Below are 112,749 nucleotides of genomic sequence, written 5' to 3'. Positions count from 1 at the left end.
ACGTCCTGGTGTTCGCCCACCACCCGGTGGACGACCCCGCCGAGACGAAGTCCAGCCAGCTCGGCGACCGCGACGAGGTCGCGCTCATCGAGGACATGCTCACGGACTTCCGTGACTCCACGGGCAAGGGCGCCGCGATGGTCGGATCCCACGCACAGATCGCCGACGTCCACCGCGTCGAGGGCGTGCCGTACATGGTGCTGCCGTCGTCGGGCAAGGACCCGTACGGCACGCCGGACCGCGGCGGTTTCACCGGGTGGGTCGACTGGTCCGTCGACTCGCGGCAGAACGCGGACCAGCAGTGGATCGAGGCCGACGTGCGCGCCTTCGCGCAGTCCATCACGCTCGACACCCCGGCCTCGATCGAGGTGGGCAAGGCGGCGCAGCTTTCGGGCAGCATCGTGCAGCCCCAGGGCGTGTCCACGGGCACGCGTGTCGTGCCGCTGCGCTACCCGATGTCGGTCGACTGGAGCGGCTCGTCCAACCTGGCGATCGGCAGCGGGAAGGACGCCATCGACAAGGCCCGCAAGTCACACAAGATCGTCGCGATCCTCGACCCGCAGACCCGGACGCTCACCGCGCTGCGTGCGGGCTCGGTCACGGTGTCGGTCACCAACGACTCGATGCGCGCCTACACCGACGACAGCTCGCTCGCACCGATCACGACCTCGAAGACCATCCAGGTCGTGCAGGGCGGAAAGTGACCGTCACCATCACCACCGGCATGCAGTCGCTGCGGATCGGCTCCTCGGCGGTCTGACGCTCGAGGCGGCCCGGCTGGGGGCGAGCACGTAAGTGCCCGCCCCCAGCGCTCGTGGAGGAGTGAGCGGTCCATCGTGGATGACGACAGGCCCTTCGCCGGTTCGGCGTCAGCCGCGAACTCCGGCGACGCGGTCCGTCGGCGGGCCGGCCGACTCGTCGTCCCGCTGATGATCGGTGAGATCGCGCAGGTGCCGGACCGGTGAGGCCAGCAGGACCAACGGCATGCAGGCGGCCGCGACGGCAAAGATCATCAGGGTGACTCGGCCGCTGAGGGCGCCGGCGATGACTCCGGCGATCAACCCGCCGATCGGGATCGCGCCCCAGGAGACGAAGCGGACCGTCGCCATCACCCGGGGCAGCAGTTCGGGCGGACTGACGATCTGCCGGTAGGTGCGGGTCACCACGCTGATCACCACCACGCCGGCGGAGAAGACCGCGTTGCCGACGGCGAAGGCGACGAAGGCCTGCCAGCCGGTGCCCAGGGGGATGACGAGCGCCCCGGCGACCGAGACGAATCCGGCGACGATCAGGGCGCGCGCGGTCCCGAGCCTGGCCGTGACCCGGTTCGTCGAAGCCGCGCCGATCAGTGTGCCGACCCCGTCCGCCGCCAACAGCAGGCCGACGAGGCCGGGCTCGGCGTGCAACTCGCGCACGAGGTACAGGGCGTAGAGCGCCTGCTGCGCCCCGCAGACCGTGTTCGCCGCGGTGGCGGCCCACATGCAGGGACCCATCACCGGGTGGTGCACGACGAAGCGCCAGCCTTCGCGGATCATCGCGCGCATAGGTGGCCAGCGGTCGGGGGCCTCGGTGCGGCGTTCGGGCAGGGTTCGCAGCAGCAGGGCTGAGACGACATAGCTGGCCGCGTCGACGAGGAGGGTGGGCACCGCGCCGAGCGCCTGGACGATGAGACCGCCGACGGATGGTCCGCCGAGCTGAGTGGTGGCCTGGGTGCCGGAGGTCAGGCTGTTGCGGGACTGCAACTGCTCCTTGCTCACGATCGACGGCAGGAAGGTCGAGTTGGCGACGTCGAAGATGACGTTCGCGAAGCCGATCACGAGCGCCACGATCACCAACTGGGCGACCGTCAGACGGTCCAGCCACCAGGTCAGCGGGATCGAGATGACCGCCGCCGCGCGGGCCAGGTCGGCACCGATCTGAACCCTGCGCATGGGTAGTCGCTGCACGATCACCCCGGCGGGTAGGCCGATCACGATCCAGGCGGCGTAACCGGCGGCGGCGATCATGCCCATTTCGAACGCGGAGGCGTCGAGCACCGTCAACGCCGTCAGCGGCAGCGCAACCGCGCCCACCGCCGAACCGACCGCGCTGGTCGTGCCGGCCGTCCACCACCGCCAGAAGACGCTCGCGCCACGCGCACTGCCGACTGCCATCGCGGCACCCTCCCGAGTGAGTTCCAGAATGGAACGCACTATAGTCGAGTACGTGAAGCGCACTGATCTCTCCGACGCCGACTGCGGCATCGCGCAAGCGCTCGGAGTGATCGGCGACTGGTGGACGTTCCTGGTGGTGCGCGACATCGCCGGTGGCGTCACCCGCTTCGACGGCCTTCAGCGTGAGCTCGGCGTCAGCCGCCGCGCTCTGGCCGAGCGACTGACCAGCCTCGTCGCACACGGGGTTCTGGAGAAGCGGCCCTACTCCGATCACCCGCCGCGCTACGACTACCTGCTGACGGCGAAGGGCGAGGGCCTGCTGCCGGCGCTCATCGCACTGCAGGATTGGGGCACCAGGCATGTGATGGGAGACGGGGCACTGACCGCGACCAGCGAGGACGGGTCGGCTGAGACCCGTCGGGTGCATGAGCTGGTCAATCGGAAAATGCCGGATGTCGTGCTGGAACGACACGACGGCGAGCGGGTCGCGCCCAACGCACCGGGCGGCTGGACCGTGCTCTACTTCTTCCCCGGCGCCTTCGCTCCCGGCGCCCAGGGCTACCCGCCCGGTTGGGCCGACATCCCGGGTGCGCCGGGATGCACGTTGGAGTCCCTCACCTACGCGTCACGGCATGCCGACTTCGAGGCGTCCGGTGCCACGATCCGCGGCGTCAGCACCCAACGACCCGACCAACTGGCCGCCTTCGTCACGCACGCGAGGCTGCCCTACCCCCTTGTCTCCGACCAGGACAGCAAGCTCGCGGCCGGGCTGCTGCTGCCGACCTTCCGTGCGGCCGGCGTCGACCGCTTCAAGCGCCTCACCCTGCTGGTCGGCCCCGACGCGATCATCCGCGCGGTGCAGTTCCCGATCCGCGATCCGGCCGGCTCCGTGGAAGAGATGCTCACCCTCGTCCGCGGTCAATGACAAAGACACGGATCGCTCATGTCGCGAGTCGAAGGAACGCCCCTCCAGGTGGCGCGCTGACCGGGCGCGGTCGTCGGGGGAGCGGTCGAGGTATGTCGATCATGGAGCCCGAGTTCCTCGGTGATCAGTCCACGTGCTGCGGCGCGTACCGGGCGACCACCGGACGCTCCAGTGCGGCGACGAGGGCGTACAGACCCACAGAGACCAGAACGATGATCACGGAGCCCGACCAGAGCGCCGCGAAACGGGAGGCGGTGTAGTCCGCGACGAGGAGGTTGCCCAGCCCGGTGCCGCTGGCGAGCCACTCCGCGAGGGTGGCGCCCGCGATCGCGCTTCAACTGGAGATCCCCACGCCGGTCACCTGCCACGCGGCGAAGGCAGGGGCGGCCGCAGGACTGACGGTGGTGCTCGACCCGGCTCCCGCGCAGACGCTGCCTGAGGACGTGTGGCAGCACGTCGACGTCGTGACGCCGAACGAGAGCGAGGCGGGCGCGTTGACCGGGGTGGCGGTCACCGACCTGGAGTCCGCCGCGCGAGCCGCATCCTGGTTTCTCGATCGGGGCGTCGCACACGCCCTGATCACCCTCGGTTCGGGCGGCGCCCTGTCGGTCACCGCCGAACGTACTCGCCATTACCCCGCCTATCCGGTGACGCCCGTCGACATCACGGCGGCGGGCGATGCCTTCACCGGCTTCTTCGGCGCCGCCCTCGCCGCGGGGCTGGACGACGGCACCGCGATCCAGCACGGCATGGCAGCGGGCGCGCTCGCCACCACCGTTGCCGGGGCCAGCCCATCGCTCCCCGATCGAGCCGCCGTCGAGACGCTGATCAGCGCGGACCCCATCGTGCTCAACGCTCGTCCCAGAGGGGGCAGTTCAGACGGCTCTTAGGTGCGGCGATGGATTGTGCCGCCCGGCGCGTACCAACCCGCCTTCTTGCGTACGGCGGGAGACGGATCGGCCTGGCGGGCCTGGATGAGAGCGGCCTCGGCCTCCACGCTTGTGTGCACGAAGCGCCCGACCAATTCCACCGCCATTGCCCGCACGTGTGGATCAGGGTCGTGACGCAGCAGGCGCATGCCCGGCGCCAGCACCAAGGCCTCATCGGGCCGGCACGCATCGGTTTTGCAGCGGTCACAGGACAGTGCGTGCACCGCGGCCACTCGGACCGACGGGACCGGGTCCTCCAATATGGCGATCATTTCCTCGATCGCGTCCTCCACCAGGAGGTGGTCGAGCAGCTTGCAGCACTGCTCCCGGACCACCGGGTCAGGGTGGCGCAGACCCGTCCGGATCGCCGGCACGGCCGCGCGACCGCGGTTGAGCAGATGGCGGTAGGCCGAACTGGTCCGAGGCGCGCTACCAAGGGCTTCCACCACGCGTTCGTCACTGAGATCCGCCAAACCCAGCATGGGCACCATACGATCATCACCACCCGCGCCCGGCAAGCGAAATAGACACCGCTCACGGGACCAGGAGATCCCGCCCCCAGCCTCTCCGCCGGCGCCTCACCGAAGGCGCGGTTGAGAGCGGTCGAGGACGTGTGCTCTTGTGCGCTAAGGTCCGCCCCATGAGCGGAGCCGACGATCTTCTCCACCGGATTGAGACAACTCCAGAGTTGGCCGATCTACTGATGTGGCCGGGTGACTTCGACATCGCGCGGCGTGACCCTGTCGAGCAGTTGAGGCTGCCATCCGGACTGTCGCTGACGCCGATAGCCGGAGACGGCAGTGGCGGAACCTATTTCCTGTGCGGAACGCCCGGCACCACGCGCCCAGTTCTGTACGCCGATTCCGAGGGTCACGCCACCTTGATGGCCGCCGACCTGGTGGAGGCGCTCGCTCTGATTGCGGCGTTCCCCTACTGGCAGGACCTGTTGCACGGACATTCGGCCGAGGAGTTGGAGGAGGAGATCCGAAACGACGACCCTGACTACGCAGCCGCCCACGCCGCGCTCATCAGCCTTCTCGGTGTCACTCCACCCACGGAGGAGGAAGCGGTCACACGGCTACGTGCCTCGGCGTCCCGCACCGTTCCCAACTTCCTGCCCATCGGCCTCCTCGATGAGGGCGAAAGCATTTACGAACTGCTGTGATCTCCTAGTCGTCGGCTCGTCTGAGGGGCCGGGACCACGGCGGAGCGGCGGGCCGGGAATCGATATGCGGTCGCCGCCGTTGTCGCGGATACGGGGCCCGCATCGGGAACCGTCCGGACGAGACGCGCCGTACCCGGCCTGCAAAGACGACGCTCCCCTAGGAAAGGGAGCTGTCATGGCCTGGCTCATGGTTGTCGCCGCTGGTCTGTTCGAGGTCGCGATGGCCTACATGCTCAAGCTGAGCGACGGGTTCTCCGTACCGCCGGCGAGCGTGGGGTTCATCGTGTTCGCCCTGCTCAGCTTCGGTCTCCTCACCCTCGCGCTGAAGAGCCTCGACGTCGGTACGGCTTATGCCGTCTGGACAGGCATCGGTGCCGTCGGCACCGCGACCCTCGGCATGATCTTCTTGGGAGAGGACACATCCCTCCTCAAGATCGCCTCGATCCTTCTCATCCTCGCCGGCGTCGTCGGTCTCAACCTGGCGGGCGCCCACTAGTTCAGCGGGGCGGCAGAAATTCCATCAGGTAACGACCACCCCCGGGGGAACTCGCGGCGACCGGAGGTGACCACGGCGTCGCCTTCCTTCGTTGCAGCGATGGCCACCGCCCCTTGGTTCGCAAGAAGCAGCGGATCGGCCCCGACATCCGGCTGATGGTGCCCAAGACCGCGGGCGGCAAGCGGATGCGGGACGCGTTGGTCCGGCTGCCGCTGATGCGGGGAGTCGGGGCAGTGGAGCGTCTCACGCCCGCCACGCGCGTTCGCGCGCTACCGGAATGCTCCCGGTAGTCGGAATTCAATGGGCTCGCCCATTCGGTGAATCGCGAACTTACCGTGAAGGCATGTGGAAGGCCATCAAGATATTCGGCTTCATCGTGGGCGCATACGCCGTCGCCCGCGCACTCGTCGAGCCGTTCGTCATCGACATGTCCGATCCGGCGACGTACCAGGGCGACTGGGGCGGTCCCAGCCTCGGAGGCGTCCTTCTCGCCCACTGTGGGCCCGGGGTCGTGGCGGCCGTGGTGATGATCTGGGCGCTCCTTCGCCGCCGGTCTCGATTCCGCGGCCAGAACTGATGAGGCCGGAGAGGACGGTCTTCAACCGCGGGTACCGGCGTGCGGCGCGTCATCGCTGCTCACCTGCCTCGTGATGGTCGCTCCCGGCCGGTTCGTCTCCGAAAAGTGGTACATCCGATGAGCCGAGAAGTGGACTAGTTCACTGGTCCGCTTCCCGGCTAGCGTCGAAGACATGGACATAGACACTAAAGGCAACAGCGTCCTGAGCCTGCTTTTCCACGGGACGCCGTCCAAGCTTCCCGACCCCGCCGATGTGATGACCGCGCTCATCGAACTGCCGCCCGGCGACCCCGGCTCTCCGCCGCACCGGCACTCGGGCCCGGTCTACGGCTACATGGTCGAAGGGGAGATGATCTTCGAGTTGGAGGGCGAGCCGGAGCGGGTGATCCGCGCGGGTGAGGCGTTCTGGGAGCCCGGCGGCGATGTCATCCACTACCAGGCGGCCAACAACCTGTCCGACTCGTGGAGCCGGTTCGTCGTGGTCATGTTCTGTGTGCCCGATGTGCCGATGCTCACCTACGTCGACGACGCAGAGCTCGCGGCCCGCCGTGACCGCCGTGCTCCCCGGCCGAACTGATCGGCGGCAGGCATGCGGATCTTTCTTGCGGGAGCGACTGGGGTCATCGGCCGGCGGGTGGTGCCGCTGCTGGTCGCCGAGGGACACCAGGTCACGGCCCTCACCCGGAAGCCCGACCGGGCCGCCGCGCTGCGCGCGTCGGGCGCGGAGCCTGTGGTGGCCGACGCCCTCGACGGCGCGGGCCTCGCCGCCGCGGTCATAGAGGCAGCGCCCGACATCGTGATGCACCAGCTCACCGACCTGGCCGCAGGCGACTTCGCGGCGAACGCGGCGCTGCGCAGGCAGGGCACCCGCAACCTGGTCGACGCGGCACTGGCCGCAGGCGTACGCCGGATGGTGGCACAGAGCATCGCCTGGATCTACGAGGCGGGAGACGAGCCGGCCGACGAGACGACGCCGCTCGATCTCGCCGCACCGGGGGAGCGGGGAACGAGAGTAGGGGCCGCGGCGGCGCTGGAGGCGGCCGTCCACGAGATGCCCGAGTGGGTTGTGCTGCGCTACGGAGAGTTCTACGGCCCCGGAACCTGGTACGCGCCCGACGGCCTCGCCGCGGACATGGCACGGGCGGGCGGACTGGCCGCCGGCGGCGACGTGGTCTCCTTCGTGCACGCCGACGACGCCGCCACTGCGGCGGTGCAGGCACTCGACTGGCCCGCCAATCATGCGGTCAACGTCTGCGACGACGAGCCGGCGCCGGGCGGGGAATGGGTGTCCGCCTTCTGCGCGGCCGTGGGCGCCACACCTCCGACTTCGGCGGACACCGGCCGGCAGGGGTGGGCGCGCGGCGCGGACAACCACTACGCCCGCAAGCACCTCGGCTGGGTGCCGAGGTATCCGTCGTGGCGGGACGGCTTCGCGGCGTTCGCCGGCGGCACCGCTACCTGATGGCGCCGGGCGGCCTGCCGACCAGCGAGACCAGCATGTCGAGCGCCCGGCGCCAGGCGTGCTGCGGCGGCGATGCGTAGCCGATGATGAGGGCGGCGGGACGCTCCTCGCCCGTCGGGTGCCAGTAGCCCGCGGTGTGCAGGCCGTGCAGGAGCAGTCCCGCCCGCTCCGCCGTGGCGACCAGTTCGCGTTCGGCGGTCGCCGAGGCGACCGGCAGCAGCGCGTGCAACCCTGCGGCGACGCCCGTGAGCAGCGTGTCGGTGACCGTGGCCAGCCGGTCGGCCAGCTCGTGGCGGCGCCGCCGGTAACCCAGCCGGGCCCGCCGGACGTGTCGGTCGTAGCCGCCGTGGGAGAGCAGGTCGGCGAGCACGAGTTGGTCGATCACGGGGAGCGCCGAGCCGGTCTCCCGCACGGTCTGCAGCAGCGGACCGCGCAGCGGGGCGGGCACCACCAGCCAGCCGAGCCGCGCTCCCGGCGCGAGGGTCTTGCTGGTGCTGCCCGCGTAGATCACCCGATCGGGCGCCAGCGCCTGCATCGCGCCGACCGGCTGCTGGTCGTAGCGGAACTCGCCGTCGTAGTCGTCCTCGATCACGTAGGCGTCGTTCCGCCGGGCCCAGTCGATGAACGCCGAGCGTCTTCCCGGCGCCAGCACGACGCCCCACGGGTGCTGGTGGGCCGGAGTGAGCAGCGCGAACCCCGTGCCGTCCGGGAGGCCCGACGGATCGGCGCCGTCCGCGTCCACCGCCAGCGGCACAGGGGCGATCCCCGCCGCGGCCAGCAGTTCACGGTGCAGCACGAACCCCGGGTTCTCGGTCGCCGCGCGCTGGGCGCCGAGACGGCGGAAGGTGCGCGCGAGCAGCGCGAGCGCCTGGGTGAACCCCGCAGTGATCACTGTCGATTCGGCGCTCGCCCACACTCCGCGGGTCCGCGAGACGTAGTCGGCGACCGCCCAGCGCAGCGCGGGCATGCCCGCCGGGTCGGGGTAGCCCATCTGCTCGGACTCCATCGCCGACATCACCCGGCGGACACTCGAAACCCAGTCTGCGCGCGGAAAGGTGCTGACGTCGGGCCGGCCGGGACGCAGGTCGCCCAGGGACGCGGCGCGAGGCTCCAGACGACCGTGGCCGACAGTCTCGCCGGTGTCGGACTCCGGCAGCACGTCGGCCACCCGGGTGCCGGATCCACGCGCGCCCGTCAGCCACCCCTCGGCGATCAACTGCGTGTAGGCATGGACGACCGTGCCCCTGGACAGGCCGAGGTCGGCGGCGAGACTACGGGTGCCCGGGAGTCGGGTGCCCGCGGTCAGCCGCCCCGACCGCACCGCGTCGCGGAGGGCGGCCTCCAGCGACCGCCCCACCCCGCCGATGCCGGGCAGATCGAGATGCAGGTCGAGCCCCGACCCGAAGCCGGCCCGGCCATCGCCCGGCGAGCCCTGCATCGACCGACCCCCCTGTAACGTTCGCCCTCGTCCCGCACCTCATGTCATATCAGGCCCCGACGGCGCGATCGGCGATCGGGATGGATCCGAGGATCCGATGGCAGTGACGCGAATCACCGTCACCGACGCCTCATCGGCGTCACATATCCCGGGCCGATCCCGTCATGTGAGTGAGGCAAGGTTAGGGGGCCCCACATGCGTCCGTCGTCGGCCGAGCGCCGCTCGTTTCAGTTCTCCCACTGGTCGTTCATGTTCGCGGAGATCGCCGTCTGGTCGCTCGTCGTCCTGTTGGTGACCGGGGCGGCGCTGATGGTGTTCTACGACCCCGGCATGTCCCGAGTGACCTATGACGGTTCGTACGGCCTGCTGCGCGGACTCCTGGTCAGCAAGGCCTTCGACTCGACCATGCATCTGAGCCTGGAGGTGCGCGGCGGCCTGCTCATCCGCCAGGTCCACCACTGGGCGGCGCTCGTCTTCGTGGCGGCCGTCGTGTTGCAGTTGCTGCGCGTGTTCCTCACCGGCGCGTTCCGCCGCCCGCGGACCGGGCAGTGGCTGATCTGGGTGACGCTACTGGCGCTGGGCATGGCCGCGGGGGAGACCGGCAACGCCCTGCCTGACCACTTGCTGTCGGGTGGGGGCCTGTGGCTGATCGTGTCGGTGGTGCAGTCCATCCCGGTGGTGGGGACCTGGGCGCTGTCGCTGCTGTTCGGCCCGGGCTTCCCCGGGGACAGGGTCATTCCGGTCATGTACGGGGGGCACCTGCTGATCGCGGTCGTCGTGGCCGTGCTGCTGGTGGCCCGTGAACTGCTGGTGCGGCGGCACGGCCATTCCCGGTTCGTCGCCTCGCTGCCGGCGCGGCGGAGCGCGCGCCCGATGATGGCGCTCGCGACGATCGGCATGCTGATCATCCTCGGGTTCGGGTTCCAGATCGCCCCCATATGGCTGTACGGCCCCGCCACGCCGACACAGATCTCGGCGGGCTCGGTTCCCGACTGGTACATGGGGTTCCTCGACGGCGCCCTCCGGATCATGCCCGGGTGGGAACTCACCATCGGGGACCACACGCTCAGCCTCGCGGTCCTCGTCCCCACACTGGTGGTGCCCGGGGTCTTCTTCACCGCCCTGGCCGCCTACCCGGCAGCCGAGCGCTTCCTCGTCTCGCGCCGCGGCCGCCGCGACGCGCTGGGCCGGCCCAAGACCACGAGCCGCATGGCCCGCGAGACGCTCGCACATGACCTGCTCGATCGGCCACGTGAGACGCCGGTGAAGACGGGCATCGCGGTCGCGGGCGTCACGTTCTACGGCCTGCTGTGGGCGGCCGCGGCCAACGACCAGATCGCCGTGCAGTTCCAGCTCGCGGTCGAGGCTGTGACGATCTTCTTCAGGTTCGCCGTGCTCATCGGCCCCGTCATCGCCTTCGTCGTCACCCGGTGGGTCTGCCTCGCACTTCAGCAGACGGATCACGAGGTGGCCGAGCACGGAGTGGAGACCGGGATCATCACGCGCTCCCCGGACGGCGGATTCCACGAACGGCCGGCGCAGCAGGAGCGCCGGGACCCGGCGATCACCTCAGGCAGATGATCGTGACATCGAACAGGCCACAGGTTGTGATCGTCGGAGCCGGGGTCGCCGGATACCAGGCGGCCCGTGCCCTGTCGCGCAGGGTGGGAGACGGCGCGGAGATCATGCTGGTCAACCCGACCGGCGTCGCGCTCCATCCGGAGCTGCTCCCGCAGGTGATGACGGGCGTGCTCAACCCGGATCGGGTGAGCGTGCCGCTGGCCGAGACGCTGCCGGGTGTGCGGGTGGTGCTCGGCACGGTCACCCACATCGACGCCCGCGCCCGGCGCGTGCTCTACGACGGCGGCGTGCTGGACTACGACCGGCTGATCGTCGCGGCGGGAGGCGTGAGCGAAGTCGCCCAGGTCTCCGCGGTCTCGGCGCACAGCGTCGGCTTCCACGACGTCGGCCAGGCCCTCCATCTGCGCGATCACATCCACCGGCGGCTTTCCCTGGCCGCCGCGAGCACCGATCCCTTCGAACGCGCGGCGCACTGCACGTTCGTCGTGCTCGGCGCGGGATACGCGGGTACGGCGGCGGCCTCGGCCGGGCAGTGGCTGTCCCAGTCGATCGCCTGCCGCGACCCGCGGTTGCGCGGGCAGCCGATCCGCTGGATCCTGGCCGATCCCGCCGAGTGGCTGCTGCCTGACATGCGGCACCGCCTGTCCAGGACCACGGCGCGGATGTTGCGGTCGCAGGGCGTGGAGGTCCGGACGCAGACCTCGCTGGGCCAGGTCACCTCCCGGGGGCTGCGGCTCACCGACGGCGAGTTCATCCCCACGCGCACGATCGTGTGGAGCTTCGGGGTCCGTCCCGATCCGCTCGTGACCAACCTCGGACTGGCGGCCGAGCAGGGCAGGATCAGGGTGGACGAGCACCTGGCCGTGCCCGGCCGTCCCGAGATCTACGCCTGCGGCGACGTGGCCGCCGTCCCCGACCTCACCAGGCCCGGCAAGATCACCCCGATGAGCGGGCAGCATGCCCTGCACCAAGGCAGGCTGGCGGGCGGCAACGTCGCGGCCTCCATCGGGTACGGCTCGCGCCGGCCGTACCGGCACAGGATCCACGACTCCATCGTGGACCTGGTCCGGACGTCGGAGCCGCTGCACGTGGCATGAGTCGTCCGCCCCTACAGCGGTCCAGCCGTAAGGCTCGGCGACGGGTTCGCCTCGTCGTCTACTGGAGCCCGGCGCGGACGGACGTGATGCGCTGGGTGTTGAAGCCGAGCCAGTGCATCCGGCCCACGTAGCGCGCGTGCTCGATCTTCAGGCAGCGGTCCATGATCACCGTAGCGCCGCCGTCCTCCGCGATCCGCGCGCCCTCCTCGTTGATCACGCCGAACTGGCACCAGAGGGTGCCGGCGTTGATCGCGACGGCGTCTCGCGCGATCTGCGGCAGTGCGTCCGGCGCGCGGAAGACGTCCACGATGTCCACCGGCACGGGCACGTCCAGCAGGCTCGGGTAGCACGTCTCCCCGAGGATCTGCGTCTCGCGGGGATTCACGGGGATCACGCGGTAGCCGTGCCGCTTGAGGTAGTAGCCGACGAAGTAACTGGCTCGCAACTCGTTGTTCGACAGGCCCACGATCGCGATGGTCCCCGCGCTGTGGAGCACGCGTTGAATCGTCAACGGGTCCTGGTAGTGCCCGAGATCGGTCATGCCCTCGCTACCTCTTTCCCGCTGTCGCGGCGACGTGCGCGAAACTCTGCTCCAGGTCCCAGATCAGATCCCCGACGGACTCGGTGCCGACCGACAGCCGCACCGTCCCCGGTCCGATCCCGGCGGCCCGGAGTTCGTCGTCGCCCAACTGGCGGTGCGTCGTGCTGGCCGGGTGGATGATCAGGCTCTTCGCGTCGCCGACGTTCGCCAGATGGGACCAGAGTGACACACCGCGGATGAGGTCCTGCCCACCGGCTCGGCCACCGGCGCAGTCGAACGAGAACACCGCGCCGGCACCACGCGGCAGGTACTTGTCCACGAGCGGCCGGTACCTGCTCGACGGCAGGCCGGGGTAGGTGACGTTCTCCGCCAACTCGTGCGACTCGAGGAACGCCGCGACCGCCCGCGCGTTCTCCACGTGGCGTTCCATTCGCAGCGACAGCGTCTCGAGCCCTTGCAGGAACAAGAACGCGTTGAGCGGCGCGAGCGCGGCGCCGAGATCGCGCAGGGTCTCGGCGCGCAGCTTCATCAGGTAGCCGTACGCCCCGAACGTCTCGTGGAACTGGAGGCCGTGGTAGGCGGGCGACGGATCCGCGATCACCGGGAACCGTCCGTTGGACCAGTTGAACGTGCCCGCCTCGACGACGACGCCGCCGATGCTCGTGCCGTGACCGCCGATGAACTTGGTCGCCGAATGGATCACGATGTCGGCGCCCCATTCGATCGGGCGGCACAGGTACGGCGTCGCGAACGTGTTGTCCACGATCAGTGGCAGCTCGTGCTCGTGCGCGATGGATGCCACGGTCTCGATGTCCAGCACGTTTCCGGCCGGGTTGCCGATCGTCTCGCCGAAGAAGGCCTTCGTGTTCGGGCGGACCGCCTGCCGCCACGCGTCCGGGTCATCGGGGTCGACCCACGTCACCTCGACGCTCATCTTGCGCAGCAGGTGCTTGAACTGGTTCACCGTCCCGCCGTAGAGCGCCGAGGACGAGACGACGTGGTCGCCGGGCTCCAGCAGCGTGAAGAGCGCGGCCGCCTGCGCGGCGATCCCGCTGGCGAACGCCACCGCGCCGGAGCCGCCCTCCAGGTTCGCCACTCGCTCCTCGAACACCGCGACGGTCGGGTTCATGATCCGCGAGTACGTGTTCCCGTACTCCTGGAGGTTGAAGTACGCCGCCGCCGACTCCGGATCCTCGAACACGTAGCTGGTCGTCTGGAAGATCGGCACCGCACGTGCGCCCGTGTTCGGGTCGGGCCGTTGTCCGGCGTGCAACTGTCGTGTCTCGAATCCGAACGCGCGAGCTTCCTCGGCGCGGGGGAACTTGTCGGTCACCAAATCCTCTTCCTCGGCGTCACCCGCGGCCCTGACCTTCGGCCAGGAAGCGGCGGATGATCGGAGTCTGACGCGCTTCCTCAAGCAGGAAGCAGTCATGGCCGTACGGCGCATCGATCACCTGGAACTCGACAGGCTTGCCGAGCACGCGCAGCGCGTCTTCAATCTCCTCAGACGCGGACGGGGGGTACAGCCAGTCGGAGCTGAACGCGATCAGCAGCGTCCGGGCCGAGACGTCTTCGAGTGCCCGCGCGAGAGATCCGCCGCCGTGCTGCCGCGCGAGATCGAAATAGGTCAGCGCCCGTGACGTGAAGAGATAGGTGTTGGCGTCGAAGCGCTTGACGAACGAGTCGGCCTGATGGCGGAGGTAGCTTTCGACCTCGAACTCCGGTTCGGCGAGCGTGTAGCGGACGTCGTCGGCGAACTGCAGTCGCCGGCCGAACTTGTCGCTCAGCGCCGGAGCGGACAGGTACGTGACGTGGCCGACCATCCGCGCCACGCCCATCCCGGCGTCGGGTGCGCGGCCGGTGCCGTAGTACTGGCCGCCCTGCCAGGCGGGGTCGCCCATGATGGCGTTACGCGCGATCGCGTTCCAGGCGACCCCCTGCGGGTGCAGGGCGTGCGTACTGGCGATCGCCACGACGGCATCGACCTGATCAGGGAACAGGATCGCCCACTGCAACGCCTGCATCCCGCCGAGCGAGCCGCCGGCCACCGCCGCGAGTCGCTCGATACCGAGGACGTCCAGGAACGCCCGCTCGGTGCGCACCATGTCCGCGACCGTGATGACGGGGAAGTCGGATCCGTAGGGCTTGCCCGTCGCGGGGTTGATCGACGACGGCCCCGTCGTCCCGCGACAGCCGCCGAGCAGGTTCGTGGAGACGACGAAGTAGCGGTCGGTGTCGAACGCCTTGCCGGGACCGATCATCCCGTCCCACCAGCCGAGTCCCTTGCTGGCCGAGCCGTCGCGATCCTCGGCTCCGAACCCGTCGCGTGTGCTCTCCTCGGGGGAGGCCTTCGCCGAGCCCGCCGCGTGGGCGTCGCCGCTGAGCGCATGGCACACCAGGATGACGTTGTCCCGCTCGGGGGAGAGGGTGCCGTAGGTCTCGTACGCCACCCGGATCGGGTAAAGCGCCTGCCCGCAGTCCAGCAGCACCGGTTCCGGCAGGTCGAGGTACTGCGTTTCAACAGTGCCGACCGAACCGGCTGGGAGCGTCGAGGGCGGCATCATGGGCGAGAGCATACCTAGTCATACAGGTCCCGGCCAAAGTATTGTCGAGCGTCCCGGCAGGAAATGCAGGGATCATCGAAAGGGGCGTCACCGGACATGACGACGATCGACAACGGAGTCAACGTTCAGGCACTGCTCGACGCACGCGAGGTGCTGAAGGGCGCGCCCGAGGCGGCTCAGTTCACCTGGCGGGCGTCCTCCAGGTGGCAGAACGGCGTCCACAGCACGACGACGATCCAGAACTTCTTCGGCCTCGGGCAGGAGCAGAGTCACAAGAGCGAAACGGTGTTCACCGCCGACCACCCCGAGGTCTTCGCGGCGGAGGACAACGGCATCACGCCGATCGAGTACCTCCTCGTCGGCCTGGCGAGCTGCCTTACGGCAGGCGTGGCTTCCGTGGCGCAAAATCGCGGCATCCAACTGCGCTCGGTCGAGTCGACGGTCGAAGGCAACCACGACATTCGCGGGATCCTCGGTGCCGACAGCGACGTGCGCAACGGCTTCAACGACATCAAGGTGACGTTCACGATCGACGCGGACGCTTCGCAGCAGGACATCGAAGCTCTTGTGGCCCAGTCCCAGAAGCGCTCCGCCGTGTTCGACGCCCTCACGAACCCTACGAACGTCACCGTCGAAGTCGCCTGAGGGAGGCCGGGCCATCGAACGCACCACCACGGTCGTGATCGGTGCGGGGCACGCGGGCCTCGCCGCGAGTCACTTCCTCCGCGACCGGTCGGTCGACCACGTCGTCCTCGAGCGTGGCGAGGTGGCGAACTCCTGGCGACACGAACGCTGGGACTCCCTGCGGCTGCTCACGCCCAATTGGCAGAGCCGCCTGCCAGGGCATCGCTATGAGGGCCCGGATCCCGACGGCTACATGACGATGGGCGAAGTGATCGAGTTCATCGAGCGCTTCGCCACCGTCTCGCGTGCTCCCGTCCGGACCGGCACGAACGTCACATCGGTGCGACGCACCGACGACGGTTACCACGTGACGACGAGCCACGGCGAAATCCGCTGCCGGGCAGTGGTCATCGCGAGCGGCGCCTGCAACCGGCCGACGGTGCCGCAGTTCGCCGACGCGGTGCCGGCGTCCGTCGTGCAACTGACGCCGTTCGACTACGCCGGCCCCACCCACCTCCCCGACGGGGGCGTGCTCGTCGTGGGGGCGTCGGCGACCGGCGTGCAACTGGCGGCGGAGCTGAAGCGGTCGGGGCGGCCGGTGATCCTGTCAGTGGGGGAGCACGTGCGGTTGCCGCGCCTGTACCGCGGACGCGATGTGCTGTGGTGGATGGACGCGTCGGGCGTGTGGGACCAGCGCCACGACGAGGTCGATGATCTGGCGCGGGCCCGGCGGCTGCCCTCGCCGCAGCTGGTCGGGACCCCCGAGCGCAGAACGCTCGATCTCAACACGCTCGCCGCGATGGGTGTCGAGTTGGTGGGCCGCTGGGCGGCTGTGCGTGACGGCCGTGCGCTGTTCTCCGGTGGCCTGCGTAACGTGTTCTCGCTGGCGGACCTCAAGATGCGGCGCCTGCTGGACACGTTCGACGAGTGGGCCCGGGCTCACGGGTGCGACGCCGAAGTCGATCCTCCCGAGCGCTTCGCGCCGACACACGTGCCCGAGTCGGCACGATGGCAGATCGATCTGCGAAGCGGCGAGATCCGCACGATCGTGTGGGCGACGGGATTTCGGCCCGACTTCAGGTGGCTCGACATGCCCGTGGTCGACGAGAAGGGCCGGCTGCTCCACGAGGGCGGTGTGGTCGGCAGCCCGGGACTGTACGCGCTGGGGCTGCCCGTGCTGCGGCGGCGCAAGTCCACGTTCATCCACGGCATCGAGGACGACGCGCGTGAGGTGATCGATCACCTCACGCGGCACCTGGCCGTACGCCGTTGATCCTGGCACGACAGGCGAGGCGGTGAACCGCCTGACGACTCCTGGCCGCATGATCGGCGGGTGAGGCGCCGCCAGATCCTCAACCCGCCGGTCGGGACCGGGGCCTCCACGGGACGGTCATTCCGGCCGGCAGTCGGGGGGCGCGAGGCCGACGAGCTTGGTCAGGAAACGATCGACCTGTTCCTCCAGCGGTGGCCATGGCAGGTCGGGCTGATTGACCCGCATCGACACGGCACCGTGCACCGCCGCCCTCAGATCCAGGGAGACCACTGCGGCGTCGTCTGCCGGGGCGAGCCCGGCGTCGATGCACCGCTGCACCGCTGCGGTGGTGCGCTCGGCCAACTCCTGCTTGAATGACATGGCCATCCGCTGGTTGAGCGTGCTCTCGTGCAGCACCTTGTACAGGCCGGGGTGTCGCTGGACCCTCCTGCCCAGCAGCAGGACGCGGGCACGCAGCTTCCCCGCCGGATCGGCGGCACCGGTCTCGGCCTGATCGACGGCCTCCACGAGTTCGCGATGGAACCTCTCCAGGGCGGCCAGCACGAGCGCGTCCCGGTCGGCGAAGTGAATGTACACAGAGGTCGCCGCGACGCCGACCTCCCGGGCCACCGCGCGCATGGACAGGGCCTGGTCGTCGCCGTGTTCGTCCAGCAGTCGCAGGGCGGCGCCCACGATGTCCTCGCGCAGCCGCTCGCCGTGACCGCGCGGGTTGCGGCCTCGCTTGACTTCGGGAGGGTCGGCCGGGGCGGAGGAGGTCTTGTCCATGGTGGCCCAATTGTAGGCGGACGATCGTTGCACTACAGTTGTAGCGCTACAACCGTTTACATACGGAGGAGTTCCCATGGAAAACCAGGTGAAGGCACTGGACCCGGTGTTCGCCGAGATGAGCGCCGCCACCGACCGCCTGCTCTGGGACGAGATCCCGGAGCTGACCATGCGCGAGAAGGTCCTGCTGTGCCTCACCGCCGACGTCTGCCAGCAGACCCTCGGCCTGCCCTTCCGGCAGCACGTGACGATGGCGGCGGACTGCGGCTTGTCCGCCGACGACCTACGCGAGGCGCTCCGCTTCGTCGCCTACGACAGCGGCTACCCCGCCGCCCTGGCGGCGCTCGCCCGCCTGACCGACCTGGAACGGGAGCACGCCCTGCCTGCCCCCACCGGCCAGGGCCACGAGGTGAACGCCGGCGGAACGGGCAGCCCCATGCCTGACCTGATGCGGCAGGCCGTCGCCGCGCTCGACGCACCGTTCGGCATCTACATGGACCTGCAGTCGCGGATGCGCGCCGACATGCGCCTGCTGTCGGTCCGTGAGCGCGCGTTCATCACGATGACCGTCGACGTGCTCTTCCAGACGCTGCAGGAGAGCTTCCGCGCCCACGTGACGCGCGCCCTTGGCGCCGGCGCCACACCGGAGGAGGCCCGCGCCGTCGTACGGTTCTCCGCACAGTTCGGCATGACCAAGGCATGGCGCGCCATGCACGTGCTCGACGCCCTGCTCACCGAACTCGGCGCCGCCGGGATCTGACAGGAAGGGGAGGCGCTTTCGGGCCTGACCCGGAGAGACGATGCGCGACCGGCGGCGGAGTAAGCAGTTTCGCCGCCCGGCCGCGGACCACGCCGTTCATGATGACGCCCAAGTGCTCCGCAGCCTCGCCTGAGCTCAGAACAGACCGTTGGCGGGGGGCTCGGTCCCGTTGAGCCGGAAGGCGCCGACGACAGCGGCCTTCCAGTAGCGGGGGTTGTGATTGGCGACGGTGCGGGCGTTACGCCAATGCCTGTCCAGATTGTGGGTCCGCCCGGTGGCCGAGCCACCACCGACGTCGAACAGCAACTCGGCCGACTTGAGGGCCCCTTCGATGGCGAAGACCTGCGCCTGAGCGACTTCGACGGATGCGAGGGTGAGCAGATCGGGACGTAACTCGGCGTGCCAGGCCCGATCGATCGACGCGGCGGCGTGCAGGACGGCGGCCTCGGCGGCGTAGGCCCTTGCGGCGATCTCGCCCACAGCGTGCTGCACGTAGGGGTCGTCCACCGACCGACGCGCGGTGCTGTGCGCGATGGGGCGGGCCCGCTCGCGCGCGAAGTCCACCGCGTCGGTGAGCGCGTTCCGTGCGATGCCGGCCTCGACCGCGGCGAGGTAGAGCTGCAGGAAGGGGGTGACGGGCGAGCGCCGCTCGCCGCTGTCGCGGATGCTGATCTCGTCGGGGTGGACGGTGACGTCGTCGAGCCTGGTGGTCCCGCTGGCGGTGAGTCGCTGGCCGACGCCGTCGAAGTCGTCGATGAGGTGCAGCCCCTCCCGGTCGCGAGGCAGGGTGAAGAACACCTTCTCTCCGTCGTCGTCCAGAGCCGCCGCGCCGATCCAGTCGGCGTACAGCGCGCCCGTGCTGTAGAACTTGGTGCCGTTGACCTTGAAATGATCACCGTGCCGGGTGATCCGGGATCGGATCTCCCCGTTGGAGCCGCCGATCTCCCAGCCCGCGTTGCCGAAGACGTCGCCCGCGAGGAACCGGGGGAACCACTTGCGGCGTTCGGCCTCCGGACCGGCCAGCAGTGCTTCGACGCGTCCGAAGTCCGGGCGTACGGCCTGGGCGATGTTCGAGTCCGCCGCGGCGAGATCGATCACGAAGCGGAACACGTCCTGGACCGAGGATCCCGCGCCGCCGTACTCGGCGGGGATCCGGAAGGTGAACAGTCGTGCCTGGGCGATCCGGCGGATCTGGGCGTGCGGCAACTCTCGCTCGCGCTCCCGCTCGGCGGCACCCTCGGCCAGCTCCGGGAGGATCCGCGCCGCACGCTCGTACAGCTCCGCCAGGCCGGCCGAGGACGGGTTCTGGGTACTCATGATCATCCCGGCGCGTCAGCGGGAGGACGCCGAGGCGAAGGGGATGGTGGCCGGTCGATCCGCGTCCTGCTGGGCCTGCGGGTGCTCCCAGAGCCCGCGGCTGCGCAGGATGGGCAGCACACCCTCGCCGAACCAGTAGGCCTCCTCGATGTGGGGATGGCCCGAGAGGACGAACTCGGTGATGCCGAGGCGGTGGTACTCCTCGATCCGGTCGGCGACCTCGGTGTGGCTGCCCACCAGTGCGGTGCCGGCTCCGCCGCGGACCAGGCCCACCCCCGCCCACAGGTTCGGATAGATCTCCAATCCGTCGCGACTGCCGCCGTGCAGGTTGAGCATCCGCTTCTGCCCTTCGGACTCGCTGCGGGCGAGGCCTGCCTGGACCTTGTCGACGGTGGCCGGGTCGATGCCGTCGAGCAGCCGCTGAGCCTGCGCCCACGCCTGCTCGCTGGTGTCCCGGCTGATGACATGCAGCCGGATGCCCTGGCGGAGGCTGCGGCCCTCCGCCGCCGCGAGTCCGGACACCCAGGCGATCTTCTCGGCCACGGCGGCGGGGGGCTCCCCCCATGTGAGGTACGCGTCGACGTGGCGGGCCGCCACCCGGCCCGCGGCGGCGGACGAGCCGCCGAAGTAGATGTCCGGCACCGGGTCGGGTACCCGGTTGAGCTGCGCGCCCTCGACTCTCAGATGCTCGCCGGCGAAGTCGACGACCTCTCCCCTCCACAGCCCCCGCACGATGTGCAGGAACTCGTCCGCACGCGCGTACCGGGCGTCCTTGTCGAGGAAGTCGCCGTACGCGCGCTGCTCGTGGCTCTCCCCACCGGTGACCACATTGAGCAGCAGCCGGCCGCCCGAGTGGCGCTGGAAGGTGGCGGCCATCTGCGCGGCCAGGGTCGGGGTGACGAAGCCCGGCCGGAAGGCGACCAGGAACTTGAGCCGCTCGGTCGTCTCGACGAGCATGGCCGTGGTCAGCCAGGCGTCCTCGCACCAGGCGCCGGTGGGCGTCAGGGCGCCGACGAAGCCGAGTTGCTCGGCCGCGTGCACGATCTGGCGCAGGTAGGCCAGGGTGGCGGGCCGGGCGCCGCCGGCCGACCCCGCGGGCAGTCCGTGGCCGCCGCCGACGATGTCGCGGCTGTCGCCGTAGGTGGGCAGGAACCAGTGAAAGGTCAAAGTCATGGCTATTCCTAGAGCAGGCCGTGTCGGGGTGGAAGCTGTCCGTTGAGTACGTACCGACCGATGTGCTGGACCTTCCAGCGCGCGGGGTCGTGCAAGGTGTGGGTGCGGGCGTTGCGCCAGTGCCGGTTCAGGTTGAGCCCTTCCAGGCTGGACCGGGCGCCGCCCAATTCGAAGACGGCGCTGCCGAGCTCGACCGCGACCGGGTCCGCGTAGGCCTTCGCGGTGGCCACGGCGATCGAGGCCGCGCCGGCCGACTGCGCGGTCAGGTCGGCTCGCGCCGCGTCGACCGCGTCCCCGGCCGCGACCAGCAGCGCCTCGGCCGCGCGGACCTTGATGGAGAGCTCGCCGACTCGCTGGATGATCAGCGGGTCCTCCGCGGCGCTCTCCTGGCCGCTCTCGAACCAGGGGCGGGCCTTGGTCCGCACGAACTCGACCGCCTCGGTCAACGCGCCCCCCGCGATTCCGACGTCGATCGCCGTGTGCAGCAGTTGCGCCAGTGCGCCGTGCAACTGCGGCCCGGTGAACGTCAGGTGGTGGGGCACCACGTGCGCGGCCGGCACGGGAACGTCCTCGAGCCGCACCGTGCCGCTGGCCGTGGTCCGCTGTCCCATTCCGGCCCAGTCGTCTACCACGGTCAGCCCGGGGGCGTCGCGGGGCACGTACGCGACATGCAGCGTCTCGTCCTCGTCACGGGCCAGGACCGGGATCCAGTCGGCGAACAGCGCGCCCGTGCTGTAGTGCTTGACGCCACGCAGCACGAAGTGGTCACCCGCGCGAATCAGCCGTGTCCGGTAGTCCTGCACGTGCTTCGTCCCCGCCTCGGACTGGGCGTTGCCGAAGCGCCTGCCCGCCAGCACCTCGCCGAAGAAGAACTCCCGCTGCGCGGGGCTGCCCTGCCGGCGCAGCACGTTCACGTAGACGACATGGCTCTGCGGGATCTGGGCGATGTTCGGGTCGGCGGCGGCCAGCAGCCGGAACACCTCGGCGACGGTCCGCGCGCTCACATCCGCGCCGCCGTGTTCACGCGGAACGGTGACCCCCAGCAATCCGCTGGCCGACAACCGGTCCAGCTCCTGCCGGGGCAGTCGCCGCTGGGCGTCGCGCCCGGCCGCTCCGGCGGCGAACTCGACGGCGAGCGCCTGCGCCACGGCCAGCGTCTCCGCGTCGTCTGCGATCACATGCGCGGCCGGTCGGTCAGGGGCTCGCGATGGTGGGCTGTCAATGCTCATGGTGCCGTCCGTCGGTGTGTGATGGCGTCGAGCCTAATTCATGTATAACCGGTAGGCAAAGTTGCATTTTCTCCGGAGGTCCGTATGGTGTGGGGAAACGGCCCCGAAGCACGCGTCTGGTAGGACGGCGATTTCGTCGGACTGCTCCGGATGCGCGGCAGCGGCCGTCGAACGGGCCCCGCCCCCTCTTCCGATCCCGAGCAGACGAGCTCGGCCGGCCTGGCCAGTCGCCCGGCCCGGCCGGCGGCATCGCCCGGACCGAACCGAACCCGCAGTGAGTGAACGTGACTGACATCGAACGCCGGATCATCCACTTCAACCTCTTCGAGATGAACTGCGTCGGCCACATCCAGCACGGCCTGTGGACGCACCCCGACAACAACCGGCACCGTTATACCGACATCGACTACTGGACCGGGCTCGCCACACTGCTGGAACGCGGCCTTTTCGACGCGGTCTTCCTCGCCGACGTGGTCGGGTTGTACGACCGGTATCAAGGGGGACCCGGGACCGCGATCCGCGAAGCGGTGCAGGTGCCGGCCAACGACCCGCTGCTCGTCGTGCCCGCGATGGCGGCGGTCACCCGGCATCTCGGCTTCGCCGTGACCTTCTCCACCACCTACGAACCTCCGTTCGCGCACGCGCGTCGCATGTCCACCCTCGACCACCTCACCAAGGGCCGGGTGGCCTGGAACGTCGTCACCTCCTACCTGCGCGGCGCCGCCAGGAACTTCGGGCTCGACGACGAGATCGAGCACGACCTGCGCTACGAGATCGCCGAGGAGTACCTCGAAGTCCTCTACAAGTTGTGGGAGGGCAGTTGGGAGGACGACGCGGTCGTCCGCGACCGGGAACGGAGGATCTACACCGACCCGGAGAAGGTCCACCCCATCGACCATCACGGAAAACACTTCCGCGTCGCCGGACCCCACCTGTCCGAACCCTCCCCGCAACGCACCCCGGTGATCTACCAGGCCGGCAACTCGGACCGGGGCAAGGACTTCGCGGCCAGGCATGCGGAGGCGATCTTCGCCGGGGCTCCGTCGATCGAGGCGCTGCGTGAGGAGATCGCCGACATCAAGCGGCGCGCCGCGGCCTTCGGCCGCGACCCCGACCACGTCAAGGTGTTCCCCGGCGCGTCGGTGATCGTCGCCAGGACCCAGGAGGAGGCCGACGCCAAGGTCGCCGACCTGCAGCGTCACATCAGCCCGCAGGGGTTCCTGGCCCAGCGCGGCAGCGGGATCGACCTGGCCGCCTACGACCCCGACGACACGATCGACGACATCGTCGCCCGGGGCGGCGACTTCACCGAGCGCGCGATACGCCCCCTGGTGGGCAGGGGCCTGCGGGTCAGGGACGTGCTCGATTCCGTCGGCCGCATCGGACAGGGAGGGCCGTTCTTCGTGGCCGGCACGCCGGAACGAGTGGCCGACGAGATCGAGCGCTGGGCGGACGAGACGGGCGCGGCCGGCTTCAACCTCATGCAGTACCTCTCGCCGGGCACGGCCGAGGACTTCATCGAACTCGTCGTTCCGGAACTCCAGCGGCGAGGGCGCTATCGCACGTCCTACGACGACAGCACGTTGCGCGAGCGCCTCCTCGGCCCCGGCATCCACCGGCTGCCGGACAACCATCCGGGCGCGGCGTTCCGCATCGCGGACCGAGGCCCCGGGGGTGCGGCCGAACCTGGGACGGCGCAGGCGGAATCATGAGATTTCATGTAAAACATGTAGGAAATGTTGACTTCTATGTCTTCGGCTCATAAATTGGACTTCATGAGCCAGGACGTCCCCCTGACCCGGCGCCACCACGTCGACTTCGGCCACGTCGCAAGCGCGCAGTGTTGCTGATCGCGGGCTTGTGACCCCTCCGATCCGGCGAGATCGCCGCCGGATCTCCGAGCCCCACCGCCTCCCACGGGGAGGAGTTCGCCTTGTGAACACCCATGTGCCGCCGACGGCTCGGCTCCCGCGGAACGCGAGAAGCGGCGTACGCGGCATGGCCGCGAGAGGGAAGACCCGATGAGCACCGTGACAGCGGCCCTCCTGCGGCCGGAGATTCCGGCCGGCCAGGTCGCCCCGCGGGTGACGCCGCCACTCAGGGAAGGAGCTGGAAGGTGACCGAGACCCTACCTGGGCGGGCCGTGGACGGGGAGCGGTTCCGGACGGCGCTCGCGGGGCACGCGGCGGGAGTCGTCGTGATCACCGCTCAGGACGAGGGGATCCCCGTGGGCCTGACCGCGACGTCGTTCTCCTCGGTCAGCCTGAAGCCGCCGCTGGTCTCCTTCTATGTGGACCAGGCCTCGACCACCTGGCCCCGGCTGCGCTCGGCCGACCACTTCGCCGTCAACGTGCTCACCAGCGACCAGGGTGAGCTCGCGGCCAGGTTCGCCAGGAAGGGCGTCGACCGGTTCGCCGAGCCGACTCGCTGGCGTCCCGGTCTGTACGGCGCGCCGCTGCTGAGCGACGCGTCGGCGCACCTGATCTGCCTGCCGCACACGACGGTCGAGGTGGGCGACCACGTGCTTGTCGTCGGCCTGGTCTCCGAAGCGACGGTGCACGGTACCGGTCGGCCGCTGTTGTACCACCAGGGCCGTTTCGGCCGATTCATCCCCCATCCCTGATCCTCTTTCACCTTCCGCCCGGCCGCTGCCACGGCAGCACGGTCGGCGACTTCCGCGTACCCGCACCCCTCACGAGGAGCGTTCGTTGTCCCCCTCAAGAACCATCCGGAGTCTCGTCGCCACGCTGGCCGGCCTGTCGCTGCTGACCGCGTGTGGCGGTGCCGGCACGAGCACCGTCGACAGCGGCTCCACCCAACCCGTGCGCGGCGGCACCTTGAACCTGTCGATGTCGCTCGACCCGTTGTGCCTGGACCCGCACGCGATCTCCTCCGACGTCGAGCAGATCTTCGGGCACATCCTGACCGACAACCTGGTCTACCTGGACGAGAAGGGCGACCCGTCGCCGTGGCTGGCCACCTCGTGGGAGATCTCGCCCGACGCCAAGACCTACACCTTCCATCTGCGTAAGGGTGTGACCTTCAGCGACGGGGCCGTGTTCGACGCTCAGGCGGTCGTCACCAACTTCGAGCACATGCTCGACCCGGCGACCCGCTCTCCGCTGGCCGGCCCGTACATCGCGCCGTACAAGGACAGCAAGATCATCGATGCCTCCACGCTCGAGGTGCACCTGTCCCGGCCGTACGTCCCGTTCCTGACTGTGCTGGCCCAGGGCTGGCTCGGGATGGAGTCGCCCAAGGCGATCAAGGAGAACACCCCGGCGCAGTTGTGCGAGCACCCGGTCGGCTCCGGCCCGTTCGTGCTGACCGGCTACACCAAGAACCAGAGCGTCACGTTCGCCCGCCGGGCCGACTACAACTGGCCGCCCGACCTGTTCAAGCACAGCGGTCCCGCTTACCTCGACGGCATCAAGGTCGACTGGGTGGGCCAGGACGCGGTGCGCTTCAACTCGCTGGTCAGCGGCCAATACCAGGCCACCGGCTACCTGCCGGCGCAGAACGCGCAGGCCGTGAAGTCCAACCCCAACCTCGAGTACCACAACAACAACCGGATCGGCTGGCCGTTCACCCTCGACTTCAACGTCTCCCGGGCGCCGTTCGACGACCTCGACGTGCGCCGGGCCTTCGCCGCGGCCGTCAACACGCCGGCGATCATCCAGACGATCGGGTTCGGGCAGCGGCAACCGGCGACCGGCTTCCTCGACCGGGTCACCCAGTTCTACGATCCGAACGCGAAGTTCCCGGGGTTCGACCCCGCGAAGGCCAACCAGCTCCTCGACCAGGCCGGCTGGACCGGGCGCGACGCCGACGGCTACCGCACCAAGGACGGCAAGGTCCTGGAGGCGCAATTGCCGGTGACCCAGACGGCCACGGTCAGCCCGGTCTACAACCTGATCCAGGCACAGGCCAAGGCGGTCGGCTTCAAGGTGAACGTGAACCTTCTGCCGCTCACGCAGATCACCACGCTGCGGTACGCCGGCGACTACGACCTCCTCTCCGGGGTCTGGCACACCAACACGCCGGACGTGCTCTACATCAAGTACGCGTCGGAGAGCATCCCCAACAACAAACGCCTCGGGCAGAACCTGTCCCACCTCTCCGACCCCCAGATCGACGGATGGCTGGAACAGGCACGTCAGACCACCGACAGCGCGAAACTCCAGGACCTCTACGGCAAGGTCCAGCAGCGGCTGGTCGACCTGGTGCCCGGTGTTCCGATCTATGACAACTCGGTGTTGTGGGCCACGAGCAAGAAGCTGCAGGGCGTCATCACCGACACGTCGCACGCCACGCCCGTGTTCACCTACGCGTGGCTCACGCGATGACGGCCCGCGGTGCGATGGCGGCCCGGCTCGCCGGGCACCCGACCGCGGTCGCCGTCGCCAAACGGATCGGGGTACGGCTGATCGCCGGAGTGGGGGTCCTGTGGGGGGCGGCCACGCTCAGCTTCATCGCGCTGCACGTCACCGCGGGCGACGCCGCCCTGTCCACCGTGGCCGGCCAGGGGGCGAACCCGACCAAGGAGCTGTTGGACCAGGTCCGGCGTGATTTCGGCCTAGACCAGCCCCTCTACCGCCAGTACCTCGACTACCTCGGTCGCCTGCTCCACGGCGACCTGGGCCAGTCCTACCAGCAGCGGATCGCGGTGAGCCGGGCGATCACCGAGCAGCTCGGCCAGACCGTCCAGCTCGCGGTGTCGGCGGCCGCCGTGGCCGTCCTGCTGGCGATCGGGGCCGCGGTGCTGACCGCGCGGAGGCGACCGTGGCGTTCGATCGCCTCCGGAGTGGAGCTGACGCTGTCCGCGACACCGACATTCGTGATCGGCATCGTGCTGCTCATCGTCTTCTCCTTCACTCTCAAGGTGTTGCCGGTCTCCGGCAACGACGGACCGCGCGCGCTGATTCTGCCGATGCTCACCCTGGCGTTGCCGATCGGCGCGGTGCTCGCCCAGGTGCTGCGCAGTGAGCTGGAGGAGGTGCTGGAGCAGCCGTTCATCCTCACCGCCCGCAGCCGTGGCATGCGGGACACCGTGGTGCGGGTGCGGCACGCCCTGCGTCATGCGCTGGTGCAGATCGTCACGATGTCCGGTTTCGTGGTCGGCGGCCTGCTGGGCGGCGCGGTCATCACCGAGACGCTGTTCGTCCGGCAGGGTGTGGGGCAGCTGATGCTCTCCGCGGTGACCACCAAGGACATCCCGATGGTATTGGGACTGGTGGTCTTCGCCGCATTCGTGTACGTCGTGGTGAACCTGCTGGTGGACATCACGTACACGCTCATCGACCCGAGGCTGGTGACCCGGTGAGCGCGTTCACCGCCACCGCAGCGGTGCTGCCGCGGACGAGCCGCATCCGGCTGCGCCCCGGGCTGATCCTGGCGGGGCTGTTCGTGGCGGTCGTCGTGGCCGCCGCCCTCGTGCCGCAGTTGCTGGCGCCGCACGACCCCTTGGCGATCGGTGCCGAGGGGGCCTTCCTGCCGTCCGGTGGCGGCCACCTGCTCGGAACCGACGAGTCAGGCCGTGACGTGCTCAGCCGTATGGTCTACGGGGCCCGACCCTCGCTGGTGATGGGGCTGGGGGCGACGGCGATCGCGGTCACCGGCGGCACCCTGCTGGGTCTGGCCGCCGGGCTGGGCAGCCGGTTGACCGAGAGCCTCATCATGCGGCTGATCGACGTGGTGCTCTCCGTACCGGAACTGCTGCTGGCGCTGGTGGTCATCACGCTGGCCGGTGCCGGCAGCACCAACGCGATGTTCGCCGTCGCGTTCGCGAGCATCCCGTCCTACGCGAGGATCGTGCGGGCACAGACGCACATCGTGCGCCGATCCACCTTCGTCGAGGCGGCGACGGGGCTGGGCATCCGGCGCTCCACGGTGATCTGGCGGCATGTCCTGCCCAACGCGATCCGGCCGGTGCTGGTGCTGTCCACCATCGGGGTCGGCACCGCGATCAGCGCCGGCGCCGCGCTGAGCTTCCTGGGGCTGGGCGCCGAGCCGCCTGCCGCCGAGTGGGGCGACATGCTCTCCAACGGCCTGCAGTACATCTCCAACGACTGGTTCCTGGTGGCCGTCCCGAGCGTGGCGATCACGCTGACCGTGCTGTCCATCACCGTGCTCGGCCGCGAACTGCGCCGCCGCTCCGAAGGGAGATCCACATGAGCAGCCTGCTCGAGGTCGCCGGGCTGACCGTCGCGTTCGAGGGCACCAGGGTCGTCGACGGAGTCTCCTTCACCCTGCAGCGCGGCGAGTGCCTCGCACTGGTGGGGGAGTCGGGCTCCGGCAAGAGCGTGACGACCCGTACCCTGGTCGGCCTCGCCGGGTACGGCGCACACGTGCACGCCGACCGGCTGCGCTTCGACGGCACCGACGTCACCGGCTTCACCGACCGCACCTGGCGGCGGGTGCGCGGGGCGCGGATCGGCTTCGTGCTGCAGGACGCGCTGGCCTCGCTCGACCCGCTGCGCCCGGTGGGCCGGGAGATCGCCGAGCCGCTGGCGCTGCACACCACGCTGAGTCGTGCCGAGCGTGCCGCGCGGGTACGCGAATTGCTGGAATCGGTCGGAGTGCCGGAGCCCGAGGTGCGGGCCGCCCAGTACCCGCACCAGCTGTCCGGCGGGCTGCGCCAGCGGGCGCTGATCGCCTCGGCGATCGCGTGCGACCCGGACCTGCTGCTGGCGGACGAGCCGACCACCGCGCTGGACGCGACCGTGGCCGTGCAGGTGCTGGATCTGCTCGGCTCGCTCAAGGACAACCGCAGCGGTCTGCTGATCGTCAGCCACGACCTGGCGGTGGTCGCCCGGCTGGCCGACCGGGTCGCGGTCATGAAGGACGGGCGGATCGTCGAGGCCGGCACCACCGATGCGGTGCTGCAGGATCCGCAACACCCGTACACCAGGGCGCTGCTGGCGGCGGTGCCGTCGGCGCACGCCAAGGGCACTCGGCTGTCCACGGTGGAGCGCCCTACGGTCCCGGCGCCCGCGCCGGTCCTCGATCCGGCGCCGGGTGGGGCGCCCGTCCTGGCGGCCGTCGGGCTGCGCAAGTCGTTCCCCGGACCTGACGGCGTCGCGCGGGTCGCGGTCGAGGACGTCTCGCTGACGCTGCGGGCCGGCGAGACGCTGGGCATCGTGGGGGAGTCCGGTTCCGGCAAGAGCACCACCGCCCGGCTGCTGCTCGGCCTGGAGACGCCGGACGCCGGCGAGGTGCTCGTCGACGGCACCGACTGGAGTGCGCTGACCCCCGAAGAGCGGCGGACCCACCGGCGCCGGCTGCAGATCGTGTACCAGGATCCGCTGAGCTCGTTCGACCCGCGGTACACAGTGGACCGGGTCATCGGCGAGGCGCTCGGCGTCGCCGGGTACCCGCGCGGCATCCGCCGCCGGGACCGTACCGTCGAACTGCTCGAGTTGGTCGCGCTCGACGCCGGGTACCTGGGGCGACGGCCGCTGGAGCTGTCCGGCGGGCAGCGGCAGCGGGTGGCCGTCGCCCGGGCGCTTGCCGCCGAGCCGGAGGTCATCGTCTGCGACGAGCCGGTGTCCGCGCTGGACGTCTCGGTGCAGGCGCAGATCCTCGACCTGCTCGCCGACCTGCAGGCCCGGCTGCGCGTGGCATATCTGTTCATCTCCCACGACCTCGGCGTCGTCTACCACGCGAGCGACCGGGTGCTGGTGATGCGCGACGGGCGGGTGCTGGAGTCCGGCGACGTTCGCACCGTGTTCGCCGATCCCCAGCACGACTACACCCGCGAACTGCTCGCCGCGATCCCGCGTCTGGCCACCCACGCGACGCCGCCGCCCACCCCCATGGGAGTGAGCTGACGGCCTATGAGCGAGTCGCCTCGTAGCCGGGCAGCAGGGCCGGGGTGGTCCGGGTCGCCGGGCGCATGATCAGGATCAGTACGGCCGTCCCGGCGAAGATGACCGCGGCGACGACGCCGACGACGTGCAGGCCGGCGGTGAACGCCTCCCGCGCGGTGTGCAGCAGTTCCGCGCCCTGGCCGGCGGGAAGGCGCCGGCTGGCGGCGACCGCGCCGGCCAGCGAGTCGGACGTGCCGTCCATCCTGCTGCGGTAGACCACCGCGGCCACCACGCCGAGCAGCGCGAAGCCGAGCGAACCGCCGAAGTAGTTGCCGGTCTCCGACATCGACGCCGCCGAGCCGGCGCGCTCCGGCGGTACGGACCCGACGACCAGCCCTGTGCCCAGCGCGAACAGGGGGCCGGTGCCCAGCGCCAGTACGGCGATGCCGATCATCACCAGCGGCAGGGCGCTCGCACCGCCGACGCCGACCAGTAGCAGGCTGCCCAGCGCCGACCCCACCAGCCCGCCGGCGATCGCGGTCGTCTGCTTCATCCGCCGGGCCAGCGCCGGCGCGGCCATGGTGCCGACCGCCACGCCGAGGCCCATCGGTGCGAACAGCACCGCCGACGCGATCGGCGACAAGCCCAGCACGCTCTGCAGATACTGGGTCACCAGCAGGCCCGTGCCGGCCATCGCGATGCCGGCGAAGGCCAGCGCGACGAGTACCGCCGTGAACGGGCGGTTGCGCAGCAGTCGCAGGTCCAGCAGCGGCGTCTCCAGCCGCAGTTGCCGGCGTACGAACAGGAATCCGATGGCCGCGCCGACGACGAGAGCCGCCGCCGGCACGACCGACACGCCCTCGACGATCAGCTGCTTGATGCCGTAGAGCATCAGCAGCGCCGCCGCGAGCGACAGCCCGGCGCTGGCCAGGTCCAGCCGGCCGGCCTGGTCGCTGCGGAACTCCGGCAGCAGGAACGGCCCGGCGAGCAGCAGCAACGCCATCGCCGGCACGGCGACCAGGAACACCGATCCCCACCAGAAGTGCTGGAGCATGAATCCGGCGAGTACGGGTCCGAGCGCGCCGCCGGTGAACTGGCAGGTCGCCCAGATCGCGATGGCCTGCCCGCGCTGTCGTTCGTCGCGGAACATGTTGGTGATCAGGGCGAGTGTGGACGGCGCCAGGGTCGCGCCGGCGACGCCCAGCAGCGCACGCGCGACGATCAGCATCAGCGGGCTCACCGCGAGGGCGGCCACGACCGACAGGACGGCGAACGCCGCCCCGCCGATCATCAGCAGCCGTCGGCGGCCGATCCGGTCGCCGAGCGTGCCCATGGTGATGACCATGCCGCCCACCATGAGTCCGTAGCCGTCGCTGATCCACAACTGCTGGACGTTGGTGGCTCCCAGGTCGGCGCTCAGCTGTGGGAGCGCGAGGAGCAACGCCGTCGCGTCCATCGCGACGAGCAATGTCGGCAGCATGAGGACGACCAGTCCCAGCCATGCCCGGTTGAACCGCATATCCGCAACTCCCTGTTCTCTCGACGTTTCGCCGGTGGTCGGAGCGGCCGGGAGCTTCTTGACATCGGCAGGGGGGAATCTCTCGCGTCTGCCATGGTGGGATGTCACCAGAGAGGACGACTTCGCGGTCCGGGCGATGAGACGGCGAAGAACTCATGCGATTTTCCGGCGGGGGATGTCAAGACGGCGGCGGCGGCTCCGACCAACTGGTCGAAGGGCCCGCCCGGGGCTCGCGAACCACGAGGAGTACGAGATGAAGTTCCTGATCAGCATGCACATCAACCCGGCCGTGCTGGACGCGCTGACCGACGAGGAGAGGGCGGCGATCGGCGACGGCCACGGCGCGTTCATCGAGGCGCTGAAGAAGTCGGGCGAGCTGATCAGCACGCAGGCGCTGGCCGACCCGTCACAGGCCGCCGTGGTGTCCGTACGCAACGGCCAGCCGGTGGTGACCGACGGGCCTTTCCTGGAGTTCAAGGAGTATCTGGGCGGCTTCTACCTGATCGACTGCGAGAACAAGGAGCGGGCGATCGAGCTGGCGGCGCAGATCCCGGACACCGCGATCGAGGGCCTGGGGGTCGAGGTGCGGCAGGTGATGTTCGCTGATGGACAATTGGAGGCATGACGGCATCAGCCATCGAGGACCTGCTGCGTGAGCTCACGCCGCAGGTCCTCGGCGCGTTGGTGCGCCGGCACGGCCAGTTCGAAGGGTGTGAGGACGCCGTGCAGGAGGCTGTCCTCGCCGCGGCCGTTCAGTGGCCGGCCGAGGGAGTGCCGAGCAACCCGCGTGGCTGGCTGGTGACTGTCGCGTCCCGGCGGCTCATCGACCAGATGCGCAGTGACCACGCGCGCCGGGAGCGGGAGTCGGCGACGGCCACCGAGGTGGTCCCCGAGGACGTGCCGGACACCGACGACACGCTCGTCCTGCTGTTCCTGTGCTGCCATCCGACGCTGACCGCGGCCTCCCAGACCGCCCTGACGTTGCGGGCGGTCGGCGGCCTGAACACCGCCGAGATCGCCCGCGCGTTCCTGGTGCCCGAGGCCACGATGGCGGCCAGGATCAGCCGGGCCAAGCAGCGGATCAAGGCCGCCGGCAGCTCGTTCAGCCTGCCGGACGGCCCGGACCGCGAGGAGCGGCTCCAGGTCGTCCTGCACGTGCTCTACCTGATCTTCAACGAGGGCTACACCGCCTCCTCGGGCAGTGAGTTGCACCGCGTCGACCTCGCGCACGAGGCGATCCGGCTGGTCAGGATGGTGCACGCGCAGCTGCCCGAGGACGGCGAGGTGACCGGGCTGCTCGCGCTGATGCTGCTGACCGACGCCCGCCGGGAGGCTCGTACGACGGCCGCCGGCGATCTGGTGCCGTTGGACGAGCAGGACCGTGCGAAGTGGGACCGCGGGCTGATCGACGAGGGCATCGAGCTGGTCAAGACGTCACTGGCCGGCCCGGCGCTGGGGCCCTACCAACTGCAGGCCGCCATCGCCGCCACGCACGCCGACGCGGGCACGGCCGAGGCGACCGACTGGCCGCAGGTGCACGCCCTCTACCTGATCCTGGAACGGATCGCACCCAACCCGATGGTCACCCTCAACCGGGCGATCGCGCTCGCCGAGATTGAGGGCCCGCCGGCCGGGCTGGCCCTGCTGTCCACATTGGACGGTGACGAGCGGATGGCCGGGCATCACCGGTTGTTGTCCGTACGGGCGCATCTGCTGGAGAAGACCGGCGACACGGCCGGAGCGTACGAGCACTACCGGCGCGCCGCGAAGTCCACCGCCAGCATCGCCGAGCAACGCTACCTGGAGTCCCGGGCCAGTCGGGTGAGACCATCAAGCGCCTGAAGCGCCACCGGACGGTGGCCACGAGGTACTACGAGCTCGCTGTTCGCCACGAGGCGACCCCTCACCATCGATGAGTGGCTTTGACCAGCACTCCAGGCCCTCGGCCACATGGGACCATGGGGACGTCGTGTCAGGTGATCTCGATGACGACCTTGCCGGAGGTGCCGCCGGCGGCCAGTGCGCGCTGGGCGTCGGCCGCGCGTTCCAGGGGGTAGATGGCGCCGACCCTCACCGTGAGCTTCCCGGACGCGGTCGGCGGTCCCTTCGCCGTAGGTGACCGGTTCGGCGCCGAGCGTGTGTACGTAACCGTGGTCGCGTGCGGAGGCGGTGCCGATGACGCGGGCTCCGCGAGATCCTGCGATCTGGACGGCGAGGGAACCCACCCCGCCGGCCGCTCCGTGCACGAGCAGGATCTCGCCGGGCTGGACGTCCAAGGCGTGGACGACGGCCTGGTAGGCGGTCAATCCTGCCAGTGGGAGGCCGGCCGCATCTGCCCACGACGACGCCGGCCCTCGGCTGGCTCCCGCAGACCTCACGGCCTGAGATCGTCTCCTTCGCCCGCACCGTACAGCGCATCGCCGCCGATCACGGGGGCGCTCAACTGCTCAGCGAGTCGGCCCCGTAAGCATCGGCGGTTGGGGTGCCCCGGGCGAGGCTGATAATTTCCCGCCATGGACGCGATCATCCGGCACGGACGGGTTGAGGATGTCGAGGCGCTGCTCGCCTTCTGGCGCATCGCCGCCGAAGGGACCGACCGCCATGACGATTCCGCCAAGGTGGGTGCGCTCCTCGAGCATGATCCCGAGGCCGTCCTCATCGCCGAGGTCGACGGGGAGATGGCCGGCACGCTGATCGCCGGCTGGGACGGTTGGCGGGCCCACCTCTACCGGCTGGCCGTGGACCCCGCCCGCCGCAGGCAGGGGATCGGAACCGCACTGCTCCGGGCAGCCGAGGAGCGCTTCGCAGCCTTCGGCGCGTTCCGGGCCGACGCGATGGTGCTGCTGGACAACGAACTGGCCCATCATGTCTGGGGCGCCGCGGGCTACGTGTCGCAGCCTCAGTGGTCCCGTTGGGTCAAGCCTCTGATGTGAGATCCAAACAAGACTCACGTCCATGACGGCGGTCGAGAGCCAGTGCTGCGACTGCCGGCTACACGAGGCTCTCATCGGCTAGGGCCGTGACCGGAAACGATCACCGGGTTGGGCGGTCATGAGCAGCGGGGATCGCGATGCCGCGCCACCGTGCGCTACTCTCGTGCGCCTGATCAACTCTGGTGAGGACCGGTTAATGCTGCGACGAATTGGCCCCGCCGCCATCGGTATCGCACTGCTCCTCGCGGGATGCGGCAACATGGACGCGCCGACGCCCGGCGCCTCCTTATCGTCGGCGGCTCCTGTGCTGCAGGCCGCCGCCGCGGACACGATCCCGGACCACTATGACCCGGCGCGGGATCCGGCCGTGGACCTGAGCAAGGCACTCACGCGGGCCGAGTCCGACGGCAAAGAGGTCCTGATCGATTTCGGCGCCGACTGGTGCCCCGACTGCAAGGTGCTCGACAAGCTGTTCCAGTCGGAAGAAACGAAGCCGCTGCTTCAGCGCGACTACCACGTGGTGGCAGTGGACGTCGGCGAGTTCGACCACAACCTCGACTTCGCCGCGAAGTACGTCAAGTTGGAAACGAGTGGCATCCCGGCGCTGGTGGTGCTGGCACCCGACGGCAGCGTCCTCGGGGACACGAACGACGGCTCGTTCGCCAACGCACGCACCATGAACAGCGACCAGGTCAACGCGTTCCTGACCCACTGGGCCCCCGAGAGCTGACGGTGCACCGCGCTCTGCTGGCCGTGGTGGCCGCCGCGTCGCTTGCCCAAGGATGCGCCGCGGCCGGCGCGAGCAGCCCGTCCGCCGAACTGTCGGGCCGCCTGGATGACAGCGGGGTCACCGTCGTGGCGGCGCTGACCACCGGACCGGATGGAACCCGTCAGGTGCGAGCGGTCTTCAGCCCGCAGAAGCTCGGCTTCCACCTTTACAGCATGGATCTTCCGCCGGGAGGCGTGAGCGGCCTCGGTGTGCCCACGACGGTGACAGTGGGCGGAAGCCTGCGCGCGGCCGGTAGCCCGACCGCGGACTCGCCCGTGAGGAACCTGCGGATCGAGGAGCTGGACGTGGACCTGCCTGTCTACCCGGACGGCCCGGTAACCATCGCGGTGCCTGTGCGCCGAACCGGGAATGGGCGTGCTGAGGTGGTCGTCACCTACGGGGCATGCAGCCCATCCAGCTGCCTGGCTCCCGTACGCGACCGCGTCATCGCCCTCGTCCCGGTCGGGACCTGATCAACTCCGAGAACATCCGCTCGTCGCGCCGTGTCTCCGGCCGTCGGCATGACGGCCGGAGACACGGCGATGACCGGTAGAGCCGGGGTCACACCGTCGTCCGGCAGCGGTTATGGGCGGCCCACTGGCGCCTTGGTGTAGTCGCATACGCCACCAGGGAAGATCTGCTTCAGCGTGGCCCTCTGCGCCGAGCTGGGTCGCCACGAACCGTAGTCGCCCCTGGCCACCGCCTTGTCGACCGGCTGGAGCCGGCACTTGTACATGTCCTCGTCGAACGGCCCGCCGGCGACGATGCGCGACGTGGAGTGGATGGGGAACAGCTCGGTGCAGGCCCCGTCCGCCCTGTGGTCGAGGACGCCGTCCCAGACGTGCGAGCCGGAGGCGATGAGCCGCCCGTCGGTGGCGAAGCACCGGTCGGTGGCCTCCGAGGGCTTGTTCTGGCCCACGGTGCGCTCCGGGTGCTTCCGGATGTTCGCCATCCACGTGTCGATGGCCTTGAACGCCTCGGGGAGCTGGGTCGACTGGGCGCCGCCCGGCCGCGCGTCCGTGAACCAGATGGCCTGGTTGTCCGCGTTCCCCTGCGCCTCGATGATGCGTTCCCTGCTGGCGAACGACTGACGGCTGTTGTGCATGTTCAGCTCGTCCTCGAGGTAGTGCCGCCAGTCGATGATCGGGATGTCGATCCTGCCGCGGAACACCATGCCGGACCGGTAGGCCGCCTCGATCGCGCCGACGTCGCCCTCGGTGCGCGGCGCCGGAGTCGCGCCGCCGTCCGGGCTCAGGGTCATGTTGCGCGAGCTCCACGGGTCGAACGTGCCGCCGGGCACGAACGGCGCGCCCTCCTGCACCATGTCCTCCGGGTCCTTCCACCCGCCGACGGTGGCGTTGAGGTGCAGGAACTCCTCGGGGGTGAGCGTCCCGTCGGTGAGCGCCCGGAGGCCGTACTGGACGCCGACGTTGTCGAAGGTCCTGCGCGCGAAGCCGTCCGGCTTCACCCCGTAGATGTTGCGCAGATCATCGAAATGAGTCCATTTCACCGTGTCCATGACGCCCTTCGGCTCCATCAGACCCTGGTTGGAGCCGGCCGACCCGTAGTGCGGGTTGAGCGTCAGGGGACTGAGCCCGCGCCAGCCGTTGACGCACTCGCTGGAGCCGGGCTTGCCCGTGTACGGGTTGCGGACCGTGCTGCTCGAGTTCATCCCTTCGAGCAGCTTGCGGTTGTCCCAGTTCTGCCACTTGGGATTGCCCGCGTCGGTGACGTCCATGAAGTACTCGAGCAGTTCGCAGTCGCCGACGTGGATGCCCTGCGTGACCATGTCCGGATAGGCGTACACGGGGATGGCCGCGTCGATGAGGCCGGGATGGTTCTGCCCGTACACGTACTGCTGAAGGCCGCCGCCGGAGGCGCCGACGCCGACGGTGTAGAGCGGCTCGCCGTGCTCCTCGATGAACCGTTCCTTCACCATGAGGGCGGTCTCGCCGCCGACCTGGAGGTTGTAGTGGTTCCCGGTGTCGTTGCCGGTGGAGTAGGCGACCGCGTAGCCGGCGGCCAGCCCCTCTTCGGCCTCGAACATGTCGTCGATCGTGGTGCCGAGCTCGCCCTGGTTGTGCCCGATCCCGACGCCGCCCGAGCTGAAGCTGTAGATCAGGCGCCTGTTCCAGGCCGAGTCGGCTGCGTGGTCCGCATCCACCTTCAGGGGGCTCAGCATCGCGATGCTGTAGATGAACCTGTCGATCGTGCCGCGCTCCCAGCGGACGACGAAGTCGACGACGCGACCGTCCGACGTCGTGGTGGTGGCGAGGTCGGCGGGCCGGCTGCCGTCGGCCGGCAGCGGCTTCCACCCACCGCTCGTGGTCCGGTAGACGAAGTCGACGCGCGGTTTGACGCTGCAGTCGCGGCTCCACCCGACGATCTGATCGGTCTTCTGGCCGTTCGCGTCGAGCGCGAAGACCGGCAGGCCCACGTGATCGTGGTTGTCGACCAACGGCTGCCCGAGGCCTGACTGCTCGGTCTTGCAGACGAACGGCTCCTGCTGGGGACCGGAGAAGATCGGCCCGGTGATGCTGTGATTCGTCAGCGTGAGCCGCGCGTCACGGTGACGGTCACCGGACGCCTCCGCCGTGAGGACGTTGACGCCGGTCCGCATCCCGTCGACGAGACCGACGAGCGTCCGCCGCTGATCACCCGCGGAGAAGTCACGCGTGACCTCCGCGCCGTTCAGACGGATCTTGACGCGCTGGGGGGAGACGTCGTCCGGGACCTGCACCTGCACCCTGGCGTCCCCGCCCGACACCTGGTCGGGGCGGCTGGACAGAACCGTGATCTGCAGGTCGTGCTTTCCGCCCTTCTCCTTGTCGTGCGAAGGGTCGTGCGACGGGCCGTGGGACGGACTGCCGGTCGCGGACGCGACCGCGGGGCCGGCCGCGGTGAAGAGGGTGGCCATGGACATTGACGCGATGGAAAGTGACGCGATGACGGCGAGGCGCATGCGCCGCCCGCCGGATGGGGACCGCATGGTGCACTCCTAGGGGGTCGCGGGGCTTGCGGACGGGAGGCGGATCACGGCCCGGTCCAGCGGTCGAGGTAGCAGGGGTGGTCGCCGCAGGTGTCGACGACCACGCCGTCGAGGAGGAAGGTCGCCAGTTGCTCCTGGCCGGCGGCGGTCTCCGTGGCGTCCGGCCCGTGCGGGTCCACGCCCTCGCTGTTGGGCACGTTCGCGATGGGCGGCGGGGGCGTCCCCTCGACCTCGCCGTCGACGGTGCGCAGTGGTCCGATGTCCCAGAGCGTGATGGTCGCCGCCCCGTGGTACGGCGAGTGCTCCATCCGGGGAACCCCCCAGAACGGCGTCTTCTCCTGCGCCCGGCCGGGGTCGAGGATGGGCGTGCGGATGCGGGCGCCGATGGTGCGTGCCTCGACCGCCGCGGACCAGGTGGAAACCTGGTGATCGCCGTAGGACGCGAGCAGGAGCACCTGGTGGGCGGGCGTGTTCGGGTAGGTGTCGGTCGTCATGTGGTGCGCGTAGCCGCCGGCCTCCGACCGGTCCCACAACATCTGCAGCAGCCCGAAGATGATCTGCTGGTCGAGCTTGTCGGGATAGTTCTGGTCGAAGATCGCCTGGAATGGCGCGAAGTCGACGCTGCGGTTGAGCAGCAAGCTGTAATTCATGCCGGGAACGCCGAGCACGCCGCGGGTGAAGTCGGGGGCCACCGCGGTGAGGGCGCCGCCCATGATGCCGCCCTGACTCCCACCCAGGTAGAGCAGTTCGCGGGTGTCGATGACCGATTCGGTCCGGCCGTTCTTGTCGAACTGGAAGGCCGGGTTCGCCGCGAAGCCGTCCGGATGAATCATCGCCCGGCCCAGATAGAGGAAGTCGAGCATTCCCTGCTGCCCGCGGTCGGCGACCGTCGGGAACTTCGAGAAGTCGCTGTAGGCCTCGGCGGCGGTCGCACGGTCGTCTCGCGCGAGGCCGATCCAGTCTGACGCGCAGAACATGATGTCGTGGTCGTCGCCGACCGTGTACAGCTTGCCGGAATCGACCTCGTCGGCGCTGCCGAGCAGGCCGTGGCCGTACAGCGACGGGTGCACCTTGTGGATCCGCCCGCCTGAGACGGCTGAGCGGGGAATGTTGCAGATGAAGTTCGCGGCCCGCTCGTTGCCGGGGATCTGGCTCGGCAATGAGGAGCCGTTCGAGTAGTGGAATGTCGCCCCGGTCGGGCAACCGCTCTCATCGAGGTAGCACGGCACGAAGACGCGTCCCGCGACGCGGCGTGCGATCTGGTCGTTCTCGCCCGTCTGGCAACCGTCGGCGCCGCACTCGCTGAAGTTCTGCACCGAGTCGACGGCGAACCGCGGAGAGCGCCCTTGGACGCGCTTGTCGTCCAGGTCTTTGTCGCCGAGTTGCCGGAAGGCGTCATCGCGGATGTGCAGCATCCGCTCGGAGAGGCCGCGCTCGCTGGCGACCGTGAAATCCCAGGCGAGGTAGAGGCTGTGCGTTCCCACCCCGGCCTTCTCGAGCGTCGCGAAGATCTTCTTCATCTGCGCCAGACGCCGCGAGTCGACCTTCCCGGTGCCGTGCTTCCCGCCGCCGTTCTGAGAGTCGGCGTACGCCGCGAAGGCGGGGCCGGGCGGGATGAGATGACCTGTACGGTCGCGCATCGAGCGGAGCGCGACGATATAGCGTGTTCCCTCCGCGAGGTTCGCGGCCGGGTGGATGATCAGAGCCTGGCGGGCGGGATCGGTCGCGTTGGCGTCGAGTTCCGCCCAGTACGCCGTGCGCTTGCCGGTGCGGGTGTCGAGCAGCACGATCGGCGCGTCATGGTCGAGTGAGGCGCCGATATCGGTGATCGGCGCTGCCTTGGTCTTCGTCAAATCGACCCCGGGCACCCTGGTGAGGATCGGCGTGCCGGGGCTGAACCCGTCGTTTCGGTTCCATTCGGCCGGGTCGATCGGCGTGCCGGCGATGTTCTGCGGCATCATCCCCGGTGAAAAGGCGATCCGTCGGCCGGTTTCCGTGGACGTGTCGGGAACGGTGAAATAGTCGTTGGGAAACGGCAGCAGACAGGCGGACGGGTCGATCGGGTCGCAACCGGATTGCGGGCTGCCGTGGTCGGGACCGTGTCCGGCACTGGGGGGCGGGGTCGGTGCTCCTGCGGCCGCGGCGACAGGAGTGCTCACCATCAGGGCGGCCGTGACGGCCAGCGCGCTGAACAAAGCGAACGAGCGATTCATGCAATTTCCTCGGCTAAAGCCAGAATCGGCATCGTGGGATGCTAACTCGATCACACGTCCGACAACTATCGGCGTTCACCCGAGAGTTCAGGACCGTTCGTTGTGATTTCTCCCAAGCGCCTGCAAGGTCAACGCCGTACCCAGCACGAGGACGCCCCGCCCCGACCCCACGGAGTAGCCCGTGAGTTCGTGTATCCGGGCCAGCCGGTAGTCGAGGGTGTTGGGATGAATGTGCAGCGCAGCCGCCGTACGCATCCGGTGGAAATCGTTGGCGAACCACGCGGCGAGGGTTTGCACGAGTTCGGGCCCGGATTCCAGCGGGTGGAGGACGTCGGCCAGACGCCGGCCCACCTCCCCGGCGCTCGTCAGCACGTACTCCAAAAGGACGTCGTCGAGTGTGTAGGTTCCCGGCGCGGCGTTCAGCCGGACGGCGAGCCGAAGCACATGGTCGGCCTCCGCCGCCGCCGGCGGTACGCCGTCCAGATCCGCTCCTGTGGCGATCGCCGCGAGCACCGGCGCGTCGGCGGCCTTCGCCATGCGCGCCACCACGTCCGCGGCCCGGGCGTCACGGTCGTCCGGGTCTGTGCGCGGGAGGAGGACCACACCGCCGCCGGGTGACAGGACGCTGAGCGACTGCGACTCGTGCCCGGAGTCGTCGGACAGGCCCTGCTCCATCCGCCGCAACTTGCGGCGGGCCGCCACGGCGCTTTCGACCTCCTCGTCGCGCTCGTCGACTGAGGACTCGACCCGAACCGCCAGCACGTGATACCCGGCGGCCAGTCGATGGCCGGCGCGCTCGGCCAGTTGGCGCGCGGGCATTCCCGCGAGGAGCGCCTCCGCCAGCCGGCGACGCGCCTCCCGATCCTCGTCGTGGATCGCCTGCCGCTCCTCGAGGTAAGCGGCCGCGACCGCGCCGGTGACGAGATTGTTGAATGTGATCACCAGGTGTGCGGCCTCGAACAGGTCCGCACGCTCGTCGGGATGCGCGTCGTCGCAGAGTTCCTGCCACCCGATCCTCGATCCGACGCGGTAGGCCGTGAGCACCGTCTCCAGCGGAACCCGTTCCTCCGCCCGCCGTGCGGCGCTGCGGCGGACGGTCAGAAGCTCTCGCTCATCCGGCAGTTCGTCATGGCTGAGGACCCGGAAGAACAGCCGCAGGTTGTGCCGGCAGATCTGGAGGAGCTCACCCTCCAACTGCTCTCGGGGCAGGTGGGCGTAGAGGGGGATCTCCGCGACGAAGGCGTCGACCATCCGATCGGCGAGCAGGTCGAGGCGCGTCGCGACACGCTCGGCGAGAGCGTTCAGTCGACGCATGTCGGTCCGGCCGCCATTCTCACAGGCCCTTCGATGATCAGGTGAGGTCATCGTATTCCCGGCCGGGTCGGCGTGACGATCGTGCCCTTGCCCTCCTCTCGTAGGTACGGTCGCGGCAGAGAGGGGTGCTGGGGTCGAGTGTCGGCTCGGCCCCAGCACCGATCTGGAGCGGTCTTGTCACATCACAGCGTGGCGCACTGACCTTGCTTAGGGCCGGTGACGGTGTTGGGGTTTCCGTTGTCGATCGGGGCCGGTCGATTGCCCGAGCAGTTCAACGGCCCGGTGATCTTGTTGCCGGAGATCACGGTGGTTCCCCCCGTGTTGGTGACCGACACCGGGCCGGTCACCGTGTTGACGGCGCATCGCCGGGCCGGGTCTCCGATGGTGACCGATGTGGCGCCGTCGACGTTCACCGAGCCGGTCACCGTCGTGTCGCAGAGGGCCACCACACTCGCGCCCGAGGCGTCCACCGGTCCGCTGACCTTCGCACCTGCGGTGGTCAGCAGGCCTGCGCCCGCTCGGACGACCACTGGCCCGGTCTGAGTGGCACCGTCGAGGCACAGCACGCCCGAGGAGACGACCAGTGGCCCGGTGTGGTTCGTGGTCTGGATGCTCGTGCACCCCGGCTCGGTGGTCGAGAAGTAGTACGTGTTCCCCGCCTTCGTGTCGAACTCGAGGAAGCCGTCGTGGACGGTCACCGCGGTGAAGTGGCCCTTGTCGTCGGTCACTGTGACGGCTGATGTCGGCCACGGGTTCTTCAACCTCAGGTTGCCGCCGGCCTTGCTCGTGATCTCCAGCGAGTGCACCACACCCCCGGTTCGCGCGGCGGACACCTCGAACGCGCCCTTCGCCAGGAGGCGGTGGAAGCTCGCGTCGCGGTTCGCCGGCCAGTCGGGGAAGACCGCCAGTTTCTCGCCGTCGCCGTACAGGAGCATGCTGTTGAGCCCCTCGGTGGCCGCCGCCTTCTCGATGCCGTGGAAGCCGTCGGCGACGGCGAGGTTGGGGGCGAGGCCGATGGTGCCGTTCAGCTGCGTCTTGAGCCGGTTGATGAGGGTCTCCGGGTCGTAGCCGACGCGGGCGGCCTGGGCGAACACCTTGGCGAAGGCGTTGAGCTGGCCCCAGGAGTTCATCTGCTGCACGGACGCCTGGCCCCGTGCGAGGTCCGCAGGTGACGAGAAGATGTCGACCTCGTCGCCGGGCTGGATGACCTCCAGGTTCACGGTGTTGTCGCCGGAGCGGAAGTTCGGGCCGGGCTGCCCGTTCTCCCCGATCATCGTGCCGTCGTCGGCGAGCGTGTAGACCGAGGCGCCGTTGCGAGTCGTGGTCGGCGTGGGTGCGAGCCGGTTGAGCATGTCCTCCCAGACCGCCCGCTGGTCCGGGTCGTCGTTGAGGAGCTTGCTTGCTTCGATGAGGGTTTTGAGCGTGGTGCGCAGGAACGGGACGTCTGGGCTGGAGTTGCGGCCCCAGGTGTTCTCGTGTGGTCCGGCCCAGAGGTTGAGCCGCCCACCGGGAGTGCCGCCGTCGTCGAGCCAGTCTTCGAAGAAGGCGGCGACCTCCTTGAGGTACGGGTAGGCCTCGTTCTGCAGGAATGCCTTGTCCTGGGTGTACTTCCAGTAGTCGACGTAGAGCATGGCGTTGAACAACCCGTTGCTCGTCTGCTGCAGGTACGAGCCGGGGAACTGGCCGCTTCCCTGCCCGCCGCTCGTGCTGCCCCATGGCCCGATGCCGACGGGGAACAGGACGCCGTCCGCGCCGCCCGCGAGGTCGGGCCGGGACGCGACGTAGTCGGGCTTGATCCGGGACACGTCGCTCTTGGCGCGGGCCTTCGCTGCCGGGACGTAGTCCTTGACCACCTGGTAGTACGGCAGGGACAGTTCCGGCCGGTTGCTGGAGTACACGCCGTAGAAGGGCGCCTGCGCGTTGTAGTTGAGGTGGTAGTCGCCGGAGAACATCGGCTGGTCGGTGGTGAACCAGATCCCGTACAACGCCGGTGCGAGCTTCCCTGGACGCGAGGCGGACCCGATCTCGTACTGCGCCCCGTAGTAGTAGCGATCGAGGACCGGGTCACCGAGGTCGACCCACGACTGCAGCCAGTACGCCTTCCACCAGTCCGCCTTGCGTTGCGCGAGCTCTGTGAGGGATGTCGTGGTCTGGCCGGTGATGAGATCCTGAGCGGTCGCGAGCGTGTCGGCGGGATTCCGGCCGCCGCCGCCCACACCCGTGACGATCTGCACGGTGGTGCCGGGCTCAAGCTTGAACGTCGCCTTCGCCGTCGCCGAGGTCGAGGTGTTCGTCGCGACCGGGTGCTGCAGTTCGGCGCCGATCACCCGCGTCGCGAGCGTCGCCCGGGACACCCATTTGGCCGTCGGGATGTTCTGGGTCTCCCTGGTCGCCCATAGCGTCGCACCGTCGACCCCGGAGGTCTCGGTGTAGCCGCCGTTCGCGCTGCCGGCACCCGACCAGGTCGAAAGCTGCAGGTCCACCGGGTCGGTCGCGTGCGAGGTCAGCTCCGTCACGACGACGTTGTCGTCGCTGCCCTGCCACGTGTGCATGGTCAGGTGGGCGTCGTCCATGAACATGTCGGTGTCGATCGACGGGTCAAGGATGTTCTGCCGCTCGTGGAAGGGCGGCGCGGGAGGAGGACTGGTCGCGTTGGGGTCGGCGTACACCTCGATCTGGCCGAGGCGCGCCCGCGGGTTCTGGGTCGAGTCGGACGTCGACTCCTGTGTCGGCTGCACGTAGTAAACGCGCACCCAACGCGCTGAAACCGGGGTGAAGCTGATGTCCGTGGTGTTCGCCGTGTTGTCCGTGGATGACATCAGCGTCGTCCAGCCCGGAGCGTTCGGATCTGTGCCAGGGGCGGTCGTGTCGTCGCTGTATTGAATCGAGAACACCTTGGGGGTGTTGGCGTCCTGACCCGGACGGGCGGCGGCGTCGTGCCGCAGCACGATGCGACCGACCGTCGTCGACGCCCCGAGGTCGAGGCGGAACCACTGCGGCTTGCCGACGTCGGAGAACCAGCCCTCGAATCCCGAGTTGGGGGTCCACTGGCCGTTCACCGAGCGGCTCGCGTTACTGGAGTTGGTGGATACGGCCACCGGCTTGTTCAGCGCCAGATTGAGCGACGTCTCTACCGGAGCCACCGCCTGCAGCGTGACACCGCCGAGTCCGGCCGTCTGGATCGAGGAGCCGCCGTTCCAGAAGTCGCCTTTGGAGATGATGAAGGTCTTGACCCCGCGGGAGCCGGCGGAGCTCACCCCGACGTCACCGTTACCCAGGTAGGCCGTGTTCGGCATGGTCTGGCTGATCGCACCGGGATAGTTCTCGTTGTCCCAGTCGCCGGTGATTCCGGCGAGTTTCTGCGACAGCGTGGCCCACTCACTCGTCGGTGTCTCGGCCGATGCCGGGGCAGCGGGTGTAGCGATGACGCCGCTCGCAATTGCCAGCGTCATGGCGACGGATAACGTTATCTTTCGGGGCATGAATGCCCGGACCAGGGCATGTGACGACCTCATGGGCTTCTTTCTTTGCGGAGAGGGGCTGCTTCGGAACAGATGTCTGGCTGGTCCGCACTGATCGTGTGCACTGATCGACGCCGCCGCGGCGGGGACGCTCCAGTCGAGGGATCACTCAGGCGCTCCTCATCCGAGGGGGAGGGACGGAGGTCATGGCGTCAGCAAGCGAGACCGCCATTTACGCGGCGAAACATCCGAGCTATCGGCCCGGTTTTTGGGAAGTTAGCCCGTTGTTACCAGATCGTCAAGGGTCAATGGCGGCGATACACCCGATGTCTGCTGGGGCTTTATCCCACTTAGCGCCATTCGTCCTAGTGCGTCCGCATAGCGCGCGCATCCGCGCCACCGGGGGTCGCAGCGATCGATCGCCGGCGCCGGCTGACCTGGGGTCTATGGTCGCGAACCCTGGCAAAGCTACGCCGGTTGGATCATCGCTCCCAGGGGGCGGTGTCCCCGAACTTGGCGTAGTACTTCGCCAGATGCGCCTTCACCCGGGGCATCTCCTGCTTGGGGATGTCGACTCCTCCGCGGGCGCCTTCGACTATCCCGCCGGCCGACATCACCGCTCTGGGCACGACCTTGAGATCGCCGCCGACGACGTCGGCGATCAGGAACTTGTAGGCGGTGAAGTTGCCCGCGGCGTCCCCGTCGTACCAGACGTGGGCGTCCCGGTAGGCCGCGTTGGGGGCGGAGGTGCTCCAGGACTACCTGATGGTCTCGCGCGCGGTGAGCGCCCCGAGGCCACGGATGAACAGCTCCAGATGACGGCGCGCGAGGTCGTGCTTCGCCTCCGCGGACAGCGGGCCGGGGAGGGGGCGGGCGATTCGCACGAGCATCATCCCGACGTCCTCGAAGGTGACGTCGGGAGGCAGCACGCCGGCCGTCCGCGCCGTGGAGAGGATCCGCCGCACGGAACGGGCGGACAGATCGCGCATGGGGCCCAGTTCAGGGTCGTTTTCGAGGTCGAGCACGTCCATCAAGGCCGGCAACACCGCGGATACCCGCAGTTCGAGCGCCTCGCGAAGATAGCGCGCGAGCGCACTGAACGGATCGGTCTCCTGCTCGGCGGCTGCGCGTGCCGCGGCCGCCGTCCTGGTCAACGCGTCCAGAGCGAGCGCGTGCAGCAGGGTTTCCCGGTCGGGGAACCGGCGATACAACGTGCCGATGCCGACTCCCGCGCGGCGGGCGATCTCGTCGAGTGGCACGTCGTGCCCCGACTCGGCCACCAGGTCTCGCGCGGCGAGCAGGATCTGCTCTTGATTGCGTCGAGCGTCGGCCCTCAGCGGCCTGGCCATCGTCTCGCCCTCTCCAGCCTCATGCCGACAGCTTAGCCAGTAAGTGGAGGGAAATTCTCCACTTGGTCTTGTCGGAGTTCCCTTGCCATGCAACAGTTAATCGGAGGGTTTACCTCCGTTTAAAGATGGACCCGAAGGAGAAGAGGAGAGATCACCATGAGCCGGCAACAGATACTCGATCTCGTCAACCGCTGGGCCCAGGCCGAGATGGACGGCGACGTCGACGCCTACGACGATCTCCTCGCCGCGGACTTCGCCGGCATCGGACCTGTCGGGTTCACCCTCGGGAAGCAGCAGTGGGCGGCTCGCCACCGGGGAGCCCTGAAGAATCACCATTTCGAGATCCTCGAGCCGCAAGTACGGTTCTACGGCGACACCGCGATCGTGGCAGGAGTCCAGGATCAGCGCACCACCGCCATGGGAAGTGACGTCAGCGGGTCATTCAGGCTCACCCTCGTGGCCGTGCGGCGGGACGAGCGCTGGCTGATCGTCAACATCCAGCTCAGCGGTCCGCTCCAGTCCCCGGCGGACCCGCCGCCCTTCACCCGCGACGGCCACGCTGCCGAGCAGGGCGCGCCGGCAGGTGTGACGATCTCCCGGGCCGAGCTCCGATCCGCGATGGACGCCGGTACGGTCACCGTCGTGGACGGGCTGCCCGAACCGGCCTATCGGCGCAGGCACCTGCCCGGCGCCCTGAACCTGACCGCCGAGGATGCCGCGAAGTCGGCGGACGATCTGCTGCCGGATCGATCCGTGGCGATTGTCGCTTATTCGACGGACTCCGCCTGCACCCGAGGCCCCGACCTCGTCGCCGAGCTGAAGCGGCTCGGATACCGCGACGTACGCCTGTACGCCGAGGGGATCGAGGGCTGGACCCGGTCGGGTCTCCCCGTGGAGGACGATCAAACCTGAGCATCCTCCGCCACCCATCCCGAATGCCTCCTGCGCAGGCGGCCTTCGGGCTCGTACAGCGAGCGCGGTAGGCGAGGACCATTCCCAGGGCGGACGCCCAGGCATGTGACATCGGTGAGTCTTGAGGCATGAACGACACGGTGCTCGCCTTGGCCCTGTGCGTGGCATCGTCGGTGTGTTACGCCCTAGGGGCGATCGCGCAGCGGCGCATCGCCCTCACCCCCACGATGGACGCGTTCCGATGGTTGTGGGCCCTGGGGCTCAACCTCGCCGGAGGCGCGCTGCACGTCGCCGCCTTGCGGTTCGGTCCGGTGACGATCGTCCAGCCGTTGGGCGCGCTGACTTTGGTCTTCGCGCTGCCGATGCGGCGAGAGGCGTACGCGACATCCCGCTCCGAGTGGGCGGGGGCGGCTCTCATCGTGGTCGCGCTGGCGGGACTGGTGTCGCTGATGCTCCCCGCAGGTCCCCCCGCCCTCAGCGCGTACCAGGTGCTCGTGGTCGGCGGTGCGAGCGCGGGCGTGACCGCCGCGCTCGTGGCCGTCTCTGCGGCGCCTTCCCCTATGATCCGTGCGCTGTCGTTGGCCGCTGGAGCCGGGATCGCCTTCGGCACCGCGTCCGCACTGGTTCCCGTGGTGCTCGCGGTGACTGGCTGGACGGTTCTCATGGTGGGTGGACTGGTCGGCTGCTTCGCGCTGGCAGGGGTGGCGCTGTCGCAATCCTCCTATCGTGACTTCGGCCTGGGCCTGCCCCTGGCGGCCCAGACCATCGCCAATCCCGTGGCCGCGATCGTGATCGGTCTCACCGTCCTGGGCGAGGGGGTCCGGTTCGGGGGACTCGCCCTCACTCTGGTCGCCGCCGCGGTGATGGCCTGCGGCGTTGTGATGCTCGCCCGCGGCGAGGAGGCTCGGCGAGCCGTATCCGCGCATGTCCCAGGCTCGCGCATCGAAGGGTATGAGGCTCAGCCCGCGTCTTCGCCAGGACGATGACGAGTCGATCCTCCGTACGCGAGAGCCGAGCACGGCCTCAGTGGAGGAGCGCGTCGATGTCGAGACGGTAGAGCGCGCTGAAGAGCGGCCAGGTCAGAGCGGCCATCTCAGCAGGAGGCAGTGGGCAGCCGCGCTGGAGCCAGTCGGCGGCCACGCCGATGAGCGCCCCGGCGGTGAACACGGCGGGAACGTCGTGCGGGATGTCCACCGGAGAGCCGTCACGCACCGGGAGATCGTCACCGGCGGCGGCCTGGCGTACGAGGTCGTAGACGGCCGCGGCGATGCGCCGGCGGATGTGGTCGACGAGGCGCGCGCTGCCCTGCGGCCCCAGGAGGGCGCGGTAGAGGCCGGCGTGCTCGGCGAGGCTTGCGAAGAACGCCTCCAGCGACTGCGTCGCGTCCCGCACCGGGTCCGCCGAGTCGGGCCCCGGGGCAGGCAGAGAGCCGATCAAGTCGTCGATCATCGCGGTGCAGGCGGCCTCGGCCAGCTCGTGGACGTCGCGGTAGTGGTCGTAGAAGGTCGAACGGCTCACGCCGGCGTGTTCGGCCACGTCGGCGACGCTGATCCGGGACAGGTCCTGCTCCTCGACGAGCTGGATCAGCGCGCTCGCTAAGGCCGCGTGGGTGCGGCGCACACGCCGGTCACCCGATGAGGTGCTGCTCTCCCTGGTCGTGACCACGCCACCAGCTTACCTTCTGACTACACATGTACGTTTTCCTACACATGTAGGGTAATCTTCTCGACGACGGGACGCCTCACGCCCGCGTGGCGGCGGGGGAGGAGCAGGCACGCGACAGGAGCGCCATCAGCCGCCTGTTCACAGGCGGCCGACCATCCACGCAGAGGAGATGCCCGATGAGCCTCGACGAGCAGGTCCTGAGCTACCCGATTCCCAGTGACGCCGCACTGGAGCCGCCCGCGGAGTGGGCGGAGTTGCGCAGCAAGTGCCCGGTGGCCCACGTGAAACTTCCCAGCGGTGACCAGGCGACGCTGTTGACGCGCTATGAGGACGTCAAGCGGGTGCTCGCCGACCCGCGCTTCACCCGCCAGCTCAACGCCCCCGACGCCGCCCGGCTGTCGGCGGAGGGGAATGGGGTGTTCAACAGCGAGATGGCGCAGATCATCCCTGACGGAGGCGATGAGCACCAGCATTGGCGGCGCCTGGTCGGCAAGTGGTTCACCGCCAAGCGCATGGCGGCGCTGCGGCCGTCGATGGAGGAGATCGCCGAGCAGCTCATCGACGACATGGTCAAGTGCGGCGCGCCCGGCGACCTCAAGGCCGGCCTGGGCTTCCCGCTGCCTGTGTACGTCATCTGCGACATGCTCGGCGTCCCGGCCGCCGACCGGGAACGGTTCTCCTACTGGTCCGACGCCCTGCTCAACCTCACCCGCTACAGCCGGGCCGAGATGGAGGCCGCCCAGGGCGAGTTCTTCCAGTACATGGCCGACCACGTCGCGGCCAGGCGCGCCGAGGCGGGGGACGACGTCCTCAGTGAGCTGATCGCGGCCGGCGGCCCCGAGGAAGGCGGGCTGACCGACATCCAGATCCTGGTCACCGGCATGGCGCTGTTGGTCGCCGGGCACGAGACCACCGCCAACATGATCGGCAAGATGGTCTCCATGCTGCTCGCGGACCGTAGCCGGTGGGAGCGGCTGCTGGCCGACCCGTCGCTGATCCGCACCGCGGTGGAGGAGACGCTGCGGCTCGACGCCAACTCCGGCTTCGGCCTGCCGCGCTACCTGCGCGACGAGATCGAGGTCGGCGGCACGGTCCTGCCCCGCGGCACCACCGTGGTGTGCAGCATGGCCGCCGCGAACCGTGACGAGAGCGTCTTCGAGGGCGCCGAGGAGATGGATCTGCGCCGCAGCCCGAACGCGCACCTGGCTTTCGGCGTCGGCGCCCACTCCTGCCTCGGACAGGCGCTGGCCCGCACCGAACTGCAGGTCGTGCTCGAGGTGCTGCTGCGCAAGCTTCCCTCCCTGGAGCTGGCCGTTCCCGCGGAGGAGCTGGAACGCGTGGAAGGGCTGGCCGTCGGCGGCCTGCGTACGGTCCCGGTCCGCTGGTGACGTGACACCGCCGCAGGGGCGGCTTGCCCGCTACGGCCCGCAGAGAGGAACCCGACATGAGAGTCACCGTGGACGAAGACAAATGCTGTGGCGCCGGCCAATGTGTACTGATCGCGCCGGAGGTGTTCGACCAGCGCGAGGACGACGGCATCGTCATGCTGCTCGAACACGAGCCCGGTGAGGACCGGCACGTCGCGGTCCGCGAGGCCGCCGCCGTCTGCCCCGGCGCCGCAATCGAGGTGAGCGACAAGGCGTGAGCATGACAGGACCTTCCTCCCACCGGGTGTGCGGCCGAACGGTGACACCGTCCGGGGTTCCGGAAGTGACGGCGGACGGTGTCACCGGAGTGATTCACCAAGTTATTCCTTGACACGAATATTCTTTATCGCGAATACTCGTCCTCGTGGACGCACTCCTCATCGCGCTGGCCGACCCGGCCCGCTGGCGGCTCGTGAGCCTGCTGGCCGAGCGGCCCCGCTCGGTCGGCGTCCTCGCCCAGCTCGCCGAGGCCCGCCAGCCGCAGACGACCAAGCACCTGCAGACCCTCGAGCGCGCCGGCGTCGTCACCTCCGAGCGCATCGGACAGCGCCGCGTCTATGCGCTCCGGCCCGCTCCACTGCGGGACCTGGCGGTAGCGCTCAGCCGGCTCGCCGACACCGCGGACCAGGTCGGCGGCCCACGCGCGACCTACGACCGCTACGGCCTGAGCCTCCACGCGGAGCGGCTCGCCGCTGAGGAGTCGGGGTGGGCCGACGGCCGCTCGTTCGGGTTCCTCCGGTCGCTGGCGGGGAGCCCCGAGCTGGTTTGGCGCCACCTGACCGAGGCCTCCCTGCTCGCCCGATGGTGGACGTCCGACGACCTCCGCGTCTCCGAGCTCGTCTTCGAGGCGCGACCGGGTGGGCGGATCGTTCAGGAGTACCGCGATGCCGAGGACGCCGACGGCTCCGACCTGGCCGCGGGGCGTGCGGAGGGAATCGTCGACGACGTGCACCCCGGTGAGCGCCTCACCTATCGGCTCTCCCCTCTGCTTCCGGACGGCGGCCTCGCCTTCACCGCCCACGTCGACCTCGGCCTCCGGCCCACCGGAACCGGCACGGACCTCGACGTCCATTACCGGATCACCGATAGCACCGTCGACTCCGCTGACTTCATCGCAGGCGTCGAGATCGGCTTCGGCCAGAGCCTCGACAAGCTCGCGGCGATCCTCGCCGCGGACTCGCACGACACCGACGGCACCGTCGGCACCGACGACAACGACACAAGGAGCACGAAGTGACAGAGCAGACCGCGGGCCGCAGGGTCGTCACCAATATGAGCCTCTCCCTCGACGGCCACTATGCCCGGCCGGGCGACCCTCGGGACATGGGCTGGGTGATGCCGTACGCCGTCACCGACGTCGCCCGCGACCACCTGACCGGCCTCTGGGAGCCGGCGACGACGGCCCTGCTCGGGCGGGTCAACGCCGAGGGGTTCCTCGGTTTCTGGCCCACCGTCATCGGCATGGAGGGTGCCGACCCGCGTGACGAGGGCTTCGCGAAGTGGCTCGTCGACACCGACAAGGTGGTCCTCTCCTCCACCCTCGGCGAGGCGCCGTGGGAGCGGACGACGATCGTCGACAAGCCGGCCGCCGAGGTGGTCATGGACCTCAAGGCGACCGAAGGCGGCGACATCCTCGTGCTCTCCAGCGCGAGTGTCATCAAGGCGCTGCTGGCGGCCGACAAGGTCGACCGGCTGGCGATCACGATCTTCCCGATCTTCCTCGGCGGCGGGCCGCGTCTCTTCGACGACGGCCTGCCCACGGGGCAGTGGGCGCTCGTCAGCCAGGCCGCGGGGGAGCACGGCACGTTGGCTCTCGTCTACGACCGAGTCCGCTGAGCCGGCCGCCTGTCGACGGCGACGCGACCGTCGCCCTCCCTGGCGAAGCCCGCCCCCGGTTGGCGTGTCGCCGACGCCTTGTTCCGGCCGTCGAAAATAAACCCATTTGCGCCATTAATCCCGTCACTGCTCGAATGTGGGGATGAATCATGACGAGGTGCTGGCGACATTCGATACCCAGATGCGGCGCAATGTCCGTCCCGACGGCCCCGGAGCCCGGGTCGAGAGGACGGCGACGACGACGCGGCAGACCGGCGGCGAGAACGGGTGGAACGGCGTCCTGTGGTCCGGCCTCGACGCGGAGTCCGCGGACGCGGCGATCGTGGAACAGGTGAAGCATTTCAGCGAACTGGGGCTGGAATTCGAGTGGAAGCTCTACGCCCATGACCTTCCGCACGACCTGCCCGCGCGGCTCCACGCGGCCGGGTTCACATCAGAGCCGGAGGAGGCGCTGATGGTGGCCGAGATCGGCGAGTTGTCCACCGCCGTCGTGCCTCCTGAGGGAATCACGCTGCGCGAGGTGACCGACGCGGCCGGGGTCGAGCTCATGACGATCGTGCACGATCAGGCCTTCGACACCGACGGCTCCAGGATCAGAGCGCAACTCCTGAAGCAGCTCACCGAAGCTCCGGACACCGTCGTCGCGGTCGTCGCCATGGCCGGCGACGTGCCGGTCAGCTCGGCGCGGATGGAACTCCCGCTGGACGCGGACTTCGCCGGGCTATGGGGCGGCGGCACCGTGCCGGCGTGGCGCGGCCGGGGCCTCTACCGCGCTCTGATCGCCTACCGCGCCCGCATCGCAGCCGAGCGCGGCTACCGCTACCTGCAGGTCGACGCGTCCGACCAGAGCCGGCCGATCCTCGCCCGGCTCGGGTTCGCGCAGCTGAGCACCACCACGCCCTACGTGTATCAGCCGAGGAGCTGACGTTCCCGTCGCGCCGGATGCCCGGGAGCGCGGCGCGCGGCCGACTCAGGCGCTCGTGAGGATGACGAGTTGCTGGGTCGCCCGGGTCATGGCGACATAGCGGTCGACCGTTCCCTCGATGCCCCTGCCGAACGCCTCCGGGTCGATGAGGACGACCAGGTCGAACTCGAGCCCCTTCGACAACTCCGGGGTCAGCGACCGGACGCGGGAGGTCGCCCGGAACGTGGGATCGCCGATCACGCAGGCGATCCCTTCGGCATGCGCGGCGAGCCAGGTGTCGAGGATCGAGCCCAGATCCGAAGCGGATCCGTGCACGACGGGGACGTCGCTGCTGCGGATGGAGGTCGGCACGTTGGCGTCCGGGAGCACGGCCCGGATGACCGGCTCGGCTTCCGCCATGACCGCTTCCGGGGTCCTGTAGTTGATGCTCAGGGAGGCCAGGTTGACCCGGTCGAGCCCGATCCGCTCGAGCCGTTCCTGCCACGACTCCGTGAACCCGTGCCTTGCCTGGGCGCGATCCCCGACGATGGTGAAGCTCCGGGACGGGCACCGGAGCAGCAACATCTGCCACTCCGCGTCGGTCAGTTCCTGTGCCTCGTCCACGACGATGTGCGCGAACGGGCCGGCGAGCAGGTCCGGGTCGATGCCGGGGAGTTCGGTCTCGTCGACCAGGTTCCTCTGCAGGTCCTCCCTGCGTAACTGCGTCACCAGACCCTCACCGTCGTCATCGGCCTCGATCAGGTTGTCGACGACCCTGGACATGTACTCGCGCTGGGCGGCGAGAGAGGCGTCATGCCGGCGCTTACGTCGTGACGCCTCCGGGTCGCCGAGCCGCTGCCGTGCCGCGTCCAGGAGCGGCAGGTCGGACACCGTCCAGGCCTGGGCGTCCCCGCGCTGCAGTGTCCGAACGTCGTCGGGGCTGAGCCAGGGAGCGCACATCCGCAGGTAGGCGGGCACCGACCACAGGTCTCCGACGAGGTCGGCCGCTTCGATCAGCGGCCACGCGCGGTTGAGGGCCGTGAGCAGTTCCCTGTTCTGCAGCAGCGACTTGCGGAGCCGGTCAGCCGGGGCGTCGCCGTCGTGCTTGTCCATCAGGATCGCGAGCAACTCCTCCAGGATCTGGTCGCGCGCCTCGTTGTGCGGAGTACCGGGTTCCGGAGCTTGGAACGCCTCGGCCCAGTCGTCGGGGCTCAGCCAGATGTCGGACCAGTGGGTCGTGACCGTCATCCCCTTGGTGGGCGGATTCTCGTAGAACCTGACGGCCGTCTCGATCGCCTTCACCAGGTCCGCGGACGACTTCAGGAGGGCCACGTTCGGATCGGCCTCGATCGCTGCCCCGGCTCCCTCGGCGACGAGGTCCCGCAGGGTGCAGGTCTGCACGCCCTCCTCTCCGAGGCTGGGAAGGACGTCGGCGACGTAGGCCAGGTAGGGCTGGTGCGGGCCGACGAACAGCACGCCGCCCCGGTGGTGACCGAGGCGAGGGTCGGAGTAGAGGAGGTAGGCGGAGCGGTGCAGGGCGACGACGGTCTTCCCGGTGCCCGGACCGCCGTCGACGACGAGAGCGCCGCGGGACCCCGCGCGGATGATGGCGTCCTGGTCGGCCTGGATGGTGCCGAGCACGTCTCGCATCCGGGCCGACCGGTTGCCGCCCAGGCTGGCGATGAAGGCGGATTGGTCGTCGAGCGCGGCATGCCCTTCGAACCCGTCCGAGGTGAACACCTCGTCCCAGTAGTCGCTGATCCGGCCGCGGGTCCAGCGATACCTGCGGCGGCTCGACAGGCCCATCGGGTTGGCGTGGGTGGCTCCGAAGAACGGCTCAGCCGCGGGGGAGCGCCAGTCGAGCAGCAGCCGTCGACCCGTGCTGTCCGTGAGGCCGAGTCGTCCGATGTACACGGGCTCGGGGTCGTCTGAACTGACGATGTGTCCGAGGCACAGGTCCAGACCGAAACGGCGCAGGGCTCGCAGGCGAGCGGTCAGCCGATGGACCTCCAGATCCCGGTCCAGCGCTTGCCGGCCTTTGCCGCCGGGCGCCTTGCGCTCGGCGTCGAGGCGGCCGGACAGGTCGATGATCGACTGCTCGAGGCTCTCCGCGATGGCCGCGAAGTGCTGCTCGTCGCCGGCGATCAGCGTCGGGTCGGCCTTGGGGGAGAGGTGGTCGGGAAGGTCGAATGCGCTGGTGATCAGGGGTTCCACGTCATTGGCTCCGATCCGCGAGGGCGTCGCATCCCTCGGCTGCCGCGGCTACGGGGTCGAACTGCGCGGCCGGTTCGGACATGCGCCGGGGCGCGTCCGCCGTCGACGACGGTCGCACCATCGGGCCCATCGGCGGGCCGACCGGCACGAGCGGCAGGCCGGCACCGGCCGGCAACTCGGCGAACTCCTTGTCCGGCGGCGCGCACATCCGCACCTGCGCGCCGGGTTCCCGCAACCGCACAGCGAGTCCCGCCATCTGTCCGACGTCCCCGCGCGACCCGTAGGCCGACAACAACACACGCACTTCGCATCCCCGTTTCCGCAGGTTCCGGCCTCGGCCGTCGATTCTGCGGCACGACCCGGGTCTTGCCGCAAGCCCCCCGGTGCGCTATACGTTGAGAGTGGAAAGGGGTGGTTGTCTCCTTTCCCTTCATTGTCCGCTGTGGACGGACCTCCTCGCGCAGCGGCGGCTCGCCGCGTACGGCGGGGTACCGCCGGCCCTTCGAGGATCTCCCATGGGTCGCCTGTTGACGAGGGCGTCGTGCCCATGGCGCACGCACCTCACAGTGGCAGATGTCCGGACAGAGCGCGACTGCCGTCGAACGATCGCCGCCCCCGACCTGGGGTTCCCCGCCCCCGCCGGTGGGTGCCGTCGATGCGCTCCACACGGTACGTAACGGGTTCGTCACTCCGATGACTATGGTCACCAACGGTGACCTCCCGAAAGCATGAAGCCTCCCGAAGAGCGGAGGCGGATGTGGCCAGTGAGTTCCAGCGCAGAAAGATCATCGGAGTTTTCCGTGCGATGGACATGGACGGAGACGGCCGGCTGACGGAGGTCGACTTCCAGGCGCTCGCCCATCGCTGGAAGGCCGTCGCCGGATCCGTCGATCCGGAGCGACTGGCCTCCGTCATGACCGGCTGGTGGCCGGTGCTCCGGGCCGCCTCCGACGCCGACGGCGACGACGCCGTCACCCTCGAGGAGGTGCTCCTCGTCGTGGAAGGGCTGGGTGACATGGCTGACGCGGTCTCCGGCACCGCCGACGCGATGTTCGAGGCCATCGACCTCAACGGGGACGGCCTCATCTCCCGTTCGGAGTACGGCACGCTCATCGAGACGTGGAACGGGACGCCTACGGCGACCGATGAGATCTTCCCCCGCCTGGACCTGGACGGTGACGGCCACGTCACCCGCGAGGAGTTCCGTGCCCACTGGACGGAGTTCTGGGCAGGCGACGATCCGAACGCTCCCGGAACCTACGTCTTCGGTGCGCTGGTCGAATAGTCGTCTACGTCCCGGACCTGCGGCATCGGTTCCTCGCGCCACTTCTCGGTCAGCACACGAAACCTTCTCCGCCAACTGGTCGTCCCACGCTCGAGAACACCTGTGTCGCTCAGCCGGAAGACGTGGCGATCTGTGCGCGGTCGCTGTCATCGTCGGACAGGAACGACGCCAGGCTCTGGCCCTCCTCGATGACGGCGGTGTGCTCGGCTCGGGTGAAACCGCGCAGCGGGGTGACGACGACGGTGCCCGCGTCGACGGTCCAGGTCGCGGCGACCCGGCCGTCCACCAGCACGACACGCGCGCCCGTGACGGACAGGCCGCGGTGGGCGTCTTCGATGATCCGGCTGCGGTCGTGGTAGCCGAGGATCGCGTTGTCGAACGCCGGCAGGAACCGCACCGGGGCGGGTGTGCCGGGGTCGGGGCGCGGCGCGTCGGGCAGGTCGAGCAGTTCACGGCCGCGCTCGTCGTGGAAGGTGACCAACTCCGCGCGGACGGCGGCCACCGCGGCGGGCAGTCCGGCGAGGCCGCACCAGGCGCGCAGGTCGGCCGAGGCCGCGGGGCCGAAGGCGGCGAGGTAGCGGCGCACCAGCGCCGCGCCGACCGGGTCGGTCCGCTGCGGCGCGGGCGGGTCGATCTCGCGGCCCAGCCAGTGGGAGAGGGGGGTGTTGCGCACCCCCGACTTCACGCGCCAAAGCCCGCGCGGCGGTAGCTGCACGTTCGGGACGAGGGCGGTGATCACCATCTCGCCCAGTGCTCTCGGGCCCGGCGCCGGCCAGCGGTCGGCGAGCATCCGCGCGACCTCGGTCATCGAGCGGGGTTCGCCGTCGGCCAGCACCGCGCGGGCCGCCACTGCGAGCTCGTCGAGGTCCACCCCGTCGAGCTCCCGGCGGTAGACGCCCAGCACCCGCTGGCGAAGCATGGTTTCGTGACGGGCCCGCCAGGCCAGGGCGTCTTCGGCGGTGAGGAGGTGGACGGTGCGGCGCATGAGGTGGGTCCGCACGACGCTTCGCCCGGTCAGCAGGTCGTCCAGCGCCGCCGGGTCGAACGCGCGCAGCCGCGACCAGAGCCCGGTGAACGGTTCCTGCGGCTCCTGCGCCTGCAGGCCGCACAGGTGCGCGACGGCGTCGAGGACCGGGGTGTCGGCGCGATCGAGCAGCAGTTGCCGGGCGAGGGCCGCGCGGTTGAGCGCTCTGGTGTCGAGGACGGTCATCGGGTCACGCCGCGGTGTCGGTGGTGGCGGTCATCGCCTTCAGTCCCTTCCGGGTGTTCTCGGGTACGGGATGACAATCGCAGACGAAGCGGCCAGATTGTGTCCGCTTCTCCGGGCGAATATGGAGCTTCTCAGGGCGAATATGGAGCCATGCGAAGACCGCGGCGTGGCTGCTCTCGCCGTCCACGCCCGCGACCGAAGATCGTCAGGTGCCGGTGGCCTTGAGGCGATAGCCGACGGAGGGGTCGGTCTGCAAGAAGCGGCCTTGTTCGTCGTGGAGCTTCTTGCGGATCCGGTAGGCGTAGACCTTGAGGTAGTGCGTCTCGTCGGCATACGAGGGACCCCAGACGTGCTCCAGGATCAAGCGGCGCGTGCAGACCTTGCCGACGTGGCGGGCGAGGTAGGCCAGGAATTCGAACTCCTTGGGGGTGAGGTCGAGCGGCTCACCCTGGAAGATCGCCTCGTAGTGCTGCAGGTCGAGAGTGAGCGCTCCGACCTGGAGCCGGCTGCTCTGGCCGTCGTCGGCGTCAGCGTGGTGGTGGCGTAGCGCGACCCGCAGCCGAGCGTCGAGTTCGCGCATGCCGAAGGGCTTGGTCATGTAGTCGTCGGCGCCGCCGTCGAGCGCCTCGATCTTGCGTTCCTCCGCGCCGTCGGCGGAGAGGATGACGATGGGGGTGTCGGTCCACCCGCGGATACGGGTGCAGACGTTCATTCCGTCCAGGTCGGGTAGGCCGAGGTCGAGGACGATGACGTCTGGTCGCTGTAGCGCGACGGCGGACAATCCCTCGGCCCCGGTCTCCGCGGTACGCACGTCGTGGCCGAGTGCCTGCAGGCCGACCCGGCAGGCGTTCAGGAGCGCGATGTCGTCGTCGATGATCAGGACGGCTGGCATGGTCAGGATCTCTCTTGTAGCGGCGCGGCGATGGGCAGGGTGAAGCAGAAGCGTGCTCCACCTCCGGGGGCGTCTTCGACCCAGATGCGTTGCCGGTGGGCGTCGATGAAGGTCTTGGCTATGGCCAGCCCCAGACCCGAGCCGGAGTCCCCGTGGCGGCGGATGAACAGTCCGAAGATCTCGCTACGCCGGTCGGGGCTGACGCCGGGACCGTGGTCGGTGACGGACACGGTGATCGCTGTGGGATCGGTGGGCCGGGCGGCGATGGTGATCGGGCTGTCCTTCGGCGCGTGCCGGGTGGCGTTCTCCAGCAGGTTGGTGAGCACCCGGGCGATGAGCACGACGTCGACGTCGATGAGCGGGAGGTCGTCGGGCAGGTCGAGGATCGGCGGGCGGTTGCGCCGGCCGAGTGGGAGGTCGGCGAGGACGGTGTCGACGAGGTCGTGCAGGCGGGTGATGCCGGCACGGGGCTGAAGAACGCCGGCTTGCACGCGGCTCATGTCGAGCAGGTTGGTGACCAGCGCGGCGAGCCGGTCGACCTGAGTGTCGATCAGAACGGAGAGTTCGTGCCGGGCCCCGCCGTCGAGTCCGCTGCCCAACTGCGGGTCGGCAAGGGTGGACGAGGAGGCCTTGATGGAGGCCAGCGGGGCTCGTAGATCGTGAGAGACCGCGGCGACGAGGGTGCGGGCGAGGCGTTCGACTTCCTCGGTCAGTCCGGCGCGCAGGGCCTGTTCGCGCAGTTGCGCGCGTTCGACGGCCAGCGCGATCTGGTTGGCGAACAGCAGAAGCGGCTCACGCTGCCGGGCGGTGATCTCGGTACCGGAGACGGTCAGCATGCCGATGGGACGTCCGGCGGCGACGAGGGCGATCCTGAAGAAGCCGGTGTCCTCAGGCTGGTTGACGTCGAGGCTGGTCGGCATGCCTGGAGTGGGCTGCAGCCGGAGCCGATCATCGTCGGTGAGTGGAGCGCCGGCCGAGGCGGCGATCTCGAGATCTCCGTCGCGCGGCAGCAGCAGGGCCACCTGGTGGGCGTCGAAGACGTCCCGCAGGGCGGTGACGATGACCGTGAGCAGGTCCTCGAGCGGCTTGTCCTCGACGAGCAGTGCGGACAGCTCGAAAAGCTGGCGGATCTGCATCGCCCGCTGCCGCGCCTGCGTGCGGGCGGTGTTCATGCTGGCCACCACTCGAGCGACGGGAAGCATGATCACCACGTAAACGCCCAGCGCGACCCAGTTCTCGGTCGCGCCGACATCGAGCGTCAGGTAGGGCGGGATGAAGAAGAAGTCGTAGACGAGGAATCCGCCGACGACGCTGATCACGCCGACCCGGAAGCCGCCGATCACGACCCCGACCACGACGGGCATGACCAGCACCAGCGCGGTGGTGGCGATGCTCAGCTCGCCGCGGAACGGCAGCATGGCGAGCGTGAGAACGGCCATGCTCGCCAGGGCCGCGGACGACCCGGCGATGCTGAGCCCCCTCGGGGTCTTCGTGTCGTGATCCTCCCGCCGTGCGATGTCGTGTTCCATCATCGCCCTTGAAGTCGGAGTCACGGCGTTGGGGTGCCGCTGTCGGCGTCCGGCCCCCGCAGCCACCGGTCCGGATTCCGCGTGCCCGCATCCGGAGACCCTGCGGACGGAGATGCGGCGCGGGCGATGATGTGTACGTCGATGCCTGCGTCACCTGCCAGTCTGCTGAGGCGCCGGATGGTGGAGCCGCCGCCGATGATCTCGAGCCAGCGGCCGCGTCGGCCGGGCCCGACGACGATTTGAGTGATCTGCCGTTGTCGTGCGAAGTCCACGAGCGCGGTGGCGGGGTCCTCGCCGGACAGGTCACTCCAGTGGGCGCCGAGATCGTCCGCCAGACGGCGCAGAGTAGCGATCTTGACGTCGGACGGGCGGGCCTCAATGGGCATGACGTGCGCCACATGCAGGTCGGCCTGGAGCCGGGCGGCGATACGGGCGGCGCGCCGCAGTGTCGCGTCGGCTCCGGGCGCGGTGCTCACCCCGACGAGCACGCTTTCCGCGGTTTCCCACAGCGTCTCCGCGCGGGCCAGGCTGCGCCGCTCGTGGAGATCGCCCCGCGTCTCGTCGGCGAGGAACCGCAGAGTGAGCTCGCGAAGCGCGGTGAGAGTGTCGGTCTTGAAGAAACCGCGTAGTGCCTCGCCGGCGAGGTCGGGAGGAAAGATGTTCCCGTGGAGCATGCGGCGGCGCAGTTGCTCAGGTGAGGAGTCGACGAGTTCGATCTGGTCGGCGCTTCGGATGACGGCGTCGGGCACCCGTTCCCTGACGGCGATGCCGGTGATCTGCTCCACCACGTCGGCGAGGCTTTCGATGTGCTGAACGTTGACGTTGGTGATCACATCGATGTCGGCGGCGAGCAGTTCGAGCACGTCCTGCCAGCGCTTTTCGTTACGCCCCGAGCCGGGGACGTTGGTGTGGGCGAGTTCGTCGATGAGGGCGACCTGGGGCCGGCGGGCCAGCACGGCCTCCAGGTCGAGTTCCTCGAATCGGGCGCCCCGGTATTCGACGGTCTTGCGTGGGACCACTTCCAAGCCGGCCACCTGGGCTTCGGTCGCGGGTCGGGCGTGTGTCTCGACCATCGCGATGACCACGTCGCCACCGCGCCGGCGGCGGCGATGTGCTTCGTCGAGCATGGCGTAGGTCTTGCCGACGCCTGGCGCGGCACCGAGGTAGATCCGGAACCGTCCGGCTGCTTCGACGCCGGCGCGGATCCCGCCGCCGGCGCGGATCCCGCCGCCGGCGCGGACTCGGCCGGCGGCGAGGGAGGTGGACGGCTCGGCCCGGGAGCCGTCGTCGGGGCGCTGGGTCGTCATTTCAAGGTCGCGAGTTCCTCGTTCAGCTCCAGGACGTTGACGTGCGGAGCGCCGAGGAATCCGAACTGGGGTCCTTGCACGTGGTTTTCGACCAGTGCGTGGAGCCGGTCGGTCGACAGGCCGCGGGCTTCGGCCACGGCCGAGATCTGGGCGTAGGCGGCCGCGGGGCTGATGTCGGAGTCGACGCCGCTGCCCGACGCGGACACCAGGTCCTGATGCGGGGTCACACCCTGCTTCTCCAGCCCGGCGATCCGCTCCTTGTACTTGTCCAGCAGTTCCTTCGAGCGTGGCCCGAGGTTGGATCCGCCGGTGGCGGTCGGGTCGTCACCGTCGGCGCGACCGTGGAACCACTGGGGTCCATCCCAGTTCTGCCCGATGCGCTCCGAGCCGTGGGCGGTGAGTGAGCCGTTGGCCTGGTGGTTGAACAGCGCCTGCCCGATGCCGGTCTCGGCCAGTGGGTAGGCCAGGCCGAGTATGACGAAGAAGATGATCGAGACGGTGATCGCCCGTCGCAGGTCCAGCAACATCAGTACGCTCCGAGCGCGGTGAGGATCAGGTCGATCAGCTTGATGCCTATGAACGGGATGATCAGCCCGCCGAGGCCGTAGACGAGCACGTTGCGGCGCAGGATCGCGGTCGCTCCGGAGGGCCGGAACCGGACTCCGCGCAGCGCCAGCGGGATCAGCGCGATGATCACCAGCGCGTTGAAGATCACCGCGGAGAGCACCGCGCTCTGCGGACTGTGCAGGCGCATGATGTTCAGGCCGTCCAGCTGCGGATAGGTGCCGACGAACAGCGCCGGGATGATCGCGAAGTACTTCGCGATGTCGTTGGCGATCGAGAAGGTCGTCAGCGCGCCGCGGGTCATGAGGAGTTGCTTGCCGATCTCGACGATCTCGATGAGCTTGGTCGGGTTGGAGTCGAGGTCGACCATGTTGCCGGCCTCCTTGGCGGCCGACGTTCCGGTGTTCATCGCCACCCCGACGTCGGCCTGCGCGAGCGCGGGCGCGTCGTTGGTGCCGTCACCGGTCATCGCGACCAGCTTGCCGCCCTCCTGCTCAGCCTTGATCAGCCGCATCTTCGCGTCCGGCGTCGCCTCCGCGAGATAGTCGTCGACCCCGGCCTCCTGCGCGATCGCGGCGGCGGTCAGCGGGTTGTCGCCGGTGACCATGACCGTGCGGATGCCGACCCCGCGCAGTTCGGCGAAGCGCTCCGCGATGCCCTGCTTCACGACGTCCTTGAGCTCGATCACCCCGAGGACGCGAGCCTGGTCGGCCACCACGAGCGGGGTGGCGCCGGCGCGAGAGATCCGTTCGACGATCTGGTCGAGCTCGGCGGGCAGCGTGCCGCCCTGCTCCGTCACCCACCGTTTGACGGCGTCGGCCGCCCCCTTGCGGATGTGCCGGCCGTCGGTGTCCAGGCCGGACATGCGGGTGTTGGCACTGAACGGCACGAAGACGTGATCTGCCGCCAGGTCGCGCTCGCGCAGCCCGTAGCGCTCCTTGGCGAGCACGACGATCGAGCGTCCCTCCGGGGTCTCGTCGGCGAGGGAGGCCAGCTGGGCGGCGCCGGCGAGATCCTGCTCGCCGCATCCCCCGACGGGGTGGAACTCCGAGGCCATCCGGTTGCCCATGGTTATGGTGCCGGTCTTGTCCAACAGCAGCGTCTGCACGTCGCCGGCGGCCTCGACCGCACGGCCGCTCATCGCCAGCACATTGTGCTGCACCAGCCGGTCCATGCCGGCGATGCCGATCGCGGACAGCAACGCTCCGATGGTGGTCGGGATGAGACAGACGATCAGCGCGATGAGGATGATCACCTCCACCTGACCGCCGGCGAACTGGGCGAAGGGCTGCAGCACGACCACGACCGGGATGAAGATGAGGGTCAGCGCGGAGAGCAGGATCGTCAGCGCGATCTCGTTCGGTGTCTTCTGCCGCTTCGCTCCCTCGACCAGGCCGATCATCCGGTCCAGGAACGTCTTCCCCGGCTCGGCGGTGATCCGCACCACGATCCGGTCGGAGAGCACCCGCGTGCCACCGGTCACCGCGGACCGGTCGCCGCCGGACTCCCGGATCACCGGAGCGGACTCGCCGGTGATGGCGGATTCGTCGACCGAGGCCGCCCCCTCGGCGACCTCCCCGTCTGAGGGGATGACGTCGCCTGCTTCGCAGACCACCATGTCGCCCAGCGACAGGTCGGCGGCGGGCACCCGCTCCTCGGCGCCGTCGGGCCGGAGCCGCCGCGCGTCGGTCTGGGTGCGCGTCTTGCGCAACGTGTCCGCCTGCGCCTTTCCGCGGCCCTCGGCCATCGCCTCGGCGAAGTTGGCGAACAGCACGGTCAACAGCAGCCAGACCATCACCGACCACGAGAAGACACTGGGATGGGCGATCGCCTCGAACAGCGTGATCACGGTGCCGATGAGCACCACGAACATGACCGGGTTCTTGATCTGCACACGGGGATCGAGTTTGCGCAGTGCATCCACTGCGGCAACGCGCATGATCCGCCCGTCGAACAGGCTGCGCCGGCTCACCACGCCGCGCCCGCCTGGAACACCCAGTTCATCGGGGGCTCCAGAGTGGCCCGCGTCGAGGACCTTGAGGTCCGGCATCACGATTTCCTTTCACAGACTGACGTGAACACGTCAGGCACCAATCGAGCCTGCTTCAGTGGCACCAGGGGGGACATCACCAGAACATCCCGTGACTGAGCTGCTCCACGATCGGGCCCAGGGCCACGGCGGGGAGGAAGGTGAGGCCGCCGATGACGAGAACCACGCCTGTGAGCAGGCCGACGAACATCGGCTTGTCGGTGCGGAAGGTGCCCAGCGATGTGGGGACGACGGTCTTCTCCGCGAGACCGCCCGCCAGCGCGAGCGCCGGAATGATGATCGCGAACCGGCCGAGCAGCAGGCCGATCGTCCCGGTGATGTTGTAGAAGGGGGTGTTCGCGCTCAGCCCTCCGAACCCGGACCCGTTGTTGTTCGTCTGCGAGGTGTAGGCGTAGAGGATCTCGGAGAACCCGTGCGGCCCGGCGTTGAGCGGGCCGGCCTTCCCGGCGTTCACGGCCGTGGCGATCGCGGTGAGCACCAGCACCGTGATCGGCATGACCAGCACTCCAAGGGCGGCGAGTTTCACCTCCCTGGCCTGGATCTTCTTGCCGAGATACTCCGGTGTTCGCCCGACCATCAACCCGCCGATGAACACCGTGATCACTGCGAACATCAAAATCCCGTAGACGCCCGTTCCGACGCCGCCCGGGCTGACCTCACCCAGCATCATCCCGGTGAGCATCGCCATCCCGCCGATCGGCGTGTAGGAGTCGGCCGCCGAGTCCACGCTGCCGGTGGAGGTCTGCGTCGAGGTCACGTTGTACAGGGACGACGACAGTGCGCCGAACCGGGTCTCCTTGCCCTCCATGTTGCCGAGGGGCTGAGATACCCCGGTCGCAGCGAGAGCGGGGTTGCCCTGCTGCTCGGCGACCGCGGTCATCGTGAGCCACCCGCCGAACAGCACCGTCATGACCGCGAGGATCGCCACGCCCTGGCGGATGCTGAACACCATCTTGCCGAAGGTGTAGGTGAGCGCCACCGGGATGCACAGGATCAGCACGATGGACAGAAAGTTCGTCAACCCGGTCGGGTTCTCGAACGGTCCGGCGCCGTTGGCGTTGAAGAACCCGCCGCCGTTGGTGCCCAGCTGCTTGATCACCTCCTGGGAGGCGATGGGGCCGCGGGGCAGCGTCTGGCTCGCGCCGTTGAGCGCGTTACTGACCTCGGCGTGACCGGCCAGCGTCTGCAGCGCGCCCTGCGAGATGAACACGATCGCGGCGACGAACGCGATCGGCAGCAGCACGTAGATGGTGCCGCGCACCAGGTCGACCCAGAAGTTCCCGATCGTCTTCGATCCCTTGCGGGCGAAACCGCGGATCAACGCGACCGCGACCGCCATGCCCACCGCGGCGGACAGGAAGTTCTGCACCGCCAGGGCGCCCATCTGCGACAGGTACGACATCGTGGTCTCGCCCGAGTACGACTGCCAGTTCGTGTTGGTCACGAACGACACGGCGGTGTTCCAGGCCGTATGCCATTCGACGCCGGACATGTGGTCCGGGTTGAACGGCAGATGCTCCTGCAGCCGGAAGATGCCGTAACTGATCAGCAGCGCGATCGCCGAGAAGACGATCACCGATGAGGCGTAGCGCTGCCAGGTCTGTTCGGCCTTCGGGTCCGCTCCGATCGCTCGGTAGATCGGCCGCTCGACCTTGGCCAGCCACCTGGCCCGCCCCTCATACACCACAACCATGTAAGCGCCGAGGAATCGCCAACACAGCGCCAGCACCAAGACCAGCGCGACGATCGTCCACGCGAAGCCCATTAGAACCACTCCGCTTTGAAGAGCGCGATGCCCACATAGATGAACACCGCGACAGACACAGTGAGTAACAGAACGTTGACGACGCTCATACGCGATCTAGCCCCTTGATCAGGCCCAGCATCGCGAGCGTGAACCCAACGATTCCCAGCACAACCAGCACGTCAGCCACGGAGACAGTGTCGGCACCAGGCCGGTGGAGGCGAGGTGAAGCCCCGGCCCATCCCAGTGGAGAATCGGTGAACGCCGATCGGCCGTCGGGACGACCAGGTCGTACGCGGAGCAGAGAAGGCGGGCCGTCCCCTACCTGGTGCCGGAGGGAAGTCCTCGACCGCCAGGAGATCCGGACGGCAAGGTCATCGCGTGCGGTCTCGACCTCGCCGACGCCCGCGAAGCAGATCTCACGGTCGCGCCGGTCGCCGCCGCAGGCGTGTCACGCGTGCGGCGAGCACCCTAGACGGCGTGGGGGAGGCGGAGGACGAAGCGGGCGCCGGTGGTGTTGTCGGCGGCGTACAGGTGACCGCCGTAGGCCTGGGCGATCTCGCGGGCGATGGGCAGGCCGAGCCCGGAGCCGCCGGGATCCAGGCGACGGGCATCGTCCAGGCGGGAGAGCCGTTCGAAGACTTTTTCGCGGTCGGCCGGGGCGATGCCGGGTCCGTCGTCGATGACTTCCAGGACCGCGTTGGGTGGGTCGGCGGTGACGACGATCTCGATCGTGTTGGTGGTGTGCCGTTCGGCGTTGTCGAGCAGATTGCCCAGGAGCCGGGCCAGGCGGATCCGGGAGGCGCGCACCACCACCTGCTGGCCGAGCCGGGTGAGGACGACGGCGGTCGGAGTGCGGCGTCCGAGTTCGTCCACGACGAGCTGGGCCAGGTCGACCGGTTCGGCGATGGCGGGCGTCGCGGTGTCCAGGCGGGCGAGTTCGAGCAGATCGGCGACGATGTCATTGAGTCGCTCGGCGTCTCGCAGCGATTTGCGCAGCACCGGGTGCAGGTCGATGTCGGATTCTGAGAGCGCGACCTCTAGTTCGGTCAGCAGCCCGGTGATCGGGTTGCGCAGGTCGTGGGAGGCGTCGAAGACGAACCGCCGCTGCCGCTCGATGGCCTCCTGCAGTGCCGACGTGGTGCGCTTGAGTCGTTCGTTGAGGTCCTGGAGTTCGCGGGCGCGAGCGTAGACGTCGGCGCTCGTCGTCTCCGACTCCGCCCTCATCCCCGTTACACCGGACCGCCCTAGCTGCTGAAGGAAGTCGGTGACCTCCTCGGTACGGTGAATGATCAGTTCGACTTCACCTTCCGGGCCCAGGACGGGCGTGTTGATCGTGTTCCAGTACCGCTCCTCGAACACCCCCGGTCTGTCGCTCGCCTCCATGTCGTAGCGTTTCAGCGCCATGGTGTCCCGCTCTCCGGTGGCCAGCACGCGTTCCAGCGACGCACGCAGACACTCCGGCCCCTCACCGCCGGGAGCGCTGGGATTGCCCGGGAAGACGGTGAAGAAATGCCGGCCGAGCAGGTCCGCCTGGTCCCGCCCGCTCACCTCCAGATAGGAGTCGCTGGCCGCCACGATGACGAAGTCCGGCGTCATCACCAGCAACGGGGCCACGAGGGCCTTGAACACCGCCCTGTAGTCGACCGCTGGATTCACCACTCCGGCCTCATCTTGATGCCCGTCGGCGGCCCCGCTGCCCGCGGGGCCGGAGTGTCCCCGGACGGACTGCCGGCCCTGGTGGTCAAGGAGTCGATCAATGTCCATTTTGCCACCATATGCCGTATATGGTGGGTTTCGATACCCTAAACTGGAATCTTTAATAAAAACACCTCTTTCGTGTATGTGGCCCTCAACGCCACGTTCGCGAGGGTCCCCCTGGTCGGGTAGGCGGGCTCGCGCTCGAAAGCTGATGGGGGTTCCAGGTCGCGGTGAGGACGCTTCCCGGCGCAGGGCCGGTCAGGGCCGGTCAGCCGAAGACGTCGGGGCCGGGGCCGGTACGCAGTTCGCGGTCGAGCGCGGCCACGGCGTCCATGTCGCCGGCCGTCAGGTCGAGATCATGGTCGTCCTCCGGAATCGTGAGACGCGGTCGGGATGGATCAGCGGAGGCCCGCTGTGGCGGGCGTGCCGTCGCCGGCGTCCGTGTCGGCGCCGGCTACGGCAGGCCGTTCAAGGACGGCGGACAGGACGGCCAGAACGAGGGCGGCTGCGGCGAGGACCGCGCCCACCCAGTTGGGGGCGGTGTAGCCCAGTCCCGCCGCGATGACGAGGCCGCCGAGCCAGGCCGAGAGGGCGTTGCCGAGGTTGAAGGCGCCGATGTTGACCGCGGAGGCCAGCGTGGGGGCGCCTTGCGCGTGGTCCAGGACCCGCTTCTGCAATGGGGGCACGGTCGCGAAGCCGAGGCCGCCGATCAGTGCGATGGTCACCGCCGATGCGATCTTGTCGTGCGCGGTCAGCGTGAAGAGGGCCAGCACCACGGCGAGGCCGCCCAGCGAGACGTACAGCATCGGCATCAGGGCGCGGTCGGCGAACCTGCCGCCGATGAGGTTGCCGGCGACCATGCCGAGGCCGAACAGGACCAGCAGCCAGGTGACGGAGCCGTCGGCGAAGCCGGCGACGTGCGTCATCATCGGCGCGATGTAGGTGACGGCCGCGAACACTCCGCCGAAGCCGAGCACCGTCATCGCCATCGCCAGCAGCACCTGCACGTTGCGGAACGCGGACAGTTCCCGGCGCAGGCGCACGCCCTCGGGTCCGGGCATCTCGGGGACGAGCCTGGCGACACCGAGGAGGCCGACGACGCCCAGTGCGGCGACGATGGCGAAGGTGACGCGCCAACTGGCGGACTGGCCGATCAGCGTGCCGAGCGGTACGCCGACCACGTTCGCCACGGTCAGTCCCGTGAACATCATGGAGATCGCTCTGGCCTTCTTGTCGGGGGCGACGAGAGTCGCCGCGACGACAGAGCCGATGCCGAAGAACGCGCCGTGCGCCAGCGAGGCGACCACGCGGCCGGCCAGCATCATCCCGAAGGTGGGGGAGAGGGCCGAGAGCAGGTTGCCTGCGATGAACAGGCCCATCAGCAGCATGAGCATCCGTTTGCGGGGCACCTTGGTGCCCAGAACGGTCATCAGCGGGGCGCCGACCACCACACCGAGGGCATATCCGGTCACCAGCAGGCCCGCAGTGGGAATCGAGACGCTGAAGTCGCCGGCGACCTCGGGAAGGACTCCCGTGATCACGAATTCTGTGGTTCCGATCCCGAAGGCCCCGATCGCGAGAGCCAGGAGCGCGAGCGGCACGAGGTCTCCACCTCCCAGTGGTTGCATAAGCCATTAGAGCGCGCCAACAATAATTGCAGACGCGTACTATATGCAAGCGCGGCATATTGCATGGGTGGCCTATCCTGGGACCGGCCGCTCCGGCAGAGAGGAAGAGACGTCATGACAGCCACGGATCCCGTGCTCACCGCACTCGCACAGGGCTGGTACGCGCTCTCCTCGCTCTACGGGAGAATCGAGGCTCACATCGAGCGCGCTCTGCAGGCCGGGCACGGCTTGAGTGTGCGGGAGTACTCGCTGCTGAACACCCTCAGCCGGCAGCACGACGGAGAGGGCGGCCACCTGCAGATGAAACAGGTCGCCGACGCCGTGGTGCTGAGCCAGAGCGCCACCACTCGCCTGGTCACCCGGCTTGAGGACCGGGGCCTGCTGTCCCGCTACCTCTGCCCGACTGACCGTCGAGGCATCTACACCAATGTCAGCGAAGCGGGTTTCCGGCTTCTCGCCGAGGCGCGGCCGACCCATGACGCCGCACTGCGCGAGGCGCTCGACGACGCGGCGAAGAACCCTGAACTCGCGCCACTCGTCGAAGCGGTGGAATCTCTGCACGTGCCGGCATGATCACCTGGCTCGGGTGAGGCGCCCAGAGCCGTCCTGCGTCTGAAGTTCGTTCACGGATCTCGCGCGGGCCTCGTCACATCAGCGGCTCGATGACGGGCGCGCCGCGAAGACATGGGCGACGGCGCCACGGCTGAAGGCGATGGTGCTCATCGGTTCGACGGTGAGCGGTGCGGTGAAGAGCCGCTCGCCCGCGCCCAGAACGACCGGATGGACGACAAGGCGGTACTCGTCGATCAAGCCGGTCTCGACCAGCGATCGGGCGAACCGAACTCCGCCGTGGGCAAGCAGATATCCGTCGCGGCGCTCCTGCTTGAGCCGCGTGACGGCTTCAGCCAGATCTCCGGCGGCGATCGTCGTCTCGCCCCAGTCGGCGGACGCGAGCGAGTCCGAGAACACGACCTTGGGGATCTCGTTCATCGGCTTGGCGAACGGCCCGGAGGCGCCCGGCCAGTAGGTGGCCAGCGCCGCGTAGGTGGTGGCGCCCATCAGGTGCGCGCCGGCGTTGCTCAGCGTCTCGACGGTCCACTGGGCGCCGTCATCGGAACGTCCCGCAGCGACCCAGTCGGTGCTCCCGTCGGTTGGTGCGACGTAGCCGTCGAGCGAGACGGACATCTTCAAGACCAGTGAGGCCACGCGCTGCTTCCTTTCCGGGATGGACGACGTGAGCCACTCGAGTCGACGGAGTTCCAGAGTTCGGATGACGGCATACGCCGATCAACCCACCCCACCCAGATCTGTCAACTGATTCATGATGCAGGACACCGGCGTCGAGGGCATGGGCATCAGGGAACTCGACCCCCGGGCCGGGGCTGCTCCATTCATCCGGCGAACGCGGTCGACGGCATGCCCACGGCGCCCGGTTGTTCGACGGCGAACACCGATCCCGCGGGGTCGTCGTCGGAAAGATCGAGCCCTTCGCGGGCCGACGTGACGTACAGAACGTCGAGGCGGGGTCCGCCGAACGTGCAGGAGGACGGCTGGTGCACGGGCATCGGGACCTCGCCGAGCAAGTCCCCCTCCGGAGAGATCCGAGCCAAGCGGTCGCCGCCCCATACCGCCACCCAGAGGCACCCTGCCGCGTCGACGGTGAGTCCGTCCGGCATGCCTGTGTGAGCGGGGATCCGGAAGAACGTACGCCGCCGACTGATCCTGGCAGACCCGGGATCGGCGTCGAAGGCCGAGATCTCACCGGCGATGGTGTCGGCGAGGTAGAAGGTGCGTCCGTCGGGACTCCAGCCAAGCCCGTTGGGCAGGGTCAGTTCCTCAAGGACGACGCGGCTCGTCCAATCCGGCATGAGGACATGGAGAGCGCCTTTGCCGGGCCGGAAGTCCATCGTGGTGCTGCCGGCCCAGAGCCGGCCATGGCTGTCGCACTTCGCGTCGTTCATGCGCTCGCCGTCGGGCAGGATCGCGCGCCGGATGTTCATCGATCCGTCGGCTTCGACGGTCGCGAACCCTTCGGCCGTCGCGGCGGCGAAGCCTCCGCCGCGCCGTGGCACCGCGGCGCCGACGTGCGTCGGCAGTTCGATGCTGCTGGTCTGACCGGTGGCCGGGTCGCTGGTATGGATGTGACCGGCGGGGATGTCGACCCAGTGCAGGCGACGGATCTCGGCGTCCCACACCGGTCCTTCGCCGACTCGGGCCCTACCGGGAATCGCGACCTCGGCCGTCATCATCCGGGAAGCACCACTGCGGCGTTGGCCAGCAGCCCGCCGTCGACCGGCAACGCGATACCGGTGATGAAGCTGGCACGGTCACTGGACAGGAAGGCGATCGCTTCTGCGACCTCATCCGGTCGCGCCACTCGTCCCAGTGGGTGCATCCGTCCCCAGGAATCGACCAGCGCCTGCGCCCCCTGGTCGCTGCCGTCGGAGAAGGTGCGGGCCGAGAACCGCAACATCGGGGTGTCCACCGACGCGGGACAGACGGTGTTGACTCTGATCCCGTTCTTCGCCTCGTCGATCGCGATCGATCGTGCGAGCGCGTTGAGCGCCCCTTTGCTGGTGGTGTAGGCGGCGACGGCGTTCTGGGTGACGAAGGCTTGAACGGAGGAGACGATCACGATCGACCCCGTTCCGCGAGCGCGCAGGTGCGGCAGCGCGTGCTTGACGGTGTGGAAGGCGCCGGTCACGTTGACGGCGAGGACCTCGTTCCACTCGTCGGCGCTGGTCGTCGTGGCCGTGCCGTAGCGCTGGATTCCGGCGGCGGCGACGACGATGTCGAGTCCGCCGTGTTCGGCGGCGACATGTTCGACGAGTCGCGCGGTGGCGGTCTCGTCGGTGACGTCGACGTCGACGTGTTCGACACCTGGAAGCGGAGCTTCGGAGTCGCGTGTCGGCGGGACACCCGCGGCCACGACGATCGCGCCGCGCGCCGAGAGCACCCGGGCTGTCGCGCGTCCGATACCGCTGAGTCCACCGGTGACGATGGCGACCTTGCCGTCGAACTCCGCCACGATCCACTCCCTCGATGTCGTCCACGGCCACCGTGCGGTGACGGCGCGAAGGCCGGCCGCGGTGGGCGAATTGGTCGAACGATCGCCGCGACCTTCGTGCCAGGACGGGCTTGATCGGTTACGCGGGTTCACTCTAAACAACGTTGTCTCAAGCCGCTAGTGTGACTTGTCGCGACCTGGCGCGGTTCCGGGCGATGATCCCTCAGGTCGCGTTTGGATGGTCCCCCCGGCCGTCGTGCTGCGGGGTTACCGGGCTCACCGGGCTTCGGTTCGGCGGTCGGCAGAGCGGTCTTCGCGTGGATGCGCGTTCGTTGGGCGAGGAGAAGAGTTCGTGACGGCAGAGTGGATTCGGTGGCCCGCCAACGTCGTGGCCCGGTTCGGCGGCGAGCCCGTGGCTTTCGGCGGCGACTACAACCCCGAGCAGTGGGACGAGAGCGTGTGGCACGAGGACGCGCGATTGATGCGCGAGGCCGGCGTCAACCTCGTCACCGTCGGTGTCTTCGCCTGGTCGACGCTGCAGCCGGCGCCCGATCGATGGAACTTCGGCTGGCTCGACCGCGTGCTCGACCTGCTGCACGCGAACGACATCGCCGTCGATCTCGCCACCGCCACCGCGTCGCCTCCTCCGTGGCTCACCACGCGGTTTCCTGAGGTGCTGCCCGTCGATCGACACGGGCGGACGATGTCGCAGGGCGGACGCCAGGCATGGTCGCCGTCGTCGCGGATCTATCGCGAGCACTCGCTCACGCTGGTGGAGAAGATGGCGGAGCGCTACGGCGGGCACCCGGCTCTCGCGCTGTGGCACGTCTCCAACGAGCTCGGCGGTCACAATTCGCGCTGCTACGGCGACGCGAGCGCCGTGGCCTTCCGGAGCTGGCTGAAGGAGCGGTACGGGGACTCGCTCGACGAGCTGAACGCCGCGTGGACGACCGCCGCGTGGAGTCAGACCTACTCGGCGTGGGAGCAGATCCAGCCTCCGCGGGTGACGTTCACCGACTCGAACCCCACGCACGTGCTGGACTTCGACCGGTTCAGCTCCGATCGGCTGCGCGATCAGCTGCGAGCGGAGACTGCCGTGCTGCGGCGTGTCACCCCGGCGGTGCCGATCACCACGAACCTGGTGCTCTTCGACGCCGGTAAGAACATGGACTACAGCTCGTGGGCCGACGACCTGGATCTCATCGCGAGCGACCATTACCTGAGGTCGACGCCCGACGCTCACGCCGAGCTGTCGTTCTCCGCCGACCGGGCACGCGGCCTGTCGAAGGGGAAGCCCTGGCTGCTCATGGAGACGGCCGCCGGCGCCACGAGCTGGCGCCCGGTCAACCCCGCGAAACGCCCCGGGCAACTGCGGCGGGACGTGTTCTCCTACGTCGCCCGCGGATCCGACGGGGTCTGCTTCTTCCAGTGGCGGGCCGCCGGCGCGGGCGCCGAGCGGTTTCATTCCGCGATGCTCCCGCACGCCGGCGCCGACAGCCGGAAGTTCCGGGAGGTGACGGCGCTCGGCGCGGAGCTCGCCTCCTGTGCCGAAGTGCTCGGAACCCGGGTGGTCGCGGACTGCGCGCTGCTGTTCTCCGAGGAGTCGTGGTGGGCGGCCGACCGAGAGTCGCATCCGCACAACGGCCTCTCGTACATGGAATCCGCCCTCGATTGGCACCAGAGCCTTCGGGACGCGGGCATCACCGCCGACGTCGTGCCGCCGTCGGCCGACCTGTCGGGCTACAGGCTGATCGTCGTGCCCATGCTCTACCTGGTCTCCGACCACGACGCGGCCGCCGTCGTCGCCGCCGCGGACGCGGGGGCGACCGTGATCGTCACCTACTTCTCCGGCATCGTGGATCCGCTCGACCGGGTACGGCTCGGCGGTTACCCCGGGGCGTTCCGCGACCTGCTGGGGGTGCGTGTGGAGGAGTTCGCGCCCATGGTGGAGACGGACTCCGTGGAGATCGACGGGATCACCGGGCCCGCCCGGGTCTCGACCTGGCACGAGGAGATCGACCTGACGGACGCGGTGGCCGAGGCCCGCTACCTCGGCGGCGACTTCGCGGGCGCGCCGGCGATCACGCGCGCGACCCGAGGCGCGGGGGAGGCCTGGTACGTGGGCGTGGAACTGGCCGCCGACGCCCGCGCGCGTCTGATGGGGGCGATCGCGAAGCGGCTCGCGGCGACCGGAACACCTACCTGCGCCGGACTCGAGGTGGTGACGCGCCGCTCGGCCGACCACGACTACGTCTTCCTCATCAACCACGGCGACACCGAGACGGCCGTTCCGGGTGCGGGAGCCGACCTGCTGGACGGGTCCGTCCACGAGGGAGAGATCAAGGTGCCCGCGGGCGGGGTGCGGGTCGTCAGACGGGCCGGCTGAGCGGTCCGGCCGCAGGCCGCGCCGCCGCGTCCGTAGGCGCGGTGGCACGGCGGAGTACGATCGGCCCCTGACGGCCGTCGACTGGAGAGACCAGGTGCTACGCAACCCCACGATGAAGGACGTCGCTCATGAAGCACGGGTCAGCTTGAAGACCGTCTCGCGTCACGTCAACGGGGAAACGAACATCGATCCCGCCCTCGCGGATCGAATCAGCGCAGCGATCGTGAAGCTCGGCTACCGCCGCAACCTCTCCGCGGCGAGCCTCCGGCCCGGCTGGACGAGCAAGACCATCGGCCTGGTCATCAGCGACCTCGCGAACCCCTATTACTCAACGCTCGCTCGAGCCATCGAAAGCGTGGCGGACGCGGCCGGATACCTCGTCACGATCGCCAGCTCAGAAGAGGAAGGGATGCGGCACGATCGCCTGGTCGACCGGCTCATGGAGCAGCAGGTGGACGGCTTGATCGTGGTGCCTCCGCGCAACGCCGGCCGCGACTGGTCCGACGTCGCCTCGCCCATCCCTCCATTGGTCTTCCTCGACCGGCCCGTGCCGTTCGCCGACGCCGACGCCGTGCTCGCAGACAATGCGGGCGGGGCGCGCGAGGCCACCCTCGCGCTCGTCTCCGCCGGCTCGCGGCGCATCGCCTTCGTCGGCGACTCACCCGACATCTACACGATGCGCGAACGTCACGCCGGATACGCCGCCGCGCTCGCCGAGGCCGGGATCGAAGCCGACGACTCGCTCACGATCACGACGGCGCACACCAGGGAACAGGCGGAACGCGAGGTCGGCGCCGTGCTCCGCGACGGCTCGGCCGACGCCGTCATCGCGGCCAACAACCGCTCGACGATCGGTGCGTTGCTCGCATTCCAGGCGGCCGGCCGGCGGCTGCCCCTCGTCGGCTTCGACGACTTCGAGACGGCGTTGCTCGGCAGCCCGCCGGTGTCGGTGGTGAGCCACGACATCGAGCTGATGGGGTGCACCGCGGCCGACATCGTCCTCGGTCGTCTGAAGGGCGACACCTCGGCGTTCACCACCCGGGTGCTCCCCACACAGCTCATCCTCAGAGGCTCGGAGAAGCCGGAGCCGGCGTAAGCCGGAAGAGGCTCATCCTCGCTCGTCACAGGTCGGCAGGGAGCCGCGTGCCGTCCGGTTCGTCGAGTGCGAGGCCGTTCAGGACGCCTTGCAGGTATCCGATCGCATGTGCGCGGCCTCGGCTGCAGTATGCCTCGGACGATGTGTCGCCCCAGGTGTCCAGGTCTCCGATCATCGCCGGGACGTGGTCGTCGATGATGAATCCGTCGAATCCGGAGTCGTTCAGCCTGCGGATCACCCGTGCCGGATTGAAGTTGCCCTCGCCGAGGAAGCATTCGCTGAAGCGCGGCACAGTGCCGCGTACGTCCCGGAAATGGACGTAGAAGATGGCCGGTCCCATGTGGTCGATGACTTCGTTGATGCTCTGCTCGCCGGCCATTTCCGAGACCGTTCCGAGGCAGAGGTTCAGCCCCCATGACGGACTGCCGCCGGCCTGCTTGTGGGCCTGTTTGATGGCGGCGGGGGACGTGAAGATCCGGGCTGCGCCACCGAGGGGCTCGTTGACGGGCGGATCGTCGGGGTGCAGGGCGAGCCGTACACCGACCTCCTCGGCGACGGGGAGGACAGCGTCGAGGAAATACTGGTGGTTGGCCCACATCTGGTCGGCCGTGATCGGCTCGTCCAGGGGCTGCCCCGGGGTCAGCCGGTACCCGGCGAGCGCGTTGCCGCGGTGGACGTCGGCCAGGTCGAAGGCGGTGACCTTGGCGCCGCCGCGTCCCTTCGCGGCCATGTCGGTGCGCCAGACGTAGGTGGCGAGGAAGTTATAGCCGAGCAGATCGATTCCGACGGCGGCGAGGTTGCGGATCGTCTTCCGGTAGTTCTCGATCTGCTCATCCCGCCCGGGGAGGCCGCGCTGGATCTTCCAGAAGTGGGCGAGCGGGACGTTCTCGAGGCCGTCGATCGCCAGTCGGTCAGCGTCGCAGCGTTCCCTGAGGGCCCGCAACTCGGCCAGGCTCCAGAAGCCGTCGGTGCCCGGCAGCAGGTCGGGTGTGTGCAGTTGCACGCCGGTGAGCCCGAGCTGATGGGCGAACGTCGCGACATGGGAGTCGTACTTGTCGATGTGGCCGAGGGACAGACGGATGGTCATGCCTGCCCGACCAGCTGCCGGCCCAGGCCGTCACCGGCGAAGAACTCGCCGTCGATGTCGTCGGTGAGCCCGGACAGGCCGAGGTGACGACCGTCGGGAAGCAGAACGCCCGGCCGTTGCGCGCCGGGTGCGCCGATACGCATGATTCTCATGGTGATCCGTTCGTGGTAGGGGCTGTCAACCGGCGAGCAGGCGTTGACGACCAGTGCGGTGCCGATGATCAACGCGCCCTCGCCTGCGCGGCAGGGCGCGGTCCTTCAACCCCACGAGTCCGGCTGCGGACGCGGTGCCGACGTCACTCCGAGTCGCCGGGCGAGCACGTGCGGCAGTGCGAACTCGGTGCCGAGGACGCCGCGGCCGCCGACCGCGAAGGCGTGGGATCACACCTCCACGATGCAGGCGATCGGTCCTGCGGTCGAGGGCACGCCGCCTCGTCGCACAGGACGTGCGGCGAGCCGGTCGCGGCCACCGCGTGGGACACCGCCGCCGTGTGAGGTCCGGGGGCCGGTCACGTCAACTGCGAGAGGAGGCCGCCAACCGGTACAACATCGGAGCGGGTCCGTCCGCCGTCCCGGGAACCGTCGTCGCGCTCATTCGGTGAAGTAGTCCGGATACTTGGCGCGCAGCGCCGGGCCGAGTTCAAGAGCACGCCTGGCGTGCCGGCTGAGCAGAGAGCGGCCGGCTGACAGGTCGGCGGTCTCCAGCGCGTCCACGATCATTCTGTGCTCGTCGATCAGCTCACGCACCGTGGCGGAGTCGGGCAGGGTGAGCCGCCGTAGCCGGTCCAACTGCAGCTTCATCCGTTGCACGGCCTGCCACGCTCCCGGATAGCCGCTGAGCGTGAAGATCTGGGTGTGCAGCGCCTCATCCGCCGCGAAGAAGGCCTCGTAGTTCTCGGTGCGATAGCTGTGCTCCTGCCGTTCGAGCAGTTCGCGAAGCTCGCTGACGTCGGGCGCCGGATCGGCGCACGCCACCTCGAAGGCCGCGATCTCCAGACTCTCGCGGACGAAACGCGCCTCTTCCACATCACGCAGGCGGATCAACCCGACCCGGGTGCCGACCTGCGGCACGACCCGTACGAGTCCCGCGTCGACGAGTCGCGCGAGGGCCTCGCGCACCGGCGTACGGCTGACGTGCAGCCGTTCGGCGAGGTCCGTCTCGGACAGGGACGCTCCAGGGGCGAGTCGCAGTTCGCGGATCGCGGAGACCAACTCGTCGTAGACGCGATCGGACGTCCGTGCTGACGCGCGGTCTCGGACGACCGGGGACAACATCGGATCGCGCCCGACGGGTGCCGGCTCAGGGATGAGCGCTTGATGGGAACTCACAAAATTGATCGTTGCATGCCCATAGCTTGTATGCAAGTATCCCAGCATTAACCTGATCGTCGTAAAGGGGAAACAAAGTGTCCGCCGGCTCGTACGACTCGTGGCGCCGGCCCCGAGTCCGCCCCCGGGGCGCGATGCCATCGCGGTGGTGCCGGCCGCGAACATCTCCCGGCATCTCGGTCACATCACCGCACTGAGCGATGTCTCCCTCAGAGCCGCGGTCAGCATGCTCACCGTGATCGTCCCTGCACATCCGTAGTAGATCGTCCAGCTCGCCATCCGGAACGCGCCGAAGGATCTCGATGGCGACAAGAGCATCCGCAAGACCAGCCGTGCATGCCCCTGGTCATCCCAAGGACGACCTGAATGACCCGACGACATGCGACGCGCTGTACAAGTAGCAGTCGAGAGGAAGTCATGCTCAACCGAAAAGCGCGACTCACTGCGGCCGCAGTCGTCGCCGCGACCGGCATCGCGTTGACGGGGTGCGCCGGCGACACCGGGGCGAGCACCGGCGGCGCGAGCACCGGCGGCCCGGCGCAAATCACTTTCTGGGGCTGGGCCGCGGGCTACGACAAGTCCGTCGCGCTGTGGAACGAGTCTCACCCGGACATCCAGGTGAAGTACGAGACCATCACCAACGGGGGCGCGGGCGGTTACGACAAGATGCTCGCGGCCGCGAAGGCGGGCACGGCGCCGTGCTTGGCGCAGATCGGCTACGAGACGTTCTCGAGTTTCCTCGCCGCCGGCCTGCTCCAGGACGTCAGCCAATACGTGAAACCCCAGCACGCCGAATTCCCCGAATGGGTGTGGGGCAACGTCGGCGTCGACGGTGCCGCCTACGGCGTACCGGTCGACACCGCGCCGATGGGCATGTTCTACCGTTCCGACCTCTTCACCGCCGCGAAGATCGCGGTTCCGAAGACCTGGGAGGAGTTCAAAACCGCCGCCGCCGCGGTGAAGGCCGCCGACCCGAAGGCGCGGATCATGAACCTGCCCACCGACCCGTACCTCTACGCCGGTTTCGCCTGGCAGGGCGGTGCCCCCTGGTTCGGAGTCAACGGCGACGCCTGGACGGTCTCGCTCGACAGCGCCGCCAACAGCACGGTCGCCGGCTACTGGCAGGGGCTCTTCGACCAGGATCTCGTCACCTCCTATCCCGCCTTCGACGCGGCGCTCTTCTCCGCGTGGAACAGCGGCGAAGTCTGGGCAGAGGTCGGTCCTGTCTGGTCGGCGTCACTCATCCGAGACAACGCCGCCAAATCCGCGGGCAAGTGGGCCGTCGCGCCCATGCCCCGGTGGGGCACCGACGACTCCGTCGGCAACTCGGGGGGATCGGCCACGGCCGTCATGAAGGGCTGTGCGAACCCGAAGGAGGCCACCGAGTTCGCCATGTGGATGTCGACCGACGACAAGTCCGTGTCGAACCTGATCGAGTCCGCAGCCATCCTTCCGGCTTCCACGTCCGGTCTCGCCAACGCGGCGCTCGACGCCCCGGAGAGCTACTACGGCGGCCAGGCCATCTACCAGGTGTTCCGCTCGGAGTCGGCCAAGGTGAACTCGAACTGGCGGTGGGGCCCGGTGATGTCCACCACGGCCGCTGCGCTGGGCGACGGTCTCGGCAAGGTGCCCACCAAGAGTGCGACCTTCCAGGACGCCCTGAGCGGCGCCCAGACGGACACGGTCTCCGCGCTGGAAGCCCAGGGCTTCTCCGTCAGCAAGTAGCGCTTCGCGGGGGCCGCCCGCACGGTGGGCCCCCGCGAATCCGCATCCTCCAGTCCTTCGACAGATAAGGGTGACCGTGTCCCCTCTGACGATCCAGCGGCCGAGCCGACGTCGCGAGCTTCGGCGAGCCGCGCCGTTCGTTCTGCCGTTCCTCCTGCTCTTCGTCGTCGTCTACCTGGTGCCGACCGGTTATTCCGTCGTTCAGAGCTTCTTCGCGGTGAAACGGTCGGGCCTCGGCCTCGGTGGCGCGGAAACCGTCTTCGCGGGCCTCGGCAACTACGTGCGGGTGTTCCAGGATGGGGACTTCATCGCGTCCGTGGGCCGGGTGACCTTCATCGGTGTCATCCAGGTGCCCGTGATGCTCGGCATCGCGCTCGTCCTCGCCCTTCTCATCGACTCGTCGGTGTCGACCGGGCGCAAGTTCTTCCGGGTCGCCTACTTCGTGCCCTACGGGTTGCCCGGCGTGATCGCGGCCCTGGTGTGGTCGTTCCTGTACGCACCCTCGCTGAGCCCCATCACCGGATTCTTCGCATCGATCGGGGTCGACGTCAGTTTCGTCACCGACGGCGCCCTGCCGTTCTCGATCGCGAACATCCTGACCTGGGCGTGGACCGGCTACAACACGATCCTGATCTTCGCCGCCCTGCAGGCCGTCCCCGCGGAGACGATGGAGGCCGCGGCGATCGACGGATGCTCCGGCTGGAAGGCCGCGCTCCTCATCAAGGTTCCGCTGATCCGGCCGGCCCTGCTGCTCACCCTCGTCTTCTCCGTCATCGGCACGTTCCAGCTCTACAACGAGCCGGTCACCATGAAGTCCGTGGCGCCGAACCTGCCGTCCACCTACACACCGATCATGGCCGCTCTCCGGTCGCTCTCGGGCAACGACTTCAACTACGCGGCCGCGCAGTCCGTGGTGCTCGGCGCTCTGATCTGCGTGGTGTCCGTTCTCGTCTTCCGCGCATCAGCCAGGAGAGTCGACTGATGACCGTCACACTGCCATCGCCCACACGAAACGAACCCGTCGCCGGCGTGCCGAACCGGCGGCGCCGCCGGGCGCATCCGCTCACGACGGTGAGCCCCGCCTCGCGCCTGTTCGTGCTGGCCGTAATGATCCTTTTCGCTGTGTACTTCCTGCTCCCGGTGTGGTGGCTGGTCGTCTCCGTGACCAAGGGCAGCGGAGAGATCTTCTCGGGCAACGGCTTCTGGTTCGGCGAGAGCTTCGCCTTCGTGGAGAACATCAAGACCCTGTTCCAGGCTCAGGGCGGCGTCTACTCGCGCTGGCTGCTCAACTCGCTGCTCTACGCGGTGGGCGGCGGAATCGTCTCCACGCTCCTGGCGTCCATGTGCGGGTACGCGCTCGCGAAGTTCCGATTCCCGGGACGCGAGGCGGTCTTCGGCACCGTGCTCGCCGCGGTGCTCCTGCCCGCACCCGTGCTCGCCATCCCGCTCTACCTCGTGTTCAGCGCCACCGGAATCATCAACACCTTCTGGGCCGTCTTCATCCCGAGCATCGTCAGCCCCTTCGGCGTCTACCTCAGCAGGATCTACGCCGCGTCGTCGATACCGGACGCTCTGATCGAGGCAGGCCGTATCGACGGCGCCGGCGAAATGCGCATCTTCGGGATGGGCGTGCGGCTCATGGCACCCGCGATGGTCACGATCTTCCTGTTTCAGTTCGTCGCGATCTGGACGAACTTCCTCCTGCCCTCGCTCATGCTCGCCGACAGCTCCCTCCAGCCGGTGACCGTCGGCCTCGTCGGCTGGCGCGAAATGCAGGGGAATCCCATCAGCTACACCACCGTCGTCACCGGCGCGTTCGTCTCGGTCGTGCCGGTCGTCGCCATGTTTCTGTCGTTGCAGTCGTTCTGGAGCAAGGGCCTGGCGGCAGGGGCCGTCAAGTAGCTCGCCCGCGGCTCAGGAGAACAGCCTGAGCACCTGTTCCGACGTCAGGCAGCCTGCCGTCGCCAGATCCAGGTTGGCCAGCGACATGCGGTGAGCCTCGTCGGTCGCGGCGGTGACGCAATCGCCGACCGTGTGGACGGTCAGGCCGAGGTCGGTGCCGTGCCTGGCAGTCTGCTCGACGGTGAGATTGGTGGCGACTCCGGTCACCAGCAGCGTGTCGATCCCGCGTTCGGCCAGCCATTGGGGGAGGTCGTTTCCGGCCAGGCCGGACAGCTTCTGGTTGTCGACGACATGGTCGGCCTCGGCCAAGGTCCGCATTTCCGGGATCAACTGCGCCCCCGGAGCATCCGGGCGGAAGGCCTCCTGCGCGTCGCCGACCGCGATCATGAAGCCCGTGTTGCGGACCAGGCCGCCCTCTCCCTCGGGCACGGTGAACCGGGTGAAGATCACCGGGGCTCCTGCGGCGCGCATGGATTCATGGAACCGCACGGCGCGCTCCACGACGCCACTGCGCGCGACCGGCTCGCCGAGCATCGCGCCGAAGAATCCCTCAGGCTTGATGACGTTCACCTGCCAGTGCAGAGCGAGAACGGCGGTAGTCCGCGGATCGTAGGCCATGGTCACGATCCTGCCGTACTTCCTCCCCGAAACCTCCACCTTTGGGGAGAAACGCACTCTGTCAGACGGGTACGGCTCACGCCGAGATCGAAGCCGTCGGCCGTCGTACAAAGAGCCGGCAACGTTCTGCACCGAGCATCGCTCACGGGAGGACCGGCTCCGGATCGCGGGGTATTGAAGCCATATCCGATCGATCCGAAGTGCCCAGCACTTTAGCCTGAAGGTGCGCCACAAATGAGTCGTCATCGTACGGTGAATCCGCTTGCCGGAACGGCCCTGCGCCGACTGGCGCTGCTGCCGGCCGTCGTCGCGATAGGGACCGTTGTCATGGCGTCGCCGGCGATCGCGGTGCCGGCAGGATCTGGCTACGGAAGTGGAAACGGCTCGCAGCGCGACAAGAACACGCAGGGCGCACAGGGCAACGAGAGCCAGAACAAGACTCACCACACCAAGAGGAACATCGCGCACGTGCGGTCGAATCACAGCCCCGTCAGGCTGAGTGGAGTACAGCATCTGAATAGCAACAGCGGCGTCACCGCTGTTCAGGCCGCGTTCTGCAAGAAGAGGCGCGATTGCAGGATTACGCAGAACTACTGGGTGGGCCACATGTGACCGGGCCGCTCGCTAGGAATCTACAACGTAAAGGCGGCGGATCAGGAGACGAGAGGTATGCGGAGGACGAAGCACGCGCCACCATCGGCGGAGTCCTCGACGTGCAGGGTGCCGTAGTGGGCTGAGGCGATGTCACGCGCGATGGCCAGGCCCAGGCCGGCGCCTCCGTGGTCGCGGCTGCGGGCGGTGTCCAGGCGGACGAAGCGCTGGAAGATGCGGTCGCGGTCGGCCGGGCGGACACCTTGCCCGTCGTCGGCCACGGCCAGCTCCGCATGGTCACCGGTGCGGCGCAGGTCCACCCTCAGCCTGCGCGTGGCGTGACGTCGGGCGTTGTCCAGCAGGTTGGCGAGCAGCCGGGTGATCTGCCACGAGTCGGCCTCCACCGTCACCGCGGGCTCGAGATCGAGCCGCACGTCATGGCTCACGGTCCACCGAGCCGCCACCGCCTCGACCAGACTCGTCAAATTCACCTCCTCCAACCTCGCGTCGAGGTCGACCTCGAGCGTGGCCAGCAGGAGCAGGTCGTCGATGATGCTCTCCAGCCGGTCGAGGTCGGCGGTCAAATGGTTGAGCAGATCGGGCAGGTCGATGTCGTCCCGGTGCAGTTGCGCCTCCTCCACCTGCAGCCGTAGCGCGGTGAGCGGCGTACGCAGCTCATGTGAGGCGTCCGCGGTGAATTGGCGTTGGCGGCGCAGCAACTGCTCCGCAACCGTATTCGCCTTCCTCACCTGCTCGTTCAGCTCTTGCATCTCTGCGGCGCCCGCGCCCGTCCGGCTCACGCCGGACCGAGACCCTCTGCGCTGTTGAAGGAACGCGGACATGTCCTCCGTACGGTGGACGAACAGCACCACTGCTCCGTCCGAGCCGAGCACAGGAGAATTGATCATGCTCCAATGGTGTCCCTCGGTCGGGTGCGCGCTGCGGGAGATGGGCATGGCGCACTTGTGCGGCGCCATCACGTCGGGTTTGCCCGTGGCTTCGGCCCGGCGCAGAGACGCCTCGAGGTTCCGCAGCGCGCGCTGCTTGACGGGATCGGCGTGGTCGAGGGCGCAGGAGTCGAGCACGTGCCGGCCCAGCAACTCCTCGCGCCGACGTCCGTGGGCGTCGAGATATGCCTGGTTGACGGCCACGACCGTCATGTCCGGCGTCATGGCCAGACAAGGGCTCGGAACGGCCGCGAACAGGGCGGCGTAGTCGAGGTTCTGTCTCATCAGTTTCCTTCCAAGCGCGCTCGGCAGGGCTCAGGAGTCCATCGCTCTGTGCAGGTGCCGCCCCGGACCTCGGGCGTCGGGAGCGGCCGGACCGGCGAGAGGAAGTCGCAGGACGAAGCTCGCACCGCCTGTCTCGGACTCCTCGGCGCGCAGGCTGCCGATGTGGGCATGGGCGATGTCACGGGCGATCGCCAGGCCCAGGCCGGTGCCGGTGTGGTCGAGGCGGCGTGCGGCAGTCAGCCGGGTGAAGCGCTGGAAGATCCGTTCCCGGTCGCCTTCTGCGATTCCTTCTCCGTCGTCGGTGACCGTCAGAACGGCGTGGTCGTCATCGCGGCTTACCCGGACCGCGACCAGATGGCGGGCGTGCCGTTGAGCGTTGTCCAGCAAATTGGTGAGCAGCCGGCTGATCCGGATCGGAACGGCCTGGACCGTCACCCCGGCATTCAGCCGAAGTTGTACGTCAACGCGGTCGGTCCTGCGGGCGATCTCGGCACGAACCACTTCGGCGAGGTCGACACGCTCCGGCTTCATGGGCGGGCCGGCCTCCATCTCGGCGAGAATGCGCAGGTCAGTGATTATCGTGTCCAACCGGTCGATGTCGCTCAGCGCCCGGGCGAGCAGGTGGCCGAGGTCGGTGTCGTCGGGATGCAGACGGGCCTCCTCCAACTCCGTGCGCAGCCCCGCGACCGCCGTGCGCAGCTCATGTGAGGCGTCGGAGGCGAATCGCCGTTTCATCTCCAGTTCGCGTTTCAATTCACGCATCTTGATCCAAGGTTTCTGGATTGCCGGCCTACCGCCGGCCCATCACGATTTTTGGGTTTGTCGGGGGGCCGTCCGCTGACATACGGATACGCAGCTATGACAGGACAGCCTGGTGGCCTGTGACAGCTCTGAGAAAGCGTTCTTGACGCGGCTCTCGGTGGAGCGTTGGCGCAGAGCGGAACGCAGCCCTGTCTTTCGCGGCGCTCACGCCGCGCTCGCGTGGGCGGGACCCGCTCGTCCGCGACGCGACAACAAGGACTGAAAAAGTTTCCCCGACAGCTGTCACAAGCACGGAGGCTGTCCTGTCTTACCTGGTGAACCGGTCGGCAACGGGGGAGTAGCGCGCCCCCGCCCGGGTTTCATCGCCCCCAGTTCACGAAAGGTAGGTCCCATGTCCGATACCGACCCGGCATCCACCGGGCCCAAGCCGAGATCAGTCGCGTGGCAGACCGCGGTCACCGTGCTGCAGGAGGCCGAACCGCCGTTCATCCCGCAGGGAGCGCACGCGATGACCTTGGTCGTCGCGTACCCGCCCGGCGACCCGGGCACGCCGCCGCACCGGCACTCGGGGCCGGCGTTCGGCTACGTGCTGGAAGGGGAGATGCTGTTCGAGTTGGAGGGCGAGCCGGAGCGGGTCGTACGCGCCGGTGAGGTGTTCTGGGAGCCGGGTGGCGACGTCATCCACTACCAGGACGGCAACAACCGCGACGACATGCCGCTCCGCTTCACCGTCACGATGCTGTGCGAACCAGGCCAGCCCATGCTCACCCTGGTGGACGACCAAGAGCTCGCGCAGCGCGGGGACCGTCGCGCTCCTCGCCCGTCCTGAGCGCGGATGGACGTGTCACAGCATGGTGACGCAGCCGCCCGGCCTGCCGCAGATCCCCCCAAGCCATGTATGGAGAAACGATGAACACTCCGAGCGGTGAAAACGGATTTCTGTACGAGCTCGAGATCGAGATTGAAGAGGAAGTGTCCCTGGTCGAGTCGAGCCGTCCGGAGGAGGCCATGAATCTGCCGGTCGCCGACTGGCAGTTCGATCCGACGGACGTCGAGCGTGAGGAAGTCGGCTTGCGCGGCCTGCGCGACGCCGTCGAGGCGCTGGAAGGCGACCACCGGCCAGACGATCACCGTCCGTGAGACGCCATATGAAACAGCAGCAAGGGCCTGCCGCTCCTGGCTCGTCGGTGCGGATCGACACGCTCGACGGTCTTCGTGAGCATCTGCAGTGGGCGATCGAGTTGGAACACGCGACGTTGCCGCCCTATCTGTGCGCGTTGTATTCGCTGGATCCGGAGCGGAATCCGGAGGCCGTCGAGGTGGTGGGCAGCGTCTTCGCCGAGGAGATGCTGCATCTGACGCTGGCGGCGAATCTTTTGAACGCCGTCGGCGGTCGCCCGCGACTGGACATGCCGGGGATGTTGCCGCCGCATCCCCGGCCTCTGCCTCATGGGGACCGGTCGTTGGAGTTGTCGTTGGTTCCTTTCGGTGCGGAAGCACTGGAGATGTTCCTGCGGATCGAACGGCCGGCGCCGCCCGGTGCTCCGGCGGAGGGGGCGGATTACGAGACGATCGGGCAGTTCTACGACGCCGTCGAGCAGGGATTACGTCATCTGTGTGACCGGTTCGGGGAGCGGGAGGTCTTCAGCGGCGATCCAGCTCGTCAGGTGAACGCCGGTCATTTCCGGCATACCGCAGGGCGGTTGATCGCGGTCACGGATCTGGCGTCGGCGCTGGCGGCGTTGGAGGAGATCGTCGAGCAGGGCGAGGGTACGGCCCGCGGCGAGGTCTGGGACGGAGACCAGGATGTCTTTCATCCTGATCGGGATGAGGTGGGGCACTACTACCGGTTCCAGGAACTCAAGGCGGGTCGGCGGTATCGGCGTGGTGATACCCCGGCGTCCGGTCCCACGGGTGAGGCGATCTCGGTGGATCTCGAGGGCGTCCGTCCGATGAGACGCAACCCGCGGCTGGCCGATCATGCCGTGGGCAGCGCGATCCGCGCGGCCCAGGAAGAGTTCAACCACACCTACTGCGCCGTCCTCCACCTGCTGGAACAGGCGTTCAACGGCAGCCCGAAGCTGCTCGCCGTCGCCACCGGCACCATGTACGCGCTCAAGGCCCAGGCCCAGGCCCTGATGCAGACGCCCGACGAAGGAGGCGCGACAGCCGGGCCCACCTTCGAATACGTCGCACCCGGCCTGCGCCGGTGGAGTGCCGGAGACGCGCAGCGGATCGTCGTCCTCCGCGACGGCCCCTACGTCGTGTACGGCGGTGTCCCGCTCCGCCGCAAAACCAAGATCGTTTCTGCGGAGAACAACGCGCTGACCTGGAAGACCGGCGAACCTCTGAAAACGGAGGACACCTACGCGCTGTGCCGCTGCGGCCACTCGGGCTCCAAACCGTTCTGCGACGGGACCCATGCGGTGATCGGGTTCGACGGCACGGAGACCGCGGGAGTGCGACCGTACGAGGAACTGCAGCACGTGCACGACGGGGTGGGGATCTCGGCTCAGCGGGTGGGGGAGTTGTGCATCCACGCCGCCTTCTGCATCGGACGCACCAGGCCGATCGCCGAGATGCTCGCCGACACCGGGGACGGCGACGTGCGGTCCGACGTCATGGGTCGCATCGATCACTGCCCCTCCGGTTCCTACAGCTACGCCCTGCAACGCGGCGGCGAGACGCTCGAGCCCGACCTTCCCCAGGCCGTCTCGATCCTGGAGGAAGAGGACGGGCTGGCCAGTGCGCTGTGGGTCACCGGCGGAGTGCCGGTCCTGCGGGCGGACGGCCAGGCGCTGGAGACCCGCAACAGGATGACCCTGTGCCGCTGCGGCCATTCGGCCAATAAGCCGCTGTGCGACGGAACCCACCGAAAGATCGACTTCCGCGAGGAGACGCCGGGCTGACGGTGAGCGACGCTGGCCGGCGTGCCAAGCCGTCCTGACTCGTCTACGGCGAGCGCGACCTCGACGTCCAGGTCGCGGCCGGAGGCGAGAAGCGGGTTGCGGGCGTGGAATGTCACACCAGGACGTGCTGTCCCGTCTTAGCTGGTGACACCAAGACAACAGAGGACATCGTGTGGACGATCTCGTCAGCCGGCGCCCGCGCCGGCCGATTCACGGCCTGGGAACAGGAAGGGCCTCTCCGCTTCCGCAGGCACCCTCCTGGCCGCACGGCGGGCGACGGCGGCAGGACATGACCGAGGCGGGCGCCAGGTCGCTGGCGGAGATGCTCGACGAACGCCGGCACCTGCTCGAGATCGCTCTGTGGATGTTCGGTTCGGCCGCCACGGCTGACCGGATCGTCCAGGAGACCTATCGCCGCTGGTACGCCCTCAACGATGAGGAGCGTGCCGGCATCGCGGTGCCGCGAGCCTGGCTGACAAGGGTCGCCGGAGGCATCTGCCTGGAATCGCTCGCCGCGCCCGCCGCCTTCCGACCTCCCAGCGCCGTGCCGAGGGCGGACTCGGTTCCGGCACCTGTTGCCGACGGCCCGGCTCTTCGGGGCGGCACGGTGCGGCGCCGCTCCGGTCAGCCGTTCCGGAAGGCGATGCTCGACCGGCATGATCGTGTCGCGCGCCGGTTCGCGGCGGCGTGCGACACCGGAGACGTGGCGGCGCTCAAGGCGGTTCTGGCCTCCGACGCGCTGGTCGTGAGTGACGGCGGCGGCAAGCTGCGCGCCTCAGTGCGTCCGACCTACGGCGCGGACGCGGTCGCCCAGTTCATCGCGGCTCTGCTGGCCGGTCCGCCCGGCATCGTGGTGACCATCGAGTCCGTCAACGGCCGTACCGGTCTGGCGCTGCGCCGGGCGGGCCACGCTGTGGCAGTGGTCAGCGTGAGTGTCGCCGGGACCGAGGTCACCGCTGTGTGGATCGTGCTGAACCCCGACAAGTTGCAGCACTGGCATCGCCCATGACCAACTCGCCCGGACCACAGTCTCCTCGTCACCTCGGCAGGGAAAGGCGCAACCGGTGAACGACTCGACACTCTTCCCGGATCATGGTGACAGCGGCACCGTTTTCAAACCGATCTACATCGGTCACGTCGCCGTCAGCGGCGGCAGCGCCGCCCACGGCCGGGCGTCCGGCAAGGCCCGCTCCGCCGACGGCGCCCTCGACATGGAACTGCGGATGCCCAAGGAACTGGGCGGCGACACCGTCGGCCCGAACCCCGAACAACTCTTCGCCGCCGGATACGCCGCATGCTTCCACAGCGTCCTCAGCCTGGTGGCCCGGCAGCATCTCCTCGACCCCGGCTCCATCATCGTGGAGGCGACCGTCGCTCTCGGCCGTGACCCCGACGACGACGGTTACACGTTGCGAGCCGACCTCGTCGTGAACTGGCCCGGGGTTGAGCGCGACTCGGTCACCCCGTTGCTCGCGCAGGCGAGCGCGCTGTGCCCCTACGCGAAGATGACCCGCCAGGGCATCCTCGCCACGATAAGCCTCGCCTGAGACGATCACCCGTGGTCAGGCGTCGAGACGGCCGCCCGGCAGATCCTGCGCGGCCGTACGGCGATCGTGGTCGCGCACCGCCTCGCACAGGCCGTCACCGCCGACCGTGTGGTGGTCCTCGACGCGGGGCGGGTCGAGGAGGACGGGCCGCACGAACGGTTGGTGAGCGCTGGGAGGAGGTACGCGACCTTGTGGTCCGCCTGGGCCGGTCGCGCGTCGGACTCGGCGGCGGCGGACTCGTGATTTCCGGCGGAGTTCGCCGGTACGTGGCTGAGCATGGTCGCCAGGGGCTTCCGGCGGCGGAGGTGCTCGCGTGAACGCCGGCCGTATCGCAGGTTCGAACCCGCACGGTCGATCCGGTTGATCTTCCCGGGTGGAGGCACCGTGCCACCTGTCAGTGCCGCAGTGCAGTATCGGCACGACGATCCATGACGAGAACAGGAATTCGCGGTGTCGCTCACCAACCGGCAAGTGGCCACTCATGCGTTTCTCAGGGGCATGTACGAGGATCAGTACTTTCCAGATCACGTCGTCGACAAGGGAAAGGCGATCCTGCTGAGGCTGTGCGGGCGGATCGAGGCCGAGCGCCCGTCGGATCTGGCGGCCCTGTATGTGCTCACGAAGGCTGCGACGGAGGAGTTCAACGCGCTGGAGGCCGATTTCGAAGCGGCCGGCAGTGAGATCGAGACCGTCGCGCGAGAGGTGATAGCTGAGGACTTCTGGTTCGTGGCGTCGGCGTACGGATTCGCCGAAGCGGATGCGGAACGGTTGATCGCGGCCCGGTACTGGTGACGCGGGCAACGAAATGATCTTCGCGGTCGCGCAGTGAGTCCACGGCTCCACAGTTGCAGGGCCACAGTTGCGGGGGCCCCGACCGGTCGCACCCGACCGTTGCCAGGGACTGCCCGGGTAGACGGACAGTCCCTGGATCGAAAGCGTCAGTTCTGACGGATGGTGTTCCTGCCGGGTCCGCCGGAGAGCTTGTCCTTGCCGGGCCCGCCGTACAGCTTGTCGTTCCCGCTGTTCCCGTACAGGGTGTCGTTGCCGCTGTTTCCGTACACGACGTCGTTGCCCTTGCCGCCGTACAGCAGGTCGTTGCCGACCCCGCCGTATATCGCGTCGTTGCCGTCCATGCCGTACAGGATCTGGTTGCCCTTGGCGCCCCGGATCTTGTCGTTGCCCTTGCCGCCTTCCACGCGGGTGTAGTTGCCGCCGGCGTAGATCGTGTCGTTGCCGTCTCCGGCGAAGACCATCGAAGCCTCGCCCACCGTGATGGTGTCGTCGCCCGCCTGCCCGAAGACGTTGTTGCCGTCGACCCTGCCGGTGTCGGTCAGCTTGTCCTTGCCGGCGCCCAGGTAGATCACGTTGAAGTAGTAGACCTGACCGGTGGTGTTGTTGAAGGCCACGGTGTCGTTGCCGTCGCCGAGGTCCATCGTCAGAGTGGAGTAGGGGTCCTGGCTGTCCAGGGTGGCCACCTTGCAGGAGACCTTGGTGTGGTCCGCGCTGTCGGGGTGGCCGCAGCCGCTCCCGGCACTGATCGGGACGATGTCGTCGATCACATAGATGATGTCCGTGTAACCGCTGGTGAACGACTCGGTGACGCTCACCTTGTTGGTCTGGGCGGCGGCGGCCTTGTAAAGGAGCACATGGCCGTTGTCGCCGACCGCGGCGGTGGCCGACGGCGCCGCGGCGCCTGCCGTGGCGGGCAGGGCGACCGAAACGGTGAGCCCTGTGCAGAGAGCCAGCGTCAGCGCCGATGCGGTGCGTAACACCCGGCGGCTGACGAAGGGAGAGCGCATTGCGAACCTCCATGAGGCATGAGCGGTTCTTCCAATACGTTTGACTCCCGGCGCACGCAGTTGGTTCTGCCGTGATCGAGGGGTTCTGCGACGAATACGCGCTGGTCGGGCCGTCGAACGAGCGGACGTGGAGTCCCTCATCTTTCCGGGACGAGTACGACCTTCCCGATGACCCGGCGGTTGAGCAGGTCGTCCATGGCTTGTCCGGCTTCCGCCAGCGGCATGGTCCACGGGGGCATCGGGTCGATCCCGGGCATCGAGAACAGCCCCTCCAGCATGGCCCGGTTCTCGGCGGCGTTGCTCATCGACCAGGCGCCCCAGTCGACACCGACGACCGCGCGGTTGCGTAGGAGCACCTGGTTGGCGGGCAGTCTGGGGATGTCGCCGGCGGCGAAGCCGACGACCAGGAGCCGCCCGCCTTCACGGAGGGCGCGCAGGGCCTCCTCCGACAACGTTCCGCCCACCGGGTCGACGGCCACGTCCACGCCCCAGCGTCTGGCCGTGTCCTTCAGGCCTTCGTAGCCGATCACCTCGTCTGCTCCCGCCTGCGCGGCGAGTTCCCGCTTGTCCTCCGTCGATGCGGCCGCCAGGACTTCGGCGCCCAGTGCCTTGGCCACCTGGATGGCGGCCAGGCCCACGCCGCCGCCGGCGCCCAGCACCAGCACCCGCTCGCCGCGCCGCAGTCCGGCACGCCGCTCCAGCGCGTACATGGCCGTGCAGTGGCTCTGCGCGAACGCGGCCGCGCGGACCGGGTCGAGCTTCTCGGGCAGGGGTACGGCCTGCGCCGCGGGCACGAGCACGTGCGTGGCGAAGCCGCCCAGCCCGGTGATCGCCAGGACTCGGGTGCCGTCGGAGAGCCGCCCCGCCACCTCGAAGCCTGGTGTGAAGGGCAGGGGCGGCTTGATCTGATAGCCGCCGCGTGCCATCAGAGCGTCGACGTAGTTGACGCCGGCCGCCTCGACCTCGACCACCACCTGGCCTGGTCCGGGGACCGGATCGGGCCGGTCGACCAGCTCGACCGGCTTGCCGTACTCGGTGCAGACGATGGCCCTCATGCGATCAGCTTCGTCGACCGAACATCATTCTGGCAAGGTGGAGGGCCGGGAACCGGGCCCGGGGCCGTCGGAACGGCCGTGACCGAGCACAGGTAGTGGCTCCCTCCGGCACCGGACATCTCTTAATTGGCTACTGACTGAGCGTCCTACGATGCTGGTGATGAGGCAGCCATTGAGGCCGAGATTCTCCGGTGCGATGAAGTTTCGTGATTGAGAAGGGCTGAGGGCACTATGACTGGTGCTCTTCTCGGCGTCCGTACCAAGAAAGGAGACGGAGGAAAACCGCAGAAGTGTCGGAAACCGAGAAGTGATCTCCGTATGTGCGGTGCAATGAAAGCTTGTATCGCCCGCGCAAGCCCTACGAGACTGCTCAGGATCCTCCGCCGGTGGAGTCCTGCCAGCTGTCGAGAGTCGACCCAAAGAGGTGTCTATGACAGATCGTGTTCGTTCCGAACAGTATCTCCGTGCCACCATGGAGCTGCTCAGAGATGTTTCCAAACCTCGGGCCGCAGCCGACGTGGTGGGCGAATGAGCTCGCCCTCGATGCCAGCCTCTAAACGGGGTCAGGACATGAATAAGTGGGATATTCGTAATGACCCGTTACCTCTGAATCCGGCACGCTTCCGAGAGGGACAGAGTTGAATCAGTACCACGCACTTCCGCCTGTTCGGGGGATGCGTGCGAGTTCTGGCGCCTAAAGGGACCGCTGGCGAGCACCTCGCGAGTAATGCGCACGGGTCGCGATCGGTTCGATCGGAAGCCCTTTTCGTGTAGAGATTGCCGAGGTCAGGTTGGCTGATGGCGATAGGTAGCTCTTCCTGGCCGAGTGACGGAGTCTCGTTAATTCTGCGTAAGCTTTGATCATGACTGAGCCGACCTCGTCCGCCGGGTCCTTTCGCTTCTTCCCCGCGCCCTGGCCCGATGCGGGTGCCGGAATGTGGGCGAATGATCTGGAAGAGCACTTGGTGGCGCTCGCGTGTGAGCGCGGCTTCCAGCCGTCGCATGCCACCAAGAGCGAGCTTGAGCTTGTCCATGCTGGCCGGCACCGGATCGTTTACATCAACCGCAAGAGACTGCGGGTCCAGATCATCGCGGTGATTGTGCCGCCGTGGTCGGAGGTGGACGAGCTGCGAACCATCCCGGGGGTGAGCTCCCGTGGTGACTTCTTCCATAGCTCCAATCTGCGGACGTTCCCTAGACGCATACATGACGGGAAGAGCGAGATTCCCTACGGATACTCAATGGTGTGCGCTGACGTCGGTGCCTATGGCCGCGTTCTGGATCAGTCCTGATAATCCACGTCGGATGAGCGAGGCGTAGCAGGAGTCTTAGCCGATCAGGAACCGCTCCTCTTCCGGATGTGTTTGGTGTTGATCTCGACGACCGTACGACTCAGCTGCCGGACGCCTGCTGCCGGCACTGGTCCTGGATCTTCCTGATGGGCACGCCTTCTCCGGGGATGGTGTTGTACACCCAGCCGATCTCGTCGGGGGTCGGAGCCCATGGCCGGTGTGACGTGCACCCTGAGCCCCTGCTGCCGCATGCACGCGACTTGTTCCCGAACGTCGTCGGCGTAGTGGGGGGTTCGTCTTGGGGCTGAGCTCCGGCGGCATGATCGGCACTTGCTCTGGCAGGCCGGCATCGCGGCCTTCTGAGCCTTCACCCGCTCAGCCGTTCGGCTCCGCGTATGACCGGAACCGGACGTCGTCCACGCGGCGGGTGCAGTTAGACACCTCAAGGTGTGCACCTCAAGTTGCGCACCTTCGGCTGTCGTTTTACGGTCGGCAGCGTGAACGACAGTGACGAGGGCATCTCCGAGGCTGCACTCCAAGCGGCGAATGACGTGTGGGTGGTCGTCAGCCGCCTGCGCCGTCGGCTCACCGCGCTGGGCGGCGAGGGCGGCCTTTCGCCGTCGCAGGCGTCGGTGCTGCGGCGGCTCGGCAAGGACGGACCGGCCTCCGCAAGCGACCTGGCCGTGGTGGAGCGCGTACGCCCGCAGTCGATCGCGAAGATCGTCACCGCCCTGGAGGAGGCCGGACTGGTGGAGCGGCATCCCGATCCCGGCGACGGCCGCCGCCAACTGGTCACCCTGACCGCGCTCGGGCATGAGCGGCGCTCGGGGGATCGGCGGGCGCGCGAGCGGTGGCTGGCGCAGGCTTTGCAGGAGAGGGGGACGCCGGAGCAGGTGGAGGCCGTCATCTCGGCGATGGCGCTGCTGGACGAGGTCGCGCAGTCGTGACGGGTGTCGTGGAGCGGATACACCGCCGGAGACCGGCTGATCCGGGCGGCTTCAACCGCAAGCTGATCGCGCCGATGATCCTGGGCTCGGTGCTGAACCCGATCAACTCCTCCATGCTTGCGGTGGCGCTGATCCCGATCGGGATGGCGTTCCACGCGGCGCCCGCGCAGACGGCGTGGCTGGTCTCGGCCCTGTATCTGGCGACCGCGGTCGGGCAGCCGGTCATCGGCCGGCTGGTCGACTCCCATGGCCCGCGTCTTCTCTATCTGACCGGCACCGCGCTGGTCGGTGTCGCCGGACTGATGGGCGTGTTCGCGCCGAATTTGGGGATGCTGATCGTCTCCCGCGTGCTGCTGGGCTTCGGGACGTCCGCGGCGTATCCGGCGTCGATGTACCTGCTGCGCACGGAGTCCGACCGCACCGGGATGAAGAGCCCGAGCGGCATCTTGGCCGCACTGTCGATCTCCAACCAGGTCATCGCGGTGATCGGCCCCACGCTGGGCGGCCTGCTGATCGGCGCGGGCGGCTGGCACCTGATCTTCGCCATCAACGTACCGCTGTCGGCGTCCTGCCTCGTCCTGGGGGCGCGCCGCCTGCCGAGGCGGGCGAGGCTGGGGAAGGAAACCGGCCCCGCCCAGCGGGCGGACGTGTTGGGCATGATCCTGTTCGCGGGGATGCTCACCGCGTTAATGCTGTTCCTGATGAACCCCGGCCTCGACCAGTGGTATCTCCTGGTGATCGCCGCCGTCGTCGGGGCGGGCTTCGCCTGGCGGGAGTTGCGGTGCGTGCAGCCGTTCATCGACCTGCGTGTGCTGCGCGGCAACGCTCCGCTGCTGGCCACCTACGGCCGCCAGTTGCTGACCGCCACCACCTCCTATGCCTTCCTGTACGGCTTCACCCCGTGGCTGGAGGAGGGCCGTTCCCTCAGCGCCTCGGGGGCCGGGCTGGTCCTGCTGCCGATGTCAGCCGCCGCCATCGTCGTGACCGCCGCCACCGGCCGAAGGACCGAGGTCCGCGGCAAGTTGCTTGTCGGCGCCCTGGTTCAGATCATCGGCTGCGCCGCGCTGCTGCTGCTCGACGCCTCCAGCCCCATCTGGCTGCTGGCCCTCCTGGGCGCGGTCATCGGCATTCCCCAAGGGCTGAACGGCCTGGCCAACCAGAACGCCCTCTACGCCCAGGCCGACCCCGCCCGCATGGGTTCCTCCGCCGGGCTGCTGCGCACCTTCATGTACCTCGGCGCGCTGCTGGCCTCCGCCGCCAACGCCGCCTTCTACAAACACGGCGCCACCACCGGAGGCCTGCACGACCTCAGTCGGCTCCTTCTCGTCGTCGCCGCGATGTTCCTCATCGCCACCGTCGCCGATCGCTCCCTGTCCCGCATCGGCCGCGCCGCAGACAGCGCCGACGGCCGGACTCCGGATGACCTCGATGACCTCGATGACCGGAGCGAGAACGATGCGCGGCCCGTGCGCCGATAGCCACCTCCCTCTCGCCCCTTCACACCTGTGGAAAGCGGTCGATCGGTAGGCCGAAGGAGCCGAACAGGTCCGCCCGATGGAAGGCGAGCACCGAGGAGACGCCTGCTTCGGTCAAGGTCAGCACCTGGATCGAGTGCGCGTGGAAGGCGCCGCCGCGACCGCGGATGTACTTCGCGAACGCCGGTTGCCCGTTCGCGGACGTCTCCACCATGATCCGCAGGGCCGTTCCGGGCGTCATCTTCACTCTCAGCAGGCGCATAACGTCATCGCGACCGTCGAACCAGGTCGGGATCGGCGGCATCTCCCACCGGGTGTCCTGAGTCAGCAGACCTTCCAGAGCGACCAGGTCGGCGTCCTCGAAGGCTTTGGCGTACTGGTCGAGCAGGGCACGACGTCCGGGCTCGTCCGGTTCGCTGAACTGGTCCTCGGCGGGTGCGATCTTGGCCAGCTCGGCACGAGCCCTCTGCAGTGAGCTGTTGACCGCCGCAGTGGTCGTGTCGAGCAGGTCGGCCACCTCAGATGCCTGCCATGCGAGCACATCCCGCAGAATCAGTACGGCGCGCTGCCGCGGTGGCAGGTGCTGCAGCGCGGCGACCATCGCCAGTCTGAGGCTCTGCCGAGTGCCCACGACCAGAGCCGGGTCGGCGCTCAACATCAGGTCGGGGAACGGCTCCAGCCAACTGGTCTCCAGCGCCTGCGCCTCCAGGTCATCCGGGTCGGTGCCGGGAGCGCCCAAAGCCGACGGCACCATCCGGCGGCTGCTGTGCTGCAAGGCGTTCAGACAGACCCGGGTGGCGATTCGGTAGAGCCAGGTCCTGACCGACGAACGCTGCTCGAACTCCGCGAACCCCCGCCACGCCCGCAGGTACGTCTCCTGTACCGCGTCCTCCGCGTCGTGCAGCGATCCGAACATCCGATAGCAGTGCGCGACCAGCTCACTCCGGTACTGCGCGAACTCGTCCTCGAGGTTCAACTCAACTCCTCGACCGGCTCCTGCCGGGCGACCTGTGCACCCGGACCTGTACGACGCCGCGTGGTGATCCCGACTCCTGCGAGTGCTCCGAGCAACGACAGTACGCCGCAGACGGCCAAGGCTCGGGTGAACCCGGTGGCGAAGGACTCGTAGCCTCCGGCGGCGGCGAACACCGCAGCCAGTACGGCGACTCCGACGACGCCGCCGAGTTGCCGCATCATGCTGTAGATGCCCGAGGCGATTCCGACGGCCTCTCGGGGCAGCGCTCCGATGGCGGCGCTCTGCGTCGCCGGCATCGCCATCGAGACGCCGCAACCGGCCACGATGAGCGGCGGGACCAGTTCGGAGTAGTGGACGGTGCCGCCGCTGACCTGACTGATCCAGAACATGCCGACCGCCTGACCGGCCAGCCCGGTCACCACCAGTGGACGTTCACCGATCCGATCCACCAGACGGCCGGCGATGGGCGCCACCAGGAAGAGCGTGGCCGTCCATGGCAGGAGTTGCAGCCCGGCCTTCATAGGACCGGAGCCGAAGGCGGCCTGCATGAACTGGGCGAGGAAGAACACGGCGCCGAAGAGCGCCGCGGTCAGGAAGAAGCCGGCTGCGTTGCCGGCCGAGAACGCCCTCGAGCGGAAGAACGCCGGGGGCACCATCGGCTGCGGCGCGCGCCTCTCCCAGGCCAGGAACCCCAGCAACAGGAGGCCTCCGAGCACGAACGAGCCGATCACCTCTGGGCTGTCCCAGCCCGCCGCGGTCCCGCGGACGACGCCCCAGACCAGGCCGAGGACGGCGAGCGTGATCAGCGTCGCTCCACCCGGATCGAGCCGGCGAGCCGCCCCCCTGCTCTCGGGGATCCACCGGCGGACGAGGGGAACCGCCAGGAGGCCGACCGGCACGTTGATCCAGAAGATCCATTGCCAGGCGAGTCCTTCGGTCACGGCACCACCGATCATCGGACCGCCCAGCACCGCCAGACCGGTCAGGCCGCTGAAGACGCCGATCGCCCAGCCGCGGCGTTCAGGCGGGAAGGCGGCACCGAGCAGGCTCATCGCCAACGGCATCACGAACGCCGCGCCGATTCCCTGGACGGTCCGGGCGGCGATCAGCAACGGCACCGAGGTCGCCATCGCGCAGGCGGCCGACGCGACGGTGAAGACGGCCAGGCCGGCCGCGAAGGTCCGTCGCCGGCCCCAACGGTCGCCGATCGCCGCCGCGGTCACCAGGAGCATCGCGAAGCTGAGGCTGTAGGCGTTCACCGTCCATTCCAGCTGTTCGATCGAGGCGCCGAGATCCTGCCTGATGGTGGTCAGGGCCGCGGCGACCACCAGGACGTCGAGCGCCACCATCACCGAGCCGATGGAGGTCAGGCCCAGCACCCGACGTTGCTCGGCGGTCGTCCGTTCCTTGCTGCTCACCAGGGTCCTCCAGAAGTTCGCTTGTCACCGGTACTGACAGCGGCGGAGGACCGAACTCATCGCGGCGATGAATTCGGGGTGTCGGCGCGGTCAGAAGAAGTGACAGCAGAAGACCGAGGGGAACCGTGATGACCGCAGCAGTGATCCGCTATCAGACCAGGCCCGAGGCCGCCGACGAGAACCAGCGCCTGATCGAGAACGTCTTCGCGGAGTTGGCGCGCACGGCGCCACCCGGCCTGCACTACAGCTCCTTCCGGCTGGCCGACGGCGTCACCTTCGTGCATGTGGTCGACGGTGAGGGTCTGCCCGAACTGGCCGCCTTCCAGGAGTTCCAACGCGCTTTCGGTGACCGGGTGGCCGTCGGTCCCGCCCGAGACGACGCCACCCTGGTCGGCGCGTACTCGGCGGGGGTGGTGCCCGCGAACGGCTAGCGCCGAGGCCCGGCGGCGAGTCGGTCGACCCACGGGGCGCCCGGCTCGCTCAGCCGCCGACGTGCCATGTGGCGTGGCCGGCCGGGGGAGCTCACCGGGACAGTGCGCTGACGCCGGCCTTCAGGAACGCGAACGCGATCTCGAGAGCACGCTCTCGCTCGAGGTCGTGCCGGCTGCAGTAGACCTCGTACATCACGGCCATGGTGGCGGCCGCGACGATCCGGGGACCGACGTCCTCGGGGGAGGCGCCGACGTCGGCCGCGACGGCGGCGGTTCCCTCCTGGATGGCGTCGGCCAGGTGAGCACGCTGCAGGGCCTGGAGTTCGGGGTTGGCGTCGAACATCCGCTGCTGCAGATCGTCCAGGTCGCTGCGGGCGGCGGCCTCGGCGCGCAGCCACTCGCCCAGTACGTCCAGAGCGCTCTGTTTCGGAGATCGTCCCCGCAGGGCGTCGGTGAGCCGTTGCGTGGAGGCGATGAAGCGCGAGAAGGCGATGTCGTGCTTGGACCGGAAGTACAACGTCACCGTCCGCGGTGCCACATCGGCCTCGGCGGCGATGTCGGCGATGGTGGTCGCGGCGAAGCCGCGCTCGGCGAACAGGCGGTACGCCGTCCTGGTGATCGCGTCACGGCGGCGGGCCTTGCTGCGCTCGCGCACTCCTCCGACGGACATGCGCCCAGGATACCCCTCGTCATCGCATATTTACCATGGGATGTAAGTTTGCCGTCGAATGCAATCTTTCTGTGAACGGAAAGGGGTCGGGCCTTGGCCGGACGGCTGTATGGACTGGGGCACTGGGCGGCACGCCGGCGAGGGCGGGTGGTGCTGACCTGGCTTCTGCTGCTCACGGTGGTGGGGGCACTCGGGGTGACCCTGAGCGGCAAGCTCGCGACGTCGTTCTCGGTGCCTGGAATCGAGTCCCAAAAGGCGCAGGACCTGCTGACGAAGGAATTTCCCGCTGCTGCAGGCGGCACCGCCCGCGTGGTGTTCGCCGCGCCGGCGGGCAGCACGCTCGACGAGCCGGGCATCGCGAAGGCTTTGACCGCCGGCTTGGAGAAGGCCCAGGCCGTACCCGGAGTCGAGAGGGTGTCCGACCCGGCGCAGACGCGCGCGATCTCCGCCGACAAGCGGATCGGCTACGCCGACGTCGTGTTCCGGGAACCTGCGGCGGACGTGCCCGAGTCGGCGAAGGACGAACTGACCGGCGCCATGGAGCCGCTGCGCGCCGCGGGCGCCCAGGTGGATTTCGGCGGATCCGTCATGACACCGAAAACCGAGGTCGGCGGGCCGGGTGAGATCGCCGGCGTGGTCGTCGCGTTCGTGGTCCTGGCCGTCGCGCTCGGGTCCCTGGTCGCGGCGGGGTTGCCGCTGTTGACCGCCCTGGCCGGGGTGGGGGTCGGCGTCCTGGGCGTGCAATTCCTCTCCCGGTTCGTGGAGATGACCAGCACCGCCACGATCCTCGCGCTCATGATCGGTCTGGCCGTCGGCATCGACTACGCCCTGTTCGTCATCACCCGCCACCGCGAGCAACTGGCGGAACCCGGCAGCGACGTCCATGACTCCATCGCGCGTGCCACCGCCACGGCCGGAAGCGCCGTTGCCTTCGCCGGCATCACCGTCGTGATCGCCCTGTCGGCGTTGGCGTCCACCGGCATCCCGTTCCTCGCGATCATGGGCTTGGCGGCGGCGGCCACCGTGCTGATCTCCGTCGCCGTGGCGCTCACCCTCCTGCCCGCGCTCCTCGCCTACGCCGGTGAACGCCTGCGCCCGCGTCCCCGCACGCGTGCGGGGGAGTCGGGCGCCTGGGGCCTCGCATGGGCGCGCATCGTCACCCGCAGGCCCGTCCTCGTCCTGCTGGTCGGAACCGTGGCTCTGCTCGCCGTGGCCATGCCCGCTCTGAACCTGCGCCTGGGCCTGCCCGGCAACCAGAGCCAGCCGGCGGCGAGCACGCAGCACCGCAGCTACGACCTGCTCTCTGAGGGGTTCGGCCCCGGCTTCAACGCGGCCCTGTCCGTGGTCGTGGCCGACGTCCCCGCCGACCGCGCCAAGAGCGTCCTGACGGAACTGCACACCACCCTCGCCGCCGATGGAGACGTGGCAGCCGTCGCACCTCCCGTCACGAACGGCGACGGTACGGTCGCCGTGATCGGCGTGGTGCCCAAGACCGGCCCTGACGATCAGGCCACCACCGACCTCGTCCTGCGGCTCAGGGCCGACCACCATGCGGTGACCGAGGCGGGCGGGACCATGTACGTCGCCGGCACCACGGCCGCGGCCATCGACCTGTCGGCGAAACTCTCCGGCGCACTGCCGGTGAACATCGGCATCATCGTCGTTCTGGCGCTGGTCCTGCTCATGTTGGCGTTCCGGTCGGTGCTGGTCCCCGTCAAGGCGGTCCTGGGCTTCCTGCTGTCGATCGCCGCCAGCCTCGGCGCCGTCGTCTGGGTCTTCCAGGAGGGCCATCTCGGTGGCGTTTTCCAGGTGGCCGCCGCGGCGCCCCTCCTCTGTTTCCTCCCGGTCCTGCTCATCGGTGTCCTGTTCGGACTCGCCATGGACTACGAGGTGTTCCTCGTCTCCCGGATACGGGAGCACTACTCGCACACCGGCAACGCGCGCGAGGCGATCCACCACGGGCTCGCCCGCAGCGGCCGCGTCGTCTCCAGCGCGGCGCTGATCATGGCGGCCGTCTTCGGCGGATTCATCTTCAGCGCCGACCCCATCATCAAGTCCATCGGCTTCGCTCTGACCATCGGCGTGCTCATCGACGCCTTCGTCGTTCGTCTGACACTCGTGCCGGCGGCCATGGCTCTGCTCGGCGCGCGAGCCTGGCGACTTCCCCGCCTGATCGACCGTGTCCTGCCCCATGTCGACGTCGAAGGCGGCTCGCACTCCGGAAGCGCCGCCCAGGTGCATGAGCGAGTCGGCGAAGAGGTCTCGGCTTAGCACTCACTCCAGAAACGATCACGGGGGGAGTCTCCTGACCGGGATCGCAGGAGCACAAGCGCGCCGGCGCCGCCGCGAGGCGTCGCCGGCGCGCACTCGTCGACACCGAGCCCCTGCCCTCCTGCTCCGGCAGAGGGTCAGTGTCAGGCCTGTGCCGGAGAGGTGACGAACAGCCGCCGACCGGCGAGCATCAGCGCCGCGCCCGCGGTGACTCCGCACGCGCCCATCACCGCGGCGACGGTCGGCCCGCCGTGTAGCAGCAGCGAGCCTCCGGCGGCCGAGCCGCCGGCGATGCCGGCGCCGACCAGGGTCACCAACCAGGAGAACGCCTCCGTGACGGTTCCCTCAGGGGCGAGGTCGCCCACCATGCCGAAGGAGACGGAGAGCAGCGGTGCGAAGAAGACCCCGGTGACGACGGCGACCACCGCCATGCCGATCGGTCCGGGCACCAGGGCCACCAGCCAGTAGGAGGCCGCCATGCCGAACGCCAGCAGTGCCGCCTTCCGCGCGGGTGCGGCCTGCCAGTGGCGTGCGCCGTAGGTCCCGTAGCAGACCGCCCCGATGAGGGCCCCCGTGGCGTTCAGCGCCAGCAGGGTTCCGGCTCCGCCCGGAATGTGGTGGGAGTCGGCGTAGGCCACGCTGAAGACGTTGAACGATCCCACCGCCAATCCCGCTCCGGCCAGGCCGAGGATGAGCAGCAGCAGGGCGGGGCTGTGCAGAGCGCCGAGCCAGTGCGGTGTCCGTACGGCCGGCGCCCATGATCGTGAAGGTTCCGAGGTGCTCATCACGAGGGCGCCCACGAGGCCGAGAGCCGCCGACACCCACAGGGCCGCCCGGGGGGACCCCGCCGCCGCGATGCCGGTCACCGCCAGTGGTCCGGCGATGAAGAGTAGTTCCTGGGCGCCGGCGTCCAGGGAGTAGGCGGATTCCAGTTCGCGGGGCTCCACCAGTCGCGGCCACAGGGCGCGCAGGCACGGCTCGAGGGGAGGGGTGGCGGCTCCGGCGATGATCGCGCCGAGGAAGGCGAGTGCCGTGCTGTGCGGTGCCAGCGCCAGCACCGCGTATCCGCCTGAGGCGACGATCGCCGAGGCGGTGAGGACCTTCGGTTGCCCGAGCCGGTCGACGCAGCGTCCAAGGAGCGGCCCCGCGATCGCCTGCGCCACGGCGAAGGTTCCGGTGACCAGGCCCACGGTCGCGTAATCGGCGCCTACTTGACGGAGTGTCAGCGCGATGGCCAGGGCGGCCATGGCTGCGGGGAGGCGCCCGATCAGGGAGCCGCCCAGGAGACGGCCGACGTAGGGGCGGCGCAGGACGACGGTGTACGGCATGGGGATCCTTGCAGCGGGGTGGATGACGGCTGCGGCCCGGCGCGCGGGCCGTGAGCCGGGGGCGGGGAGGGCGCCGCTACCCGGTCTGCAGGACGGACAGGTGGCCTGCCCGGCCGAGGACCAGGTGCTTGGCGAGGTAGCACGGCGCGCCGCTCAGTGCGGCCGTCTGCGTCATGATCAGGACGGGCTCGCCTGCGGGGGTTCCGAGGAGTGCCGCGCGTGACGCGCCGGGAACGCCCGGCGTGATCCGGACGGCTCCGCGGCCGATCCGCGGCCCGTACCTGTCCAGGAGGATCGACAGCAGGCTGCCGCTGCCGGCCGCCCGCATGGCGGCGGCGATCGCGTCACTGGTGTCGGCGTCGATCGCCCCAGCGGCGGGGAAGTGCTCCTGACTGAGCGCGACAGCCTCGCCGTCGCGGGACAGGACGGTCTCGAAGAACCAGGTCGTTGCGTTCGCCCGCAGTCCCAGCCCTTCGGTGACGAAGGTGGCGGACTGATGCTGGAGCGTCACCTCGCTGCGGTGGAGCGTGACTGGAGACGTCGGCGTGCTCAGGAGTTCCTCGAGCGGCCTGATGCGTTCGAGTCCCCTCGGCGGGAGGGTGTCGGCCACGAAGCGTCCGACGCCGCGGCGGGAGAAGAGGAAACCATCCTCGTCCAGGAGCATCAGGGCCTCACGCACGACGGTGCGGCTGACCCCCATGAGCTGTCCGAGCTCCGTCTCCGTCGGGATCATGGACCCGGGCGGCAGCACTCCGGAGCGGATGGCGTCGAGGATGCGGCTGTGGACCCGAGCCCGCAGCGGGACGCCGGAGTCTCGCGGGATCTCCTCGGACAGGAAGGAGAGGCGGTCGACCACGTGACATCGTCTCCAGGGGGAGTGCGGCGGAGGAGGTTGTTATACAAGCTCATCATACAACCCGGCTGAATCCTGGAATGTCGGCCTTTCGAATGGCGTGTGAGCGGACGGTCGGCGGCTGAGGTACGCGAGGAGGACCGATACGCCGTGGGCCGGTGGCGCACTCGGCGCGGGTTCAGCGAGTAGGGCTGTCCGGGTGCACCACGTCGGCGACGACGTCGACGGTGGTCAAAACTGTGCTGACGACGCCGACCCGGGCGGCCTGCCGGGTACCGCTCTCGACAAGTGCCTTGAATCTGTCCGCCGACTCCAGATCGTCGAAAACGGCCGTCGTGTGACTCCTGCCGCTCTCCGGATCGTGCATCCAGTAGCCGGTCAGAAACCCGGGCTGGCGCGTGACGAGCGGGATGATCTCCTCTCGCAGCAGGCGATGCTGCTCGTCGTGCCAGGCCGGGTCCACCGTCCAGATTCCGATCACCGCATGCATCACGCCGGATCCTTCCTCGCCGCTCGATCGACGCCATCGGTCAGGCTAGGCGCCGCGATGCCGGCGGCCATCCGGGGGATCACTCAGGCCGGTACTCAGCCGGTGTGCCTGCGCGCGGTGTACCAGGCGGCGACGCCGGCACGGGAGTCGAAGCCGAGCTTGGTCAGGATGTGTGTGACGTGGTTTTCCGCCGTGCGTTCCGCCATGCGCAGGCGGTGGGCGATCTGCCGGTTGCTGAGCCCCTCGGCGACCAGTTCGGCGACCTGTTCCTCGCGTGGGGTGAGGACGCCCGCGCGTCCCCGGGCTTCGTGCAGCGTCTCGGCGTCGGCCAGCAGCGACGGCATGCCCAGGCGGCGGGCGATCCGCAGCGCGCCCTCGAGATGCTCGTCGGCGGACGCGCTCGCGCCCGCGCCCGCACCGCTCGTGCCCGCGCCGGGCGCCGGGTGCAGCCGCAGCAGCCTGGCCAGTTCCAATCGGGTGTACGCCTCGTACGGCCCCGCGTCCATCGCCTGGCAGGACGCCAGTGCGGCGTGCAGATGTTCCCCTGCCGCCTCCCACCGCCGCAGGAGCGTCGCGAGCATGCCGAGATACAGCGACACGGGGCCGGAGCTCGGGGTGTGCGCCGTGGGGGCGACCTGCCGGTCTGCGTACGGAAGCAGGGCCTCGTAGACGGCCGCGGCCGTGACGTGGTCGTCGAACGCGACGCAGAGCTGGGCGTTCCCGGCCCCGGAGACGATCCACTCCGGTGCGTCGCGGGGGAAGGCGGCCAGATGTGGGGTGATCGCTTCCCACAGCGCCTCGGCGTCGTCGCGTCGCCCCATGCCGGCGAGCACGAGCGCGTGCCAACTTCGCGCCAGATACGGGCCCGTCTCCACGAACCCGCGCACAGCGGCCTCGACCTGGTCGAGCCCCGCCCCGTTCTGCAGGCCCATATGCGAGCGGAAGACCAGGTGGACGAACGCCGCGCCCTCGTGGCCGCCGCGTAATCCGATCGCCAGCGCCTCTTCGGCCAGCCCACCCGCCTGCTCGAACCGGCCCTCCAGCAGGGCCACCGCCGCCTGCGTCGAGGTGAGCCTCCACCACCACAGCGGCTCTCGCAGTTGCGCCACCACGACGCCGAACGCCTTCAGTTCGGTGTCGAGCTGGACGCGCCGGCCCAGCGCCCAGAACGCGTCGAGCCGCCAGGTGTGTCCCCATGCCGCGTATTCATGGTGTCCGGTCTCACGCGCGAGACGGATCGCGCGCTCACCGATCGACAGCCGCTCCAGCACGTGCAGGCCGTCGACCAGCTCGGTGTAGCGCGCCTGCATGGCCAGGAACCGGGCGTCGGGATCGCCGGTCGCCTCGGCCGTCCGCAGGGCGCGCAGGCCCAGGTCGCCCTCGCCGCGTTCGGCGAAGGGGTCCGCCGTGATGACGAGCTGGGCCAGCACCTTCGCCTCGCGCACCTCGTCGGAGCCGTCCAGCAGGGTGAGCGCCTCCCGGCACATCACGTGGATCGCGGCCGTCACCGGCGAGTTGGAGATGCCGCGCAACACGGTCGCGGCGTCCGCGACGACCGCTCCCTCGCCCGTCGCCCGCCCCAGGTCGGCCGCGATCCGGCACGACCGCCACGCCTCCTCGACCGCGCCGGAACGGAACTCGCACCGTGCCAGCTCCAGCAGCAGTTCCGGCTGCTGAGCGGCGCCGTTCGGCAACAGCGTCAGCAGGTCGAGCGCCGCACGGTACTGGAAGGCCGCGTGCTCGTAGGCAAGTTGGGCGCGTGCCCTCGTGGCGGCCGCACGCGTGACCCGCAGCGCCTCCTCCGCGTTGCCGAGCGGAGCGGACTGGCGCAGGTGGTACGCCAGTGCGTCGACCGGGACCTCCTCGGCGCTCATCGACCTGACGACCCCGGCCGCCTGCGCGTGCAGCCGTCGGCGCGCGGCGGTGGGCAGCTCGGCGTACAGCACCTCCTGGGTGAGCACATGTGTGAAGCGCAGGGAATGCCCGTCGGCGCGGATCACCTCCGCCGCGAGTGCGGGATCCAGGAGGTCGAGCGTGTCCTCGACGCTCTCGCCGGCGAGCGCACCCACCGCCTCGCCGGTGAAGTCGCGACCCAGGACCGCGGCATGCCGCAGCAGCCGCCGGGTCGCGGCCGGGAGGCCGTCGAGGCGGCGTCCGACGACATTGCGCACGCCGCCGGGCAGTCCGAGGTCGAGGCTCCCGGCGGTCTCGACCAGCCGCAGCAGCTCCAGCACGAACAGCGGATTGCCCTCGGCACGCTCCTCCACCGTCCGCAGCAGGGCACGCGCCGGGCGGCGCCCCAGCACATGCTCAGCCAGCTCGGCGACCTCGGCAGGGGAGAGGCCTCCCAGGCTCAGGCGGGTGGTGGCCCGCTCCCGGGTCAACGACCGCAGCGCCTCGACCGGCCCCGCGTGCGGGAGCGCGTCTCCGGCGCGATAGAGCCCGATCACGAGCAACCGGGAATCGGCGAGCGCCGCCGTGACCGCCTCCAGCAGCCGTATCGACGCGATGTCCGCCCAGTGCAGGTCGTCGAGGATCAGCACCAGGCCGGCGTCTTCGGCCGCGTCGCGGAGGACTCCCACGACGTCCTCGAAAAGGTGGAAGCGGCTGACCGTCTCCGCTTCCGCCGGGTCGAGCGGCAACGCGGAGGAGTGCCCCAGTTCGCGCAGGATCTGGACCCACGGCTGGTACGCGGGGGCGCCTTCGCCCTCGCGGCAGGCACCCCACACCGTCCGCGCACCGGCATGCCGCGCGAGACGCACGACCGAATGAGCCAGTGCCGTCTTTCCTGCGCCGGCCTCGCCCTCCACCAGGACCAGCGCGCCGCTGCCCTCGCGGGCCGAGGCCACGCGCCTTTCCAGATCTGCCAGCTCCCGGGCCCGGCCGACGAAGACCTCCATTGAGTGATCGTAAACTGCGGGTCCGGAGGCGTGGGGGGTCTGAGTACTTCGCTGAGTGGTTTCCCGGATGGCGCCGCGCCGGCCGTTCCCTACCGTCCGGCATATGAACATCACCTCCACAACCGGGACGAAGCCCGGTTTCGTGCGCGTCTCCGGCCGGTTCTGCCTGGCCGGCGCGGCCGTCGGCGTGCTCGTCGCGCTGAACGGCCTCCTCGTCTCGCCCTCCGTCGGCACCGACCGGTACAGCTACCCGCACACTCCGGGGGCCTTCGCCGTCTCGGAAGGTCTGATCGTCGTCAACCACCTGCTGTTGCTCGCCGGCGTGTTCGGGCTCATCCGCTCCGGCGCCGCCGGCGGCGGTCTGGGACGCGCCGGTTCGTGGACGGCCATGGTGGGTCTCGTGGGGCTGACCTTCTGTGAGGTCGGCGCGATCGTGCTGGCCGACTCCGCGTATCCCACGTCTCAGACCGACGCCCTCGACACGGGCTACGGAATCACCAGCATCCTCATCGGCACCGGGTTCGTCCTGGCCGGAATCGCCACCATCAGGACCAGGCAATGGACGGGATGGGCCGCGTACACCCCGCTGGCCTGCGGCCTGGCGGTCTTCCTGCTCGTCCTGCCCGGCGTCTTCCTGTTCGGCGACGACACCTTCACCGTCGGCCGGCTGACGCTCATGGCCTGGATGCTCGCCTTCGCCGCGCTCGGCCTGGCCCTTGGCCGCCGGGCACCGGTAGCGACCGCCGGCCTTCGTCCCACACAGAGCCCATCGGCTGCGAGTGATCGGTGAAATTCGCCGGCTCCGGCCGGAACCGGGTGCCGACTCCCCGCTGGGGTGGGTGCCAGCACCTGTTCAGCAGGTGCTGGCCCGGTGACAGAACCAGGTGTTGGCACCCATGACGTGGGACTGCCGATCGATCACGATCAGAGGCACGAAGGCGAGCGGGACGTTCACGGAAACAGGCTCAGGGAGGAAACATGCCCCAGACCTACAGGGTTCCTTATCGGGGCTCGGCGACACTCGGGCGCGGTTTCAACGCTCAGACCGGAGAATTCGTCGGTAAGGCACTCAAGGTCAACAGCATGGACAAGCTCGTTCCGGACGGCGCAGATGCCTTTTATGAGACCCAGATCATAGAGTCGTACGACTCTCTCATGCAGAGCCTGGGCCTGTCCGTGGAGGCGAGCGGCCGCTACGGGCTCTTTTCCGCCGAAGGCAAGTTCGGACTCTCGGAGAAGACCAGCTTCAACGAGACCTCGACATTCGTGGTGGCGAGCTGCCGAGTGCAGAACGCATTCGAAATGATCGATGAATGCGAGGTGATGGCGGAGGCGCGCCCCCTGCTTGAAGAGCCGGATAAATGGAAGACCGCGTTCGGGACGTCCTTCGTCCGCGGCCTGCAGACCGGCGGTGAGCTCTTCATCATCCTCCAAAGCACGTCCGCCAGCCAGGAAATGCAGAGCAAGGTGGCGGGCTCGTTTCAGGCGGCGTGTCAAGGATTGGTCGCGTCGACTGAATTCAAAGCCGCTTACACGGCGGCGACGGAGTCGAAGGCGTTCGAATCGAAAGTCACCATACTCATGTACCAACGCGCCGGCCAAGACGAGCAGATCGGCTATATAAATACTCCCGATGAGATCATAAAGCGGCTGAAGGACTTTCCCGCGATCGCGCGCGCCCACCCCGCCGGCTATGAAGTCGAAGTGGCCGACTACAACACGCTCGCGCTGCCGGATGTCAATGACGAGGAAGTCGCCGACCGGGAGGCGTCTCTCACGGACTGTGCCCGGTTGCGCCTGAAATACATGACCCGGCGAAACGAGATCGACTTCGCTCGCGAAAATCGATCGTTCTTCACCGATCTTCCTCCCGACGAAGAACTGGGCGACTTGTGGGAGAGGTATCAGAGGGCGATCGGCGCGGTGCAGCTCCATGCACAGAAGATCGCCGGTCGAAAGATTCCGCCGACCCTGTTCGACCTGTCGGCTCTTCAGCCGCCGCTCGACCTTCCCGTAATCAACTTCCAGCGTGTGAACGTGTCGGCGGACATTCCTGTTCCTCCGTTGGTCGGCGACGCGGTGGACTTCGCCAAGGGCAAGCTCCAATCCTTCGGTCTCAAGTCAGAAAGCCACTACGTCATCGTCGACGAAAATTCGGGCGCTCTCATGGACATGGTGATAGCGCAGGATCCGCCGGAGGGAACAACGGTTCAACCGGGAAGCACGGTCCGCCTGACGCAGAATAAACTGCCGACCAAGTTCTCGGAGCTGAAAATCGTCCGGCGTGAAACCGGTCAGTATCTGATCAATAAGATAAAGGTCAAGGACGGCGTATTCCCGCGTCGTAAGTGACCGGACGGGCTGCCCGAGAGGCGGTCCACCGAAAACGGAACAAGGAGGGAAACCATGAAACGACCAGGGAGTTCGTGATGAGTGAGATGCCCCGCACCGAAGAAGAATGGTTCATGGCCGGCGTCGTATTCGGCTGGCAGACGCCGATGTGCACGGCTGAGGCGCCGGCCCCCCTCGCCGACAACTACCTGGAGGCGTACTTCCGCGGCGTGCAGGCCGGTGGAGAGGCCCGCCTCGCGGCCGCCGACGAAGGAGTGGAAACACCTTCGGAAATGCCGGAGATCGGCCCGACCCCCGGCGGTTCCGTGCCATTGGAGGAGGCTCTGAGCGGACAACGTGAGATCCTCGAGGAACTCTTTCACCAGCACATGCCCCACGTCGACGTCCCCGAATACGAGCCGTGGTATCCGCCTCTCGGCGGAATGATCCAGCAGCCGGTTCCCTGAGACGAACCCGCTTGATCACAAGTTCAACCCGGCCGAGCCCGCGAGATCCGGCCCGCTCAGCCGGTCTCGGGGCCGGTGGACGGCTCCTCGATCGGGAACAGGATCGGGCTGAGCAGGTATTGCGCGCGGTCCGGTGCCGGACGGTTCGCCAGCCGAGGCGCGATCGCACCGCGCAGTTCGCTGATCATCTCAAGGAGTTCGTCCTGGCTGAGCCAGACCGCATGCTGCCGGTAGCCGACGAGGTCTGCCGCCGGGTCGGCGTGGTCTCGGTCGAGGTAGGCGTTGAACTCGGCCAGCAGGGCGGCCATCGCCGCGGCGAATCCGCCTCGATGATCGTCGAGCGTCAATGTCTTGATCGTGTCCGCGTCGATCACCGCCCGGTCCTGACGCAGCCGGTATCGGCGCTCCACCGCGCCCCGTACCCGCCGCTCGTCGGCCACCTCCAGGATTCCCCCGGCGGCGAGCAGGTCGACGTGCCGGTAGACGGTGGCCTTCGAGACGTCGGGAATCCGAGCGCACAGCTGGGAGGTCGTCAACATCCGTCCTCCGCGCATCGCGTGCACGACCCGCAGCCGCACCGGGTGGGCCAGAAGCTCCAAGGTGTCCATTCGCCCACGATCTCATATGTGTTACCTTTCTCAAGCATGAGAATGGATGTGATGGGGATGGCGCCGGAAATCGGGCCGAAGGCGACCGGTGTCGCGGTCGTCGAGATGGCGCGCGACGGACGCTTCGCAGAGATCGAGGATCTGTTCGCGCCTCCACTGCGGGCGGCCGTCACCGCTCAGAGGCTGCAGGCCGCTTGGGCGGCCGAGTTGGGAAAGCACGGATCGGTTTCCGCCATCGGGGAGCCGGAGAGCGAGCCGGGCGAAGCGGGGCTGGTCCGGGTTAGTGTCCCGGTGACCTGCGAGCACGGGGAACTTATGATGATCATGTCGGTCGACCACGTCGGCATGCTGCACGGTTTGCGTCTTGCGCCCGCGGCCACCACGTCGTGGACACCCCCGCCCTACGCCGCCCCGAAGAGATTCGGCGAGTGCGAGGTCACCGTCGGCTCGGGTCCCCTTGCCGTGTCCGGCACGTTGAGCCTGCCGCGTGGGCGCGGCCCACGACCGGGCATCGTGTTGCTCGGCGGAGGAGGGCCGTTCGACCGCGACGCCACCAGCGGGCCGAACAAACCGCTCAAGGATCTGGCGTGGGGGCTGGCCAGCCGTGGTGTGGCGGTATTGCGGTTCGACAAGGTGACCCACACCCACAGCGGCCAGGTGGCGAACGCGCACGACTTCACGATGACCGACGAGTACGTGCCACACGCGGTCGCCGCCGTTCGTCTGCTCCAGGACCAGTCGAGTGTGGACCCCGCGCGGGTCTTCGTCCTCGGCCACAGCATGGGCGGCAAGGTCGCCCCGCGTGTCGCGTCCGCCGAGGCGTCCGTCGCCGGGTTGGTGATCCTGGCCGGTGACGCACAGCCGATGCACCGGTCCGCCGTCCGCGTCGCCCGCTACCTCGCCTCGCTCGATTCCAACCTGATCACGGACGCGGACGTCGAGGCGATCACACGACAGGCGGCGATGGTCGACAGCCGCCATCTGTCTCCCTCCACGCCGGCCGCGGAACTGCCGCTCGGCCTGTGGCCGGGCTCCTACTGGCTGGATCTGCGCGGCTACGACCCGGTGGCGACCGCGGCGGTGCTCGACAAGCCCATGTTCATCCTCCAGGGAGGCCGCGACTATCAGGTGACCGTCGAGGACGATCTCTCACGGTGGAAGGCCGGCCTCGCGCATCGGACGGATGTCACGATCCGCGTCTACGCGGCCGACGACCACCTGTTCTTTCCCGGCACAGGTCCCTCCACGCCGGTGGAATACGAGCCGGCCCAGCACGTCGACCCGGTCGTCATCGCGGACATCGCCGAATGGTTGACCTCAGGCCAAGGGAAGATCACTCGGTTTCTCTCCGGCCTCAAGCGCCTCAGGCGCCTCAAGCGCCCCAAGCACCTCGAGAACTGACCACGCCCAGCGGCGGCTCGCGATGACTGATTCGAGCACGCCGATCAGATGGGCAGGGTCGCGGCCAGCGGCGCGCCGATCTGGATGTCGAAGTACGCCACGAGATCGTCTTTGTCGACGGCGCCCCGATGCGCGTCGATGATCACGATTGTTCCGGCCACGATGCCGGCGAAGCCCGTGCCGGAGCGCCGGGACTGTTCGATGCGCTCGGTGACCGGGCGGCGAACCGCCTCGGTGAGAAAGGTGAGGCCGTGGGGGAACTCCTCGCTGAGCAGGTGTCGTTGCCGCCCCGACTCGATCATGCTGCCGATGCCGAACTGGGCCGAGACGACCTGATCACCGCGGAGGGTGACGCGGAAGTAGCCGTTCGACTGGGGGCGGTTGCAGTTCTGCTGGGGTGGATAGAAGCAGTCGTAGCCACCGGCCAGAAGATCATCAACGGCGGAGCTCATCGTGGTCGCGTAGTGCTCGGATCCGAACGGCCAGCGCCGCACTGAGGTGTCCCGGGCGGTGACGACCAGACCGTTGAGCCCGTCGTAGCTGTAGTCCGCGTGC

107 protein-coding genes, 1 pseudogene and 1 riboswitch (2 of these 109 cut by a window edge) are annotated in these 112,749 nt (G+C 68.9%); of the genes and pseudogenes, 56 read left to right on the top strand and 52 right to left on the bottom strand.

Annotated features, from left to right (window positions below; genetic code table 11):
• Positions 1–704, top strand: partial view of a phosphodiester glycosidase family protein gene (locus tag Pmi06nite_RS26835; protein ID WP_203955900.1) — the 3' end only. Its footprint begins 2,767 nt before the window's first position; the window shows 704 of its 3,471 coding nt (coding positions 2,768–3,471); its start codon lies off the left edge, out of view; it ends in the stop codon at positions 702–704.
• Positions 705–869: 165 nt separating this feature from the next.
• Here Pmi06nite_RS26835 and Pmi06nite_RS26830 read toward each other — a convergent pair whose 3' ends face one another.
• Complete coding sequence (locus Pmi06nite_RS26830) at positions 870–2,153, bottom strand: MFS transporter (RefSeq protein WP_203955899.1); 1,284 nt, start codon at positions 2,151–2,153, stop codon at positions 870–872.
• A gap of 52 nt (positions 2,154–2,205) precedes the next feature.
• Between Pmi06nite_RS26830 and Pmi06nite_RS26825 the strand changes: the two genes are divergently transcribed.
• Together Pmi06nite_RS26825 and Pmi06nite_RS26820 are read left to right on the top strand one after the other, a co-directional pair.
• Positions 2,206–3,078, top strand: a complete 873-nt coding sequence (locus Pmi06nite_RS26825) for a winged helix-turn-helix transcriptional regulator (protein ID WP_203955898.1) — start codon at positions 2,206–2,208, stop codon at positions 3,076–3,078.
• A gap of 287 nt (positions 3,079–3,365) precedes the next feature.
• Positions 3,366–3,968, top strand: a complete 603-nt coding sequence (locus tag Pmi06nite_RS26820) for a PfkB family carbohydrate kinase (protein WP_239114228.1) — start codon at positions 3,366–3,368, stop codon at positions 3,966–3,968.
• Here the strand turns inward: Pmi06nite_RS26820 and Pmi06nite_RS26815 are convergent.
• On the bottom strand, positions 3,965–4,498 hold the full coding sequence (locus Pmi06nite_RS26815; RefSeq protein WP_203955896.1) for a HEAT repeat domain-containing protein: 534 nt from the start codon (positions 4,496–4,498) through the stop codon (positions 3,965–3,967). The genes Pmi06nite_RS26820 and Pmi06nite_RS26815 overlap by 4 nt on opposite strands.
• A 149-nt stretch (positions 4,499–4,647) precedes the next feature.
• On the opposite strand from Pmi06nite_RS26815, the gene Pmi06nite_RS26810 reads away from it, so the two are divergent.
• From Pmi06nite_RS26810 to Pmi06nite_RS26785, 6 genes are all read left to right on the top strand, one after another.
• Entirely contained in the window at positions 4,648–5,172 is a 525-nt protein-coding gene (locus tag Pmi06nite_RS26810; protein WP_203955895.1) for a hypothetical protein, read from the top strand.
• Between the two features lie 89 nt (positions 5,173–5,261).
• A riboswitch (guanidine-III (ykkC-III) riboswitch) is annotated at positions 5,262–5,328 on the top strand.
• 19 nt (positions 5,329–5,347) lie between these two features.
• Entirely contained in the window at positions 5,348–5,668 is a 321-nt protein-coding gene (locus Pmi06nite_RS26805) for a DMT family transporter (protein ID WP_203955894.1), read from the top strand.
• A 113-nt stretch (positions 5,669–5,781) separates the two neighbouring features.
• The gene (locus tag Pmi06nite_RS26800; protein WP_203955893.1) at positions 5,782–5,958 is read left to right on the top strand and encodes a hypothetical protein; all 177 of its coding nucleotides are present in this window, start codon (positions 5,782–5,784) and stop codon (positions 5,956–5,958) included.
• 53 nt (positions 5,959–6,011) lie between these two features.
• A complete protein-coding gene (locus Pmi06nite_RS26795; protein ID WP_203955892.1) occupies positions 6,012–6,245 on the top strand; it encodes a hypothetical protein in 234 nt (77 codons plus the stop codon).
• 172 nt (positions 6,246–6,417) lie between these two features.
• Positions 6,418–6,822, top strand: a complete 405-nt coding sequence (locus Pmi06nite_RS26790) for a cupin domain-containing protein (RefSeq protein ID WP_203955891.1) — start codon at positions 6,418–6,420, stop codon at positions 6,820–6,822.
• Between the two features lie 12 nt (positions 6,823–6,834).
• Complete coding sequence (locus Pmi06nite_RS26785) at positions 6,835–7,707, top strand: NAD-dependent epimerase/dehydratase family protein (protein WP_203955890.1); 873 nt, start codon at positions 6,835–6,837, stop codon at positions 7,705–7,707.
• Here the strand turns inward: Pmi06nite_RS26785 and pdxR are convergent.
• Entirely contained in the window at positions 7,700–9,145 is a 1,446-nt protein-coding gene (gene pdxR / locus Pmi06nite_RS26780) for a MocR-like pyridoxine biosynthesis transcription factor PdxR (RefSeq protein ID WP_203955889.1), read from the bottom strand. The genes Pmi06nite_RS26785 and pdxR overlap by 8 nt on opposite strands.
• A gap of 195 nt (positions 9,146–9,340) precedes the next feature.
• Here pdxR and Pmi06nite_RS26775 point away from each other — a divergent pair, with 195 nt between their 5' ends.
• The gene (locus Pmi06nite_RS26775; protein ID WP_203955888.1) at positions 9,341–10,726 is read left to right on the top strand and encodes a cytochrome b; all 1,386 of its coding nucleotides are present in this window, start codon (positions 9,341–9,343) and stop codon (positions 10,724–10,726) included.
• On the top strand, positions 10,723–11,823 hold the full coding sequence (locus Pmi06nite_RS26770) for an NAD(P)/FAD-dependent oxidoreductase (protein ID WP_203955887.1): 1,101 nt from the start codon (positions 10,723–10,725) through the stop codon (positions 11,821–11,823). Before Pmi06nite_RS26775 ends, Pmi06nite_RS26770 begins: the two co-directional genes overlap by 4 nt.
• A gap of 58 nt (positions 11,824–11,881) precedes the next feature.
• On the opposite strand, the gene Pmi06nite_RS26765 is transcribed toward Pmi06nite_RS26770, so the two are convergent.
• The 3 genes from Pmi06nite_RS26765 to metX are packed head-to-tail and all read right to left on the bottom strand — an operon-like array spanning position 11,882 to position 14,928.
• Positions 11,882–12,364 (bottom strand): CoA-binding protein, encoded by a 483-nt coding sequence (locus Pmi06nite_RS26765; RefSeq protein ID WP_203955886.1) that lies wholly within the window; start codon positions 12,362–12,364, stop codon positions 11,882–11,884.
• Between the two features lie 7 nt (positions 12,365–12,371).
• The gene (locus Pmi06nite_RS26760) at positions 12,372–13,697 is read right to left on the bottom strand and encodes an O-acetylhomoserine aminocarboxypropyltransferase/cysteine synthase family protein (protein WP_203955885.1); all 1,326 of its coding nucleotides are present in this window, start codon (positions 13,695–13,697) and stop codon (positions 12,372–12,374) included.
• A 19-nt stretch (positions 13,698–13,716) separates the two neighbouring features.
• Positions 13,717–14,928, bottom strand: a complete 1,212-nt coding sequence (gene metX / locus Pmi06nite_RS26755) for a homoserine O-acetyltransferase MetX (RefSeq protein ID WP_239114227.1) — start codon at positions 14,926–14,928, stop codon at positions 13,717–13,719.
• A gap of 96 nt (positions 14,929–15,024) precedes the next feature.
• Here metX and Pmi06nite_RS26750 point away from each other — a divergent pair, with 96 nt between their 5' ends.
• Positions 15,025–15,573: an OsmC family protein gene (locus tag Pmi06nite_RS26750; protein ID WP_203955883.1), complete on the top strand. Its 549-nt coding sequence runs from the start codon at positions 15,025–15,027 to the stop codon at positions 15,571–15,573.
• Positions 15,574–15,607: 34 nt separating this feature from the next.
• Positions 15,608–16,825 (top strand): NAD(P)-binding domain-containing protein, encoded by a 1,218-nt coding sequence (locus tag Pmi06nite_RS26745; protein WP_239114226.1) that lies wholly within the window; start codon positions 15,608–15,610, stop codon positions 16,823–16,825.
• Positions 16,826–16,942: 117 nt separating this feature from the next.
• On the opposite strand, the gene Pmi06nite_RS26740 is transcribed toward Pmi06nite_RS26745, so the two are convergent.
• Positions 16,943–17,590 (bottom strand): TetR/AcrR family transcriptional regulator, encoded by a 648-nt coding sequence (locus Pmi06nite_RS26740; protein WP_203955882.1) that lies wholly within the window; start codon positions 17,588–17,590, stop codon positions 16,943–16,945.
• 76 nt (positions 17,591–17,666) lie between these two features.
• On the opposite strand from Pmi06nite_RS26740, the gene Pmi06nite_RS26735 reads away from it, so the two are divergent.
• Complete coding sequence (locus Pmi06nite_RS26735) at positions 17,667–18,350, top strand: carboxymuconolactone decarboxylase family protein (RefSeq protein ID WP_203955881.1); 684 nt, start codon at positions 17,667–17,669, stop codon at positions 18,348–18,350.
• 135 nt (positions 18,351–18,485) lie between these two features.
• Here Pmi06nite_RS26735 and Pmi06nite_RS26730 read toward each other — a convergent pair whose 3' ends face one another.
• Genes Pmi06nite_RS26730 through Pmi06nite_RS26720 form a run of 3 tightly spaced genes read right to left on the bottom strand, consistent with a single transcriptional unit; the run spans position 18,486 to position 22,069 of the window.
• A complete protein-coding gene (locus Pmi06nite_RS26730) occupies positions 18,486–19,667 on the bottom strand; it encodes an acyl-CoA dehydrogenase family protein (protein ID WP_203955880.1) in 1,182 nt (393 codons plus the stop codon).
• A 15-nt stretch (positions 19,668–19,682) separates the two neighbouring features.
• Complete coding sequence (locus Pmi06nite_RS26725) at positions 19,683–20,840, bottom strand: LLM class flavin-dependent oxidoreductase (RefSeq protein ID WP_203955879.1); 1,158 nt, start codon at positions 20,838–20,840, stop codon at positions 19,683–19,685.
• Between the two features lie 8 nt (positions 20,841–20,848).
• A complete protein-coding gene (locus Pmi06nite_RS26720) occupies positions 20,849–22,069 on the bottom strand; it encodes an SfnB family sulfur acquisition oxidoreductase (protein ID WP_203955878.1) in 1,221 nt (406 codons plus the stop codon).
• Between the two features lie 284 nt (positions 22,070–22,353).
• Between Pmi06nite_RS26720 and Pmi06nite_RS26715 the strand changes: the two genes are divergently transcribed.
• From Pmi06nite_RS26715 to Pmi06nite_RS26690, 6 genes are all read left to right on the top strand, one after another.
• Complete coding sequence (locus tag Pmi06nite_RS26715) at positions 22,354–23,781, top strand: LLM class flavin-dependent oxidoreductase (protein WP_239114225.1); 1,428 nt, start codon at positions 22,354–22,356, stop codon at positions 23,779–23,781.
• Positions 23,782–24,185: 404 nt separating this feature from the next.
• Positions 24,186–24,692 carry a flavin reductase family protein gene (locus tag Pmi06nite_RS26710; RefSeq protein ID WP_203955877.1) on the top strand — a complete coding sequence of 169 codons (507 nt, stop codon included), beginning with the start codon at positions 24,186–24,188 and terminating at the stop codon, positions 24,690–24,692.
• 85 nt (positions 24,693–24,777) lie between these two features.
• Positions 24,778–26,415, top strand: a complete 1,638-nt coding sequence (locus Pmi06nite_RS26705; RefSeq protein WP_203955876.1) for an ABC transporter substrate-binding protein — start codon at positions 24,778–24,780, stop codon at positions 26,413–26,415.
• The gene (locus Pmi06nite_RS26700) at positions 26,412–27,392 is read left to right on the top strand and encodes an ABC transporter permease (protein ID WP_239114224.1); all 981 of its coding nucleotides are present in this window, start codon (positions 26,412–26,414) and stop codon (positions 27,390–27,392) included. The genes Pmi06nite_RS26705 and Pmi06nite_RS26700 overlap by 4 nt, the downstream gene beginning before the upstream one ends.
• The gene (locus tag Pmi06nite_RS26695; protein WP_239114223.1) at positions 27,389–28,243 is read left to right on the top strand and encodes an ABC transporter permease; all 855 of its coding nucleotides are present in this window, start codon (positions 27,389–27,391) and stop codon (positions 28,241–28,243) included. Before Pmi06nite_RS26700 ends, Pmi06nite_RS26695 begins: the two co-directional genes overlap by 4 nt.
• Complete coding sequence (locus Pmi06nite_RS26690) at positions 28,240–29,898, top strand: dipeptide ABC transporter ATP-binding protein (RefSeq protein WP_203955875.1); 1,659 nt, start codon at positions 28,240–28,242, stop codon at positions 29,896–29,898. The genes Pmi06nite_RS26695 and Pmi06nite_RS26690 overlap by 4 nt, the downstream gene beginning before the upstream one ends.
• Before the next feature lie 4 nt (positions 29,899–29,902).
• Here the strand turns inward: Pmi06nite_RS26690 and Pmi06nite_RS26685 are convergent, their stop codons facing one another.
• Complete coding sequence (locus tag Pmi06nite_RS26685; RefSeq protein WP_203955874.1) at positions 29,903–31,396, bottom strand: MFS transporter; 1,494 nt, start codon at positions 31,394–31,396, stop codon at positions 29,903–29,905.
• Between the two features lie 253 nt (positions 31,397–31,649).
• Between Pmi06nite_RS26685 and Pmi06nite_RS26680 the strand changes: the two genes are divergently transcribed.
• Complete coding sequence (locus tag Pmi06nite_RS26680) at positions 31,650–32,021, top strand: YciI family protein (protein WP_203955873.1); 372 nt, start codon at positions 31,650–31,652, stop codon at positions 32,019–32,021.
• The gene (locus Pmi06nite_RS26675; protein WP_203955872.1) at positions 32,018–33,238 is read left to right on the top strand and encodes an RNA polymerase sigma factor; all 1,221 of its coding nucleotides are present in this window, start codon (positions 32,018–32,020) and stop codon (positions 33,236–33,238) included. Before Pmi06nite_RS26680 ends, Pmi06nite_RS26675 begins: the two co-directional genes overlap by 4 nt.
• Before the next feature lie 130 nt (positions 33,239–33,368).
• Here the strand turns inward: Pmi06nite_RS26675 and Pmi06nite_RS43025 are convergent.
• Positions 33,369–33,539 (bottom strand): annotated as a pseudogene (locus Pmi06nite_RS43025) (zinc-binding dehydrogenase); the annotation flags it as partial.
• A gap of 171 nt (positions 33,540–33,710) precedes the next feature.
• Between Pmi06nite_RS43025 and Pmi06nite_RS26665 the strand changes: the two are divergent.
• The 4 genes from Pmi06nite_RS26665 to Pmi06nite_RS26650 all read left to right on the top strand — a co-directional run bounded on the left by Pmi06nite_RS26665 (position 33,711) and on the right by Pmi06nite_RS26650 (position 35,571).
• A complete protein-coding gene (locus tag Pmi06nite_RS26665) occupies positions 33,711–33,863 on the top strand; it encodes a hypothetical protein (protein ID WP_203955870.1) in 153 nt (50 codons plus the stop codon).
• Positions 33,864–33,909: 46 nt separating this feature from the next.
• On the top strand, positions 33,910–34,329 hold the full coding sequence (locus Pmi06nite_RS26660) for a GNAT family N-acetyltransferase (protein WP_203955869.1): 420 nt from the start codon (positions 33,910–33,912) through the stop codon (positions 34,327–34,329).
• 163 nt (positions 34,330–34,492) lie between these two features.
• Positions 34,493–35,059 (top strand): thioredoxin family protein, encoded by a 567-nt coding sequence (locus tag Pmi06nite_RS26655; RefSeq protein ID WP_203955868.1) that lies wholly within the window; start codon positions 34,493–34,495, stop codon positions 35,057–35,059.
• Positions 35,060–35,061: 2 nt separating this feature from the next.
• Positions 35,062–35,571, top strand: a complete 510-nt coding sequence (locus Pmi06nite_RS26650; protein ID WP_203955867.1) for a hypothetical protein — start codon at positions 35,062–35,064, stop codon at positions 35,569–35,571.
• A gap of 110 nt (positions 35,572–35,681) precedes the next feature.
• On the opposite strand, the gene Pmi06nite_RS26645 is transcribed toward Pmi06nite_RS26650, so the two are convergent.
• The 6 genes from Pmi06nite_RS26645 to Pmi06nite_RS26620 form a co-directional block, all read right to left on the bottom strand.
• Positions 35,682–38,087 (bottom strand): DUF6351 family protein, encoded by a 2,406-nt coding sequence (locus Pmi06nite_RS26645; protein ID WP_203955866.1) that lies wholly within the window; start codon positions 38,085–38,087, stop codon positions 35,682–35,684.
• A gap of 44 nt (positions 38,088–38,131) precedes the next feature.
• Positions 38,132–40,300, bottom strand: a complete 2,169-nt coding sequence (locus Pmi06nite_RS26640) for a hypothetical protein (RefSeq protein ID WP_203955865.1) — start codon at positions 40,298–40,300, stop codon at positions 38,132–38,134.
• A gap of 87 nt (positions 40,301–40,387) precedes the next feature.
• On the bottom strand, positions 40,388–41,614 hold the full coding sequence (locus Pmi06nite_RS26635; RefSeq protein ID WP_203955864.1) for a PucR family transcriptional regulator: 1,227 nt from the start codon (positions 41,612–41,614) through the stop codon (positions 40,388–40,390).
• 182 nt (positions 41,615–41,796) lie between these two features.
• Positions 41,797–45,066: a discoidin domain-containing protein gene (locus Pmi06nite_RS26630; RefSeq protein WP_203955863.1), complete on the bottom strand. Its 3,270-nt coding sequence runs from the start codon at positions 45,064–45,066 to the stop codon at positions 41,797–41,799.
• Between the two features lie 491 nt (positions 45,067–45,557).
• A complete protein-coding gene (locus tag Pmi06nite_RS42105; protein WP_239114222.1) occupies positions 45,558–45,704 on the bottom strand; it encodes a hypothetical protein in 147 nt (48 codons plus the stop codon).
• Between the two features lie 129 nt (positions 45,705–45,833).
• The gene (locus Pmi06nite_RS26620; protein WP_203955862.1) at positions 45,834–46,424 is read right to left on the bottom strand and encodes a TetR/AcrR family transcriptional regulator; all 591 of its coding nucleotides are present in this window, start codon (positions 46,422–46,424) and stop codon (positions 45,834–45,836) included.
• Positions 46,425–46,580: 156 nt separating this feature from the next.
• Between Pmi06nite_RS26620 and Pmi06nite_RS26615 the strand changes: the two genes are divergently transcribed.
• Both Pmi06nite_RS26615 and Pmi06nite_RS26610 read left to right on the top strand, forming a co-directional pair.
• Entirely contained in the window at positions 46,581–47,336 is a 756-nt protein-coding gene (locus tag Pmi06nite_RS26615) for an SgcJ/EcaC family oxidoreductase (RefSeq protein ID WP_239114221.1), read from the top strand.
• A 128-nt stretch (positions 47,337–47,464) separates the two neighbouring features.
• Complete coding sequence (locus Pmi06nite_RS26610) at positions 47,465–48,322, top strand: DMT family protein (RefSeq protein ID WP_203955861.1); 858 nt, start codon at positions 47,465–47,467, stop codon at positions 48,320–48,322.
• 37 nt (positions 48,323–48,359) lie between these two features.
• Here the strand turns inward: Pmi06nite_RS26610 and Pmi06nite_RS26605 are convergent, their stop codons facing one another.
• Positions 48,360–49,001 carry a TetR/AcrR family transcriptional regulator gene (locus Pmi06nite_RS26605; protein ID WP_203955860.1) on the bottom strand — a complete coding sequence of 214 codons (642 nt, stop codon included), beginning with the start codon at positions 48,999–49,001 and terminating at the stop codon, positions 48,360–48,362.
• 176 nt (positions 49,002–49,177) lie between these two features.
• On the opposite strand from Pmi06nite_RS26605, the gene Pmi06nite_RS26600 reads away from it, so the two are divergent.
• The 5 genes from Pmi06nite_RS26600 (at position 49,178) to Pmi06nite_RS26580 (ending at position 53,189) form a co-directional block, all read left to right on the top strand.
• Positions 49,178–50,389 (top strand): cytochrome P450, encoded by a 1,212-nt coding sequence (locus Pmi06nite_RS26600; protein WP_203955859.1) that lies wholly within the window; start codon positions 49,178–49,180, stop codon positions 50,387–50,389.
• A gap of 56 nt (positions 50,390–50,445) precedes the next feature.
• On the top strand, positions 50,446–50,646 hold the full coding sequence (locus Pmi06nite_RS26595) for a ferredoxin (RefSeq protein ID WP_203955858.1): 201 nt from the start codon (positions 50,446–50,448) through the stop codon (positions 50,644–50,646).
• 146 nt (positions 50,647–50,792) lie between these two features.
• Complete coding sequence (locus tag Pmi06nite_RS26590; RefSeq protein WP_203955857.1) at positions 50,793–51,665, top strand: metalloregulator ArsR/SmtB family transcription factor; 873 nt, start codon at positions 50,793–50,795, stop codon at positions 51,663–51,665.
• Positions 51,662–52,264, top strand: coding sequence for a dihydrofolate reductase family protein (locus Pmi06nite_RS26585; protein ID WP_239114220.1), 603 nt, complete (start codon positions 51,662–51,664; stop codon positions 52,262–52,264). Before Pmi06nite_RS26590 ends, Pmi06nite_RS26585 begins: the two co-directional genes overlap by 4 nt.
• Positions 52,265–52,406: 142 nt before the next feature.
• Positions 52,407–53,189, top strand: coding sequence for a GNAT family N-acetyltransferase (locus Pmi06nite_RS26580; protein WP_203955856.1), 783 nt, complete (start codon positions 52,407–52,409; stop codon positions 53,187–53,189).
• Positions 53,190–53,234: 45 nt separating this feature from the next.
• On the opposite strand, the gene helR is transcribed toward Pmi06nite_RS26580, so the two are convergent.
• Both helR and Pmi06nite_RS26570 read right to left on the bottom strand, forming a co-directional pair.
• A complete protein-coding gene (gene helR, locus Pmi06nite_RS26575) occupies positions 53,235–55,382 on the bottom strand; it encodes an RNA polymerase recycling motor ATPase HelR (protein ID WP_203955855.1) in 2,148 nt (715 codons plus the stop codon).
• A gap of 1 nt (position 55,383) precedes the next feature.
• Positions 55,384–55,686, bottom strand: coding sequence for a glycosyltransferase family protein (locus tag Pmi06nite_RS26570; RefSeq protein WP_203955854.1), 303 nt, complete (start codon positions 55,684–55,686; stop codon positions 55,384–55,386).
• A gap of 453 nt (positions 55,687–56,139) precedes the next feature.
• On the opposite strand from Pmi06nite_RS26570, the gene Pmi06nite_RS26565 reads away from it, so the two are divergent.
• Positions 56,140–56,667, top strand: coding sequence for an EF-hand domain-containing protein (locus tag Pmi06nite_RS26565; protein ID WP_203955853.1), 528 nt, complete (start codon positions 56,140–56,142; stop codon positions 56,665–56,667).
• A 109-nt stretch (positions 56,668–56,776) separates the two neighbouring features.
• Here the strand turns inward: Pmi06nite_RS26565 and Pmi06nite_RS26560 are convergent, their stop codons facing one another.
• The 10 genes from Pmi06nite_RS26560 to Pmi06nite_RS26515 form a co-directional block, all read right to left on the bottom strand.
• Complete coding sequence (locus tag Pmi06nite_RS26560) at positions 56,777–57,877, bottom strand: winged helix DNA-binding domain-containing protein (protein WP_203955852.1); 1,101 nt, start codon at positions 57,875–57,877, stop codon at positions 56,777–56,779.
• A 4-nt stretch (positions 57,878–57,881) separates the two neighbouring features.
• Positions 57,882–58,064, bottom strand: coding sequence for a hypothetical protein (locus tag Pmi06nite_RS26555; RefSeq protein WP_203955851.1), 183 nt, complete (start codon positions 58,062–58,064; stop codon positions 57,882–57,884).
• 18 nt (positions 58,065–58,082) lie between these two features.
• The gene (locus tag Pmi06nite_RS26550) at positions 58,083–58,769 is read right to left on the bottom strand and encodes a response regulator transcription factor (protein ID WP_203955850.1); all 687 of its coding nucleotides are present in this window, start codon (positions 58,767–58,769) and stop codon (positions 58,083–58,085) included.
• Positions 58,770–58,771: 2 nt separating this feature from the next.
• Positions 58,772–60,322, bottom strand: coding sequence for a sensor histidine kinase (locus Pmi06nite_RS26545; RefSeq protein ID WP_203955849.1), 1,551 nt, complete (start codon positions 60,320–60,322; stop codon positions 58,772–58,774).
• Positions 60,319–61,605, bottom strand: coding sequence for a universal stress protein (locus Pmi06nite_RS26540; protein WP_203955848.1), 1,287 nt, complete (start codon positions 61,603–61,605; stop codon positions 60,319–60,321). Before Pmi06nite_RS26540 ends, Pmi06nite_RS26545 begins: the two co-directional genes overlap by 4 nt.
• Positions 61,602–62,132: a potassium-transporting ATPase subunit C gene (locus tag Pmi06nite_RS26535; RefSeq protein ID WP_203955847.1), complete on the bottom strand. Its 531-nt coding sequence runs from the start codon at positions 62,130–62,132 to the stop codon at positions 61,602–61,604. The genes Pmi06nite_RS26540 and Pmi06nite_RS26535 overlap by 4 nt, the downstream gene beginning before the upstream one ends.
• A complete protein-coding gene (gene kdpB / locus Pmi06nite_RS26530; RefSeq protein ID WP_203955846.1) occupies positions 62,132–64,219 on the bottom strand; it encodes a potassium-transporting ATPase subunit KdpB in 2,088 nt (695 codons plus the stop codon). Before kdpB ends, Pmi06nite_RS26535 begins: the two co-directional genes overlap by 1 nt.
• A 76-nt stretch (positions 64,220–64,295) precedes the next feature.
• Positions 64,296–65,984 carry a potassium-transporting ATPase subunit KdpA gene (gene kdpA, locus Pmi06nite_RS26525; protein ID WP_203955845.1) on the bottom strand — a complete coding sequence of 563 codons (1,689 nt, stop codon included), beginning with the start codon at positions 65,982–65,984 and terminating at the stop codon, positions 64,296–64,298.
• A 450-nt stretch (positions 65,985–66,434) separates the two neighbouring features.
• Positions 66,435–67,730 carry a PAS domain-containing sensor histidine kinase gene (locus Pmi06nite_RS26520; RefSeq protein WP_203955844.1) on the bottom strand — a complete coding sequence of 432 codons (1,296 nt, stop codon included), beginning with the start codon at positions 67,728–67,730 and terminating at the stop codon, positions 66,435–66,437.
• A 332-nt stretch (positions 67,731–68,062) separates the two neighbouring features.
• Positions 68,063–69,265 carry an MFS transporter gene (locus Pmi06nite_RS26515; protein WP_203955843.1) on the bottom strand — a complete coding sequence of 401 codons (1,203 nt, stop codon included), beginning with the start codon at positions 69,263–69,265 and terminating at the stop codon, positions 68,063–68,065.
• Between the two features lie 141 nt (positions 69,266–69,406).
• Here Pmi06nite_RS26515 and Pmi06nite_RS26510 point away from each other — a divergent pair, with 141 nt between their 5' ends.
• Positions 69,407–69,865: a MarR family winged helix-turn-helix transcriptional regulator gene (locus Pmi06nite_RS26510; protein WP_203955842.1), complete on the top strand. Its 459-nt coding sequence runs from the start codon at positions 69,407–69,409 to the stop codon at positions 69,863–69,865.
• Positions 69,866–69,943: 78 nt separating this feature from the next.
• Here the strand turns inward: Pmi06nite_RS26510 and Pmi06nite_RS26505 are convergent, their stop codons facing one another.
• The 3 genes from Pmi06nite_RS26505 to Pmi06nite_RS26495 all read right to left on the bottom strand — a co-directional run bounded on the left by Pmi06nite_RS26505 (position 69,944) and on the right by Pmi06nite_RS26495 (position 72,320).
• Positions 69,944–70,498: a dihydrofolate reductase family protein gene (locus tag Pmi06nite_RS26505; protein ID WP_203955841.1), complete on the bottom strand. Its 555-nt coding sequence runs from the start codon at positions 70,496–70,498 to the stop codon at positions 69,944–69,946.
• 185 nt (positions 70,499–70,683) lie between these two features.
• On the bottom strand, positions 70,684–71,541 hold the full coding sequence (locus tag Pmi06nite_RS26500; RefSeq protein WP_203955840.1) for an SMP-30/gluconolactonase/LRE family protein: 858 nt from the start codon (positions 71,539–71,541) through the stop codon (positions 70,684–70,686).
• Positions 71,538–72,320, bottom strand: coding sequence for an SDR family NAD(P)-dependent oxidoreductase (locus Pmi06nite_RS26495; RefSeq protein WP_203955839.1), 783 nt, complete (start codon positions 72,318–72,320; stop codon positions 71,538–71,540). Before Pmi06nite_RS26495 ends, Pmi06nite_RS26500 begins: the two co-directional genes overlap by 4 nt.
• 331 nt (positions 72,321–72,651) lie before the next feature.
• Here Pmi06nite_RS26495 and Pmi06nite_RS26490 point away from each other — a divergent pair, with 331 nt between their 5' ends.
• A complete protein-coding gene (locus tag Pmi06nite_RS26490; RefSeq protein ID WP_239114219.1) occupies positions 72,652–74,685 on the top strand; it encodes a beta-galactosidase in 2,034 nt (677 codons plus the stop codon).
• A 112-nt stretch (positions 74,686–74,797) separates the two neighbouring features.
• Positions 74,798–75,781: a LacI family DNA-binding transcriptional regulator gene (locus tag Pmi06nite_RS26485; protein WP_203955837.1), complete on the top strand. Its 984-nt coding sequence runs from the start codon at positions 74,798–74,800 to the stop codon at positions 75,779–75,781.
• Between the two features lie 25 nt (positions 75,782–75,806).
• Here Pmi06nite_RS26485 and Pmi06nite_RS26480 read toward each other — a convergent pair whose 3' ends face one another.
• From Pmi06nite_RS26480 to Pmi06nite_RS26470, 3 genes are all read right to left on the bottom strand, one after another.
• On the bottom strand, positions 75,807–76,868 hold the full coding sequence (locus Pmi06nite_RS26480) for a mannonate dehydratase (protein ID WP_203955836.1): 1,062 nt from the start codon (positions 76,866–76,868) through the stop codon (positions 75,807–75,809).
• Complete coding sequence (locus Pmi06nite_RS26475) at positions 76,865–77,011, bottom strand: hypothetical protein (RefSeq protein WP_203955835.1); 147 nt, start codon at positions 77,009–77,011, stop codon at positions 76,865–76,867. The genes Pmi06nite_RS26480 and Pmi06nite_RS26475 overlap by 4 nt, the downstream gene beginning before the upstream one ends.
• Before the next feature lie 447 nt (positions 77,012–77,458).
• On the bottom strand, positions 77,459–78,196 hold the full coding sequence (locus tag Pmi06nite_RS26470; protein ID WP_203955834.1) for a GntR family transcriptional regulator: 738 nt from the start codon (positions 78,194–78,196) through the stop codon (positions 77,459–77,461).
• Between the two features lie 417 nt (positions 78,197–78,613).
• Here Pmi06nite_RS26470 and Pmi06nite_RS26465 point away from each other — a divergent pair, with 417 nt between their 5' ends.
• From Pmi06nite_RS26465 to Pmi06nite_RS26455, 3 genes are all read left to right on the top strand, one after another.
• A complete protein-coding gene (locus Pmi06nite_RS26465; RefSeq protein ID WP_203955833.1) occupies positions 78,614–79,921 on the top strand; it encodes an extracellular solute-binding protein in 1,308 nt (435 codons plus the stop codon).
• A 76-nt stretch (positions 79,922–79,997) separates the two neighbouring features.
• Complete coding sequence (locus Pmi06nite_RS26460; RefSeq protein WP_203955832.1) at positions 79,998–80,903, top strand: carbohydrate ABC transporter permease; 906 nt, start codon at positions 79,998–80,000, stop codon at positions 80,901–80,903.
• Positions 80,903–81,823, top strand: a complete 921-nt coding sequence (locus tag Pmi06nite_RS26455; protein ID WP_203955831.1) for a carbohydrate ABC transporter permease — start codon at positions 80,903–80,905, stop codon at positions 81,821–81,823. Before Pmi06nite_RS26460 ends, Pmi06nite_RS26455 begins: the two co-directional genes overlap by 1 nt.
• A gap of 12 nt (positions 81,824–81,835) precedes the next feature.
• Here Pmi06nite_RS26455 and Pmi06nite_RS26450 read toward each other — a convergent pair whose 3' ends face one another.
• On the bottom strand, positions 81,836–82,441 hold the full coding sequence (locus Pmi06nite_RS26450) for a cysteine hydrolase family protein (protein ID WP_203955830.1): 606 nt from the start codon (positions 82,439–82,441) through the stop codon (positions 81,836–81,838).
• 234 nt (positions 82,442–82,675) lie between these two features.
• Here Pmi06nite_RS26450 and Pmi06nite_RS26445 point away from each other — a divergent pair, with 234 nt between their 5' ends.
• Positions 82,676–83,053, top strand: a complete 378-nt coding sequence (locus Pmi06nite_RS26445; RefSeq protein WP_203955829.1) for a hypothetical protein — start codon at positions 82,676–82,678, stop codon at positions 83,051–83,053.
• 41 nt (positions 83,054–83,094) lie between these two features.
• On the opposite strand, the gene Pmi06nite_RS26440 is transcribed toward Pmi06nite_RS26445, so the two are convergent.
• Both Pmi06nite_RS26440 and Pmi06nite_RS26435 read right to left on the bottom strand, forming a co-directional pair.
• The gene (locus tag Pmi06nite_RS26440; RefSeq protein ID WP_203955828.1) at positions 83,095–84,264 is read right to left on the bottom strand and encodes a PAS domain-containing sensor histidine kinase; all 1,170 of its coding nucleotides are present in this window, start codon (positions 84,262–84,264) and stop codon (positions 83,095–83,097) included.
• Positions 84,265–84,294: 30 nt separating this feature from the next.
• The gene (locus Pmi06nite_RS26435) at positions 84,295–85,017 is read right to left on the bottom strand and encodes a sensor histidine kinase (RefSeq protein WP_203955827.1); all 723 of its coding nucleotides are present in this window, start codon (positions 85,015–85,017) and stop codon (positions 84,295–84,297) included.
• A gap of 400 nt (positions 85,018–85,417) precedes the next feature.
• Here Pmi06nite_RS26435 and Pmi06nite_RS26430 point away from each other — a divergent pair, with 400 nt between their 5' ends.
• The 5 genes from Pmi06nite_RS26430 (at position 85,418) to Pmi06nite_RS26410 (ending at position 89,482) form a co-directional block, all read left to right on the top strand.
• Entirely contained in the window at positions 85,418–85,855 is a 438-nt protein-coding gene (locus Pmi06nite_RS26430; protein WP_203955826.1) for a cupin domain-containing protein, read from the top strand.
• An 80-nt stretch (positions 85,856–85,935) separates the two neighbouring features.
• The gene (locus Pmi06nite_RS26425) at positions 85,936–86,166 is read left to right on the top strand and encodes a hypothetical protein (RefSeq protein ID WP_203955825.1); all 231 of its coding nucleotides are present in this window, start codon (positions 85,936–85,938) and stop codon (positions 86,164–86,166) included.
• 8 nt (positions 86,167–86,174) lie between these two features.
• Positions 86,175–87,935 carry a ferritin-like domain-containing protein gene (locus Pmi06nite_RS26420; RefSeq protein ID WP_203955824.1) on the top strand — a complete coding sequence of 587 codons (1,761 nt, stop codon included), beginning with the start codon at positions 86,175–86,177 and terminating at the stop codon, positions 87,933–87,935.
• 289 nt (positions 87,936–88,224) lie between these two features.
• Positions 88,225–88,944, top strand: coding sequence for a nuclear transport factor 2 family protein (locus Pmi06nite_RS26415; protein ID WP_203955823.1), 720 nt, complete (start codon positions 88,225–88,227; stop codon positions 88,942–88,944).
• A gap of 55 nt (positions 88,945–88,999) precedes the next feature.
• Positions 89,000–89,482: an Ohr family peroxiredoxin gene (locus Pmi06nite_RS26410; protein ID WP_203955822.1), complete on the top strand. Its 483-nt coding sequence runs from the start codon at positions 89,000–89,002 to the stop codon at positions 89,480–89,482.
• A gap of 15 nt (positions 89,483–89,497) precedes the next feature.
• On the opposite strand, the gene Pmi06nite_RS43020 is transcribed toward Pmi06nite_RS26410, so the two are convergent.
• Complete coding sequence (locus Pmi06nite_RS43020; protein WP_203955821.1) at positions 89,498–89,635, bottom strand: hypothetical protein; 138 nt, start codon at positions 89,633–89,635, stop codon at positions 89,498–89,500.
• Positions 89,636–89,980: 345 nt separating this feature from the next.
• On the opposite strand from Pmi06nite_RS43020, the gene Pmi06nite_RS26400 reads away from it, so the two are divergent.
• Positions 89,981–90,274, top strand: a complete 294-nt coding sequence (locus Pmi06nite_RS26400; RefSeq protein WP_239114218.1) for a DUF5713 family protein — start codon at positions 89,981–89,983, stop codon at positions 90,272–90,274.
• A gap of 146 nt (positions 90,275–90,420) precedes the next feature.
• Here the strand turns inward: Pmi06nite_RS26400 and Pmi06nite_RS26395 are convergent, their stop codons facing one another.
• Complete coding sequence (locus Pmi06nite_RS26395) at positions 90,421–91,281, bottom strand: calcium-binding protein (protein ID WP_203955819.1); 861 nt, start codon at positions 91,279–91,281, stop codon at positions 90,421–90,423.
• 137 nt (positions 91,282–91,418) lie between these two features.
• The gene (locus tag Pmi06nite_RS26390; protein WP_203955818.1) at positions 91,419–92,336 is read right to left on the bottom strand and encodes an NADPH:quinone oxidoreductase family protein; all 918 of its coding nucleotides are present in this window, start codon (positions 92,334–92,336) and stop codon (positions 91,419–91,421) included.
• 863 nt (positions 92,337–93,199) lie between these two features.
• On the opposite strand from Pmi06nite_RS26390, the gene Pmi06nite_RS26385 reads away from it, so the two are divergent.
• The 3 genes from Pmi06nite_RS26385 to Pmi06nite_RS26375 all read left to right on the top strand — a co-directional run bounded on the left by Pmi06nite_RS26385 (position 93,200) and on the right by Pmi06nite_RS26375 (position 96,053).
• On the top strand, positions 93,200–93,628 hold the full coding sequence (locus Pmi06nite_RS26385) for a hypothetical protein (protein ID WP_203955817.1): 429 nt from the start codon (positions 93,200–93,202) through the stop codon (positions 93,626–93,628).
• Between the two features lie 497 nt (positions 93,629–94,125).
• Positions 94,126–94,575 (top strand): MarR family winged helix-turn-helix transcriptional regulator, encoded by a 450-nt coding sequence (locus Pmi06nite_RS26380; protein WP_203955816.1) that lies wholly within the window; start codon positions 94,126–94,128, stop codon positions 94,573–94,575.
• Positions 94,572–96,053 (top strand): MFS transporter, encoded by a 1,482-nt coding sequence (locus Pmi06nite_RS26375; protein WP_203955815.1) that lies wholly within the window; start codon positions 94,572–94,574, stop codon positions 96,051–96,053. The genes Pmi06nite_RS26380 and Pmi06nite_RS26375 overlap by 4 nt, the downstream gene beginning before the upstream one ends.
• 19 nt (positions 96,054–96,072) lie before the next feature.
• On the opposite strand, the gene Pmi06nite_RS26370 is transcribed toward Pmi06nite_RS26375, so the two are convergent.
• Together Pmi06nite_RS26370 and Pmi06nite_RS26365 are read right to left on the bottom strand one after the other, a co-directional pair.
• Entirely contained in the window at positions 96,073–97,026 is a 954-nt protein-coding gene (locus Pmi06nite_RS26370) for a sigma-70 family RNA polymerase sigma factor (protein WP_203955814.1), read from the bottom strand.
• Positions 97,023–98,444 carry an MFS transporter gene (locus Pmi06nite_RS26365; protein ID WP_203955813.1) on the bottom strand — a complete coding sequence of 474 codons (1,422 nt, stop codon included), beginning with the start codon at positions 98,442–98,444 and terminating at the stop codon, positions 97,023–97,025. The genes Pmi06nite_RS26370 and Pmi06nite_RS26365 overlap by 4 nt, the downstream gene beginning before the upstream one ends.
• 128 nt (positions 98,445–98,572) lie before the next feature.
• On the opposite strand from Pmi06nite_RS26365, the gene Pmi06nite_RS26360 reads away from it, so the two are divergent.
• The gene (locus tag Pmi06nite_RS26360; protein WP_203955812.1) at positions 98,573–98,875 is read left to right on the top strand and encodes a hypothetical protein; all 303 of its coding nucleotides are present in this window, start codon (positions 98,573–98,575) and stop codon (positions 98,873–98,875) included.
• Between the two features lie 91 nt (positions 98,876–98,966).
• Here the strand turns inward: Pmi06nite_RS26360 and Pmi06nite_RS26355 are convergent, their stop codons facing one another.
• On the bottom strand, positions 98,967–99,545 hold the full coding sequence (locus Pmi06nite_RS26355) for a TetR/AcrR family transcriptional regulator (protein ID WP_203955811.1): 579 nt from the start codon (positions 99,543–99,545) through the stop codon (positions 98,967–98,969).
• Positions 99,546–99,638: 93 nt separating this feature from the next.
• Here Pmi06nite_RS26355 and Pmi06nite_RS26350 point away from each other — a divergent pair, with 93 nt between their 5' ends.
• Positions 99,639–101,816 (top strand): MMPL family transporter, encoded by a 2,178-nt coding sequence (locus Pmi06nite_RS26350; protein ID WP_203955810.1) that lies wholly within the window; start codon positions 99,639–99,641, stop codon positions 101,814–101,816.
• 143 nt (positions 101,817–101,959) lie between these two features.
• On the opposite strand, the gene Pmi06nite_RS26345 is transcribed toward Pmi06nite_RS26350, so the two are convergent.
• The 4 genes from Pmi06nite_RS26345 to Pmi06nite_RS26330 all read right to left on the bottom strand — a co-directional run bounded on the left by Pmi06nite_RS26345 (position 101,960) and on the right by Pmi06nite_RS26330 (position 107,387).
• Complete coding sequence (locus Pmi06nite_RS26345; protein ID WP_203955809.1) at positions 101,960–103,144, bottom strand: MFS transporter; 1,185 nt, start codon at positions 103,142–103,144, stop codon at positions 101,960–101,962.
• A 76-nt stretch (positions 103,145–103,220) separates the two neighbouring features.
• Positions 103,221–104,000 (bottom strand): GntR family transcriptional regulator, encoded by a 780-nt coding sequence (locus Pmi06nite_RS26340; protein ID WP_203955808.1) that lies wholly within the window; start codon positions 103,998–104,000, stop codon positions 103,221–103,223.
• Positions 104,001–104,175: 175 nt separating this feature from the next.
• Positions 104,176–104,487, bottom strand: a complete 312-nt coding sequence (locus Pmi06nite_RS26335; RefSeq protein WP_203955807.1) for a hypothetical protein — start codon at positions 104,485–104,487, stop codon at positions 104,176–104,178.
• A gap of 95 nt (positions 104,488–104,582) precedes the next feature.
• Positions 104,583–107,387, bottom strand: a complete 2,805-nt coding sequence (locus Pmi06nite_RS26330) for an ATP-binding protein (protein ID WP_203955806.1) — start codon at positions 107,385–107,387, stop codon at positions 104,583–104,585.
• A gap of 103 nt (positions 107,388–107,490) precedes the next feature.
• On the opposite strand from Pmi06nite_RS26330, the gene Pmi06nite_RS26325 reads away from it, so the two are divergent.
• The 3 genes from Pmi06nite_RS26325 (at position 107,491) to Pmi06nite_RS26315 (ending at position 110,185) form a co-directional block, all read left to right on the top strand.
• Positions 107,491–108,177 carry a hypothetical protein gene (locus tag Pmi06nite_RS26325; RefSeq protein WP_203955805.1) on the top strand — a complete coding sequence of 229 codons (687 nt, stop codon included), beginning with the start codon at positions 107,491–107,493 and terminating at the stop codon, positions 108,175–108,177.
• 188 nt (positions 108,178–108,365) lie between these two features.
• Entirely contained in the window at positions 108,366–109,739 is a 1,374-nt protein-coding gene (locus tag Pmi06nite_RS26320) for a PASTA domain-containing protein (protein WP_203955804.1), read from the top strand.
• 77 nt (positions 109,740–109,816) lie between these two features.
• Entirely contained in the window at positions 109,817–110,185 is a 369-nt protein-coding gene (locus Pmi06nite_RS26315) for a hypothetical protein (protein WP_203955803.1), read from the top strand.
• A gap of 56 nt (positions 110,186–110,241) precedes the next feature.
• On the opposite strand, the gene Pmi06nite_RS26310 is transcribed toward Pmi06nite_RS26315, so the two are convergent.
• Positions 110,242–110,793, bottom strand: a complete 552-nt coding sequence (locus tag Pmi06nite_RS26310; protein ID WP_203955802.1) for a helix-turn-helix domain-containing protein — start codon at positions 110,791–110,793, stop codon at positions 110,242–110,244.
• A 36-nt stretch (positions 110,794–110,829) separates the two neighbouring features.
• Here Pmi06nite_RS26310 and Pmi06nite_RS26305 point away from each other — a divergent pair, with 36 nt between their 5' ends.
• Positions 110,830–112,194, top strand: coding sequence for an alpha/beta hydrolase (locus Pmi06nite_RS26305; protein WP_239114217.1), 1,365 nt, complete (start codon positions 110,830–110,832; stop codon positions 112,192–112,194).
• Positions 112,195–112,238: 44 nt separating this feature from the next.
• Here the strand turns inward: Pmi06nite_RS26305 and Pmi06nite_RS26300 are convergent, their stop codons facing one another.
• Positions 112,239–112,749 carry the final stretch of a hypothetical protein gene (locus tag Pmi06nite_RS26300; RefSeq protein ID WP_239114216.1) on the bottom strand. The gene runs 578 nt beyond the window's last position, so the window shows 511 of its 1,089 coding nt (coding positions 579–1,089); its start codon lies off the right edge, out of view; its stop codon occupies positions 112,239–112,241.

The sequence above is a fragment of the Planotetraspora mira genome (genome assembly GCF_016863275.1).
In the GTDB taxonomy this organism is placed as follows: Bacteria; Actinomycetota; Actinomycetes; order Streptosporangiales; family Streptosporangiaceae; genus Planotetraspora; species Planotetraspora mira.
Note: the sequence above shows the minus strand (reverse complement) of the source record. Positions and strands in the feature narration are given on the sequence as shown.

Coding starts and splice junctions, on each gene's coding strand:
- Pmi06nite_RS26830 (WP_203955899.1), bottom strand. CDS start 2,153: ATGGCAGTCGGCAGTGCGCGTGGCGCGAGCGTCTTCTGGCGGTGGTGG.
- Pmi06nite_RS26815 (WP_203955896.1), bottom strand. CDS start 4,498: ATGGTGCCCATGCTGGGTTTGGCGGATCTCAGTGACGAACGCGTGGTG.
- Pmi06nite_RS26810 (WP_203955895.1), top strand. CDS start 4,648: ATGAGCGGAGCCGACGATCTTCTCCACCGGATTGAGACAACTCCAGAG.
- Pmi06nite_RS26805 (WP_203955894.1), top strand. CDS start 5,348: ATGGCCTGGCTCATGGTTGTCGCCGCTGGTCTGTTCGAGGTCGCGATG.
- Pmi06nite_RS26795 (WP_203955892.1), top strand. CDS start 6,012: ATGTGGAAGGCCATCAAGATATTCGGCTTCATCGTGGGCGCATACGCC.
- Pmi06nite_RS26790 (WP_203955891.1), top strand. CDS start 6,418: ATGGACATAGACACTAAAGGCAACAGCGTCCTGAGCCTGCTTTTCCAC.
- Pmi06nite_RS26785 (WP_203955890.1), top strand. CDS start 6,835: ATGCGGATCTTTCTTGCGGGAGCGACTGGGGTCATCGGCCGGCGGGTG.
- pdxR (WP_203955889.1), bottom strand. CDS start 9,145: ATGCAGGGCTCGCCGGGCGATGGCCGGGCCGGCTTCGGGTCGGGGCTC.
- Pmi06nite_RS26775 (WP_203955888.1), top strand. CDS start 9,341: ATGCGTCCGTCGTCGGCCGAGCGCCGCTCGTTTCAGTTCTCCCACTGG.
- Pmi06nite_RS26770 (WP_203955887.1), top strand. CDS start 10,723: ATGATCGTGACATCGAACAGGCCACAGGTTGTGATCGTCGGAGCCGGG.
- Pmi06nite_RS26765 (WP_203955886.1), bottom strand. CDS start 12,364: ATGACCGATCTCGGGCACTACCAGGACCCGTTGACGATTCAACGCGTG.
- metX (WP_239114227.1), bottom strand. CDS start 14,928: ATGATGCCGCCCTCGACGCTCCCAGCCGGTTCGGTCGGCACTGTTGAA.
- Pmi06nite_RS26750 (WP_203955883.1), top strand. CDS start 15,025: ATGACGACGATCGACAACGGAGTCAACGTTCAGGCACTGCTCGACGCA.
- Pmi06nite_RS26740 (WP_203955882.1), bottom strand. CDS start 17,590: ATGGACAAGACCTCCTCCGCCCCGGCCGACCCTCCCGAAGTCAAGCGA.
- Pmi06nite_RS26735 (WP_203955881.1), top strand. CDS start 17,667: ATGGAAAACCAGGTGAAGGCACTGGACCCGGTGTTCGCCGAGATGAGC.
- Pmi06nite_RS26730 (WP_203955880.1), bottom strand. CDS start 19,667: ATGAGTACCCAGAACCCGTCCTCGGCCGGCCTGGCGGAGCTGTACGAG.
- Pmi06nite_RS26725 (WP_203955879.1), bottom strand. CDS start 20,840: ATGACTTTGACCTTTCACTGGTTCCTGCCCACCTACGGCGACAGCCGC.
- Pmi06nite_RS26720 (WP_203955878.1), bottom strand. CDS start 22,069: ATGAGCATTGACAGCCCACCATCGCGAGCCCCTGACCGACCGGCCGCG.
- Pmi06nite_RS26700 (WP_239114224.1), top strand. CDS start 26,412: ATGACGGCCCGCGGTGCGATGGCGGCCCGGCTCGCCGGGCACCCGACC.
- Pmi06nite_RS26690 (WP_203955875.1), top strand. CDS start 28,240: ATGAGCAGCCTGCTCGAGGTCGCCGGGCTGACCGTCGCGTTCGAGGGC.
- Pmi06nite_RS26685 (WP_203955874.1), bottom strand. CDS start 31,396: ATGCGGTTCAACCGGGCATGGCTGGGACTGGTCGTCCTCATGCTGCCG.
- Pmi06nite_RS26680 (WP_203955873.1), top strand. CDS start 31,650: ATGAAGTTCCTGATCAGCATGCACATCAACCCGGCCGTGCTGGACGCG.
- Pmi06nite_RS26675 (WP_203955872.1), top strand. CDS start 32,018: ATGACGGCATCAGCCATCGAGGACCTGCTGCGTGAGCTCACGCCGCAG.
- Pmi06nite_RS26660 (WP_203955869.1), top strand. CDS start 33,910: ATGGACGCGATCATCCGGCACGGACGGGTTGAGGATGTCGAGGCGCTG.
- Pmi06nite_RS26645 (WP_203955866.1), bottom strand. CDS start 38,087: ATGCGGTCCCCATCCGGCGGGCGGCGCATGCGCCTCGCCGTCATCGCG.
- Pmi06nite_RS26640 (WP_203955865.1), bottom strand. CDS start 40,300: ATGAATCGCTCGTTCGCTTTGTTCAGCGCGCTGGCCGTCACGGCCGCC.
- Pmi06nite_RS26635 (WP_203955864.1), bottom strand. CDS start 41,614: ATGCGTCGACTGAACGCTCTCGCCGAGCGTGTCGCGACGCGCCTCGAC.
- Pmi06nite_RS26630 (WP_203955863.1), bottom strand. CDS start 45,066: ATGACGCTGGCAATTGCGAGCGGCGTCATCGCTACACCCGCTGCCCCG.
- Pmi06nite_RS26620 (WP_203955862.1), bottom strand. CDS start 46,424: ATGGCCAGGCCGCTGAGGGCCGACGCTCGACGCAATCAAGAGCAGATC.
- Pmi06nite_RS26615 (WP_239114221.1), top strand. CDS start 46,581: ATGAGCCGGCAACAGATACTCGATCTCGTCAACCGCTGGGCCCAGGCC.
- Pmi06nite_RS26610 (WP_203955861.1), top strand. CDS start 47,465: ATGAACGACACGGTGCTCGCCTTGGCCCTGTGCGTGGCATCGTCGGTG.
- Pmi06nite_RS26600 (WP_203955859.1), top strand. CDS start 49,178: ATGAGCCTCGACGAGCAGGTCCTGAGCTACCCGATTCCCAGTGACGCC.
- Pmi06nite_RS26595 (WP_203955858.1), top strand. CDS start 50,446: ATGAGAGTCACCGTGGACGAAGACAAATGCTGTGGCGCCGGCCAATGT.
- Pmi06nite_RS26580 (WP_203955856.1), top strand. CDS start 52,407: ATGAATCATGACGAGGTGCTGGCGACATTCGATACCCAGATGCGGCGC.
- Pmi06nite_RS26560 (WP_203955852.1), bottom strand. CDS start 57,877: ATGACCGTCCTCGACACCAGAGCGCTCAACCGCGCGGCCCTCGCCCGG.
- Pmi06nite_RS26550 (WP_203955850.1), bottom strand. CDS start 58,769: ATGCCAGCCGTCCTGATCATCGACGACGACATCGCGCTCCTGAACGCC.
- Pmi06nite_RS26540 (WP_203955848.1), bottom strand. CDS start 61,605: ATGACGACCCAGCGCCCCGACGACGGCTCCCGGGCCGAGCCGTCCACC.
- Pmi06nite_RS26535 (WP_203955847.1), bottom strand. CDS start 62,132: ATGTTGCTGGACCTGCGACGGGCGATCACCGTCTCGATCATCTTCTTC.
- kdpB (WP_203955846.1), bottom strand. CDS start 64,219: ATGCCGGACCTCAAGGTCCTCGACGCGGGCCACTCTGGAGCCCCCGAT.
- kdpA (WP_203955845.1), bottom strand. CDS start 65,984: ATGGGCTTCGCGTGGACGATCGTCGCGCTGGTCTTGGTGCTGGCGCTG.
- Pmi06nite_RS26520 (WP_203955844.1), bottom strand. CDS start 67,730: ATGGACATTGATCGACTCCTTGACCACCAGGGCCGGCAGTCCGTCCGG.
- Pmi06nite_RS26510 (WP_203955842.1), top strand. CDS start 69,407: ATGACAGCCACGGATCCCGTGCTCACCGCACTCGCACAGGGCTGGTAC.
- Pmi06nite_RS26500 (WP_203955840.1), bottom strand. CDS start 71,541: ATGATGACGGCCGAGGTCGCGATTCCCGGTAGGGCCCGAGTCGGCGAA.
- Pmi06nite_RS26485 (WP_203955837.1), top strand. CDS start 74,798: ATGAAGGACGTCGCTCATGAAGCACGGGTCAGCTTGAAGACCGTCTCG.
- Pmi06nite_RS26480 (WP_203955836.1), bottom strand. CDS start 76,868: ATGACCATCCGTCTGTCCCTCGGCCACATCGACAAGTACGACTCCCAT.
- Pmi06nite_RS26475 (WP_203955835.1), bottom strand. CDS start 77,011: ATGCGTATCGGCGCACCCGGCGCGCAACGGCCGGGCGTTCTGCTTCCC.
- Pmi06nite_RS26465 (WP_203955833.1), top strand. CDS start 78,614: ATGCTCAACCGAAAAGCGCGACTCACTGCGGCCGCAGTCGTCGCCGCG.
- Pmi06nite_RS26455 (WP_203955831.1), top strand. CDS start 80,903: ATGACCGTCACACTGCCATCGCCCACACGAAACGAACCCGTCGCCGGC.
- Pmi06nite_RS26450 (WP_203955830.1), bottom strand. CDS start 82,441: ATGGCCTACGATCCGCGGACTACCGCCGTTCTCGCTCTGCACTGGCAG.
- Pmi06nite_RS26445 (WP_203955829.1), top strand. CDS start 82,676: ATGAGTCGTCATCGTACGGTGAATCCGCTTGCCGGAACGGCCCTGCGC.
- Pmi06nite_RS26440 (WP_203955828.1), bottom strand. CDS start 84,264: ATGAGACAGAACCTCGACTACGCCGCCCTGTTCGCGGCCGTTCCGAGC.
- Pmi06nite_RS26430 (WP_203955826.1), top strand. CDS start 85,418: ATGTCCGATACCGACCCGGCATCCACCGGGCCCAAGCCGAGATCAGTC.
- Pmi06nite_RS26425 (WP_203955825.1), top strand. CDS start 85,936: ATGAACACTCCGAGCGGTGAAAACGGATTTCTGTACGAGCTCGAGATC.
- Pmi06nite_RS26420 (WP_203955824.1), top strand. CDS start 86,175: ATGAAACAGCAGCAAGGGCCTGCCGCTCCTGGCTCGTCGGTGCGGATC.
- Pmi06nite_RS26415 (WP_203955823.1), top strand. CDS start 88,225: ATGACCGAGGCGGGCGCCAGGTCGCTGGCGGAGATGCTCGACGAACGC.
- Pmi06nite_RS26400 (WP_239114218.1), top strand. CDS start 89,981: ATGTACGAGGATCAGTACTTTCCAGATCACGTCGTCGACAAGGGAAAG.
- Pmi06nite_RS26395 (WP_203955819.1), bottom strand. CDS start 91,281: ATGCGCTCTCCCTTCGTCAGCCGCCGGGTGTTACGCACCGCATCGGCG.
- Pmi06nite_RS26390 (WP_203955818.1), bottom strand. CDS start 92,336: ATGAGGGCCATCGTCTGCACCGAGTACGGCAAGCCGGTCGAGCTGGTC.
- Pmi06nite_RS26385 (WP_203955817.1), top strand. CDS start 93,200: ATGACTGAGCCGACCTCGTCCGCCGGGTCCTTTCGCTTCTTCCCCGCG.
- Pmi06nite_RS26360 (WP_203955812.1), top strand. CDS start 98,573: ATGACCGCAGCAGTGATCCGCTATCAGACCAGGCCCGAGGCCGCCGAC.
- Pmi06nite_RS26355 (WP_203955811.1), bottom strand. CDS start 99,545: ATGTCCGTCGGAGGAGTGCGCGAGCGCAGCAAGGCCCGCCGCCGTGAC.
- Pmi06nite_RS26345 (WP_203955809.1), bottom strand. CDS start 103,144: ATGCCGTACACCGTCGTCCTGCGCCGCCCCTACGTCGGCCGTCTCCTG.
- Pmi06nite_RS26335 (WP_203955807.1), bottom strand. CDS start 104,487: ATGCATGCGGTGATCGGAATCTGGACGGTGGACCCGGCCTGGCACGAC.
- Pmi06nite_RS26330 (WP_203955806.1), bottom strand. CDS start 107,387: ATGGAGGTCTTCGTCGGCCGGGCCCGGGAGCTGGCAGATCTGGAAAGG.
- Pmi06nite_RS26325 (WP_203955805.1), top strand. CDS start 107,491: ATGAACATCACCTCCACAACCGGGACGAAGCCCGGTTTCGTGCGCGTC.
- Pmi06nite_RS26320 (WP_203955804.1), top strand. CDS start 108,366: ATGCCCCAGACCTACAGGGTTCCTTATCGGGGCTCGGCGACACTCGGG.
- Pmi06nite_RS26315 (WP_203955803.1), top strand. CDS start 109,817: ATGAGTGAGATGCCCCGCACCGAAGAAGAATGGTTCATGGCCGGCGTC.
- Pmi06nite_RS26310 (WP_203955802.1), bottom strand. CDS start 110,793: ATGGACACCTTGGAGCTTCTGGCCCACCCGGTGCGGCTGCGGGTCGTG.
- Pmi06nite_RS26305 (WP_239114217.1), top strand. CDS start 110,830: ATGAGAATGGATGTGATGGGGATGGCGCCGGAAATCGGGCCGAAGGCG.